Source organism: Kitasatospora sp. NPDC015120 (genome assembly GCF_043080305.1).
In the GTDB taxonomy this organism is placed as follows: Bacteria; Actinomycetota; Actinomycetes; order Streptomycetales; family Streptomycetaceae; genus Kitasatospora.
In genome coordinates this window covers 1-99,837 of sequence record NZ_JBIBVJ010000023.1, presented here as the reverse complement: position 1 = coordinate 99,837, position 99,837 = coordinate 1, and the positions used below count along the sequence as shown (strand labels likewise).

The 99,837-nt window shown below is 73.5% G+C and carries 89 protein-coding genes, 5 tRNA genes and 1 pseudogene; 18 read left to right on the top strand and 77 right to left on the bottom strand.

The window, feature by feature from the left end; genetic code table 11:
* Positions 1 to 460: 460 nt before the first annotated feature.
* The 9 genes from ACF1AK_RS31850 to ACF1AK_RS31810 all read right to left on the bottom strand — a co-directional run bounded on the left by ACF1AK_RS31850 (position 461) and on the right by ACF1AK_RS31810 (position 10,767).
* Positions 461 to 1,984, bottom strand: a complete 1,524-nt coding sequence (locus ACF1AK_RS31850) for a CoA-acylating methylmalonate-semialdehyde dehydrogenase (protein ID WP_391502305.1) — start codon at positions 1,982 to 1,984, stop codon at positions 461 to 463.
* Between the two features lie 169 nt (positions 1,985 to 2,153).
* Positions 2,154 to 2,930 carry a nucleotidyl transferase AbiEii/AbiGii toxin family protein gene (locus ACF1AK_RS31845; RefSeq protein ID WP_391502304.1) on the bottom strand — a complete coding sequence of 259 codons (777 nt, stop codon included), beginning with the start codon at positions 2,928 to 2,930 and terminating at the stop codon, positions 2,154 to 2,156.
* A gap of 61 nt (positions 2,931 to 2,991) precedes the next feature.
* The gene (locus ACF1AK_RS31840) at positions 2,992 to 3,423 is read right to left on the bottom strand and encodes a hypothetical protein (protein WP_380289870.1); all 432 of its coding nucleotides are present in this window, start codon (positions 3,421 to 3,423) and stop codon (positions 2,992 to 2,994) included.
* 136 nt (positions 3,424 to 3,559) lie between these two features.
* Positions 3,560 to 4,954, bottom strand: a complete 1,395-nt coding sequence (locus tag ACF1AK_RS31835) for an NAD(P)/FAD-dependent oxidoreductase (protein ID WP_391502303.1) — start codon at positions 4,952 to 4,954, stop codon at positions 3,560 to 3,562.
* A gap of 80 nt (positions 4,955 to 5,034) precedes the next feature.
* Complete coding sequence (locus tag ACF1AK_RS31830) at positions 5,035 to 5,838, bottom strand: ABC transporter permease (RefSeq protein WP_391502302.1); 804 nt, start codon at positions 5,836 to 5,838, stop codon at positions 5,035 to 5,037.
* Positions 5,838 to 6,767: an ABC transporter permease gene (locus ACF1AK_RS31825; protein WP_391502301.1), complete on the bottom strand. Its 930-nt coding sequence runs from the start codon at positions 6,765 to 6,767 to the stop codon at positions 5,838 to 5,840. Before ACF1AK_RS31825 ends, ACF1AK_RS31830 begins: the two co-directional genes overlap by 1 nt.
* Positions 6,764 to 7,906 carry an ABC transporter ATP-binding protein gene (locus tag ACF1AK_RS31820; protein ID WP_391502300.1) on the bottom strand — a complete coding sequence of 381 codons (1,143 nt, stop codon included), beginning with the start codon at positions 7,904 to 7,906 and terminating at the stop codon, positions 6,764 to 6,766. The genes ACF1AK_RS31825 and ACF1AK_RS31820 overlap by 4 nt, the downstream gene beginning before the upstream one ends.
* Before the next feature lie 40 nt (positions 7,907 to 7,946).
* The gene (locus ACF1AK_RS31815) at positions 7,947 to 9,203 is read right to left on the bottom strand and encodes a PotD/PotF family extracellular solute-binding protein (RefSeq protein WP_391502299.1); all 1,257 of its coding nucleotides are present in this window, start codon (positions 9,201 to 9,203) and stop codon (positions 7,947 to 7,949) included.
* Positions 9,204 to 9,255: 52 nt separating this feature from the next.
* On the bottom strand, positions 9,256 to 10,767 hold the full coding sequence (locus tag ACF1AK_RS31810) for a gamma-aminobutyraldehyde dehydrogenase (protein ID WP_391502298.1): 1,512 nt from the start codon (positions 10,765 to 10,767) through the stop codon (positions 9,256 to 9,258).
* Positions 10,768 to 11,121: 354 nt separating this feature from the next.
* Between ACF1AK_RS31810 and ACF1AK_RS31805 the strand changes: the two genes are divergently transcribed.
* Positions 11,122 to 12,771, top strand: a complete 1,650-nt coding sequence (locus tag ACF1AK_RS31805; protein ID WP_391502297.1) for a PucR family transcriptional regulator — start codon at positions 11,122 to 11,124, stop codon at positions 12,769 to 12,771.
* Between the two features lie 6 nt (positions 12,772 to 12,777).
* Here the strand turns inward: ACF1AK_RS31805 and ACF1AK_RS31800 are convergent, their stop codons facing one another.
* From ACF1AK_RS31800 to ACF1AK_RS31790, 3 genes are all read right to left on the bottom strand, one after another.
* On the bottom strand, positions 12,778 to 13,980 hold the full coding sequence (locus ACF1AK_RS31800) for a spermidine/putrescine ABC transporter substrate-binding protein (protein ID WP_391502296.1): 1,203 nt from the start codon (positions 13,978 to 13,980) through the stop codon (positions 12,778 to 12,780).
* A 72-nt stretch (positions 13,981 to 14,052) separates the two neighbouring features.
* On the bottom strand, positions 14,053 to 15,411 hold the full coding sequence (locus ACF1AK_RS31795; RefSeq protein ID WP_391502295.1) for an aspartate aminotransferase family protein: 1,359 nt from the start codon (positions 15,409 to 15,411) through the stop codon (positions 14,053 to 14,055).
* Positions 15,412 to 15,551: 140 nt separating this feature from the next.
* Positions 15,552 to 17,045, bottom strand: a complete 1,494-nt coding sequence (locus tag ACF1AK_RS31790; RefSeq protein WP_391502294.1) for a gamma-aminobutyraldehyde dehydrogenase — start codon at positions 17,043 to 17,045, stop codon at positions 15,552 to 15,554.
* A 253-nt stretch (positions 17,046 to 17,298) separates the two neighbouring features.
* On the opposite strand from ACF1AK_RS31790, the gene ACF1AK_RS31785 reads away from it, so the two are divergent.
* From ACF1AK_RS31785 to ACF1AK_RS31770, 4 genes are all read left to right on the top strand, one after another.
* Positions 17,299 to 17,772, top strand: coding sequence for an Lrp/AsnC family transcriptional regulator (locus ACF1AK_RS31785; RefSeq protein ID WP_030243538.1), 474 nt, complete (start codon positions 17,299 to 17,301; stop codon positions 17,770 to 17,772).
* A complete protein-coding gene (locus tag ACF1AK_RS31780; protein ID WP_391502293.1) occupies positions 17,769 to 19,163 on the top strand; it encodes an aspartate aminotransferase family protein in 1,395 nt (464 codons plus the stop codon). The genes ACF1AK_RS31785 and ACF1AK_RS31780 overlap by 4 nt, the downstream gene beginning before the upstream one ends.
* 220 nt (positions 19,164 to 19,383) lie before the next feature.
* Entirely contained in the window at positions 19,384 to 20,139 is a 756-nt protein-coding gene (locus ACF1AK_RS31775) for an ABC transporter ATP-binding protein (protein WP_391502292.1), read from the top strand.
* A 10-nt stretch (positions 20,140 to 20,149) separates the two neighbouring features.
* Entirely contained in the window at positions 20,150 to 21,301 is a 1,152-nt protein-coding gene (locus tag ACF1AK_RS31770) for a hypothetical protein (RefSeq protein ID WP_391502291.1), read from the top strand.
* A 71-nt stretch (positions 21,302 to 21,372) separates the two neighbouring features.
* On the opposite strand, the gene rlmN is transcribed toward ACF1AK_RS31770, so the two are convergent.
* The 6 genes from rlmN to rpsB all read right to left on the bottom strand — a co-directional run bounded on the left by rlmN (position 21,373) and on the right by rpsB (position 27,443).
* Positions 21,373 to 22,473 (bottom strand): 23S rRNA (adenine(2503)-C(2))-methyltransferase RlmN, encoded by a 1,101-nt coding sequence (gene rlmN / locus ACF1AK_RS31765; RefSeq protein WP_391502290.1) that lies wholly within the window; start codon positions 22,471 to 22,473, stop codon positions 21,373 to 21,375.
* 78 nt (positions 22,474 to 22,551) lie between these two features.
* Positions 22,552 to 23,694, bottom strand: coding sequence for a phosphatidate cytidylyltransferase (locus tag ACF1AK_RS31760; RefSeq protein WP_391502289.1), 1,143 nt, complete (start codon positions 23,692 to 23,694; stop codon positions 22,552 to 22,554).
* 251 nt (positions 23,695 to 23,945) lie between these two features.
* Positions 23,946 to 24,503 (bottom strand): ribosome recycling factor, encoded by a 558-nt coding sequence (gene frr / locus ACF1AK_RS31755; RefSeq protein WP_350568693.1) that lies wholly within the window; start codon positions 24,501 to 24,503, stop codon positions 23,946 to 23,948.
* Positions 24,504 to 24,599: 96 nt separating this feature from the next.
* The gene (gene pyrH / locus ACF1AK_RS31750) at positions 24,600 to 25,364 is read right to left on the bottom strand and encodes a UMP kinase (protein WP_380289900.1); all 765 of its coding nucleotides are present in this window, start codon (positions 25,362 to 25,364) and stop codon (positions 24,600 to 24,602) included.
* Positions 25,365 to 25,625: 261 nt separating this feature from the next.
* Positions 25,626 to 26,465 (bottom strand): translation elongation factor Ts, encoded by an 840-nt coding sequence (gene tsf / locus ACF1AK_RS31745; RefSeq protein ID WP_391502288.1) that lies wholly within the window; start codon positions 26,463 to 26,465, stop codon positions 25,626 to 25,628.
* A gap of 129 nt (positions 26,466 to 26,594) precedes the next feature.
* The gene (rpsB, locus tag ACF1AK_RS31740; RefSeq protein ID WP_391502287.1) at positions 26,595 to 27,443 is read right to left on the bottom strand and encodes a 30S ribosomal protein S2; all 849 of its coding nucleotides are present in this window, start codon (positions 27,441 to 27,443) and stop codon (positions 26,595 to 26,597) included.
* Between the two features lie 513 nt (positions 27,444 to 27,956).
* On the opposite strand from rpsB, the pseudogene ACF1AK_RS31735 reads away from it, so the two are divergent.
* Positions 27,957 to 28,658, top strand: a pseudogene (locus ACF1AK_RS31735) (hypothetical protein); the annotation flags it as partial.
* Positions 28,659 to 28,794: 136 nt separating this feature from the next.
* On the opposite strand, the gene ACF1AK_RS31730 reads toward ACF1AK_RS31735, so the two are convergent.
* The 18 genes from ACF1AK_RS31730 to proS all read right to left on the bottom strand — a co-directional run bounded on the left by ACF1AK_RS31730 (position 28,795) and on the right by proS (position 45,434).
* Positions 28,795 to 29,367, bottom strand: a complete 573-nt coding sequence (locus ACF1AK_RS31730) for a TetR/AcrR family transcriptional regulator (RefSeq protein WP_391502309.1) — start codon at positions 29,365 to 29,367, stop codon at positions 28,795 to 28,797.
* 161 nt (positions 29,368 to 29,528) lie between these two features.
* Positions 29,529 to 30,434, bottom strand: a complete 906-nt coding sequence (gene whiG / locus ACF1AK_RS31725; RefSeq protein WP_391502308.1) for an RNA polymerase sigma factor WhiG — start codon at positions 30,432 to 30,434, stop codon at positions 29,529 to 29,531.
* A 394-nt stretch (positions 30,435 to 30,828) separates the two neighbouring features.
* On the bottom strand, positions 30,829 to 32,019 hold the full coding sequence (gene dprA / locus ACF1AK_RS31720; RefSeq protein WP_391502286.1) for a DNA-processing protein DprA: 1,191 nt from the start codon (positions 32,017 to 32,019) through the stop codon (positions 30,829 to 30,831).
* Positions 32,016 to 33,815, bottom strand: a complete 1,800-nt coding sequence (locus ACF1AK_RS31715) for a YifB family Mg chelatase-like AAA ATPase (protein ID WP_391502285.1) — start codon at positions 33,813 to 33,815, stop codon at positions 32,016 to 32,018. Before ACF1AK_RS31715 ends, dprA begins: the two co-directional genes overlap by 4 nt.
* Before the next feature lies 1 nt (position 33,816).
* Positions 33,817 to 34,368 (bottom strand): YraN family protein, encoded by a 552-nt coding sequence (locus ACF1AK_RS31710; protein WP_391502284.1) that lies wholly within the window; start codon positions 34,366 to 34,368, stop codon positions 33,817 to 33,819.
* Between the two features lie 168 nt (positions 34,369 to 34,536).
* Entirely contained in the window at positions 34,537 to 34,863 is a 327-nt protein-coding gene (locus tag ACF1AK_RS31705) for a DUF2469 domain-containing protein (protein WP_030056781.1), read from the bottom strand.
* 55 nt (positions 34,864 to 34,918) lie between these two features.
* Complete coding sequence (locus ACF1AK_RS31700) at positions 34,919 to 35,392, bottom strand: NUDIX hydrolase (RefSeq protein ID WP_391502283.1); 474 nt, start codon at positions 35,390 to 35,392, stop codon at positions 34,919 to 34,921.
* A gap of 118 nt (positions 35,393 to 35,510) precedes the next feature.
* Entirely contained in the window at positions 35,511 to 36,260 is a 750-nt protein-coding gene (lepB, locus tag ACF1AK_RS31695; protein WP_391502282.1) for a signal peptidase I, read from the bottom strand.
* A gap of 148 nt (positions 36,261 to 36,408) precedes the next feature.
* The gene (gene lepB / locus ACF1AK_RS31690; RefSeq protein WP_391502281.1) at positions 36,409 to 37,413 is read right to left on the bottom strand and encodes a signal peptidase I; all 1,005 of its coding nucleotides are present in this window, start codon (positions 37,411 to 37,413) and stop codon (positions 36,409 to 36,411) included.
* Between the two features lie 247 nt (positions 37,414 to 37,660).
* Positions 37,661 to 38,416 carry a signal peptidase I gene (gene lepB, locus ACF1AK_RS31685; protein WP_391502280.1) on the bottom strand — a complete coding sequence of 252 codons (756 nt, stop codon included), beginning with the start codon at positions 38,414 to 38,416 and terminating at the stop codon, positions 37,661 to 37,663.
* Between the two features lie 301 nt (positions 38,417 to 38,717).
* The gene (gene lepB / locus ACF1AK_RS31680) at positions 38,718 to 39,593 is read right to left on the bottom strand and encodes a signal peptidase I (protein ID WP_391502279.1); all 876 of its coding nucleotides are present in this window, start codon (positions 39,591 to 39,593) and stop codon (positions 38,718 to 38,720) included.
* 77 nt (positions 39,594 to 39,670) lie between these two features.
* Positions 39,671 to 40,021, bottom strand: coding sequence for a 50S ribosomal protein L19 (gene rplS, locus ACF1AK_RS31675; RefSeq protein ID WP_063347674.1), 351 nt, complete (start codon positions 40,019 to 40,021; stop codon positions 39,671 to 39,673).
* Positions 40,022 to 40,174: 153 nt separating this feature from the next.
* A complete protein-coding gene (gene trmD, locus ACF1AK_RS31670) occupies positions 40,175 to 40,993 on the bottom strand; it encodes a tRNA (guanosine(37)-N1)-methyltransferase TrmD (protein ID WP_391502307.1) in 819 nt (272 codons plus the stop codon).
* 125 nt (positions 40,994 to 41,118) lie between these two features.
* Entirely contained in the window at positions 41,119 to 41,733 is a 615-nt protein-coding gene (gene rimM, locus ACF1AK_RS31665) for a ribosome maturation factor RimM (RefSeq protein WP_391502278.1), read from the bottom strand.
* Between the two features lie 165 nt (positions 41,734 to 41,898).
* Positions 41,899 to 42,138: an RNA-binding protein gene (locus tag ACF1AK_RS31660; RefSeq protein WP_030056773.1), complete on the bottom strand. Its 240-nt coding sequence runs from the start codon at positions 42,136 to 42,138 to the stop codon at positions 41,899 to 41,901.
* Positions 42,139 to 42,140: 2 nt separating this feature from the next.
* Positions 42,141 to 42,569: a 30S ribosomal protein S16 gene (rpsP, locus tag ACF1AK_RS31655; protein ID WP_344337896.1), complete on the bottom strand. Its 429-nt coding sequence runs from the start codon at positions 42,567 to 42,569 to the stop codon at positions 42,141 to 42,143.
* A 424-nt stretch (positions 42,570 to 42,993) separates the two neighbouring features.
* Positions 42,994 to 43,572, bottom strand: a complete 579-nt coding sequence (locus tag ACF1AK_RS31650; RefSeq protein WP_391502277.1) for a hypothetical protein — start codon at positions 43,570 to 43,572, stop codon at positions 42,994 to 42,996.
* A 449-nt stretch (positions 43,573 to 44,021) separates the two neighbouring features.
* On the bottom strand, positions 44,022 to 45,434 hold the full coding sequence (gene proS, locus ACF1AK_RS31645; protein WP_391502276.1) for a proline--tRNA ligase: 1,413 nt from the start codon (positions 45,432 to 45,434) through the stop codon (positions 44,022 to 44,024).
* Between the two features lie 198 nt (positions 45,435 to 45,632).
* Between proS and ACF1AK_RS31640 the strand changes: the two genes are divergently transcribed.
* Positions 45,633 to 46,433 (top strand): methyltransferase domain-containing protein, encoded by an 801-nt coding sequence (locus tag ACF1AK_RS31640; RefSeq protein WP_391502275.1) that lies wholly within the window; start codon positions 45,633 to 45,635, stop codon positions 46,431 to 46,433.
* 190 nt (positions 46,434 to 46,623) lie between these two features.
* Here ACF1AK_RS31640 and ftsH read toward each other — a convergent pair whose 3' ends face one another.
* The 7 genes from ftsH to ACF1AK_RS31605 all read right to left on the bottom strand — a co-directional run bounded on the left by ftsH (position 46,624) and on the right by ACF1AK_RS31605 (position 57,034).
* The gene (ftsH, locus tag ACF1AK_RS31635) at positions 46,624 to 48,543 is read right to left on the bottom strand and encodes an ATP-dependent zinc metalloprotease FtsH (RefSeq protein WP_391502274.1); all 1,920 of its coding nucleotides are present in this window, start codon (positions 48,541 to 48,543) and stop codon (positions 46,624 to 46,626) included.
* Positions 48,544 to 48,697: 154 nt separating this feature from the next.
* On the bottom strand, positions 48,698 to 49,237 hold the full coding sequence (locus ACF1AK_RS31630) for a GNAT family N-acetyltransferase (RefSeq protein ID WP_391502273.1): 540 nt from the start codon (positions 49,235 to 49,237) through the stop codon (positions 48,698 to 48,700).
* 115 nt (positions 49,238 to 49,352) lie between these two features.
* Entirely contained in the window at positions 49,353 to 50,912 is a 1,560-nt protein-coding gene (gene ffh, locus ACF1AK_RS31625) for a signal recognition particle protein (RefSeq protein ID WP_391502306.1), read from the bottom strand.
* Between the two features lie 203 nt (positions 50,913 to 51,115).
* On the bottom strand, positions 51,116 to 53,599 hold the full coding sequence (locus ACF1AK_RS31620) for a [protein-PII] uridylyltransferase (RefSeq protein ID WP_391502272.1): 2,484 nt from the start codon (positions 53,597 to 53,599) through the stop codon (positions 51,116 to 51,118).
* A 12-nt stretch (positions 53,600 to 53,611) separates the two neighbouring features.
* Positions 53,612 to 53,950, bottom strand: a complete 339-nt coding sequence (locus ACF1AK_RS31615; RefSeq protein WP_391502271.1) for a P-II family nitrogen regulator — start codon at positions 53,948 to 53,950, stop codon at positions 53,612 to 53,614.
* Positions 53,947 to 55,359, bottom strand: coding sequence for an ammonium transporter (locus ACF1AK_RS31610; protein WP_391502270.1), 1,413 nt, complete (start codon positions 55,357 to 55,359; stop codon positions 53,947 to 53,949). The genes ACF1AK_RS31615 and ACF1AK_RS31610 overlap by 4 nt, the downstream gene beginning before the upstream one ends.
* A 220-nt stretch (positions 55,360 to 55,579) precedes the next feature.
* Positions 55,580 to 57,034, bottom strand: a complete 1,455-nt coding sequence (locus ACF1AK_RS31605) for a hypothetical protein (RefSeq protein WP_391502269.1) — start codon at positions 57,032 to 57,034, stop codon at positions 55,580 to 55,582.
* Between the two features lie 577 nt (positions 57,035 to 57,611).
* Here ACF1AK_RS31605 and ACF1AK_RS31600 point away from each other — a divergent pair.
* A complete protein-coding gene (locus tag ACF1AK_RS31600; protein WP_391502268.1) occupies positions 57,612 to 58,283 on the top strand; it encodes a bifunctional DNA primase/polymerase in 672 nt (223 codons plus the stop codon).
* Between the two features lie 100 nt (positions 58,284 to 58,383).
* On the opposite strand, the gene ftsY is transcribed toward ACF1AK_RS31600, so the two are convergent.
* The 6 genes from ftsY to ACF1AK_RS31570 all read right to left on the bottom strand — a co-directional run bounded on the left by ftsY (position 58,384) and on the right by ACF1AK_RS31570 (position 66,342).
* Positions 58,384 to 59,601: a signal recognition particle-docking protein FtsY gene (gene ftsY / locus ACF1AK_RS31595; protein WP_391502267.1), complete on the bottom strand. Its 1,218-nt coding sequence runs from the start codon at positions 59,599 to 59,601 to the stop codon at positions 58,384 to 58,386.
* A gap of 55 nt (positions 59,602 to 59,656) precedes the next feature.
* On the bottom strand, positions 59,657 to 63,220 hold the full coding sequence (smc, locus tag ACF1AK_RS31590; protein ID WP_391502266.1) for a chromosome segregation protein SMC: 3,564 nt from the start codon (positions 63,218 to 63,220) through the stop codon (positions 59,657 to 59,659).
* A gap of 177 nt (positions 63,221 to 63,397) precedes the next feature.
* A complete protein-coding gene (locus ACF1AK_RS31585) occupies positions 63,398 to 63,601 on the bottom strand; it encodes a hypothetical protein (protein ID WP_270143783.1) in 204 nt (67 codons plus the stop codon).
* 413 nt (positions 63,602 to 64,014) lie between these two features.
* Positions 64,015 to 64,314: an acylphosphatase gene (locus ACF1AK_RS31580; protein ID WP_391502265.1), complete on the bottom strand. Its 300-nt coding sequence runs from the start codon at positions 64,312 to 64,314 to the stop codon at positions 64,015 to 64,017.
* Between the two features lie 35 nt (positions 64,315 to 64,349).
* Entirely contained in the window at positions 64,350 to 64,847 is a 498-nt protein-coding gene (locus ACF1AK_RS31575) for a winged helix-turn-helix transcriptional regulator (protein ID WP_391502264.1), read from the bottom strand.
* 133 nt (positions 64,848 to 64,980) lie between these two features.
* Positions 64,981 to 66,342: a hypothetical protein gene (locus ACF1AK_RS31570; protein WP_391502263.1), complete on the bottom strand. Its 1,362-nt coding sequence runs from the start codon at positions 66,340 to 66,342 to the stop codon at positions 64,981 to 64,983.
* 312 nt (positions 66,343 to 66,654) lie between these two features.
* On the opposite strand from ACF1AK_RS31570, the gene ACF1AK_RS31565 reads away from it, so the two are divergent.
* A complete protein-coding gene (locus tag ACF1AK_RS31565; RefSeq protein ID WP_391502262.1) occupies positions 66,655 to 67,578 on the top strand; it encodes a hypothetical protein in 924 nt (307 codons plus the stop codon).
* 8 nt (positions 67,579 to 67,586) lie between these two features.
* Here ACF1AK_RS31565 and mutM read toward each other — a convergent pair whose 3' ends face one another.
* From mutM to ACF1AK_RS31515, 10 genes are all read right to left on the bottom strand, one after another.
* Complete coding sequence (gene mutM / locus ACF1AK_RS31560; protein ID WP_391502261.1) at positions 67,587 to 68,456, bottom strand: bifunctional DNA-formamidopyrimidine glycosylase/DNA-(apurinic or apyrimidinic site) lyase; 870 nt, start codon at positions 68,454 to 68,456, stop codon at positions 67,587 to 67,589.
* 58 nt (positions 68,457 to 68,514) lie between these two features.
* Positions 68,515 to 69,303 carry a ribonuclease III gene (gene rnc, locus ACF1AK_RS31555; RefSeq protein ID WP_391502260.1) on the bottom strand — a complete coding sequence of 263 codons (789 nt, stop codon included), beginning with the start codon at positions 69,301 to 69,303 and terminating at the stop codon, positions 68,515 to 68,517.
* 20 nt (positions 69,304 to 69,323) lie between these two features.
* Positions 69,324 to 69,497, bottom strand: coding sequence for a 50S ribosomal protein L32 (gene rpmF / locus ACF1AK_RS31550; RefSeq protein ID WP_097236113.1), 174 nt, complete (start codon positions 69,495 to 69,497; stop codon positions 69,324 to 69,326).
* A gap of 2 nt (positions 69,498 to 69,499) precedes the next feature.
* Positions 69,500 to 70,144, bottom strand: coding sequence for a DUF177 domain-containing protein (locus ACF1AK_RS31545; RefSeq protein ID WP_350552486.1), 645 nt, complete (start codon positions 70,142 to 70,144; stop codon positions 69,500 to 69,502).
* A gap of 142 nt (positions 70,145 to 70,286) precedes the next feature.
* Positions 70,287 to 71,453 (bottom strand): cell division initiation protein, encoded by a 1,167-nt coding sequence (locus tag ACF1AK_RS31540; RefSeq protein WP_391502259.1) that lies wholly within the window; start codon positions 71,451 to 71,453, stop codon positions 70,287 to 70,289.
* Between the two features lie 191 nt (positions 71,454 to 71,644).
* On the bottom strand, positions 71,645 to 72,136 hold the full coding sequence (gene coaD, locus ACF1AK_RS31535; protein ID WP_380293482.1) for a pantetheine-phosphate adenylyltransferase: 492 nt from the start codon (positions 72,134 to 72,136) through the stop codon (positions 71,645 to 71,647).
* 50 nt (positions 72,137 to 72,186) lie between these two features.
* Positions 72,187 to 72,774 (bottom strand): 16S rRNA (guanine(966)-N(2))-methyltransferase RsmD, encoded by a 588-nt coding sequence (rsmD, locus tag ACF1AK_RS31530; RefSeq protein ID WP_391502258.1) that lies wholly within the window; start codon positions 72,772 to 72,774, stop codon positions 72,187 to 72,189.
* Between the two features lie 97 nt (positions 72,775 to 72,871).
* Entirely contained in the window at positions 72,872 to 73,405 is a 534-nt protein-coding gene (locus ACF1AK_RS31525; protein ID WP_380293486.1) for a hypothetical protein, read from the bottom strand.
* Between the two features lie 105 nt (positions 73,406 to 73,510).
* On the bottom strand, positions 73,511 to 75,751 hold the full coding sequence (recG, locus tag ACF1AK_RS31520; RefSeq protein WP_391502257.1) for an ATP-dependent DNA helicase RecG: 2,241 nt from the start codon (positions 75,749 to 75,751) through the stop codon (positions 73,511 to 73,513).
* A gap of 41 nt (positions 75,752 to 75,792) precedes the next feature.
* The gene (locus tag ACF1AK_RS31515; protein ID WP_391502256.1) at positions 75,793 to 77,424 is read right to left on the bottom strand and encodes a DAK2 domain-containing protein; all 1,632 of its coding nucleotides are present in this window, start codon (positions 77,422 to 77,424) and stop codon (positions 75,793 to 75,795) included.
* Positions 77,425 to 77,708: 284 nt separating this feature from the next.
* On the opposite strand from ACF1AK_RS31515, the gene rpmB reads away from it, so the two are divergent.
* Positions 77,709 to 77,894 (top strand): 50S ribosomal protein L28, encoded by a 186-nt coding sequence (gene rpmB / locus ACF1AK_RS31510; protein WP_073813963.1) that lies wholly within the window; start codon positions 77,709 to 77,711, stop codon positions 77,892 to 77,894.
* A gap of 135 nt (positions 77,895 to 78,029) precedes the next feature.
* Here rpmB and thiD read toward each other — a convergent pair whose 3' ends face one another.
* The 3 genes from thiD to ACF1AK_RS31495 all read right to left on the bottom strand — a co-directional run bounded on the left by thiD (position 78,030) and on the right by ACF1AK_RS31495 (position 80,980).
* On the bottom strand, positions 78,030 to 78,827 hold the full coding sequence (gene thiD / locus ACF1AK_RS31505; protein ID WP_391502255.1) for a bifunctional hydroxymethylpyrimidine kinase/phosphomethylpyrimidine kinase: 798 nt from the start codon (positions 78,825 to 78,827) through the stop codon (positions 78,030 to 78,032).
* Positions 78,828 to 78,844: 17 nt separating this feature from the next.
* Positions 78,845 to 79,870 (bottom strand): ATP-dependent 6-phosphofructokinase, encoded by a 1,026-nt coding sequence (locus ACF1AK_RS31500; protein WP_391502254.1) that lies wholly within the window; start codon positions 79,868 to 79,870, stop codon positions 78,845 to 78,847.
* Positions 79,871 to 80,014: 144 nt separating this feature from the next.
* Entirely contained in the window at positions 80,015 to 80,980 is a 966-nt protein-coding gene (locus ACF1AK_RS31495) for a thiamine-phosphate kinase (protein ID WP_391502253.1), read from the bottom strand.
* A 219-nt stretch (positions 80,981 to 81,199) separates the two neighbouring features.
* Between ACF1AK_RS31495 and ACF1AK_RS31490 the strand changes: the two genes are divergently transcribed.
* Positions 81,200 to 81,433: an Lrp/AsnC family transcriptional regulator gene (locus tag ACF1AK_RS31490; protein ID WP_376142682.1), complete on the top strand. Its 234-nt coding sequence runs from the start codon at positions 81,200 to 81,202 to the stop codon at positions 81,431 to 81,433.
* Between the two features lie 20 nt (positions 81,434 to 81,453).
* Complete coding sequence (locus tag ACF1AK_RS31485) at positions 81,454 to 81,972, top strand: DUF3515 domain-containing protein (protein WP_391502252.1); 519 nt, start codon at positions 81,454 to 81,456, stop codon at positions 81,970 to 81,972.
* Positions 81,973 to 82,038: 66 nt separating this feature from the next.
* On the opposite strand, the gene ACF1AK_RS31480 is transcribed toward ACF1AK_RS31485, so the two are convergent.
* Genes ACF1AK_RS31480 through ACF1AK_RS31470 form a run of 3 tightly spaced genes read right to left on the bottom strand, consistent with a single transcriptional unit; the run spans position 82,039 to position 85,065 of the window.
* Positions 82,039 to 83,181 carry a D-alanine--D-alanine ligase family protein gene (locus tag ACF1AK_RS31480; protein WP_391502251.1) on the bottom strand — a complete coding sequence of 381 codons (1,143 nt, stop codon included), beginning with the start codon at positions 83,179 to 83,181 and terminating at the stop codon, positions 82,039 to 82,041.
* 58 nt (positions 83,182 to 83,239) lie between these two features.
* Positions 83,240 to 84,241: an NAD(P)H-dependent glycerol-3-phosphate dehydrogenase gene (locus ACF1AK_RS31475; RefSeq protein WP_391502250.1), complete on the bottom strand. Its 1,002-nt coding sequence runs from the start codon at positions 84,239 to 84,241 to the stop codon at positions 83,240 to 83,242.
* The gene (locus tag ACF1AK_RS31470) at positions 84,238 to 85,065 is read right to left on the bottom strand and encodes a lysophospholipid acyltransferase family protein (protein ID WP_391502249.1); all 828 of its coding nucleotides are present in this window, start codon (positions 85,063 to 85,065) and stop codon (positions 84,238 to 84,240) included. The genes ACF1AK_RS31475 and ACF1AK_RS31470 overlap by 4 nt, the downstream gene beginning before the upstream one ends.
* Before the next feature lie 214 nt (positions 85,066 to 85,279).
* Between ACF1AK_RS31470 and cofC the strand changes: the two genes are divergently transcribed.
* The gene (cofC, locus tag ACF1AK_RS31465; protein WP_391502248.1) at positions 85,280 to 85,981 is read left to right on the top strand and encodes a 2-phospho-L-lactate guanylyltransferase; all 702 of its coding nucleotides are present in this window, start codon (positions 85,280 to 85,282) and stop codon (positions 85,979 to 85,981) included.
* Positions 85,982 to 86,023: 42 nt separating this feature from the next.
* Entirely contained in the window at positions 86,024 to 86,245 is a 222-nt protein-coding gene (locus ACF1AK_RS31460; protein ID WP_391502247.1) for a hypothetical protein, read from the top strand.
* A gap of 157 nt (positions 86,246 to 86,402) precedes the next feature.
* On the opposite strand, the gene ACF1AK_RS31455 is transcribed toward ACF1AK_RS31460, so the two are convergent.
* The 4 genes from ACF1AK_RS31455 to leuC form a co-directional block, all read right to left on the bottom strand.
* Positions 86,403 to 87,140: an HU family DNA-binding protein gene (locus ACF1AK_RS31455; RefSeq protein ID WP_391502246.1), complete on the bottom strand. Its 738-nt coding sequence runs from the start codon at positions 87,138 to 87,140 to the stop codon at positions 86,403 to 86,405.
* Positions 87,141 to 87,273: 133 nt separating this feature from the next.
* Entirely contained in the window at positions 87,274 to 87,621 is a 348-nt protein-coding gene (locus tag ACF1AK_RS31450; RefSeq protein WP_380293512.1) for a hypothetical protein, read from the bottom strand.
* A gap of 183 nt (positions 87,622 to 87,804) precedes the next feature.
* Positions 87,805 to 88,401, bottom strand: a complete 597-nt coding sequence (gene leuD / locus ACF1AK_RS31445) for a 3-isopropylmalate dehydratase small subunit (protein WP_391502245.1) — start codon at positions 88,399 to 88,401, stop codon at positions 87,805 to 87,807.
* Positions 88,402 to 88,406: 5 nt separating this feature from the next.
* Positions 88,407 to 89,828, bottom strand: coding sequence for a 3-isopropylmalate dehydratase large subunit (gene leuC, locus ACF1AK_RS31440; protein WP_391502244.1), 1,422 nt, complete (start codon positions 89,826 to 89,828; stop codon positions 88,407 to 88,409).
* A 233-nt stretch (positions 89,829 to 90,061) separates the two neighbouring features.
* On the opposite strand from leuC, the gene ACF1AK_RS31435 reads away from it, so the two are divergent.
* Positions 90,062 to 90,775, top strand: coding sequence for an IclR family transcriptional regulator (locus tag ACF1AK_RS31435; RefSeq protein WP_030306825.1), 714 nt, complete (start codon positions 90,062 to 90,064; stop codon positions 90,773 to 90,775).
* Positions 90,776 to 90,924: 149 nt separating this feature from the next.
* On the opposite strand, the gene ACF1AK_RS31430 is transcribed toward ACF1AK_RS31435, so the two are convergent.
* The 8 genes from ACF1AK_RS31430 to ACF1AK_RS31395 form a co-directional block, all read right to left on the bottom strand.
* Positions 90,925 to 90,999 (bottom strand) — tRNA-Gln (locus ACF1AK_RS31430).
* 48 nt (positions 91,000 to 91,047) lie between these two features.
* Positions 91,048 to 91,120: transfer RNA gene (locus tag ACF1AK_RS31425), tRNA-Glu, on the bottom strand.
* A 26-nt stretch (positions 91,121 to 91,146) separates the two neighbouring features.
* Positions 91,147 to 91,219 (bottom strand) — tRNA-Glu (locus tag ACF1AK_RS31420).
* Between the two features lie 27 nt (positions 91,220 to 91,246).
* Positions 91,247 to 91,319 (bottom strand) — tRNA-Glu (locus ACF1AK_RS31415).
* A 42-nt stretch (positions 91,320 to 91,361) separates the two neighbouring features.
* A tRNA-Gln gene (locus ACF1AK_RS31410) sits at positions 91,362 to 91,433 on the bottom strand.
* 226 nt (positions 91,434 to 91,659) lie between these two features.
* Positions 91,660 to 93,156, bottom strand: a complete 1,497-nt coding sequence (gene gltX / locus ACF1AK_RS31405) for a glutamate--tRNA ligase (RefSeq protein ID WP_391502243.1) — start codon at positions 93,154 to 93,156, stop codon at positions 91,660 to 91,662.
* Positions 93,149 to 93,949, bottom strand: a complete 801-nt coding sequence (locus ACF1AK_RS31400; RefSeq protein WP_391502242.1) for a fumarylacetoacetate hydrolase family protein — start codon at positions 93,947 to 93,949, stop codon at positions 93,149 to 93,151. Before ACF1AK_RS31400 ends, gltX begins: the two co-directional genes overlap by 8 nt.
* Positions 93,950 to 94,154: 205 nt before the next feature.
* Positions 94,155 to 94,376, bottom strand: coding sequence for a hypothetical protein (locus ACF1AK_RS31395; protein WP_391502241.1), 222 nt, complete (start codon positions 94,374 to 94,376; stop codon positions 94,155 to 94,157).
* A gap of 630 nt (positions 94,377 to 95,006) precedes the next feature.
* Between ACF1AK_RS31395 and ACF1AK_RS31390 the strand changes: the two genes are divergently transcribed.
* From ACF1AK_RS31390 to ACF1AK_RS31380, 3 genes are all read left to right on the top strand, one after another.
* The gene (locus ACF1AK_RS31390) at positions 95,007 to 98,783 is read left to right on the top strand and encodes a nitrate- and nitrite sensing domain-containing protein (protein WP_391502240.1); all 3,777 of its coding nucleotides are present in this window, start codon (positions 95,007 to 95,009) and stop codon (positions 98,781 to 98,783) included.
* Positions 98,784 to 98,793: 10 nt separating this feature from the next.
* Positions 98,794 to 99,207: a roadblock/LC7 domain-containing protein gene (locus ACF1AK_RS31385; protein WP_030312881.1), complete on the top strand. Its 414-nt coding sequence runs from the start codon at positions 98,794 to 98,796 to the stop codon at positions 99,205 to 99,207.
* Positions 99,208 to 99,371: 164 nt separating this feature from the next.
* On the top strand, positions 99,372 to 99,794 hold the full coding sequence (locus tag ACF1AK_RS31380) for a DUF742 domain-containing protein (protein ID WP_387680484.1): 423 nt from the start codon (positions 99,372 to 99,374) through the stop codon (positions 99,792 to 99,794).
* Positions 99,795 to 99,837 lie beyond the last annotated feature (43 nt).

The following is a 99,837-nucleotide window of genomic DNA, read 5'->3' as shown; positions in this document are numbered from 1 at the left end:
CGTTGACTTTTGGCACGCTGTTGAGTTCTCAAGGAACGGACACTTCCATCGGGCGGCTTTCACACCGGCCCTCCGGGCGCTTCGTTCTTTCGTGTCTCCAGCTTATCAGATGTTTTCCGTGCCGTTCCCGGCGCTTCCTTCATCCAACTCGCTGGTGTCTTCTGCGGCTTGACGCCCCGTCCGACGTTTCAAACTCTAGCCGATCCCCGCTCCGAAAAGCGAATCCGACCGCAATCCCCAAAAATGCACACGCCAAATAAACCCCAGGCCGGGGAGGCATTGGCATTTCCAGAGGATTGGCCGCTCCGGGACCGTCCGCGCCGATGCGTGTCCGGTGCTCCCTGTCGAGCGACTAGGGAACACTACGCCGGTTCCCGCCCGAAGGCAAACACCGGGCGAACTCCCGGGCACGCCGCAGGCCGGCCCACGTACCCGCGGACCGGCCTGCGTTGCTGCGGACTCAGCTGTTGGTCGGGAAGCCGAGGTTGATGCCGCCGTGGGACGGGTCCAGCCAGCGCTGGGTGACCGCCTTGCCGCGGGTGAAGAACTGCACGCCGTCCTGGCCGTACGCGTGGGCGTCGCCGAACAGCGAGGCCTTCCAGCCGCCGAAGGAGTAGTAGGCGACCGGCACCGGGATCGGCACGTTGATGCCGACCATGCCGACCTCCACCTCGAACTGGAAGCGCCGGGCGGCGCCGCCGTCGTTGGTGAAGATGGCGGTGCCGTTGCCGTACGGGTTGGCGTTGATGAGGGCGAGGCCCTCCTCGTAGGAGGAGACCCGCACCACGGAGAGGACCGGGCCGAAGATCTCGTCCGTGTAGACGGACATGCCGGGCTTCACGTGGTCGAACAGCGTGGGGCCGAGCCAGAAGCCGTCCGCGGTCGGCGTGCCGTTGCGGTCCTCGGCGGTGACCGGGTGCTTGCGGCCGTCGACGGCCAGCTCGGCGCCGTCGGCGAGGCCGGACTCCACGTAGGAGGTGACCTTGTCCCGGTGCTGGCCGGTGACCAGCGGGCCCATCTCGGACTCGCCGTTGCAGCCGGGCCCGACGGTGAGGGTGGCCATCCGCTGCTTGATCTTCTCGACCAGCTCGTCGCCGATCGGGTCGACGGCGACCAGCACGGAGACGGCCATGCAGCGCTCGCCGGCCGCGCCGAAGCCCGCGTTGACGGCGGCGTCGGCGCTCAGGTCGAGGTCGGCGTCGGGCAGGACCAGCATGTGGTTCTTGGCGCCGCCGAGGGCCTGGACGCGCTTGCCGTAGCGGGTGCCCGTCTCGTAGACGTAGCGGGCGATCGGAGTGGAGCCGACGAAGCTGACCGACTTGACGTCGGGGTGCTCCAGCAGGCGGTCCACCGCGACCTTGTCGCCGTGCACGACGTTGAAGACGCCGTCGGGCAGCCCGGCCTCCTTCCACAGCTCGGCGAGGAAGTTGGCGGCGGACGGGTCCTTCTCCGACGGCTTGACGACGACGGTGTTGCCGGCCGCGATGGCGATCGGGAAGAACCACATCGGCACCATGGCCGGGAAGTTGAACGGCGAGATGATCGCGACCGGGCCGAGCGGCTGGCGGATCGAGTAGACGTCCACGCCGGTCGAGGCCTGCTCCGTGAAGCCGCCCTTGAGCAGCTGCGGGATGCCGCAGGCGTACTCGACGACCTCCAGGCCGCGGGCGATCTCGCCGAGCGCGTCCGCGTGCACCTTGCCGTGCTCGGAGACGATGATCGACGCCAGCTCGTCCTTGCGGGCGTTGAGCAGCTCGCGGAAGGAGAAGAGCACCGTCGCGCGCTTGGCGACCGAGGCGGTGCGCCACTCGGCGAAGGCCGAGGCGGCGGCGGCGACCGCCTGGTCGACCTCCGCGACCTCGGCGAAGTCGACCTGGCCCGTGACCTGGCCGGTGGCCGGGTCGAAGATGTCACCGCGACGGGGCGCGGCGCCGGCGGTGGCGACCGGCCGGCCGCCGATCCAGTGGGTGATGTGCTTGCTCAAGGTCCGTCTGCCTCCGAAGTCCGGGCGGCGTGACGCCACCGGTCCCTGGTGTGGCGCCACCCGTGCGGGACGGGCGGCGGGGTCACGGGGCTACCGCGCTACCCGTCCAGTCTGCTGGGCGGTCCGGGCGGTCTCAACGAACAGGCTGACGGGGATCGGGGATTCAGCCTTACAGGTCGTCGGCCGCGTCCTCCTGGTCCTCCAGATAGGGGTCGTGCAGCCCGTCGGCCGCCTCCTGGGTCTCCAGCAGGTCCAGCCGGAGGTCCTGGGCCCAGGCGAGGGCCCACCGCTTCAGCCCGTCGACCTCCTCCGCCGGCAGGCCGCGGGCCCGGAACCGGCCGTCGGCCGCCTCGGCCAGCGTCTCCAGCCGCTCGGCGAGCGCGGCGGGCTGGAAGTCGGCGTCCAGCCCGGCGGCGAGGGCCAGCAGTTCGCCCTCCCGGTAGCAGGACGTCAGGGCGTGCACGTCGATCAGGTCCCGGGGCAGGGCGCGGTCGACGAGCAGGGCGGTGGTGAGGGCGGCGGCGTCCTCCAGGGCGACCACGGTCACCGTCAGCGGGGTGCCGTCCGGCCCGTCGAGGCCGACCCGGACCGGGTGGTGGCCCAGCGGTTCCTTGCGCAGCTCCACGGTGTGCGCGCGACCGCCGAGGAGGAGCCGGACGGAGAGCTGCTCCAGCCGGGGTGTCCCGGGGCGTTCGGCGACACCGGCGCCCGCCGCGCGGTAGGCGGCCGCGAGGTCGGCGGCGGCCTGCGGCAGGTCGGTGGCGCCGGCGGCCACCAGGGTGAGTCCGTCCTGGTCGCAGGCGGGGACGCCGTGGGCGCGCAGGCCGTGCCCGCCGGCGAGGGCGAGGCCGTGCCGGTCCCCCACGGGCCGGGCCAGTTCGACGAGGCGCAGCTGGGCCGGGCCCGGGTGGAGGGAGGGGCCGACGGCGTCCGGGGCGGTGGTCACCCCTCCAGTCTGGCGCGCCGCGGACGGCCGCGCGCCCGGCGGAGCGGTGCGGGCCGGGCGCTCACCAGTCGCCGAGTCCGGCGGCCGCCTCGTGCAGGGCGAGTTCCAGGAGGACCGGGTCGTTGAGCCGTCCGGTGCCGTCGGGCGGGACGAGCCAGCGCACGCCCCGGCCGCGGCGGTCGGGGTGGGGGACGACGATCCAGGTGCCCTCCCCCGCGCAGCGCACGCCGGTGCCGATCCAGCGGGCGGCGGTGCCGGCGGGCACCAGGAAGCCGATGTGCTCGTCGCCGAAGTCGGCGAGCACCGGCCCCCGGGAGGCGGTGCCGATGAGGTCGGCGGCCGGGCGGCCGAGCCGGCCGGGGACGGAGAGGACGTCCCAGTGCCGCCCGGCGGGGAGCAGCACCAGGCCGAGGCCGCTGCGCTCCCACTGCTCCCGGAAGGCCGCCGGGTCGGGTGCGGCCTGGGCGAGCCAGTCGAGTCCGGTGATCTCCATGTGGTGTCCCCGCTCTGCGCGTCGGTGCGTTCGGTGTCGGCGGGACATGCCGGGACCCGCCGTCACCAACGAGAGGGGGACGGCGGGTCTCTCTTACACGGTTCGCACGATCGGCGTACTCGGGGCGGCGCCGGAGTCAGCTGTCGAAGCCGAGTCCCATCCGGTCGAGGGTGCGCAGCCAGAGGTTGCGCCGGCCGCCGGTGCGGTCGGCGAGCTCCAGTGAGCGGGTGGTGATCCCGATGCCGGCCCAGCGGACCGGCTCTGGCGGGAACGGCAGCGGCTTGCGGCGGACCATCTCCAGTTCGGTGCGCTCGGTGCGCTCGCCCGCGAGCAGGTCGAGCATGACCTCGGCGCCGAACCGGGTGGCGCCGACGCCGAGGCCGGTGAAGCCGGCGGCGTAGGCGACCCGGCCGCGGTGGGCGGTGTCGAAGAAGGCGGAGAACCGGCTGCAGGTGTCGATCGCGCCGCCCCAGGCGTGGGTGAAGCGCAGGCCCTCCAGCTGGGGGAAGCAGTGGAAGAAGTTCCGCGCGAGGGTGCGGAAGGTCTCCGGGCGCTGGTCGTACTCGTGCCGCAGGTGTCCGCCGAAGCGGTAGACGGCGTCGTAGCCGCCCCAGAGGATCCGGTTGTCGGCGGAGAGCCGGAAGTAGTGGAACTTGTTGGCGCTGTCGCTGAGCCCCTGGCGGCCGTGCCAGCCGATGGCCGCGAGCTGCTCGGCGGTGAGCGGCTCGGTCATCAGCGCGTAGTCGTAGACCGGGACGATGTACGGGCGGACCCGCTTGAGCAGGGACGGGAAGGCGTTGGTGCCGAGCGCGACCTTGCCGGCCAGGACCCGGCCGTAGGGGGTGCGCACGGCCATGCCGGCGCCGTGTTCGCGCAGCCCGGTCGCCGGGGTGTGCTCGAAGATCCGCACGCCCTGGGCCAGGCAGGCCTCCTTGAGGCCCCAGGCCAGCTTGGCGGGGTGGACCATGGCCACGCCGTCCTTGTCCCAGATCCCGCCGAGGAAGGTGGGCGAGTCGACCTGGGCGCGCAGTTCGTCGCGGTCGAGCACGGTGACGTCGAGGCCGTACCGGCCGACGGCCTCGGCGACCTCGTGCAGTTCGTCGAGCTGGTGCGGCTGGGTGGCGATGTCGATCTCGCCGGTGCGCTCCCACTCGGCGTCGATGCCGTAGCGCTCCAGGGTGGCCCCGATGGCGTCCAGGTTGGCGGCGCCGAGGCGTTCCAGCTGTCCGAGTTCGGAGGGCCAGCGCTGCAGGCCGTTGCCGAAGCCGTGGGTCAGGCTCGCCGCGCAGAATCCGCCGTTGCGCCCGGACGCGGCCCATCCCGTCTCCTTGCCCTCGACCAGGACGACGTCCAGGGAGGGGTCGCGCTCCTTGGCGACGAGGGCGGTCCAGAGGCCGGAGTAGCCGCCGCCGACGACCAGCAGGTCACAGACGGCGTCGCCGGCCAGGGCGGGCAGGGGCGCCGGCCGGCCGGGGTCCTCCAGCCAGAAGGGGGTGGGCCTGGCGTCACTGAGCGCGCGGGCGGAGTCCATGCATTATCAGCCACTTTCTGCACATCGGTGATGGTGGTCGGCCGCCCCCCGACGGTACGCCGGGCGGGCGGCCGGGTGGGTCAGGCGGTGGCCTTGCGGCGGTTCCCGAGCCACTGGCCGGCGACGGTGAGCACCACGGCGGCGAGGAACATCGCGGTGCCGATGACGTTGACCTGGACCGGGATTCCGCGCTGCGAGGCGCCCCAGACGAACATCGGGAAGGTGACCGTGGTCGGGCCCGAGTTGAACTGGGTGATGATGAAGTCGTCGAAGGAGAGCGCGAAGCTGAGCAGCGCGCCGGCCGCGATGCCGGGGGCGGCGAGCGGCAGGGTGACCCTCAGGAAGGTCTGGGCGGGGGTGGCGTAGAGGTCCTGGGCGGCCTGTTCGAGCCTCGGGTCCATGCTCATCACGCGGGCCTTGACCGCCGTCACCACGAAGCTGAGGCAGAACATGATGTGCGCGATGAGGATGGTGGTGAAGCCGAACGGGATGCGCATGTTGAGGAAGAGGGTGCCCAGCGAGGCGGCCATCACGACCTCGGGCATCGCCATCGGAAGGAAGATCATCGCACTGGTGGCGGCCTTGCCGCGGAAGCGGTAGCGGGCCAGCGCGAAGGCGACCATGGTGCCGAGGACGGTGGCGCCGATGGTGGCGGCGACCGCGATCTGCAGGCTGAGCGAGAGCGACTGGCACATGTCGGCCACGCCGCAGGGGTCGGTCCAGGCGTCGGTGGAGAACTCGTTCCACTCGTAGTTGAACTTGCCGACCGGCTTGTTGAACGAGAAGGCGAGCACGACGAGGTTGGGGAGCACCAGGTAGGCGAGGGCCAGCAGGCCGGCCAGCACCACCAGGTTGCGGCGGATCCAGGCGGTCACTCGGGACATCAGACCAGTTCCTCCGTCCCGGCCTTGCGCATGTAGACCGTCACGATGCCCAGGATCAGGGCCATCAGGATGAAGCTCAGCGCGGCCGCGGTGGGGTAGTCGAGCACGTTCAGGAACTGCTTCTGGATGCCGTTGCCGACCATCTGCTCGCTCGGCGATCCCAGCAGCTGGGCGTTGATGTAGTCGCCGGAGGCGGGGATGAAGGTGAGCAGGGTGCCGGCGACCACGCCGGGCAGCGAGATCGGGAAGGTCACCTTGCGGAAGGTGGTGAACGGGCGGGCGTAGAGGTCGCCGGAGGCCTCGTGCAGGCGCGGGTCGATCCGCTCCAGCGAGGTGTACAGCGGCAGGATCATGAACGGCAGGAAGTTGTAGGTGAGGCCGCAGACCACCGCGAGCGGGGTGGCGAGCACCCGGTCCCCCTCGGTGAGGCCGAGGGCGGCGGTGACGTCGAGGACGTGCAGGGCGTCGAGCGCGCCGACCACCGGGCCGCCGTCCGAGAGGATGGTCTTCCAGGCGAGGGTGCGGATCAGGAAGCTGGTGAAGAACGGCGCGATGACCAGGATCAGCATGACGTTGCGCCAGCGCCGGTTCACCTTGAACGCGATGGTGTAGGCGAGCGGGTAGCCGATGGCGAGGCAGAGCACGGTGGCGGTGGCGGCGTAGCCGAACGAGCGGACGAAGTGCCACTTGTACTCGACCAGGGCGTCCCAGTAGGTGGCGAGGTGCCAGGTGACGCGGAAGCCGTCCTCCAGCGAGCCGGTCTGCAGCGAGGTGGAGGCCTGGTAGACCATCGGCACCGCGAAGAAGACGACCAGCCAGGCGATGCCGGGCAGCAGCAGCCAGTACGGGGTGAGCCGGCGCCGGGCCCTGGGGGCCGGTCCGGGGAGGGGGACGACCTGGGGTGGCGCCGCCGGGGTGGTGGTGGTCATGCCGCGGCCTCCCCGGTGCCCGCGTCGATCGCCTGGGCGGCGTCCAGGGCGAAGGAGTGGGCCGGGTTCCAGTGCAGGACGACGGGGGCGCCGGGGACGATCCGGGCGTCGCGCTCCATGTTCTGCTCGAAGACGGTGACCTCCTGGCCGCCGTCGGTGCGCACCAGGTACTGGGTGGAGACGCCGATGAAGCTGGAGTCGACGACGGTGCCGGCGAGCCGGTTGCGGCCGTCGGCGACCTCGGCGGAGCCGTGCTCGATGGTGATCTTCTCGGGCCGCACGCCGAGGTGGACCCGGGTGGCGCCGGTGGCGCAGCGGGCCCTGGGGACGGTGAGCCGGGTGCCGGCGGCGGTGAGCAGCAGGTCCTCGCCGGCGCCGCCGGTGACCTCGGCGGCCAGCAGGTTGGACTGGCCGAGGAAGTTCGCCACGAAGGTGGTGGCGGGGTTCTCGTAGAGCTCGGCGGGGGCGCCGAGCTGTTCGACCCGGCCGCCGTTCATCACCGCGATGGTGTCGGCCATGGTCATGGCCTCCTCCTGGTCGTGGGTGACGTGCACGAAGGTGATGCCGACCTCGGTCTGGATCCGCTTGAGCTCCAGCTGCATCTGCCGGCGGAGCTTGAGGTCGAGGGCGCCGAGCGGCTCGTCGAGGAGCAGTACCTGGGGGTGGTTGATGAGCGCGCGGGCGACGGCGACGCGCTGCTGCTGGCCGCCGGAGAGCTGGTGCGGCTTGCGGCGGGCGTACTGGCCGAGCTCGACCAGTTCGAGCATGTCGTCGACCTGCCGCTTGACGTCCTTCCGGCCGCGGCGGCGCAGTCCGAAGGCGACGTTCTCGAAGATGTCGAGGTGGGGGAAGAGCGCGTAGCTCTGGAAGACGGTGTTCACCGGCCGCTTGTAGGGCGGGAGCTTGGTGACGTCCTGGTCGCCGATCAGGACGGTTCCGGTGCTGGGCTCCTCCAGGCCGGCGATCATCCGCAGGGTGGTGGTCTTGCCGCAGCCGGAGGCGCCGAGCAGGGCGAAGAAGGAGCCCTGGGGAACGGTCAGGTCCAGTGGGTGCACGGCGGTGAAGGAGCCGTAGGTCTTGCCGATGCCGGTGAGGCGGACGTCGCCGCCGGCGGCCGCGGAGCTCTGCTGCTCTGTCATGGGTGGTGTCTCTCTGGGTTTCTCGGCCGTCGGTGGGGGGTCAGGCGCCGATGAGCTTGGAGAACTTCTCCTCGAAGTCGCTCTCCTCGGTCTCGGTGAGGGTCCGGAAGACGTGCGCCTTGGCCGCCATCCCGGGGGTGGGGACGACCAGCGGGTTGGCCGCGCTGTCGGGGGCGATGGCGGCCAGTTCCTCCGGCATGCCGGCGACGGCGGACACGAAGCCGATGCCTGCGGTCAGCTGCGCTGCGATCTTCGGCTGGTAGTAGAAGTCGATCAGCTTCTCGGCGTTCGTCTTGTGCTGGGCCCTGGCCGGAACGAGCAGGTTGTCGGTGCTGCTCACGAAGCCCTTCTCGGGAATGGCGAACTCGATGTCGGGGTTGTCGGCGCGCAGCTGGATCAGGTCGCCGCCCCAGGCGACGCAGGCGGCGATGTCGCCGGAGGAGAGTTCCTGGCCGTAGTCGTTGCCGGTGAAGCGGCGGATCTGCTTGTTGTCGACGGCCTTCTGCAGCCGGGCGACGGCGGCCGCGTAGTCGTCGGCGGTGAACTTCGCCGGGTCCTTGCCCATGTCCAGCAGGGTGATGCCGATGCTGTCGCGCATCTCGGAGAGGAAGGTCACCCGTCCCTTGAGGTCGGGGTCCTCCAGCAGCTGGGCGACGCTGGTGACCTCCTTCCCCTTGGTGGCCTTCTTGTTGTAGGCGACGACCACCTGGATGCCGGCCCACGGGTAGCTGTAGAGCCGGCCCGGGTCCCAGTCCGGGGCGCGGAAGCGGGAGTCGACGTTGGTGATGGCGGTGGTGACGTTGGCCGGATTGAGCTTCTGCGCCCAGCCGAGGCGGATCATCCGGGCGGCCATCCAGTCGGTGAGCACCATCAGGTCGCGGCCGGTGTCCTGGCCGGCCGCGAGCTGCGGCTTGACCTTGCCGAAGAACTCGACGTTGTCGTTGACGTCCTCGGTGTACCTGACCTTGATCCCGGTGGCGGCCGTGAAGGCCTCCAGGGTGCCGTGCTTCTCCTTGTCGTTCTCGTCGGTGTCGATGTAGAGCGGCCAGTTGGAGAAGTTCACCTCCCGCTCGCCCTCCGAGAGGTCCGGGGCGGCGTTCGCGGTGGAGTCACCGGTCCCGTTGACGGTCCTGGCCGCCGGGATGCCGCAGGCGGCCAGCGGGCCCGCACCGGCGGTGAGGGCGGCGGCGCGCAGCACGGTGCGCCGGCTGAGGGCGGCCCGGCCACTGGTCAGACTGCGTTCCCAGGCCTTGCGGACCGGTTCCGACAGTCCGTCGGTGAGCTCGTTGAACGCCATGGGACGGGCCTCCTGGGGGGCGAAGGGGGGTGTGGGGGACCACCCGGGTCCGTTATCTGTCTCCGAAGACGGTGCGGTGCCAGTCCTTGCGGGCGACCGCGGTGGTGTCGAACATGACGTGCTTGACCTGGGTGTACTCGTCCAGCGAGTACTGCGACATGTCCTTGCCGTAGCCGGAGGACTTGTAGCCGCCGTGCGGCATCTCGCTGATGATCGGGATGTGGTCGTTGACCCAGACGCAGCCCGCCGCGATCTCGCGGGTGGCGCGCAGCGAGCGGTGCACGTTGCCGGTCCAGGCCGAGGCGGCGAGGCCGTAGGGGGTGTCGTTGGCCAGCCGCAGGCCCTCGTCGTCGCCGTCGAAGGGGAGCACGACCAGGACGGGGCCGAAGATCTCGCCCTGGACGACCTCGCTGTCCTGGGCGGCGCCGGTGATCAGGGTGGGGCGGTAGTAGGCGCCGCGGGTGAGGTCGGTGCCGTCGTGGCCCCGGCCGGGGGCGCCGCCGCCGGTGACCACGGTCGCGTAGCCGCGGGCGCGCTCGACGAAGCCGGCCACCCGGTCGCGGTGGGCGAAGGAGACCAGCGGGCCGAGGTCGGTGCGCGGGTCGAGCGGGTCGCCCAGCCGGATCGCGCCGTACAGCTCGGCGACGCCGGCCACGAAGGCGTCGTAGAGCGGCCGCTGGACGTAGGCGCGGGTGGCCGCGGTGCAGTCCTGGCCGCCGTTGATCAGCGAGGCGGCGACCGCGCCGTGCACGGCGGCGTCCAGGTCGGCGTCGTCGAAGACCACGAACGGGGCCTTGCCGCCGAGTTCCAGGTGGGTGCGCTTGACGGTCGCGGTGGCGAGTTCGGCGACCCGCTTGCCGACCGCGGTGGAGCCGGTGAAGGAGACCATCGCGACGTCCGGGTGGGCGACCAGGTGCTCCCCCGCGTCCCGGCCCGCGCCGGTGACGACGTTGACCACGCCGTCCGGGATGCCGGCCAGGGTGCAGGCCCGGGCGAACATCAGCGAGGTCAGCGGGGTCAGCTCGGCCGGCTTGAGGACGACGGTGTTGCCGGCCGCGATCGCCGGCAGGACCTTCCAGGCGGCCATCTGCAGCGGGTAGTTCCACGGCGAGACCGAGCCGATCACGCCGATCGCCTCGCGCCGCACGTAGGAGGTGTGGTCGCCGGAGTACTCGCCGGCCGCCTTGCCCTCCAGGTGGCGGGCGGCCCCGGCGAAGAAGGCGGTGTTGTCGATGGTGCCGGGGACGTCGAACTCGGTGGAGAGCTTGATCGGCTTGCCGGTCTGCGCGGTCTCGACCCGGGCGAGGTCGGCGGCCGCGTCGGTGAGGACCGCGGCCAGCCGGGTCAGCGCCTCGGAGCGGGCGCCGGGGGTGGCGCCGGACCACTCCGGCAGTGCGGCCCGGGCGGCGGCCACGGCTTCGTCGACCTGCCCGGTGGAGGCCAGGGTGATCTCTTCGACGACGCTGCCGTCGGCCGGGTTGACGACCTGGAAGGGATCGCCGCTCCCCCGGCTGCACCGGCCCGCGATGTACTGCGCGCCGGCGCCGAAGTCGGTCAGGTCCATTGCTTCCTCCAAGTCCCGGTGGTTCGTGTGCGGCACGGACGGCCGCGCCGGTCCCGCCGTGCCGCACCGGCCGGCGGGCCGGGAACCGCACCGGCACCGTCCGACCGCTCGGGGTCGTCCGCGGGGGCCGCGGGGTGCGGGGTCCGGTGCGGGCATCGAACCGGCTGACCACCGGTGATGTCCAGGTCCCGGCAGTGCCGACCCGCTGACCATGCCCGCTGCCGCGGGGGCGTGACAAGGGTCACTGCGACAACCTCGGCGCGAAGCGCCTTACAGGGTGCAAGGCTTCGGGGAGGGCGACAGTTCGTCGCCGCGAGGGATGATTGCCTGACACTCTGAACCCTGGAGGCCGCGATGCTCCCCACCGTCGCCCGTGTGCTCGACCTTGAGGTGATGCGCCGCGGCCTGCCCCAGGTGGTGGCCGGCGCCGATCACCTGGAACGTCCGGTCCGCTGGGTGCACGTCAGCGAGCTGCCCGACGTGGCGGGCGTGCTGCAGGGCGGTGAGCTGGTGCTGAGCACCGGCATCGCCCTGCCCGAGGACCGCGAGGGACTGGCCCGGTACGTGCGCGAGCTCGCCGACATCGGGGTGGCCGGGCTGGTCATCGAGTTCGGCCGGCGCTACTTCGACACCCTGCCGCGCGCCCTGGTGCACGCCGCCGAGCAGCGCGGGCTGCCGCTGGTCGTGCTCCGCCGCGAGCTGCGCTTCGTCGCCGTCACCGAGGCCGTGCACGCCCTGGTCGTCAACGCCCAGCTGGAACAGCTGCGCACCTCCGAGGCGATCCACCAGGTCTTCAACGAACTGGTCGTGGAGGGCGCCGAGCCGGCCGAGGTGGTCCGCCAGGTGGCCCGGATCGCGGGCGCCCCGGTGGTCCTGGAGAACCTCGCCCACCAGGTGCTCACCCACGACCCCGCCGGACGGCCCGAGGCCGAGCTGCTGGAGGACTGGGAGCGCCGCTCGCGCGGGGTCCGCCCGGCCGGGCGCACCGGCCACGACCCGCGCAGCGGCTGGCTGGTCACCACGGTCGGCGCCCGCGGCCAGGACTGGGGACGGCTGGTGCTGGTGCAGGAGCCGGGGCCGCTGCCGGAGGGCGGCCCGCACCCGTTCACCATGCTGCTGGAGCGCGGTGCCTCCGCGCTGGCGCTCAACCGGCTGGTGGTCCGCGACCGGGAGAGCCTGGAGCGCCAGAGCCACCGCACCCTGCTCTCCGGCATCCTCACCCATGCGCTGACCGTCTCCGAGGTGGCGCTGCGCGCCCAGGCGCTCGGCGTCCCGCTGGAGGGCCGGCGGCTGGTCGGCGCGGTGCTGCGTCAGCGGCGCGGCCCGATCCACGCCGCGCTGGAGGCGCAGGCCCGGCTGCGCGACTTCACCGAGCTGGCGGCCGGCGCCGTCCGCGCCTGCCGGCTCTCGGCACTGGTCGGCGCGCTGGACGACGAGGGCGTCGGGGTGCTGATCGCGCTCGGCCCCCAGCAGGACGAGCACGCCGCGCTGGACGCCTTCGCCGCGGCGCTGCGCCGGCTGGCCGCCGAGGCGGCCCGGGACCAGCCGGTGCCGGCCCCGGTGGTCGCGGCCGGCTCCTCGGTCGGCTCGGTGCGCGACGCCCGGCGCACCCTGCTGGAGGCCACCCAGGTCGCCGACGCCGCGCTGCACGACGGGCCCGGCGGGCGGACGGCGTCCTACTACCGGCTGCCCGACGTGCGGCTGCGCGGCCTGCTGCACCTGCTGCGCGACGACGCCCGGCTGCAGACCTACGTCGAGCGGGAGCTGGGCCCGCTGCTCGCCTTCGACGCCGAGCACAACGGCCAGCTGGTGCGGATGCTGCGGATCTACCTGGAGCAGGGCCGCAACAAGTCCGCCGCCGCGGACGCCGCGCACCTGTCCCGGCCGTCCTTCTACGACCGGCTGCACAAGGTCGAGCGGATCCTCGGGGTCGACCTCGACCAGGTCGAGTCCTGCCTCTCCCTGCACGTGGCCCTGCTGGCGCTGGACGCGGTGCGCCGCTAGCGGACCTCAGGCGCCGGTGATGCGGGTCCACACCTTGTGCAGGCCGGGCCGCTCGGCGGAGGTGACGTCGCGCATGGTGTGCAGCCGGGCCCGCATGTCCTCGGTCGGGAAGACCAGCGGGTGCTCCGCCAGCTCCGCCTTCTCCCGGTCCCCGCTGGCCGCCAGCACCTCGCGGGCGGCCGGCACCGGGCAGATGTACTGCACGGCGGCGGCCAGTTCGGCGGCCACCTCGGGCCGGTAGTAGTGGTCGATCAGCAGTTCGGCGTTGCGCTTGTGCCCGGCCCGGTTGGGGATCAGCAGGCTCTCGGCCCAGAGTTCGCCGCCCTCCTCGGGCACCACGAAGGCGAGGTCCGGGTTCTCGGCCGTGAGCTGCACGGCGTCGCCGGAGTACGCCTGGCAGGCCAGCGCGGCGCCGGAGGCCAGGTCGCTGGTGTAGTCGTTGCCGGTGAAGCGGCGCACGTGCCGGCCGTCGACCATCCGCTGCACCAGGTCCATCGCCCGGTACGCGTCGTCCTCGGTGAAGGCCGTGACGTCGGCGCCCTGGGAGAGCATCAGCAGGCCGAGCGCCTCGTCCAGGCCGGCGAACAGGGTGACCCGGCCCTTGAGGTCGGGCGCCCAGAGGTCGGCGACGGACCTCAGCTCGCGGCCGAGCTCCTTGCGGTTGTAGGCGATGCCGGTGATGCCGGACTGCCAGGGCACGCTGTGCCGGCGCCCGGGGTCGACCGCCGGGTCGGCCAGCTGCGGGTCCAGCTGCGCGGTGACGTGGGGCAGGTTGGCCCGGTCCAGGGCCTGCACCCAGCCGAGCCCGATGTAGCGGCCGACCATCCAGTCGCTGACCACCATCAGGTCCCGCCCGGGGTCCGCGCCCTGGGTCAGCACCGGCCCCATCTTGCCGAAGAACTCGTCGTTGTCGTTGATGTCCTCGGTGTAGGTGACCCTGATCCCGGTCCGCTCGGTGAAGCCGTCCAGGGTGGGGCGCCCGCCGTCGTCGTCGACGTCGATGTACTGGGTCCAGTTGGAGAAGCCCAGCCGCTGGTCGCCCTCCGAGCGGTCGGGGGCGGAGCGGCGGTCCTCGTCCACGTACGCGGAGGGGATGCCGCAGCCGGTCAGGGCGGCGGTCCCGAACAGTCCGGCGGTGGCGCCGAGCACCCGGCGGCGGGTCGGACGGCGGAACCCGCTCGGGCGGCGGGGCGTGGTGGTGCTGGGCATGGTGGGGGCCTCCGGGGCGTGGCACGGCCCCGGGCGCACGGGGGAGGCGCCCGGGGCCGTCCTGTCGGGGTGTCAGACGGTGTGCGCGTCGGTCAGCGACAGCACCTCGTCGAGGACGGCGAGGCCGGTCTTCGCCTCCTCCTCGGTGACGGTGCACGGCGGGACGACGTGGAAGCGGTTCATGTTGACGAACGGCCACAGTCCGCGCTGCTTGCAGGCGGCGGCCAGCTCGGCCATCGGCGCGTTGGCGGCGCCGGCCGCGTTGTACGGCACCAGCGGCTCCCGGGTAGCGCGGTCGCGGACCAGGTCGAGCGCCCAGAAGACGCCGAGCCCGCGCACCTCGCCGACGGACGGGTGGCGCTCGGCCAGTTCGCGCAGACCGGGGCCGAGCACGGTCTCGCCGATGTGCCTGGCGTTCTCGACGATGCCCTCCTCGGCCATCGTGGTGATGGTCGCCACCGCGGAGGCACAGGCCAGCGGGTGGCCCGAGTAGGTGAGGCCGCCGGGGAACGCCCGCTCCGCGAAGGTGGCGGCGATCTCCGCGCTGATCGCCACGCCGCCGAGGGGGACGTAGCCCGAGTTGACGCCCTTGGCGAAGGTGAGCAGGTCGGGGGTGACGCCCCAGTGGTCGGCGGCGAACCACTCGCCGGTGCGGCCGAAGCCGGCCATCACCTCGTCCAGGATGAGGACGATGCCGTGGCGGTCGCAGATCTCCCGGACGCCGGCCAGGTAGCCGGGCGGCGGGACGAGGACGCCGGCGGTGCCGACCACGGTCTCCAGGATGACCGCGGCGACGGTGCCGGGGCCCTCGAAGGCGATGACCTGCTCCAGGTGGGCCAGCGCGCGCTCGCACTCCTGCGCCTCGTTCTCGGCGTGGAAGTTGGAGCGGTAGGCGTACGGGCCCCAGAAGTGCACGACGCCGGAGACGCCGGTCTCGTTGGCCCAGCGGCGCGGGTCACCGGTCAGGGCGATCGCGTTGGCGGTGGCGCCGTGGTACGAGCGGTAGGTGGAGAGCACCTTCTGCCGGCCGGTGTGCAGCCGGGCCAGCCGGATGGCGTTCTCGTTGGCCTCGGCGCCGCCGTTGGTGAAGAAGATCTTGTCGAGGTCGCCCGGGGTGCGCTCGGCGATCAGCCGGGCGGCCTCGCTGCGGGACTCGACCGCGAAGCCGGGGGCGATGGTGCAGAGCTTCGCCGCCTGCTCCTGGATCGCCGCGACCACCTTCGGGTGCTGGTGACCGATGTTGGTGTTGACCAGCTGGGAGGAGAAGTCGAGGTAGCGGTTGCCGTCGTAGTCCCAGAAGTACGAGCCCTCGGCGCCGGCCACCGCGAGGGGGTCGATCAGCGCCTGGGCGGACCACGAGTGGAAGACGTGCGCGCGGTCGGCGGCCTTGACGGCCTGGCCGGCGGCTGAGTCAGCGGTGGGGATGCTCATGCGGCAAGGCTAGGGACTCCCCGGGCCGAAGTGGAGGTCCATCCTGTCAGCCGGTCGCGGCGGCCGCCGACAGGGTGCAAAGCGGAGGGCCCGGGTCGACCTGACCCGGGCCCAATGCCGATCACATGATCAACAGCTCATCAGATCGCGGTCATGACGTGCTTGACGCGCGTGTAGTCCTCGAAGCCGTAGGAGGAGAGGTCCTTGCCGTAGCCGGACTTCTTGAAGCCACCGTGCGGCATCTCGGCGACCAGCGGGATGTGGGTGTTGATCCAGACGCAGCCGAAGTCCAGGCGGCGCGACATCCGCATGGCACGGGCGTGGTCCTTGGTCCACACCGAGGAGGCGAGCGCGAACTCGACGCCGTTGGCGTAGCCGACGGCCTGCTCCTCGTCGGAGAACTTCTGCACGGTGATAACCGGGCCGAAGACCTCGTTCTGGATGATCTCGTCGTCCTGCTGCAGGCCCGAGACGACGGTCGGGGCGTAGAAGAAGCCCTTGTCGCCGACCCGGTGGCCACCGGCCTCGACCTTGGCGTGCTCCGGCAGGCGCTCGATGAAGCCGGAGACCTGCTTCAGCTGGTTGGCGTTGTTCAGCGGGCCGTACAGCACGTCCTCGTCGTCCACGCCACCGGTCCTGGTCTCGGCCGCGGCCTTGGCCAGCGCCTCGACGAAGGCGTCGTGGATCGACTCGTGGACCAGCACGCGGGTGGCGGCGGTGCAGTCCTGGCCGGCGTTGAAGAAGCCCGCCACCGAGATGCCCTCGACGGCCTCGGCGATGTCGGCGTCCTCGAAGACCACGACCGGGGCCTTGCCGCCCAGCTCCAGGTGGACGCGCTTGACGTCCTTGGAGGCGGACTCGGCGACCTGGATGCCGGCGCGCACCGAGCCGGTGATGGAGGCCATCGCCGGGATCCTGTGCTCGACCATCAGGCGGCCGGTCTCGCGGTCGCCGCAGATGACGTTGAAGACGCCGGCCGGCAGCTCCAGCTCGGCGAGCACGCCGCCGATGATCTCGGCCAGCAGGACGGTGGAGGCGGGGGTGGTGTCGGACGGCTTGAGCACCACGGTGTTGCCGGCGGCGATGGCCGGGGCGAACTTCCAGACCGCCATCATCATCGGGTAGTTCCACGGCGCGACCTGGGCGCAGACGCCGACCGGCTCGCGGCGGACGATCGAGGTCATGCCGTCCATGTACTCACCGGCGGCCTTGCCCTCCAGCAGGCGGGCGGCACCGGCGAAGAACCGGATCTGGTCGACCATCGGGCCGATCTCCTCGGAGAGGGTCAGCGCCCGCGGCTTGCCGGTGTTGCGACACTCGGCGTCCACCAGCTCGTCGGCGCGGGCCTCGACCGCGTCGGCGATCTTGAGCAGCACCTTCTGCCGGGTGCTCGGGGTGGCGTCCCGCCAGGCCGGGAAGGCGGCCGAGGCGGCGTCCATGGCGGCGTCCACGTCGGAGGCGCCGGACAGCGGGGACGTCGCGTAGACCTCGCCGGTGGTGGGGTCGACGATGTCGAGGGTGCGGCCGTCGGCCGCATCGACGAACTCACCGTTGATGTAGTTGCGCAGCGTGCGAAGGTCGCTCACGGGTCTCTCCTCGGTCTCGGCCTGCGGCGTTGCAGAATCCGGCGCCATGGTACGTCGACCGGAGCGGCCGACGAAGGGCGCCGAGTGGCCGCGCCGCAAGTGCCGCGGTCCACTGGTTCGGGGGAATGCGCGCGGCGCTGCGGGGCCGCGCGCGTACCGTGGCCAGGTTAGCCCGACGACTGCCGGTATCGACAGGGCGACGACGTAGAGACGATGAAATCCGCATGCGTTTTCCAAGATCGCGACGAAATCAGCAGCTCTTGCGCTTGCGAACGGGGGAACGATCGGGCACAGTGGCGGCGTGGCCAACCGCGACCGGAACGCCAGCGTTCCCCTCGACGCCGCCTCCAAGGCGATCATCGAGCAGCTCCAGGAGGACGGGCGCCGCCCGTACGCCGCCATCGGCAAGGCCGTCGGCCTGTCCGAGGCGGCCGTGCGGCAGCGCGTCCAGAAGCTGCTCGACCAGGGCGTGATGCAGATCGTTGCCGTCACGGACCCGCTCACCGTCGGCTTCACCCGCCAGGCGATGGTCGGAATCCGGGTCGAGGGCGACATCGAACCCGTCGCCGACGCGCTGGCCGCCCTCGACGAGGTCGACTACGTCGTCTGCACCGCGGGCTCGTTCGACCTCCTGGCCGAACTGGTCTGCGAGGACGACGAGCACCTGCTCGAACTGATCAACAAGCGCATCCGCGCGCTTCCCGGCGTGCGGAGCACCGAGAGCTTCGTTTACCTGAAGCTCCGGAAACAGACCTACACCTGGGGCACCCGATGACAGCCGACCCGGCGCAGAAGGACCTTTCCAAGACCGCCTACGACCACCTGTGGATGCACTTCACCCGCATGTCGTCGTACGAGAACTCTCCCGTGCCGACGATCGTCAAGGGCGAGGGCACCTACGTCTGGGACGACAAGGGACGCAAGTACCTCGACGGCCTCGCCGGCCTGTTCGTCGTCCAGGCCGGCCACGGCCGTGAGGAGCTCGCCGAGGCCGCCGCCAAGCAGGCCAAGGAGCTCGCCTTCTTCCCGGTGTGGAGCTACGCCCACCCGAAGGCCGTCGAGCTGGCCGAGCGCCTGGCCAACTACGCCCCGGGCGACCTGAACAAGGTCTTCTTCTCCACCGGTGGCGGCGAGGCCGTCGAGACCGCCTGGAAGCTCGCCAAGCAGTACTTCAAGCTGACCGGCAAGCCGACCAAGTACAAGGTCATCTCGCGCGCCGTCGCCTACCACGGCACCCCGCAGGGCGCCCTGTCCATCACCGGCCTGCCGGGCCTGAAGGCCCCCTTCGAGCCGCTGGTGCCGGGCACCCACAAGGCGCCGAACACCAACATCTACCGCGCCCCGGCCTTCCTGGAGGGCCCCGACGGCACGGTCGACCCCGAGGCCTACGGCCGCTGGTGCGCCGACGAGATCGAGGTGGCCATCCTCAACGAGGGCGCCGAGACCGTCGCCGCCGTCTTCGTCGAGCCGGTGCAGAACGCCGGTGGCTGCTTCCCGCCGCCGCCCGGGTACTTCCAGCGCCTGCGCGAGATCTGCGACCGCCACGACGTGCTGCTGGTCTCGGACGAGGTCATCTGCGCCTTCGGCCGCCTGGGCACCATGTTCGGCGCCGACAAGTTCGGCTACCAGCCCGACATGATCACCTGCGCCAAGGGCATGACCTCGGGCTACTCCCCGATCGGCGCCACGATCATCTCGGACCGCCTCGCCGAGCCGTTCTACAAGGGCGACAACACCTTCCTGCACGGCTACACCTTCGGCGGCCACCCGGTCTCCTCCGCGGTGGCGCTGGCCAACCTCGACATCTTCGAGCGCGAGGGCCTGAACCAGCACGTGCTCGACAACGAGTCGGCCTTCCTGAGCACCCTGGGCAAGCTGCGCGACCTGCCGATCGTCGGCGACGTCCGCGGCAACGGGTACTTCTACGGCATCGAGCTCGTCAAGGACAAGGTCACCAAGGAGTCCTTCAACGACGAGGAGGTCGAGCGCGTCCTCTACGGCTTCCTGTCGAAGGCCCTCTTCGACAACGGCCTGTACTGCCGCGCCGACGACCGTGGCGACCCGGTCATCCAGCTGGCCCCGCCGCTGATCTCCGACCAGTCGACCTTCGACGAGATCGAGCAGATCCTGCGGACCAGCCTGACCGACGCGTGGGCGAAGCTCTGATCCACCGGCTTTCCTCCCCACCCTCAGTCACAGGGCGGTCCCGCTTCGGCGGGGCCGCCCTGCGGCGTTCCCGGTCCGTTCATCGGACCGCACTTGGGATCAAACACGCCTGATTGCGGGTGATTTGCCCCGGATGGAGCAGTGTGCCGCGCCCGCGCCTGGGTCCGATCGTTCTAATCTGACGACTGTCATATCCCTGCGGCCCCCAGGACGGAACCTCATGGCAGCGGCCCCTCCTGACAACGACGTGCTGTGGGCCCGGGGGATCGTCAAGTCCCATCACGGCACCCCCGCGCTGCGCGGCGTCTCGCTCGGGGTCCGGGAGGGCGAGGTCCTCGCCGTCACCGGCCCGCGCGGCTCCGGCAAGAGCACCCTGCTCGGCTGCCTCTCCGCGCTGCTCCCCGTCGACGAGGGCGAGGTCTGGTTCAACAGCGCCCCGGTGCACACCCTCGGACGGGCCGGACGGGAACGGCTGCGCCGCGACCGCTTCGGCTTCGTCGGCTCCGAACCGCACCTGGTGCCCGAACTGACCGCCCGGGAGAACGTCGCCCTGCCGCTGCTGCTGGCCGGTGCCGGCGGCAAGGCCGCCCACACCGCCGCCGACGAGTGGCTGGAGCGCCTGGACATCGGCGACCTCGCCAAGGTCCGGCCCGACCGGCTGGTGCAGGGCCAGCGCCAGCGGATCGCCGTCGCCCGCGCCCTCGCCCCGCTCCCGCCGGTCGTCTTCGCCGACGACCCCACCGCACCGCTGCACCGCGAGACCGCCGAGCAGGTCATGCGGATACTGACCAGCGCGGCCCGCTCCCACCAGCTCACCCTGGTACTGGCCACCCACGACCGCGAGCTCGTCCGGTACGCGGACCGCGCCGTCGACCTCGTCGACGGACGCCTCACCGGCCCCGTCACGCCCGTGCCGCGGGTCGCCCCGGCTCCCGGCACGACCGGGGTCACCGCCGTCCCGGCCGCCGGCCGCTGAGAGGGCCGCCGTGTTCTACCTCCGCCTGGCCCGCGGCTACCGGGCCCTCGACCTCGGCCGCTGGCTGCTGACCGCCCTCGCCGGCGCCGTCGTCGCCGGCTTCCTGCTGCGCGCCCTCGGCCGCGCGATGAGCGACCCGGCCGCCGGCCCCGACGCGCTCGTCCGGCTGCTCTGGTGCCTGCCGCCGCTGGCCGCGGTCGCCTGGTTCGCCGCCGTCGCCGCCCGCGCCCTGCCCGCCCGGCGGGCCGAACGGATCACCGGTCTCACCACCGCCGGGGCCGGGGCCGGCCGGATCCGCGCCCTGATCGCCGGCGAGGTCGCGCTCGCCTGCGGCGCCGGCGCCGGCCTCACCCTGCTGCTCTTCCTGGTCCTGCGCAACGACATCGCCGGACCCTCGCTCGCCGACGAACTCGGCATGGGCGTGGCCCTGCCGGCCGCCGCACCGGTCGCCCTGCTGGCGCTCGTGCCGCTCACCGCGGGCCTCGCCGCGGCCGGCGCCGTCCCGCACGCCGAGACGCTGCCCGGCCGCTCCCGGCCCGAGCCGACCGGCTTCGGCCCGTGGCGGCTCGCCCTGCCGATCGGACTCGCCGTCCTCGGCCTCGCCCTGGAACTCATCGCCCTGCGCCCCGGCGCCGCCGCCGACGGCCGCCCGATCCACCTGCCGGCCGGGCTCGGCACCACCAGCACCGCCGCGCTCGGCGGCTGGGCCGCCTCCGCGCTCGGCCTCGCCCTGCTCACCGGCCCGCTGCTCGCCCTGGCCGGCCGGCTGCTGGCGCTCGGCCGGCCGACCCCGCTGCGGCTGCTCGCCGGACGCGGCCTGACCGCCCAGGCCCGCCGGCTCGGGGCCCCGCTGGCCGTGCTCGCCCTGGCGCTCGCCCTGGTGCTCACCACCGTCCGCTACTGGCTCGGCGAGCCCGGCAGCGCCGATGTGCTGCCCGCGATCGAGGCCGGCCTGATCCTGGGCTGCACGGCCGGCGCGGTGGCCGTCCGGCTGGCCGAGCTGCGCACCGCCCGCCGGGGCGTCGCCGCGGCGCTGCTGAGGCTCGGCGCGGCGCCCCGGCTGCTGTTCGGCGCCGTGGTGCTGCGGACCCTGATGGCCGGGACCGTCCTGCTGGTCACCGGCGGGGCGACCGCGGCGCTGGCCGCCGCCGGACTGCGCTGACCGGCGCGCGGCCGGAGCCGCGCGCCGGTCGGTAACGGCCGTTCGTCCGGCCGTCCGTCGGGCAGGCCTGATCAGCCGGCCGCCGCGAGCTGGCCGCAGGCGCCGTCGATCTCCTGGCCGCGGGTGTCGCGGACCGTGGTCGGCACACCGTGCGACTGGAGCCGCCGGACGAACTCGCGCTCGTCCTCGGGGCGGGAGGCCGTCCACTTGGAGCCCGGGGTCGGGTTCAGCGGGATCAGGTTGACGTGCACCCGGTGGTTCTTGATCAGCCGGCCGAGCAGGTCCGCCCGCCAGGCCTGGTCGTTGATGTCCTTGATCAGCGCGTACTCGATGGAGATCCGGCGGCCGGACTTCTCGGCGTAGTTCCACGCCGCGTCCAGCACCTCGGCGACCTTCCAGCGGGTGTTGACCGGCACCAGCTCGTCGCGCAGCTCGTCGTCCGGCGCGTGCAGCGACAGCGCCAGCCGGCAGCTGAGGCCCTCGTCCGCGAACCGGTTCATCGCCGGGACCAGGCCGACGGTGGAGACGGTGATGCCGCGCTGGGAGAGGCCGAAGCCGTCCGGCGCCGGGTCGGTCAGCCGGCGGATCGCGGCCAGCACCCGGTTGTAGTTCGCCAGCGGCTCGCCCATGCCCATGAAGACCACGTTGGACAGCCGCGCCTCGCCGCCCGGGATCTCGCCGGCCTTGAGCGCACGCATCCCGGCGGCGATCTGCTCGACGATCTCGCCGGTGGAGAGGTTGCGGGTCAGCCCCGCCTGGCCGGTGGCGCAGAACGGGCAGTTCATGCCGCAGCCGGCCTGCGAGCTGATGCACATGGTGACCCGGTCCGGGTAGCGCATCAGCACCGACTCGACGAGCGTGCCGTCGAACAGCTTCCAGAGGGTCTTGCGGGTGATGTCGTCGTCGCAGGACACGTGCCGCACCACCGACATCAGCTCGGGCAGCAGACCACCGGTGAGCTTCTCCCGGCTGGCGGCGGGGATGTCCGTCCAGCCGGCCGGATCGTCCGACATCCGGCCGAAGTAGTGGTGGGAGAGCTGCTTGGCGCGGAACGGCTGCTCGCCCAGCTCGGCGACGGCCTCCTTGCGCTCGGCGGGGCTCAGGTCGGCGAGGTGTCGCGGGGGCTTGGCGCCGCGCGGCGCGACAAAGGTGAGTTCTCCGGGCTTAGGCATGGTCCGTCCAGTGTCGCAGACGCGCAGGGGCCCCGGACGCCGTGCGTCCGGGGCCCCTGGGTGGGCGAGGGCTGCGGGTCAGCTGCCGACGAAGGCCGCCAGCAGCAGCCAGACCACCGGGGCGGTCGGCAGCAGCGAGTCCAGCCGGTCCATGATGCCGCCGTGGCCGGGCAGCAGCGTGCCCATGTCCTTGATGCCGAGGTCGCGCTTGATCATCGACTCGCCCAGGTCGCCCAGGGTCGCGGTGACCGCCGCGCAGCCGCCCAGGATCAGGCCCTGCCACCAGCTGCCGCCGTCGATGATCAGCTCCATCAGCAGCGCGCCCGCCAGCATCGACAGGCCGATGCCGCCGGCCAGGCCCTCGCGGGTCTTGCCCGGGCTGATCGTCGGCGCCAGCTTGGTGCGGCCGAACTTGTAGCCCACCGCGTAGGCCCCGGTGTCGCTGCACACCGTGACGATGAGGAAGAGCACGATCCGCTGCGGGCCGTCGTCGGCCGCCAGCATCATCGCCACGAAGGTGGCGAGGAACGGGACGTAGAAGGCGGTGAAGATGCCCGCCGTTATGTCCCGCAGGTAGTTCTCCGGCGGCTCGGTCATCCGCCAGACCATCACCGCGAGCCCGGTGAGCGCGAGCGAGGCCGCCGCCCACTGGATCCCCGACCAGTAGCCGGTGGCGACCATCGCGATGCCGCCCGCGACCAGCGGGACCAGCGGCGCCTTGATCTCCTTGCGCTCGGCCAGCCGGCTGGTCAGCTCCCGGACGCCGACCGACACCGCCGCGATCACGACGACCAGGAACAGGGCCTTGACGACGAACAGCGAGGCGACGATCACCGCGCCGAGGCCGACGCCCACGCCTATCGCGGCCTGGAGGTTGCGGCCGCCGCGCTGTTTGCGCTGCGGCGGCTGAGGCTGCGGATCGGCCTGGGCCACGGGTGTCTCCTGCCCTGGGTGGGACGACGGCACGAGGAGGGGCTGCCCCGCCGCCGGTCCGCCCGGCGTGCCGGGGTACGGCCCGCCCGCCGGGGCGGGAGGCGGGGTGTCGTCGGTGATCGCGCGCAGCACGACCGTCTCCGACGCACCCGGCTCCGGCGTCCCGGGCTGCTCGTCGCGGAACAGCGGTCCGCTCAGCCGGCCCGGCTCCCGGGCCGGCCCCTCGGCGGGGTCGGCCCCGGGCGGGGGCACGGGCTGCGGGCCCGGGTCGGCCGGTACGGGAGGCATGACCTGAGTCTCCTCCGCGTCCGGGTCCCAGTACACCGGAGGCTGCTGGGAGTGACCCGTTCGGTGGCCGGGGTCGTTCGTGCCGTACGGCCCGTACGGCCCGGGCGGGCCGGCCTGCTGCGCCGGGTGCCCGGGTATGCCGCGGGCCTGCGCAGGTGCGGCTGGTGCCTGCGCAGGCCGGTGCGGCCGGTACGGCTGGTACTGCTGGTCGGACGGGCCCCAGTAGCCAGGGGCGTCAGGGGCGTCGTTCATCAGACCTCGAGCAGCTCGGCTTCCTTGTGCTTCAGCAGCTCGTCGACGGAGGCCACGTACTTGGCCGTGGTGTCGTCGAGCTCCTTCTCGGCGCGGCGGCCGTCGTCCTCGCCGACCTCGCCGTCCTTCACCAGCTTGTCGATCGCGTCCTTGGCCTTGCGGCGCACGGCGCGGATCGAGACCTTGGCGTCCTCGCCCTTGCCGCGGGCGATCTTGATGAACTCGCGGCGGCGCTCCTCGGTCAGCTCGGGGAGCACGACCCGGATGATGGAACCGTCGTTCGACGGGTTGACGCCCAGGTCGGAGTCACGGATCGCCTGCTCGATGGCCTTCAGCGCGGTCTTGTCGAACGGCGAGACGACCGCCATCCGGGGCTCCGGCACGGAGAAGGACGCCAGCTGGTTGATCGGCGTCACGGCGCCGTAGTACTCCGCGACGATCTTGGCGAACATCGCCGGGTGCGCGCGGCCGGTGCGGATGGCGGCGAAGTCGTCCTTGGCGTGGGCGACGGCCTTCTCCATCTTCTCCTCGGCGTCGAGGAGGGTCTCTTCGATCACTGTGATCTCCCTGTCCGGTTCATCTGCTGTTGTCCCGACCGGAGTCGGCGGCGGGGCCTCGCGGTGGCGGCGCCGTCCGGTGCGGCTGGTTGCTGCTCAGGCCCGGACAGAATCCTGGCTGATGAGTGTGCCGATCTTCTCACTCTTCACCGCCCGCGCGATATTGCCCTCCGCGAGCAGCTCGAAGACCAGCATCGGCAGGTTGTTGTCCTTGCAGAGCGTGATCGCGGTGAGGTCGGCGACCTTGAGGTCGCGTGCGATGACCTCGGAGTACTCCAGCGCGTCGAACTTGACGGCGTCCGGGTTGGTCCGGGGGTCCGCGTCGTAGACGCCGTCCACCCCGTTCTTGCCCATCAGCAGGATGTCGGCGTGGATCTCCAGGGCGCGCTGCACGGCCGTGGTGTCGGTGGAGAAGTACGGCATGCCCATACCGGCGCCGAAGATCACCACACGGCCCTTCTCCAGGTGCCGCACCGCGCGCAGCGGCAGGTACGGCTCGGCGACCTGGCCCATCGTGATGGCGGTCTGGACCCGGGTCTCGATGCCCTCCTTCACCAGGAAGTCCTGGAGCGCGAGGCAGTTCATCACCGTGCCGAGCATGCCCATGTAGTCCGAGCGGGCCCGGTCCATGCCGCGGACCTGGAGCTCGGCGCCCCGGAAGAAGTTCCCGCCACCGATCACCACGGCGACCTCGGTGCCCGCGCGGACGACCGTGGCGATCTCGCGGGCGATCGCGTGCACGACGTCCGGATCGACGCCGAGCCCGCCGCCGCCGGCGAAGGCCTCACCGGACAGCTTCAGCAGAACCCGGCGACGCGTGCCGCCGTGGGTGTCCTGCGCGGTCTCCTGCGTCTCCTGCATGGACTTCTCCTTCTACACCTACTGGTTCACAGGCGCGGACGTGCGGATGACCGGCCTGCGCGTACACGCGAGGAGGCCACTGCCGCGGGAACCGGTTCGGTGTCCTGCACGGCAATGGCCTCCTCGTCGTTCATGCTGCCGACGCGGCTCGCCCATGGACGGATGGCGCTGGGTGAGCCCGTACGGCGCGTTCCCCACCGCCCTGGTCAGCGGGCGGGGGCGGTTTCCAGCCTACGGCCGGAAGCCCGGGTGGAACGTGGCTCAGGCGCCGACGCGGAAGCGGGCGAAGCGCTTGAGGGCGACGCCGTTCTCCTCGAGGACCTTGGCGACGGTCTTCTTGTTGTCCTTCGCGAAGGCCTGCTCCAGGACGGAGTTCTCCTTCACGAAGCCGGTGACGCGGCCCTCGACGATCTTCGGCAGGGCGGCCTCCGGCTTGCCCTCCTCGCGAGCGGTGGCCTCGGCGACGCGGCGCTCGTTCTCAAGGTCCTCGGCCGGGATGTCCTCGCGGGACAGGAACTTCGGCGCGAAGGCGGCGATGTGCTGCGCGACGTCCTTGGCGACCTCGGCGTTCTCCTTGTCCAGCTCGACCAGGACGCCGACGGCCGGCGGCAGGTCGGGGCTGGTCTTGTGCAGGTAGACCGCGACGAAGCCGTCGCCGGCGAACTGCGCGAAGCGGCGGAAGACGATCTTCTCACCCAGGGTCGCGTTGGCCTCGTCGACGAACTGCTGGACGGTCTTGCCGGCCTCGATCTCGGAGGCGAGGGCGGCGTCCAGGTCGGCCGGGGCGGTGGCGGCGACGTGGGCGGCGATCGCGTCGGCGACCTTGACGAAGTTGTCACCCTTGGCGACGAAGTCGGTCTCGCAGTTCAGCTCGACCAGGACGCCGGACTTCTTGTCCTCGGCGATGAGCGCGGCGACGGCACCGTTGGAGGCGTCGCGGCCCTCGCGCTTGGCAACGCCCTTCTGGCCCTTGATGCGAAGGATCTCGACGGCCTTCTCGACGTTGCCCTCGGCCTCGTCCAGGGCCTTCTTGCAGTCCATCATGCCGGCGCCGGTGAGCTCACGGAGCTTCTTGACGTCCGCGGCGGTGAAGTTCGCCATGGTGTGAATCTCTTCTCGCGTCTCGCGTGTCTGCGTGGGGTAGCACCGGGGCCGGTGGTTCGGCCCAGGCACGGGAGAGAGGGGCACCGACCGGTGTCGTACCGGCGGGTGCCCCTCACCCTTGGTACGTCAGGCCTGCTCGGCCGGAGCCTCGGCCTCGGCGGCGGGCGCCTCGGCGGCGGCGGGGGCCTCGTCGGCCTTCTTCTCGCCCTCCAGGAGGTCCTTCTCCCAGTCGGCGAGCGGCTGGTCGGCGCCCGGCTCGGCCTTGACGTCGCCCTTGGCGACACCCGCGCGGGCCTTGAGGCCCTCGGCGACGGCGTCGGCGATCACACGGGTCAGCAGGGTGACGGAGCGGATCGCGTCGTCGTTGCCCGGGATCTTGTAGTCGACCTCGTCGGGGTCGCAGTTGGTGTCGAGGATGGCGACGACCGGGATGTTGAGCTTCCGGGCCTCGCCGACCGCGATGTGCTCCTTCTTGGTGTCCACGATCCAGACGGCGCTGGGAACGCGCTGCATGTCGCGGATACCGCCGAGGGTCTTCTCCAGCTTGTCGTGCTCGCGCTGGAGGACCAGGAGCTCCTTCTTGGTGAGGCCGGAGCCGGCCACGTCCGAGAAGTCCAGCTCGCCCAGCTCCTTGAGGCGCTGCAGGCGCTTGTAGACGGTCGAGAAGTTGGTCAGCATGCCGCCGAGCCAGCGCTGGTTCACGTAGGGCATGCCCACGCGGGTGGCCTGCTCGGCGATGGCCTCCTGGGCCTGCTTCTTCGTGCCGACGAAGAGGACGCTGCCGCCGTGGGCAACGGTCTCCTTGATGAACTCGAAGGCGCGGTCGATGTAGTTCAGCGACTGCAGGAGGTCGATGATGTAGATGCCGTTGCGCTCGGTGATGATGAAGCGCTTCATCTTCGGGTTCCAGCGGCGGGTCTGGTGACCGAAGTGGACGCCGCTCTCCAGCAGCTCCCGCATCGTGACGACGGCCATGGCCGTGCTCCTCAGGTGTTACGCCCGGCTCCGGCGCACGCGTCGCGGTCGGCGCACGGTGGCGCTTCCCGCTCGGCTCGTGCGAACGGCCGGGTCAGGCTCGGTTTGTCCGTGGCGGCCAGGTGACAGCCACGCCTGACGCCCCGAACGTGCCGAGCCGCTTCCACCCGGCGGTCCGTGGACCGGCCGGGCTCGGCGGACCGAGCGGCACTCGCACCTGGCGGGGCGGCGGCGGAGCCGCTTGCGTCCACCGGTGGCGGGGCGTGCGAAGTCGACCCGGCGGACCGGGTCGCGTGTGAAGTGTACGGGAAGCGCCGAGCGCCGGGCGACTCCGCGCGGGGCGGACGGCCGGGGACACGCCTGGTCCGGAGCGCCCGGACAGCGCTGCCGGGCCCCCGTGAACCCGGCGCAGTACACCCGTTGGAGGGACCTCCGTGATCCACAGCGGCCGGTTGTCCACAGGTTCCGGGGCGGGGGTGGCAGGGCCCGCGCGGGCCGGGGAACCTCGGCGGCATGACTGCTGCTGCTCGGGTTCCGGCCGGTCCTGCGGGGCCGGGCGCTTCGGACGGTACGACGGCCGGGCCGGGGGACGGCGCGGCGGCCCGGGTGCGGGACGGCGCAGCGGTCGGGGTGCGGGACCGCGCAGCGGCCCGGGTGCGGGACGGCGCAGTGGCCTGGGTGCCGTGGTCCGGTCGGCGGGCGCTGCTGGTCGCGCGGGTGCTGTCGGTCCTGCTGGTGGTTCTGGGGGTGCTGGGGGCACTGGGGGTGGCGGTGCCCGCGGGGTGGGCCCGGGCGGCTGGGCGCGCGGCGGCGGGCGAGGGTGGCAGCGGCGGGGGCGGAGGCGGTGGCAGCGGCGGGCGGGCGTGGCCGGTGGACGGGCCGGGCGGCGGGGCGGGCGCGGTGGTCCGCCGCTTCGAGGCGCCGGCGCGGCCGTGGGGCGCGGGGCACCGGGGCGTCGACCTGGCCGCAGCTCCCGGCGCGGAGGTCCGGGCGGCGGCTGCCGGGGTGGTGACGTTCGCCGGGCCGGTGGCGGGGCGGCCGGTGGTCACGGTCACCCATGCGACGGCGGGGACTCCCCCGGCTTCCGCTGCTTCTCCGGTCTCCGCTGCCCCGCCGCTGCGGACCACCTACCTCCCGGTGGCCGGCAGCGTCCCGGTGGGCACCGGCGTGGCCGCGGGCCAGGTGATCGGGCGGCTCGCCGACGGGGCCGGCCACTGCTCCGACGGCGCCTGCCTGCACTGGGGGCTGCTGCGCGGAGGGCACTACCTCGATCCGCTGGCCCTGTTCGGCACCGGCCGGGCCCGGCTGCTGCCGCTCGCGGACCCGCTCCCCCGGGACGGCGCGCGGCCGGTCAGCTCGGGCCGAGACCGTGCAGGGCGAGGGCGACCGCGGCGTCCGCGATCACCTCGGGACTCTCCGCCCGGCCCCCGGCCGCCCGCTGCTCCGACTGGCGGACGGCCGCCTCGACGATGCCCTGCAGCAGCGCGGCGGCCAGCCGGGGCTGTTCGTGGCCGAGGTCCTCCAGGGCCTGGACCACCAGCCCCACCAGCGTCCCGTGCGCCGCCCGGATGCGCTCACGGGCCGCGTCGTCCAGCTCCAGCGCGGAGATCGCGGCGACCGCCCGGTGGCGCGGGTCGGCGGCCAGCGCGAGCTGGCCCCGGACGTAGGCCTCGATCCGCTCGGCGGCGGTGTCCCGGCCCGACATCCCGGCCTCGATCTCGGCGGCCCAGAGCGGGAAGTCGCTCTCGCAGAGCGCCTCGACCACGGCCGCCCGCGAACGGAAGTACTCGTACACCGAGGACCGCGCGAGCCCCGTGCGCGCCGCGAGTGCGGGGAAGGTCAGGGCTTCCATGCCTCCCTCGGTGAGGAGACTGCGGGCAGCGTCGAGGAGGGCTGCCCGCTGCATCTGACGGTGCTCGGCCACACTGGCTGCTCGGATCTTCGGCACGCACTCCACTGTACGGAGCCCTACATCCCGCCGGTACGGTGCCGCGCGTCCGTGCGATGCGGAGGGATGCGTACCGGGGCGCAGAGCGTGGAACGGGCGTGCGCGGCGCACCCGGCGCAGGGCGACCGCGCCGTCCGCTAGCGGATGTCCGACAGCTTGGCGCGCAGCTGGAGCACCGACTTGGTGTGGATCTGGCTGACCCGGCTCTCCGTCACCCCGAGCACCTGGCCGATCTCGGCGAGGGTCAGGCCCTCGTAGTAGTAGAGCGTCACCACGGTCTTCTCCCGTTCGGGGAGCGTGTTCACGGCCTGCGCCAGCAGCCGGCGCAGCTCGCGGTCCTCGGCCACCTCCACGGGGTTGTCGGCACCGTGGTCCTCCAGGGTGTCCATCAGACTGAGCCGGTCGCCGCCCTCGCCGACGGGGTGCAGCAGTTCGTCGAGCGCCACCACGTTGGCGAGCGAGAGCTGACTGAAGATGGCGTGCAGGTCCTCGATGGCGATGCCCATCTCGGCCGCCACCTCGGGCTCGCTCGGCGTCCGCCGCAGCCGGGCCTCCAGCGTCGCGTACGTCCGCTCGACCGCCTTCGCCTTCTGCCGCACCGAGCGCGGGATCCAGTCCAGCGCCCGCAGCTCGTCGATGATCGCGCCGCGGATCCGGCTGATGGCGTAGGTCTCGAACTTGATGGCGCGCTCGATGTCGAACTTCTCGATCGCGTCGATCAGCCCGAAGACGCCCGAGGAGACGAAGTCGGCCTGCTCGACGTTGGAGGGCAGGCCGACCCCGACCCGCCCCGCCACGTACTTGACGAGCGGTGAGTAGTGCAGGATCAGCTGCTCCCGCAGCCGCTGGTCGGCCGTCTCCTTGTAGGCGCGCCAGAGTTCTTCGAGCGCCGTGCGCTCGCGCCCGCCCGCCTCCCGGCGGGCCGCCGGCGCCTCGGTCGACGCGGGGGCGCCCGGGTCGGCGGAAGCGCCGGGCGCGTCCGGACGGTCGTCGTGCGCCCCGGGGTGCGCCGGGCGACCGCCCTGCCGTGCGAGGGCCCCCATCCCGCCCGTGGCCTTGGGCGGGAACTCGGTCACGGTGCGCCGCTCGGTACGCGGCCCTCCCGAGGACCGGGCGCCACCGGTCACTCGGTGTCCGGGAATGTGTGTGGGCATACGTTGGTCTGCGCCGTTCTGCCGAGTCATGTGCTGATAGGGAAGGCATGGCGAGCGTAGCGTGACCGACTCGCTGCGCAGTGCTACCGCCACTCGGTCGTCCCCCGATCCGGTGGCGTTCGTGTCACCGCCCCGGGGTACCGGGGATCGACGAACCGGAGGCCGGGCCCCACCGCGCCCGCCCGGTCCGTCAATCCCCCTCCCTTCTCCCACTCGTCCGTGTGGTCGCCCCCGCCGTGGTCCGTCCGGCCGTGCGCGCGCCGCCGGCCGCCCGGAGCCGCCGTCACCTCCTCCGCACCAGGCGCCAGTGCGCTCCGTGCCGCTCGACGTGGCCGAGGGAGCCCAGCTCGTAGAGCCGCTGGAGCACCTCCTCCGGCGGGAGCCCGGACTGCCGGGCCAGCCGCTCCACCGGTGCGCCGCCAGGGTCGGCGGGCACCGCCTCCAGGACCCGGGCCGCCGCCGGCTCCAGGAGGTCCCTCGGCAGGACCGGTCCGCCGCGCTCCGGCGCGAGGTCGTCGCCGATCGCACCGATCAGCTCGACCACCTCGGCGGCGTCGGTGACCACGGTGGCGGCGCCGCTGCGAATCAGGGCGTGCACCCCGGCGGACAGCTCCGAGGTCACCGGGCCCGGCACGCCCATGGTGTGCCGGTTGAGGTCGCGGGCGCGCCGGGCGGTGCTGAGCGCCCCGCTGCGCAGCGCCGCCTCGACCACCACGGTGCCGCGGGTCAGCGCCGCGATCACCCGGTTGCGCAGCACGAACCGGAACCTGGTCGGGTGCTCCCCCGGCGGGAGTTCGCTCAGCAGCAGCCCCTGTTCGGCCATGCGGCGGATCAGTCCGGTGTTGCCCCTCGGGTAGGCCACGTCCACCCCGCAGGCGAGGACGCCGACGGTCGGCCCGCCGACCGCCAGGGCGCCCCGGTGGGCAGCCGCGTCGATGCCGTAGGCCCCGCCGGAGACGACCACCCAGCCGCGTTCGGCGAGCTGGGCGGCGAGGTCCCCGGCGACGTGCGCGCCGTACGCCGTGCAGGCCCGGGCGCCCACCATCGCCACCGACCGCAGCGCGAGCAGGCGGAGCGAGCCGGTGCCGACCACCCAGAGGCCGGTGGGTCTGCTCTCGCCGAGGTCGTCCAGCTGGCTCGGCCACTCGCTGTCGCCCGGAATGATGAAGCGTCCGCCGGCCGCCCGCACCCGTTCCAGGTCGGCGACCGGGTCGAGGCCGGGCAGCCTGGCCCGGTAGGCCGCCAGCCGCGAGCCGTCCGGGCCCGGACGGCCGGGAGCCGTGCCGTCCCGGATGGCCCGGACGACGTCGAGGGCGTCGGTGCGGGCGAGCCAGCGGCCGAGCGCGGCGTCCCCGGGTTCGCCGAGCCGGCTGAGCGCCGCGCGGGCGAGGCGCTCGGGCTCGGCTTCGGGCTGCGGCCGGGGCGCCGGTTCGGCGGACGGGCCGCGGCCGGGGTCGTTCGTGGTGGGGTTCACGGGCCGGCCTCCTCGGGCTCGGGTCGCGGATCGGCGGTGCGGCGGGCGGAGCGGGGGCGGGGCGGGCGGCGCTCGGCCTTGTCGCCGGTGCCGTCGCGGGTGCCGTCCCCGGTGCCGTCGCGGGTGTCCCCACCGGGACCGTCTCCGGCCCGGCCGCCCGTCCGGTTCGGGAACGGATCCGGCCGGCCGAGGATGCGCTCGGTCAGCGGGAGCCCCTGCTCGACGCCGGTGCGCAGGACCAGGGCGGTCCGGAGGTCGCGCTGCTCGGGGCGGTCCCGGCCGGCCAGGTCGGCGACCGTCCACGCGACCCGCAGCACCCGGTCCAGGCCGCGGGCGGTCAGCAGGCCCCGCTCCAGCTGGCGCGCGGCGTCGTTCAGCGCTCCCGGGGCCAGCTGCCAGCGGGTGCGCAGCTCGTGGCCGGGGACCTCGGCATTGGTCCGCCACGGCGTGCCGGCCAGCCGGGCCGCCGCGCGCTCGCGGGCCTCCAGGACCCGGGCCGCGACGACCGCGGTGGTCTCCGCCGAGGTGTCGCGGTGCATCAGCTCGGCCCTGGTCACCGCGGCCACCTGGACCTGGAGGTCGACCCGGTCGAGCAGCGGCCCGGACAGCCGCCCCTGGTAGCGGCTGACCATCGCGGGCGTGCACTCGCAGCCCTCCCCCCGCCGTGAGTGGCGCCCGCACGGGCAGGGGTTGGCGGCCAGGCAGAGCAGGAACCTGGCCGGCAGCCGCATCGATCCGGCCGACCGGGCGATCACCACCTCGCCCGATTCGAGCGGTTGGCGCAGCGCGTCCAGCACCCGGACGGGGAACTCCGGCGCCTCGTCGAGGAACAGGACGCCCCGGTGGGCCAGCGAGACCGCACCCGGTCTCGGCAGCCCGCTGCCGCCGCCGACGATCGCCGGCATGGTGGTCGAGTGGTGCGGGGCGCAGTAGGGCGCACGGTCGACCAGCGGCCGCCCGGCCGGGAGCAGCCCCGCCACCGAGTGGACCGCGGTGACCTCCAGGGCCTCCTTCTGGGTGAGCGGCGGGAGCAGCGCCGGCAGCCGCTCCGCCAGCATGGTCTTGCCCGCGCCGGGCGGCCCCTTGAGGTAGAGGTGGTGACCGCCGGCGGCGGCGATCTCCAGCGCCCGGCGGGCCTCGTACTGACCGGCCACGTCGGCGAGGTCCATCCGGGCGGCCGCCTCGTCGGGCAGGCCTCGCACCCCCGCGCTGGGGAGCATCAGGCCCGCCATCAGCGGGTCGGGGTGCCCGCCGGCGCGGTCGGCGGGCTCCTCCGGTTCGGGGGCGCCGGTCAGGACGGCCACCAGTTGGCGCAGGCTGCGCACCCCGACCACGCTCACCCCGGGGACCAGCTCGGCCTCGGCGGCGGTCTGGTCGGCGACCACGACGCGCCGGTAGCCGGCGTCGGCGGCAGCCAGCACCGACGGCAGCACCCCGCGCACCGGGCGCACCCGCCCGTCCAGCCCGAGCTCGCCGATGAGCAGCAGGTCGGCGATCGAGCAGGGGTCGAGCCGTTCGGCGGCGGCCAGCACGGCGCAGGCCACCGCGAGGTCGAAGCCGCTGCCGCTCTTGGGCACCGAGGCCGGGCTCAGCCCGACGGTCAGCTTCCGCTGCGGCCAGGCCTCGCCGCTGTTGACGACCGCCGCGCGCACCCGGTCGCGGGCCTCGGAGAGCGCCTTGTCGGGCAGGCCGACCAGGGTGAACGCCGCCACCCCGGGCTCCAGGTCGGCCTGGACCTCGACGATCACTCCGTCCACGCCGACCAGGGCCACGGAGCACGTCCGGGCGAAGGCCATCTCAGACCACCCCCCGCAGGTGGTCGACCGAGGCGGCGCCGCGGGTCCGGTTGATGACGGCGACCAGGTCGATCCGGACGCCGCCGGGCGGTACCGGGGCCCACGGCGGGTCGGTGCCGGCGGGCCGGTACTCGGGACCGGCCAACCGGGCGAAGTGGCCGGGCCAGCGCTCGGCCATCCAGCGTTCGGCCAGTCGGCGCAGCCGGTCCGCCTTGGTCGGGCCGATGGCCTCGCTGGGCTGCTGGAAGCTCCGCTCGGAGCGGGTCTTGACCTCGCAGACCGCGAGCGTGTCGCCGTCGAGCGCGACGATGTCCAGCTCGCCCTCGACGCAGCGCCAGTTGCGGTCGAGGATGCGCAGCCCGTCCTCGGCGAGGCGGCGGGCCGCGACCTGCTCGCCGTAGCGGCCGAGGCCGGTGTTGGTCGCCCGCTCCGTTCCCGCCGCGGACGGCGGGGGCGGGCCGCCCTCCGGGGCCCGCGTCGTCCTCCGGCGCGGCTGCCCGTCCTGCCGGGCCTTCGCGGTCTGCTTGCGCGTGGCGCGCTCGATCTCCTGCACGGTGACCACCTCCGCCGGGGAGGTTGCCGTGCGGTCCGGGTACGGACCAGAGAGTTCTTTTTACCTGTGGACAACTGGGGCCTGTGGATAACTCCTGTCACCCTCGGGAGTGATTATCCCGGAATACCCGGAATTCCCCTGGACATCCGGGGACCGGGCGGTCCACCGTCAGTTCCCGAAGCCGGACTCGTCCGAGGGCAGCTCCAGGTCGCTCTTCGCGAGTTCCTCGATGTTCACGTCCTTGAAGGTCAGCACCCGGACCTTGCGGACGAACCGGGCCGGCCGGTACATGTCCCAGACCCACGCATCCGCCATCGACACCTCGAAGAACACCTCGCCCTGCACCGAGTGCACCTGCAGCTCGTAGTCATTGGTGAGGTAGAACCGTCGCTCGGTCTCGATCACGTACTTGAACAGGCCGACGACGTCCCGGTACTCCCGGTAGAGCTTGAGCTCCATCTCGGTCTCGTACTTTTCGAGATCTTCGGCACTCATCCAGGCGTCCCCTCAACTTGTCACGTCCACCCATTGTGGACCACCGCACTCACCCTCAGAGCCTCACCGGAGCGGCCGGCGGCCCCTCGGCCAACAGCCGCTCCAGAAAGTCCACCAGCCCGGCCGGATAGACCGTCTCGGCGGTGGCCCGCAATTCCCCGACCGTCCACCAGCGCGCCGCGAGCAGCTGGGCGTGTTCGTCCTCGCCCATGCCCGAGTGGTCCAGCACGGTCTCGGCCGTGCGGGCCAGGTGGAACCACTGTTCCTGCTGGTAGCGCCGCCCCCGATAGGAGAACGAAGCCGTGCCGTACGCCACCACCGGTCCCAGCTCCACGCCGCGCAACCCGGTCTCCTCCCGCAGCTCGCGCTCGGCGGCGTCCCGGGTGTCCTCGCCCGCCTCCAAGCCCCCGCCGGGGGTGAACCACCAGGTCACGCCGGGAACCGCCGGGTCCGAGCCGTGGAAGAGCAGCAGCCGGTCCTGGCCGTCGAGCAGCAGGATCCGTGAGGCCCTGCGTCGCTGTGCCGCCATGACGAGACTCCACGCTCCCTTCGTCCGCCCCGGTCGTTCCCCCGATCCTGCCACCCGGCGCGGTCGTCCGGGGCGAGGTTCGGCAGAGCGGTCCCGGGGCGGGCAGCGCCGGGCGGGATCAGGCCGCGCGGCGGCGACGGCGTACCAGGCCCGCCACCGCGCCCACCGCCGAGGTCACGAGGATCGTCGCCGCGCCTACAACGCTCGCCCAGAACGCGGGCTCCAGCGGTCCCGGGCCCGCCGGCCGCTGTCCGTCGACCGCCTCGAACGCCGAGGTGCCGGCCAGCAGGCCCGTCCGGCCGGGCGGGACCACGGTGGCCTCGACCCGGGCCTCCACCTCGGTGGCCGGGACGGTCCCGCCGTCGGCCTCCAGGTGGACCCGGGAGTCGAGCGAGCCGAGCCGGTTGTCGCCGAGCAGGAACAGCCGGCCCCGCGGCACCTCGACGCTGAAGGCGGCGCCCTGCGCGCCCTGATCCGCGAGGTAGGGCTCGTCCACCGGCTTGCCGTTGACGGTCAGCCGCGCGTCACCGGGGCCGACCGCGACGGTGTCGCCGCCGATCGCGACCACGCGCTTGACCATGAGCCGGCCGCCCCAGACCTGGTCGCGGAAGACCACCACATCGCCCCGCCGGACGTCCGCCCCGTCGGTCTTCCGGGCCAGGACGGTGTCACCGGCCATGAGGGTGGGCGCCATCGAGGCGGTCGGGATGCTGTACGGCCGGTACATCGCGGCGATCACCGCAAAGCCGCCGATCAGCAGGACCAGCCCGAGACCGAGCAGCACCCCCTGGGCCACGGCCCCGGGGCCGCGCCGGCGGCGGGCGACGGCCGCAGGACCGCCGGCCGGTCGTTCCACGACACTGCTCATCGACACCGTCCAACCCCTGACCGACCCGGAAACGCGCACGGCGGCGCACCGGCGCCACGGGCGGAGAACCCGGCGGGCCGTGGCACGTCCGAGCAGATTACTCGCCGGTACCACGGCCCGCGCAAGACCCGGGAGCCCCCGGCCGGTGTCAGGACCGCCGGTCGCGGTCCGGCCGGTTCCGCAGTCGGCGGACCAGCGGGAGCAGGGCGACGGCGCCCACGGCACCGGCCGCGGCCGGCACCGCCGGCACGGTCGCCGCCAGGCCCTTCTGGTCGAAGGTGTCCGGCACCGGCAGCGTCGACCAGTGGTTGACCGGCCAGGCCACCACGAAGGCACGCCCGATCACGTCGTCCACCGGAACGGTGCCGCCGCCCGGCTGGTCCATGTGGAAGCGCGAGTCGAGCGAGTCGGCGCGGTGGTCGCCCATCACCCAGATCCGGCCGTCGGGGACCTTCACCGGGCCGAACGGCTTCGTCCCGCACGGGGTGTTGCCCGCGTAGACGTACGGCTCGTCGAGCGCGATCCCGTTGACCTTCACCGGGCCCTCGCCCTCGCACTCGACGGTGTCCCCGCCGACCGCGATGACCCGCTTGATGAGGTCCTTCTCGTTGTCGGAGGGCATCAGGCCGACGAAGCTCAGCACCTCCTGGACGCCCCGGACGAAGGAGTTGCTGCTCTGCTTGGTCGGCTCGTCGGCCAGCCAGCCGCCCGGATCGTGGAACACCACGACCTCGCCGCGCTCGGGCTCGGAGCCGAACCACGGGGTGAGCTTGTCCACCAGGACCCGGTCACCGACCTGCAGCGTGTTCTGCATCGATTCCGACGGAATGGAGAACGCCTGGACGAAGAACGTCTTGATCACCAACGCCAGGACGAGGGCGATGCCGATGAGGATCGGCAGCTCCTTCCAGAACGAACGCGGCTTGCGCTCGTTGCGCGGCGGCTGCTCCTCGGTACGGTCCGTCGGCCCGGAGTCTCCCGGGAGGGGCTGCGGGGTGTCACCCGTGCCGTCGCCGTGCCCGTCCGCGGACTGGGCAGCCGCCTCCTCGGCCGGGGCCGAGGACGCCGCCGCCTCCGTGGACCGGGCCGCCCGGCCGCCGGAGCCCTCGGGCTCGCCGGCGCCTGAGCGGGCGCCGATCACCAAATCCCCCACAACGTCTCCTCCCTGCTGTGCGGACGCCCGTGCGTCCGCGCTCACAGTGCCGCACAGCGGGCACCACGTTCCACCACCGGCCGGGCCTCCCAGGTCCGGCCCCGGACGGGTCCGCCTGACACCGGCACAGCCTTCGGACGCGACCTCTCGACACGAGCCGGCCGCACCCAGCACTTCTCTATCACTCCCGGGCATCCGGCTTCCGGTCCCACACGCGCGGTCCGCCCGGCGACCGGGCCGCCCGGGCCTACGACCGGACCTGCCCCGCCCTGCGCCCGATGAGCGGAAGGATGCCCAACACACCCATAACGAGCGGAGGTTCCGCAGGAACCGGCCCCCTGCCCGCCGAATCCGGCGCGGCTCCCTCACCCACCGGGGCGCGCGCCACCGAGGAGAGTGAAACCGGCACCTCAAGTTGATGAACCCGCCCCGGCGGCCAGGCGATCATGAACGCCCGCCCGAGCACACCGCTCACCGGGATGGTGCCCTGCCCCGGATTTCCCATGTGGAAACGGGAGTCTGCGGACACGTCCCGGTGGTCGCCCATCACCCAGAGCCGTCCCTGCGGCACCTTCACCTTGAACGGCTGCCGGGACGGCGGATTGCCCGACGCCAGGTAGGGCTCGTCCAAGGGCGTGCCGTTGAGACTGACCCTGCCCTGCTCGTCGCAGCACTCGACGGTGTCGCCGCCGACCCCGATCACCCGCTTGATGAGGTCCTGCTCGCTGTCGGAGGGCAGCAGCCCGACGAAGGTCAGCACCTGCTTGGCCGCGCGCAGGACCGGCCCGTCCGTCGAGGGCCCGTGCGTGCTCTCCAGCCAGCCGCCCGGATCCTTGAACACCACCACCTCGCCGCGCTCCGGCTCGGCACCGAACCAGGGGGTGAGCTTGTCCACCAGCACCCGGTCGCCGACCTGGATCGTCTGCTCCATCGAACCGGAGGGGATCACGAAGACCTGCACCAGGAAGGTCTTCATCACCAGCGCCACGACCAGCGCCACCACGACGACCAGCGGTATCTCGCGCAGCCGGGAGCGCCTGCGGCGGCGGGCGGCCCGACGGGCGCTGCGCCGACGCTCGGCACGCCCGCGCCCGCGCACCACGGGGGCGGGCGGAGAGGCCGGGCCGGTGTCTGCGGGGCCGGAGGCGGGATCCGGCTCCCCCTCCGCCCCGGCCGGGGGGCCGGGAACGGGGTCGGCACCGGGACCAGGGCCCGCACCGGGGCCAGTGACCGCACCGTGCGGGGAGCCGGGTGCCGGGCCGGACGCCGGGCCGTCCGCGAGCGGCCCGTCGGCGAGCCGTCCCCTACCTCTGGTCCCCATGGCCACCGGTCCCCCCTGTCCCGGCGAAGGCCGCCGGCCGCTCCACGGTGGCCCAGTGCCCGACCGGGTAGACCACCCAGGCGGCCCGGCCGATCACCTTGGACTCGGGGACGAAGCCGCCACCGGGGTCGCCGAGGTGGTCGCGGGAGTCGCGGGAGGCACTGCGGTGGTCGCCCATCACGAAGAGCTTGCCGGGCGGCACCACCACGTCGAAGGCCACGGCGGAGGGCTCGTCGCCGGGGAAGAGGTAGCCGGACTCGTCGACCGGCACGCCGTTGACGGTGAGCGGGTGGCCCGGCCCGGCGCTGGTGACCCGGTCGCCGCCGACGCCGATCACCCGCTTCACATAGACCGAGTCACCGGCCGGGACCAGCCCGATGTCACGGCCGAAGGAGCGCAGCGAGGTCCCCAGGCCGTCGCGTTCCAGCGGCTTGCGCAGGAAGGAGCCCGTACCGTCGAACACCACCACGTCACCGCGTTGCGGGTGACCGCCGAAGGCGTAGGACAGCTGGTTGACGACCAGGCGGTCGCCCGGGCGCAGGGTGTTCTCCATCGACCCCGAGGGCACCGAGAACGGGCGTGCCACGAAGGCGTTCACCAGCAGCAGCGCGAGCAGGCAGATCCCGGCGAGCAGCAGCAGGTCCCGCGAGCGCGAGCGCCCGCCCGCGAGGTCCTCCGCAGGATCGTCCCCGGGATCACCCGCGGAGTCCTCGGCGCCATCGCCGGCGGCCTCGTCGACGCCTTCCGGGGGCGGGCACGCGGAATCCTCCGCGGAAACGACCGCGGACCGCGTCGGCGAGTCCGCACCGGTGGGTGCGGGACGGCCGTCGCGGTCCGCGGGTGGTTCGTGCGTGCTCATCGGAGGCTGAGCTTACCGTGCGGCAGCCCGGCCCCCCAGAGCGATCCGATCCCCCGGCATCGCCGGGGGCCGGTGGATCAGCGGTCGCGCTTCTCCTTGATCTTCGCGGCCTTGCCGCGGAGGTCACGCAGGTAGTACAGCTTGGCGCGGCGGACCGCACCGCGGGTCACGACCTCGATCTTCTCGACGACCGGGGTGTGCACCGGGAAGGTGCGCTCGACACCGACGTTGAAGCTGACCTTGCGAACGGTGAAGGTCTCACCGACGCCGGCGCCGTGGCGGCGGATGACGACGCCCTGGAAGACCTGGACACGGGAGCGGTTGCCCTCGATGACCCGGACGTGCACCTTCAGGGTGTCACCGGCGCGGAACGCCGGGATGTCGCTACGCAGCGAGGCCGCGTCGACAGCAGCGAGCTTGTTGCTCATGTTGCTCTCCATCGCAGGCGCCACGGGCCGCCCACGGAAGTCGTCAGAAATGGGTCCGCTGCGGGCCGCACCGGCTACCGGCGATCCCCCCGTGGCGGGGGCGCCGAACCACGTGACTCCTACGGGAGGAGCCCAGCGACAGACAGCAGCCGCCTATTCTTCCACATCACCGGCCGCGGACCGAAATCGGCCGAGCTCCTCGTCCCAGGCGAGGCCGAGCACACCGAGCGCCGCGCGGTCCTTCTTGTCGAAGTCCGCGTGCCGCCAGCGGGCCACCAGGTCCGGCCGGTTGGCCAGGGTGCGGGCGAAGGCCTGCTCTCGGCGCCAGCGGGCGATCCTGCCGTGGTTCCCGCTCAGCAGGACGTCCGGCACCGCACGGCCGCGCCACTCGGCGGGCTTGGTGTAGACCGGGCCCTCCAGCAGGTCGGCCATCGCACCGGGCGCGAAGGAGTCGTCCCGGTGGGACTCGGCGTTGCCGAGCACCCCGGGCAGCAGCCGGGCGATCGCCTCGACCATGACCAGGACCGCGACCTCGCCGCCGGCCAGCACGTAGTCACCGATCGACACCTCGACCACCGGCATCCGGGTGGCCGCCTCCTCGATCACCCGCCGGTCGATGCCCTCGTACCGGGCCGGGGTGAACGCCAGCCACGACCGGCCGGCCAGCTCCTGCGCGAGTTCCTGGGTGAACGGCCGGCCGCTGGGGGTGGGCACCACCAGGGTCGGCAGCTCCCCCTGCGGACCGCGGGCGAGCACCGCGTCGAGCGCCTCGCCCCAGGGCTCGGGCTTCATCACCATGCCCGGGCCGCCGCCGTACGGGCTGTCGTCGACGGTCCGGTGCACGTCGTACGTCCAGTCGCGCAGGTCGTGGACGTGCACGTCGAGCTGGCCGCGGGCACGGGCCTTGCCGACCAGCGAGATGTTCAGCGGCTCCAGGTACTCGGGGAAGATCGACACGACGTCGATCCGCATCCCGTGCCGCTCGGCCTCCGGGGCCTCCGGAACGTCCGGCACAGCGGGCGTCTCCGGCGCTTCCGGGGCTTCCGGCGCTTCCGGCGCTTCCGGCGCAGCCGACCTCTCCACGCTCTCCTCGGAGCTCACTGCGACTCCTCCGGGCCCTCGGCCTCGTCCGCCGCGCCCGGCGCCTCCGCCGCCTCCGCCGCCTCCGCCGCGGCCTCCGTGGCGCCCGCGACCTCGGCGTGCTCCGGGTCGATCAGCCCGGCCGGCGGGTCGATGACGGCGCGCTGGTTCTCCAGGTCGATGGTCGGCACGATCCTGGTGACGAAGGGCACCAGCACCTCCGTGCCGTCCGCCTTCTTCACGGTCAGCAGGTCCTGGTACGGCAGGTGGATCACCTCGGTGAGCTCGCCCACCGGGGTGCCGTCGAGCAGCACCACGTCCAGCCCGATCAGCTGGTGGTCGTAGTACTCCTCCGGGTCCTCCGGGCGCTCCTCCGGGTCGACCTCGGCGATCAGGAGCGTGCCGCGCAGCGCCTCGGCGCCGTTGCGGTCCTTGACGCCGGCGAACCGCAGCAGCAGCCGCCCGCTGTGCACCTTGCCGGACTCGACGGTCAGCGGACCGGCCGAGGCCGGGTCGGTCAGCAGGACGGCGCCGGGTCCGAGCCGGAGCTCCGGCTCGTCGGTGCGGACCTCGACGCTGACGTCCCCCCTGATGCCGTGGGCGCGGCCGATCTTGCCGACGACGAGCTGCACGGTGATCGTTCTCCTGGATGAGTGCTGCGGGTGCTCGGGATTGCTGCGGAAACGCTGCGGAACTGCTGCGGGATGCGAGGGCGCCGGTGAGAACGGCGAAGGCCGGCCGGGACGCATGCGTCCCGGCCGGCCCCGAAAACCCTGACGGCTGAACGAGCAGCCTGGTCAGCGAATGTTGTCCACGTCGACGAGGTCGACCCGGACGTTGCGACCGCCGAGGGCGCCGACCACGGTGCGCAGGGCGCGTGCCGTGCGGCCACCCCGGCCGATCACCTTGCCGAGGTCATCGGGGTGCACCCGCACCTCGATGGTGTTGCCCCGGCGCAGGTTGCGCGAGCGCACCTGCACCTCGTCGGGGTGCTCGACGATGCCCTTCACCAGGTGGTCGAGGGCGTCCTCGATCACGCTCAGGCCTCGGCAGCGGCGTCGGCCTCAGCCTCGGCCTTGTCCGACTTCTTGGCCTTCGGGGTGATGGCGACACCGGTGGTGGCGTCCTCGAAGCCGGCGACGGCCTTGGCGAACAGGTGCGAGAAGTCCTCGACCTTCGGCTCGGCGACCTTCAGCGGCTCCGGAGCCGGCAGGCCCTTGAACTTCTGCCAGTCACCGGTCAGCTTGAGGATGGCGAGCACCGGCTCGGTCGGCTGGGCGCCGACGGACAGCCAGTACTGGGCGCGGTCGCCGTCGACCTCGATCTTCGAGGGGTTGTAGGTCGGCTGGTAGATGCCGATCTCCTCGATCGCGCGGCCGTCACGCTTGGTGCGGGCGTCGGCGACGATGATGCGGTAATGCGGGGAGCGAATCTTACCGAGACGCTTCAGCTTGATCTTGACTGCCACGGGAGTGGAATCTCCTGGTGTTGACGTGGGTGAGCGGCCGCGCCCTCGCGTGGGGTTGCGCGGTGGACCGTTCAAGGGACACGCCAGCCGAAGGAGAGAGGGGTCCTGCCCGGCTGCCGAGTACTCAGCGGTCCATTCTGCCACACGGGGCGCCCGCCCCCGAAAACAGGTCGACCGGGAGCCCCCGCTCCCGGTCAGCCCAACACGCACACCTGCGCGGTGCACCTCACTGGCGAATCATCGGTGGATCAGGTGGATCAGGTGGATCAGCGTGGATCGATGCCGCCCGGACCGCCGGCGCATCGACCGTCGACCGTTGACCGATCGCTCCGGCCGGGCCACTGCCCGCACAGCCGCCCGCCGGTTCTCCTCGGTTCCCCGAGCCGTGAGGCTCCCCGAGTCGTGCGACGGATCGCGAGCCGAGCTACGCGATCTTGAACGGCTGCTGGCACGCACCGCAGACGATGGACGCCTGCGCGAGCACCGACGGAACGACCCGGACGTTGCGCCCGCAACCGCAGACCGCCTTGACCCGGACGCCGCCCCCGGAGGAGCCGTGCCGGGCGGCCGGACCGCGGAAGGCGCGCGAGGCCCCTTCACCGGCCACCGCCTCCTGGTGCGCGCCGAGGGCGCGTTCCAGGCGCTCGATGGTCTCGGCGTACCGCTCGCGGGTCTCCTTGAGCATGGTCACCTGGGAGAAGCCGCTACTGGCGTGCGGCTCGACCGGGTGCGCCAGGCCCAGCTCGGAGGCCAGGAGCAGGAAGCGCCGGTTGTGGTAGCGGCCGGCCCGCGAGGTGTCCCGGATGTCCCGGGCCGCGGCCAGACCATGGGCAGCCTCGTGGAGGAGCCGCTCGAAACCGAGCCGGGTGCCACAGGCCGAGGAGGACTCGCCGATCAGCGCCTCGGGCGAGGCGAGGTCGGGGAGGTCCTGGTGGTAGGCCTGGATGTCACTCCAGGCGGCGGCCAGTTCGGCCGCGAGAACGAGGGGCTGTGTCGTGCTCACGCTAGACCAACGATGGAGTAGCAGCCGATGTTCCGCGCGTTCGAGTTCCCCGGGAATTCCCAGGAAACTCTCAGGAATGTGTGACCACGCGCGAAATGCGCGTTCCGGATCTGACGCAAGACCAACCCCCTGCAGGTTTGGGCCCGCCACCTCGGCGGGCGCCTCGTCATTTCCGTCCGGGGGCGGGCTGTCGCCCCCAGGACGTACGGCCCGTGGTCCTGTCGAGTTGACAGGGCCACGGGCCGTACACCGTACCGCTATTCCGTTAATACCGGCAGTTGACCGGCCAGTAGGTATGTCGGCATGTGAGACATGTTCGGAACAACGCCGGTCACCGGACGTCCGAATTTCCCGCCGGGCTGGACAACAACCGTCAGAACGCGGCCCCGGACATCGTTTTCCGGAGACATCCTTCGTGATCGTCCACTATCCGGAGAGCGACCGAACGGTCAGTAGGCACGCGCGACGAGCGCGACATTGCCCTCCTGGTCGTCCGCCTGGGGCACCGAGCCGTCGGCGGCCACGATGCAGCGCACCGAGACGCCCTGCTCGGCCAGCTTGGCCTCGCCCTCCGGGCCCAGCTCGGCCCAGGAGATCCGGCCCCAGCCGGTGGCGGCGGCCTCGACGGCCTCGTCGATGGTCTTCACGTCGACCGTGCGGGCCTCGCGGCGCTCGCGCGACTGACGGAGCAGCAGGGCCTGGTCCTCCTCCAGGATGCCCGGGAGGGTGGCCGCCAGGGAGTCGATCGAGACCGGCTCCTTGCCGCCCGGGATCCGGCGCGCCAGCATCGCGGTGCCGTTCTCCAGGTCGCGCGGGCCGACCTCGATCCGCACCGGCACGCCCTTGAGCTCCCAGTCGACGGCCCGGCGGCCGAACGGGGTGTCCGTGCGGTCGTCGACGACCACGCGGACGCCGGCGGCCTCCAGCGCGGCACCGATCTCACGGACCTTGGCGATCACCGCGTCGTCGCCCTTGATGGCGAGCACCACGGCCTGGACGGCGGCCAGCCGCGGCGGCACGCGCAGGCCGCTGTCGTCGCCGTGGGACATGATCAGGCCGCCGACCATGCGGGTCGAGACGCCCCAGGAGGTCTGCCAGACGTACTCGCGCTCGGCACCCTGCAGCTGGTACGTGGTGTTGAACGCCTTGGCGAAGTTCTGGCCCAGCTCGTGGCTGGTGCCCATCTGCAGCGCCTTGCCGTCCCCCATCATGCCTTCGAGGGTGAGGGTGTTGATGGCGCCGGCGAAGCGCTCCTTGGCGGTCTTGCGGCCGAGCACGACGTCGATGCCGAGCACGTTGGTCATGAAGTCGCCGTAGACCTGGGTGTGGATCATCGAGGCGTAGTCACGGGCGTCCTCGTACGTGGCGTGGGCGGTGTGGCCCTCCTGCCAGAGGAACTCGGTGGTGCGCAGGAAGACGCGCGGGCGCAGCTCCCAGCGGACCACGTTGGCCCACTGGTTGATCAGCAGGGGCAGGTCGCGGTGGCTCTGCACCCACTTCGAGAAGTACTCGTTGATGATCGTCTCGGAGGTCGGCCGGACCACGACCGGCTCGTCCAGCTGCTTGCCGCCGCCGTGGGTGACCACCGCGAGCTCGGGGGCGAAGCCCTCGACGTGCTCCGCCTCCTTGGTCAGGTAGGACTGCGGGATGAACATCGGGAAGTAGGCGTTCTGGGCGCCGGCCTTCTTGATCCGGGCGTCCATCTCCTGCTGCATCCGCTCCCACAGACCGTAGCCGTACGGTCGGATGACCATGGTGCCGCGCACCGGACCGTTGTCGGCCAGCTCGGCCTTGTTGATGAGGTCCTGGTACCAGCGGGGGAAGTCTTCCGCCTGGGGGGTGAGAACGGGTGCCTTAGCCATGGGCGAATCGTACGGGGAGCAAGCCCCCGACTTCGAATCCGTTCTCCGCGACGACCCGCCCGGGGGCGCACGACCCCGACACGCGCGCACCACCCCGCACCCCTCTGGACGCCGCGCCCGAGCCGCTGTTCGCTGGAGTGGGGCGGGACGCCGAGGGGGGCCGGAGCAGCACACCGACGGACCGGATGGGAGGCCGCGATGGCTTCAGCGCGGGTGACCGGCACGACCCCAGAACCCCCCGGCACGGAGCGGCCCGCCGCCCGGGCCCGGGACTGGGCGGAGATCCAGGAGCGGATGCTGGTGCCGCTCTACGAGGCCGTCCACGACCGCCTGGAGGTCGGTCCGGCGACGAGCGTGCTGGGCCTGGGCTGCGGCTCCGGCCTCGCCCTGCTGCTGGCCGCCGGCCGGGGCGCGCAGGTGGCCGGGCTGGAGCCCGACGACGGGCTGCGCGCGCTGGCCCGGGAGCGCCGGCTGCGGGTCGGCCCGGACCACCGGGCGGGGGCGGACGTCGCCCGCTCGGCCTATTCGCTGGTCACCGTTTTCGAGCAGCCCCCGCCGGGCGGCGAACCACGCCGGACGGTGGCCGCCGCGGCCCGGCTGGTCCTGCCCGGCGGGCACGTGGTGCTGGCCGCCTGGGGGCCCCGGGAGCGCTGCGAGAGCGCGGCCGTGCTGGACGTCGCCCGGCGGATGGCCCGGCGCAGCCGGGCGCGCGACCCGTTCGAGCTGAGCCCGCCCGGCGCGCTGGAGGACCTGCTCTCCGGGACGGCCCTGCGCCCGGCCGGCGGGGGCCGGGTGGGCTGCCCGTTCGCCTACCCCGACCTGGGCAGCGCGGTGCGCGGGCTGCTCTCCACCGGCCTGTACGACGCGGCGGCGGAGTTCTCCGGGCCGGCGCTGGTGGCGAAGGAGCTGGAGGAGGCGCTGCAGCCGTACCTGCGGCCGGACGGCACGGTGCGGATGACGAACGTCTTCCGCTACCTGATCGCGGAACGGCCCCGCTGAGCCCTGCGGGGCGGACGGACGGCGGCCCCGGGCGCGCGGACCGTCCGCTCCTCCGCGGGACGGAGGCGCGCCGTACCGCGGAGGAGCGCCGTACCGCGGAGGAGCGCCGTACCGCGAAGGAGCGGGGCATGACGAAGGGGCGCGCACCAGCATGGCGCACGCCCCTCGCCCCGGGCCCGCCCGCCGGTCCTCAGGCCTGGTCGAGCGCCTTCCGGGGCACCCCCGCCGCCCGGTAGGCCTGCTCCTCGTCCAGCGTCTCCGCCTCCAGCAGCGCCGCCGCCAGCGCGTCCAGCCGGGCCCGCTGCTCGGTCAGCAGCCGCACCGCCTCCTCGTAGCACTCCGCGACGATCCGCCGGGCCTCCTCGTCCACCGCATCCAGGGTGGTCGGCGCCGCGGAGAGCCCGTAGGCGCCCTGCGGGTCGGACGGGACGGCGGTGAGCCGGCCGACCCGCTCGCTCATGCCCCACCGCCCGGCCATGCCGCGGGCGATGTTGGTGACCTGCTCCAGGTCGCTCTCCGCGCCGGTGGTGATGACCCCGTAGACCACCTGCTCGGCGGCCATCCCGCCGAGCGCGCCGATGATCCGGCCGCGCAGGTAGGGCTCGGTGTAGGAGTACCGGTCGGTCTCCGGGGTGGAGAGGGTGACGCCGAGGGCGCGGCCGCGCGGCACGATGGTGACCTTGCGGACCGGGTCGGCGCCCGGCTGCAGCATGCCGAGCAGGGCGTGGCCGCTCTCGTGGTACGCCGTCCGCTCCCGTTCGGCCTGCGGCATCACCAGCGGTCGGACGGCGCCGAGCTGCACCTTCTCCAGCGCGTCCGAGAGGTCCCGGTCGTTCACCGCGTCCTGGCGGCGCTTGACCGCGAGCAGCGCGGCCTCGTTGACCAGGTTGGCCAGCTCGGCACCGGTCATCCCGGGGGTGACCTTGGCGAGCCGGTTCAGGTCGGCGTCGCCGGCCAGCGGGACGTCCCGGGAGTGGATGCGCAGGATGGCCGCGCGGCCGTCGCGGTCCGGCGGGCTGACGGTGATCCGCCGGTCGAAGCGGCCGGGGCGCAGCAGCGCCGGGTCGAGCACGTCGGCCCGGTTGGTGGCGGCGATGACGATGACGCCCTCGGAGCCGGTGAAGCCGTCCATCTCGGTGAGGATCTGGTTGAGCGTCTGCTCGCGCTCGTCGTGACCGCCCATGCCGCCGCCGCTGCCGCGCTGGCGGCCGATGGTGTCGATCTCGTCGATGAAGATGATCGCCGGGGCGACCTTGCGGGCCTCGGCGAACAGCTCGCGCACCCGGCTGGCGCCGACGCCGACGATCATCTCGATGAACTCGGAGGCGGAGGCGGAGAAGAACGGCACGTCCGCCTCGCCGGCGACGGCCCGGGCCAGCAGCGTCTTCCCGGTGCCGGGCGGGCCGCTGAGCAGCACGCCGCGCGGCATCTTGGCGCCGAGCCGGCGGTACTGCTGCGGGTTCTTCAGGAAGTCGACCACCTCGGTGAGTTCGGCCTCGACCTCGTCGATGCCGGCCACGTCGGCGAAGGTGGTGCGCCGGCCGGCCTCCGCGGTGACCGGCTTGGGCGGGGCCTTGCGGCCGAGCGCCCCGCCACCGAGCCCGCCGGCCATCCGCCGGGCGAGCAGCACCCAGATCACGATCAGCAGCAGCATCGGGGCCAGCGAGATGAGCAGGTTGGCGAGGAAGCTGCGCTGCTGGACCACCGGTTCGGCGGTGACCTCGACGCCCTGCCGCTGGAGGGTGGTCCAGAGGTCGTCCCCGGCGAAGACCGGGCGCTGGGTCTCGAACTCGGTGTAGGTCCCCTTGCCGCCGTCCGGCTTGGGCTCGGTGTTCTTGAGGGTGCCCTCGATGGAGTCGCCCTTGGAGTAGATCTTGGTGATGTTGCCCTTGTTCAGCTGGTTGTTGAACTCGGTGTAGGAGATCGTGGTCGCGCCACCGGGGCCGAAGAAGGACAGCAGCACATCGCTGATCAGGAACACCACGAGGGCGGTGAGGACGAGGCCCGTCCAGCCGCCGGGCATCTTGCGCCGCGGGGGCGGCGGGGGCGGGGCGCCCTCGGACCGCCACGGCTGGTCGGGGGTCTGGCGCGGTGGCACGGGATCAGTCACCCATCGGACAATACGGACATCGGCTCGGCTCCTCCAACCGCAACGCCGCACCGCCCGCCGCACCCGGGCGCGGGGCGGGGTCCCCGCACGGGGCGGGATCCCGGACGGACGCCCGCACCGCCCCGTCGGCCCCGTCGGCCCGCGCACCGCCCCGTCAGCCCCACTCCTCCCCGACGGCCGACCCCGGCCACTCCTCGACGGTCAGCGCGAACCGCTCGTGGTCCCGCCAGGCCCCCTGGAGGAACAGCATCCGCGGGGTGAACCCCTCGTGCCGGAAGCCGAGCCGCTCGGCCAGGGCGATCGACCGGTCGTTGTCCGGCTGGACGTTGATCTCCAGCCGGTGCAGGCCGAGCCCGCCCTCCGAGCGCGGGGCGAAGCAGCGGTCCAGCACCAGCCGCATGCCCTCGGTCATCCGCCCGGTGCCGGCGAACGGCAGGAAGGAGTCGTAGCCGAGCGCGCCGTTGCAGAACCGGCCCATCACGATGTTGGCCACGTTGACCTTGCCGACCAGCCCGCCGGTCTCCCGGTCGTGGATCAGGAAGGTCCGCAGCGAGGGGCCCTGGCGCGCGATGAGGTCCGCCAGCGCGTCCGGCTCCACCGGGTTCCACCGGCCGATGTGCTCGGCGGACCTCCGGACCGCCTCGGCGTAGACCGCCTCGTCCCCGGACCTCGGGGCCCTGATCGTCACTCGCATCGGACCATCATCCCGGACGGCCCCCGGGCAGGCGAACGGCCCTCCGCCCGGGGAGACCGGGCGGAGGGCCGTTCACCAGCACCTCCCGGGGCGCACCGGACCGGTGCGCACCCGGCTACAGCAGGTCCTTGAACTCCTTGGGCAGCTCGAAGTCGGCCGGGCCCTTGCCCGCGCCGAGGCCGAACGCGCCGCCCTCGGCGGGCGCCTGGCCGGCGCCGAGCGCGCGGCGCTCGGCGGCCGCGGCCTCCTCCTGCGCGCGCTTCAGCGGATTGCCGCTCTTGCGCTTGCCCTTGGCGACCGGGGCCTTCTTGGCGGACTTCTTGCCGCCGCCGCCCATGCCGGGGATGCCCGGCATCCCGGGCACGCCCTTGCCGGAGGCCATCGCCGACATCATCTTGCGGGCCTCGAAGAACCGCTCGACCAGGTTCTTCACCTCGCCGACCTGGACGCCCGAACCCTTGGCGATGCGGGCCCGGCGCGAGCCGTTGATCAGCTCCGGCTCGGCGCGCTCGGCCGGGGTCATCGACTTGATGATCGCACCGACGCGGTTGACGTCCTTGTCGTCGATGTTGTTGATCTGCTCGCGGATCTGGCCCATCCCGGGCAGCATGCCCAGCAGCTTGGAGATCGAGCCCATCTTCTGGACCTGCTCCAGCTGGGACAGGAAGTCGTCCAGGGTGAACTGCTTCGGGCCGCCGCGCAGCTTGGCGGCGATCTTCTCGGCCTCGGCCTGCGAGAAGGTCTGCTCGGCCTTCTCGATCAGCGAGAGGACGTCACCCATGCCCAGGATGCGCGAGGCCATCCGGTCCGGGTGGAAGGCGTCGAAGTCGTCGACCTTCTCGCCGTTGGAGGCGAACATGATCTGCCGGCCGGTGACGTGCGCGACCGACAGGGCGGCACCGCCGCGGGCGTCGCCGTCGAGCTTGGAGAGCACCACACCGGTGAAGTCGACGCCTTCGAGGAAGGCCTGCGCGGTGGTGACCGCGTCCTGGCCGATCATCGCGTCGACGACGAACAGGACCTCGTCCGGGTCGACGGCGGCCCGGATGTCGGCGGCCTGCTGCATCAGCTCGGCGTCGATGCCGAGGCGGCCGGCGGTGTCGACGATGACGACGTCGTGCTGCTTCTGCTTGGCGTACTCGATCGAGTCCCGGGCCACCTGGACCGGGTCGCCGACGCCGTTGCCCGGCTGGGGCCCGTAGAAGGCGACGCCGGCGCGGTCGGCGACGACCTGCAGCTGGTTGACGGCGTTGGGGCGCTGGAGGTCGCAGGCGACCAGCAGCGGGGTGTGCTTCTGCTGCTTCAGCCAGTGGCCGAGCTTGCCGGCGAGGGTGGTCTTACCGGCACCCTGCAGACCGGCGAGCATGATCACCGTCGGGCCGTTCTTGGCGAACCGCACCCGTCGGGTCTCGCCGCCGAGGATGGCGATGAGCTCCTCGTTGACGATCTTGATGATCTGCTGGGCCGGGTTCAGCGCGCCGGAGACCTCGGCACCGAGCGCGCGCTCCTTCACCTGCTTGATGAAGGCCCGGACGACCGGCAGCGCGACGTCCGCCTCCAGCAGCGCGATGCGGATCTCGCGGGCGGTGGCGTCGATGTCCGCCTCGCTCAGGCGGCCCTTGCCCCGGAGGTTCTTGAACGTCGCTGCGAGGCGATCGGAAAGGGTGTCGAACACGTCGTCGCGGGTCCTCTGCGGCATCGGTGTGAGTACGGTCGTCGCCCCCAAGGGTATCCGGCCGCCCCGGGGACGGTCTCCACCCGGGTTCGACCGGACCTCGGCGGGCTCCGGGAACGGCCCCGCGGCGGCCCGGCGGACGGCCCCGGGGCGCCGGGAAGCCGCCTCGGCGGACGGCCCGGCGCACGCCCCGGCGGACGGCCTCAGCCCAGCGCCGCCCGGACCGCCGCCGCCACCTCCCCGGCCCGCCGCGCGGTGAGCGGACGGCCCGCCCCGTCCGTCAGGTAGAAGGCGTCGACGGCGTCCGCGCCGAGCGTCGAGACGTGCGCGGTCCGCACCCGCACCCCCGCGTCGTCCAGCGCCCGGCCGATCCGGTGCAGCAGCCCGGGGGCGTCGTGGGCGCGCACCTCCAGCACCGTCGCGCTCGCCGAGGCCACCGGCGGCGCCACCGCGACCACCGGCGGCGGGGCGGGGACCCCGCGCCGGCGCGGGGCCGCGGCGTCCCGCTCGGCCAGCCGGCGGGCGACGTCCAGCGAGCCGTCCAGCGCCCGGCGCAGGTCCGCCCGGAGCCGGGCCGCCTGCGGCAGCTCCCCGAACTCCGCGGCCACCCGCCAGGAGAGCACCAGCACCGGCCCGGCGCCGGCCGGGTCCAGCTCGCGCAGGTGCGCCGAGCGGACCGCCAGCCGGTGCAGGGCCAGCACCCCGGCGACGGTGCCCAGCAGGCCCGGCCGGTCCGGGACGGCCAGCAGCAGCCGCACGCCCATCGGCCCTGCGCCGGGGCCGGCGCCGGGGCCGGCGTCGTCGCCCTCGCCGTCGGCCCGGGACGCGGCGGCCGACAGCGACAGCGCCGGTTCGCCGGTCCTGGCCGCCTCCACCGCCAGCCGCTCCTGCTCGGCCGTCGGCCCGGCCTCGACCGGACCGGGCCGCCCTCCGCCCGCCCCGCTCAGCCGGGCCGCGGCCCGGGCGGTCAGGCCGTCCACCAGCGAGGCCCGCCAGGCGCTCCACGCGGCCGGGCCGGTGGCCAGCGCGTCCGCCTCGGTCAGCGCCCGCAGCAGCTCCAGGCGCGCCGGCGTGCCGACCGCCTTGGTGACGGCCTCCACGGTGGCCGGGTCGTCCGGGTCCCGCCGGGTCGCGGTCTCCACCAGGGTCAGGTGGTGGCGGACCAGCACCGCCAGGGTCTCCACCGACTCCGGATCGAAGCCCATCCGCACGGCCAGGTCCCGGACGAGCGCCTCGCCCGCCTCGCTGTGGTCGCCCGGCCGCCCCTTGCCGAGGTCGTGCAGCAGCGCGGCGACCAGCAGCAGGTCCGGCCGCGCCACCCGGCGGGTCATCGCGGCGGCCCGCACCGCGGTCTCCACCAGGTGCCGGTCCACCGTCCAGCGGTGCACCGCGTTGCGCTGCGGCCGGCAGCGCACCCACGCCCAGTCCGGCAGCAGCCGGGTGACCAGCCCCTGCGCCTCCAGCGCCTCCCAGACCGGCAGGCAGGCCCCGCCCGCGCCGAGCAGGGTGACCAGCTGCTCGCGCGCCTCGTCCGGCCAGGGCACCGGCAGCGGCCGGCACTCCGCCGCCAGCCGGCGCACCGTCGCGTACGCGAGGGGCAGGCCGTTCTGCGCGGCGGCGGCCGCGGCGCGCAGCGGCAGCACCGGATCCGCGGCCGGGCGGGCGCCCAGGGCGAGCACCGCCTCGCCGTCCTGCTCGACCACGCCCTCGGCGAGCGGCCGGCGCTCCACCGCGCCCCGGGCCACCGCGCCGCGCCCGGCGGCGGTGAACGGGGCGAACGGGAGGCGCCGGGGCGGGCGCCGGCCCCGGCCCGAGCGGGCGGCCAGCACCCGCTCCACCGACCGCCAGGCGACGTCGGAGGCGTAGGCCACGGTCCGCGCCGCCTCGTAGACCCGGCGCAGCAGGGCGTCGGCGTCCGGCACGCCCAGCCGCGCGGCGACCTCGTCCTGGTCCTGCAGCGCGAGCCGCTCGGTGGCCCGGCCGGTCACCAGGTGCACGGCGTCGCGGACGTCCGCCAGCCGGAGCGCGGCGGCGTCCAGCCCCTCCCGGGGCGCGTCGGCCAGCCAGCTCGCGGCGACCGCGCGCAGCGCGACGACGTCCCGCAGGCCGCCGCGGGCCTCCTTGAGGTCGGGCTCCAGCAGGAAGGACAGCTCGCCGTGCCGCTCGGCCCGCTCCCGGCCCAGCTCGCGCAGTCCGGGCAGCCGCCGCGGGGCGCCCGCCCGCCAGTCGGCGAGGACGGCGGAGCGCAGCGCGGCGGTGAGCGCCGGGTCGCCGGCCACGTGCCGGGCGTCCAGCAGGCCGAGCTGCGCCTTCAGGTCGGCGGCGGCCACCGACCGGGCCTCGGCCGGGGTGCGGACGGCGTGGTCGAGCGGGACCCCGGAGTCCCACACCGGGTACCAGAGGCGCTCGGGAAGGGCGGGGTCCAGCCGGCCCTCGTGCAGCAGCAGGACGTCGAGGTCGCTGCGCGGGGAGAGCTCGCCGCGCCCGTAGCCGCCGACCGCGACCACGGCGGCCCCGGCGGGGGCGCCGGCCGCCGCGAACAGGCCCGCCAGCCAGTCGTCGGTGAGCGCGGACAGGGCCGTGCGCCGCTCCCGGCCGCCGGGGCCGGGAGCGGCGAGCAGCCGGGCCCGGGCGGCGGCGTGGCCGTCGGGACCGGGGCCCGGGGCGGCGGCGGGGACGGTGGCCATCCGGTCGGGCCCTCAGAGGGCGTCGGGGCCGCGTTCGCCGGTGCGGACCCGGACGGCCGTCTCGACCGGGACCGCCCACACCTTGCCGTCGCCGATCTTGCCGGTCCGGGCCGCGTTGACCAGGACGTCGATCAGCGGCTCGGCGTCCTCGTCCTCGACCAGGACCTCGACTCTGACCTTGGGCACCAGGTCCACGGTGTACTCCGCGCCCCGGTACACCTCGGTGTGACCGCGCTGGCGGCCGTAGCCGCTGGCCTCGGAGACGGTCAGGCCGTGCACGCCGAAGGACTGCAGGGCGGCCTTCACCTCGTCCAGGCGGTAGGGCTTGATGACGGCGGTGATGAGCTTCATCGGGCGTCCACCTCGGTCTTCTCGATGCTGTCGGCTGCGGGTGCGGCTGCGGCCGCAGGGGCGGCCGCGGTCTTGGCCGCGGGGGCGGGGGCGGGGGCGGTCGCGGACGCCGCGGCGACCAGCACCGCGGCCGGGGCGGCCGTGCGGCCGAGGCCCGACCCCAGCGCGCCGAAGTCGTACGCGGACTCGGCGTGCTCGGCCTGGTCGATACCGGCCAGCTCGACCTCCTCGGCGACCCGGAAGCCGATCACCCGGTCGACCGCCTTGGCCAGCAGCCAGGAGAGCACGAACGAGTAGACGCCGACCACCGCCACGCCCATCGCCTGCTTGCCCAGCTGCGCCGCCCCGCCGCCGTAGAACAGCCCCTTGGCGCTCTGGCCGACCGTCCCGGTGGCGAACAGGCCGACCAGCAGCGAGCCGATCGCCCCGCCGAGGGCGTGCACGCCGACCACGTCGAGCGAGTCGTCGAAGCCCCAGCGGTACTTGAGGCCGATCGCGGCCGAGCAGGCGGCACCGGCCACCAGGCCGATCGCCACCGCGCCGAGCGGGGAGACCGAGCCGCAGGCCGGGGTGATCGCCACCAGGCCCGCCACCGCGCCGGAGGCGGCGCCCAGCGTGGTGAACGCGCCGTGCCGCAGCTTCTCGTAGACCAGCCAGCCCACCAGCGCGGCACCGGTGGCGACCTGGGTGTTGAGCAGGGCCGTCGCCGCCACGCCGTTGGCGGCCAGCGCCGAGCCCGCGTTGAAGCCGAACCAGCCGAACCAGAGCAGCCCGGAGCCGAGCATCACCAGCGGCAGCGAGTGCGGGCGCATCGGGTCCTTGCGGAAGCCGATCCGCTTGCCGAGCACCAGGCAGAGCGCCAGGCCCGCGACCCCGGCGTTGATGTGGACGGCCGTCCCCCCGGCGAAGTCGATCACGCCGCTGCGGTCACCGAGCCAGCCGCCGTGCCCGCCGTCGAAGAAGAACACCCAGTGGGCGACCGGGAAGTACACCACGGTCACCCAGAGCGCCACGAACAGGCCCCAGGCCGCGAACTTGGCGCGGTCCGCGATCGCGCCGCTGATCAGCGCCGGGGTGATGACCGCGAACATCAGCTGGAAGGCGGAGAACGCCGTCACCGGGATCGTCCCGGTGAGGTCGGCCACGCCGACGCCGCGCATCCCGAGGAAGTCCAGGTTGCCGATCAGCCCGGCGCCCGCGTCGGGACCGAAGCTGAGCGAGTAGCCGTAGAGGACCCACAGCACGCTGACGATGCCCAGCGACAGGAAGCTCATCGCCAGCATGTTCAGGATGCTCTTGGCCCGGACCATCCCCCCGTAGAAGAAGGCCAGCCCCGGGGTCATCACCATGACCAGGGCCGCACAGATGAGTACGAAGGCGGTGTCACCCGCGCTGAAGCCGTCCGGCATCGGCGTCTCCTCCTGACTGGAAGCCGATCCGACCCGGGTCCCTGTCCCGTGGCCCGGGGCGTCGGCGTTGAGCAGGAGCGTGCCGAAGGCTGGTTTCGGCCGATGCGGCCGGGTGTTTCACCACCGTGACGAGGGCGACCGCGGGGTTACGCCCGCGTGAACGGGCACCGGCCGTGCCGTCGGCGGACGGCACGGCCGGTGAGGGGGTCGCGGTGGCGGCTCAGACCACCGAGACGTATTCGGGGATGTCCTGGACCACCCGCTCCTTGAGCCGGCCGACCGCGTCCACGCCCTTGAACCGGGAGACGGCGGCCTCGGTGGTCTTGCGGACCCGTGAGTTGAGCCGCTCGGAGCGGACCTTGGTCGCGATGTCCACGGCCTGCTCGGCGAAGACCGCCGCCTCCTCCGGCTCCCGCTGCAGCAGGTGCACGCTGGCCATGCCGACCAGGTTGAAGGCGTAGGAGCGGACGTGGTCGCCGTCCTGCCGGAACAGGTCGACCGCGCGCTCCATCACCGGCGCCGACATCGAGGCGTACAGCTCGGCGTTGTCCGAGTGGTAGGCGAGGTCGCGGAAGGAGTGCGCGTTCTCCGCGTTCAGCTCGGCCGGGGAGAAGAACTTCAGCCAGTCCGGATCCCCGTCGCCCTCGCGGATGTCGGTGAAGGTGTCCTCGGCCAGCCGGATCGCCCGGGCGCACCGGTTCACCTCGCCGATCGTGGCGTACGCCCGCGCCTCCATCGCGTACAGCAGGGACTGCTGGCGCGGAGTGGCGGTGTCGCGGCTGCCGTACTGGGCGAGGTGGATCAGCTCCAGCGCGTCCTCGCCCCGGTTGAGGTGGATCATCTGCCGGCTCATGTCGGTCAGGATCAGGGCGCCGAACGGGCGGTCCCCGGCCTCCTTGGCGGCGTGCAGCGCCAGCACGTAGTACTTCTGCGCGCTGGGGTGCATGCCGACGTCGTAGGACATCCAGCCGGCCAGGTGGGCCAGCTCGGCGGTGAGCCGGAACAGCCGCTTGGTGGTCTGCTCGGGGTAGGTCTCCTGGAGCAGGTCGGTGACCTCGTGGAGCTGGCCCACCACGGCCTTGCGGCGCAGCCCGCCGCCGTTCTGCGCGTCCCACTGCCGGAACATCACGGTGGTCTGCTCCAGCAGTTCCAGCTCGGGCTCGGAGAGCCGGCCGGTGAACGGCTCCCCGCCGTTGGCGGCGGTCAGGATCGGGGTGGGGGCGCCGTTCGGGCCGGGCGCCAGCCAGCGCTGCATCGGCTCGATCAGCGCGGCACCGGCGGTCAGGGCGAGCGAGGTGCCCAGGAAGCCGCGCCGGTTGAGCATGAGGTCGCTGCGCGAGTAGTCACTGATCAGCTGGACGGTCTGCGGTGCGCTCCAGGGCAGGTCGACGCCGCCGCCGACGGTGGAGACCGGCACGGCGGCGCGCAGCCCGAGGTCCTCGATGGAGACCACCGACCCGAAGCGCTCGGAGAACAGTTCGGACATGATCTTCGGAATCGGCTCCCGCGGCTGCTCGCCGTCGAGCCATCGCCGCACCCGCGAGGTGTCCGTGGAGACGTGATGGGCCCCGATCTGCCGGGCCCGGCGGTTGACCTGACGGGCCAACTCCCCCTTGGACCAGCCGCTGCGGGCGAACCACGTGGTCAGCTTCTCGTTGGGTTGCTTCTCTGCCATGGGTCCGTCCCCATCCCGCCCGGGCCCCGGGGCCCCGATCGTGATCGCCCGACGGTCGCGGGCTCTTGCCAGACGTGTCGTACCGGACTGCGGCGCCACAGCCGCAGACGAACCGTCAGTTCCCCAACTCCCGGCCCGCCATGGCCCGGAGCGGACTCCCCGACGAGGTCCGTGTGCTGAACGTAACGCCCCGCGCACCGCCCCGGGGAGCGGCCCTGGCGAAACGCCACCTTTCGCCACCCCCAGGAGTGAACCGAACCGTGTCGGCAGGCGGTTCACTAGGAAGTCCCGGCGGTCCGGCATATGCGGGCCGCCAAGTCCCCGACGGCACCCGGCTCTTCAGGCGAACCGCCGCCGCCGCAGGCGGACTTCACACCCGCACCGACCGACAGCCCTCCCGCGCACCGACGATCCGGCATCGGCACCGCCGGCCACAAGGCGGCGCACGAGGCGCACCAGGGCGACTGGCGCACACCGCGCGCCGCGCGCCGCCACCGCACCACGCACCACGCACAGGAAAAACAACACACAGTCACCGTCCCGTAACCATCGGCAACGAGATCCTGTTGGGGGAGGCATGGACAACCTGTTCGGCGTACTTCGACTGGGGCACCTGCGGCTGGCACCGCTGGGCGCGCGCCACCGCACCCGCGCCACCGCGAGCCAGGCGGCCGCGGAGTACACCGGCCGGTGGGGCTGGTCCGTCGTCGTCGGCGAGCCGGCCCGCACCACCGCCGCCCCGCGCCGCTGCCACTGCGGTGCGCCGCGCTGCGCCGCGCCCGGGCTGCACCCCGTCCCCGGGGCCGGGCCGGCCGCCCGCCCCGGCCCCGACGTCTCGGTGCTGTTCCCCACCGGCCGCGCCTTCGACGTGCTCGACGTGCCCGAGCAGGCCGGCCTCCAGGCACTGGTCCGGCTGGAGCGGATGGGCACCCAGGTGGGCCCGGTGCTCGCCGCGCCCACCGGGCGGCTGCAGTTCCTGGTCGCGCCCGGCACCGCCCGCCGGCTGCCGGACCTGCTCTACCGGATGGGCTGGGACGACGCCGCGCTCGACCTCACCTGCCACGGCGAGGGCAGCTTCGTCGCCGCACCGCCCACCGTGCTCGCCGGTCTCGGCCCGGTCCGCTGGCTGCGCCGCCCGACCCGCGACAACGCCGGCTGCCCGCCCGAGGCCCGGCTGCTGCTCGGCACCCTCGCCTACGCCTGCCACCGCGGCCGCGAGCGCACCCGCGAACCCGCCTGGATCGCCTGAGGGCGCTGCGTCACCCGCCTGCGGCGGGGCGGTCCCCGCCCACGCCGAAGGGCCCGCCCCTCACGGGAGCGGACCCTTCACCGGTGGGACGGGACGGTGCTCAGTCCCCGATCAGCGCGTCCACGAACGCGCCCGGCTCGAACGGCGCCAGGTCGTCGGCGCCCTCGCCGAGCCCGATCAGCTTGACCGGCACGCCCAGCTCCCGCTGGACCGCCACCACGATGCCGCCCTTCGCGGTGCCGTCCAGCTTGGTCAGCACGATGCCGGTGATGTCGACCACCTCGGCGAAGACCCGGGCCTGGATCAGCCCGTTCTGGCCGGTGGTGGCGTCCAGCACCAGCAGCACCTCGTCGACCGGGCCGTGCTTCTCCACGACCCGCTTGACCTTGCCCAGCTCGTCCATCAGGCCGGTCTTGGTGTGCAGGCGGCCGGCGGTGTCCACCAGCACGGTGTCCGCACCCTCGGCGATGCCCTCCTTGACCGCGTCGAAGGCGATCGACGCCGGATCGCCGCCCTCCGGCCCGCGCACGGTGCGCGCACCGACCCGCTCACCCCAGGTCTGCAGCTGGTCGGCGGCGGCGGCGCGGAAGGTGTCGGCCGCGCCGAGCACCACCTTGCGGCCGTCGGCCACCAGCACCCGGGCCAGCTTGCCGGTGGTGGTGGTCTTGCCGACGCCGTTGACGCCGACGACCAGGACGACCGCGGGGCCCTCCTCGTGCTTGGTGGAGCGCACGGTGCGGTCGGAGTCCTTGCCGATCAGCTCGACGAGCTCCTCGCGCAGCAGACCGCGCAGCTCGTCCGCGGTTCGGGTGCCGAGCACCTTGACCCGGGTGCGCAGCCGCTCGACCAGCTCCTGGGTGGGGGCCACGCCGACGTCCGCGGTCAGCAGGGTCTCCTCGATCTCCTCCCAGGTGTCCTCGTCGAGGTGCTCGCGGGAGAGCAGCGAGAGCAGGCCCTTCCCGAGCGAGTTCTGCGAGCGGGAGAGCCGCGAGCGCAGCCGGACCAGGCGGCCGGCGGTGGGCTCGGGGACCTCGATGGCCGGGGCTTCGCCGACCGCCTCGGGGACGACCTCGGTCTCGGCCTCCGCCTCGGTCCCGGCCTCGGGGAGCGGGACCTCCTCGACGGTGCGGCGCGGTTCCTCGGTCGGCGGCGCGGCCTCCTCGCCGACGGCGGGCTCGCGCGGGGTCGGGGGCGCCGTGATGACCGGCGCCTGCGACTTCGGGGGCAGCTGCTGGCGTCGTCTGCCGGAAACGACGAGTCCGGCGATCGCGCCTACGGCGACCACCGCGATGACTACGGCAAGAATCACGTATTCCATAACCCCCCCAGTATCCGCGACAGCGGTCCCCGTGGACCGCAGCCGGTGGAGTGGATCACCGGCGTTCCCGGTGTTCCTCGCGCAGCCGCTGGCTGATCACCTGCGAGATGCCGTCGCCCTTCATGGTCACCCCGTACAGGGCGTCGGCGGACTCCATGGTCAGCTTCTGGTGGGTGATCACGATCAGCTGGGAGCTCTCCCGCAGCTCCTCCATGATCGCGATCAGCCGGCGCAGGTTGGTCTCGTCCAGCGCCGCCTCGACCTCGTCCATGACGTAGAACGGGCTGGGCCTGGCCTTGAAGATCGAGACCAGCAGCGCCACCGCGGTCAGCGAGCGCTCCCCGCCGGAGAGCAGCGACAGCCGCTTGACCTTCTTGCCGGGCGGGCGGGCCTCCACCTCGACGCCGGTGGTGAGCATGGAGTCCGGCTCGGTGAGCACCAGCCGGCCCTCGCCCCCCGGGAACAGCCGGGCGAACACGCCCTCGAACTGCGCGGCGGTGTCGTGGTAGGCGGCGGTGAACAGCTGCTCGACCCGCTGGTCGACGTCCTTGACGATGTCGAGCAGGTCGCGCCGGCTGCGCTTGAGGTCGTCCAGCTGCTCGCCGAGGAAGGTGTGGCGCTCCTCCAGGGCCGCGAACTCCTCCAGGGCCAGCGGGTTGACCTTGCCCAGCTGCTGGTACGCCCGCTCGGCCGCGCGCAGCCGCTTCTCCTGCTCGGCGCGGACGTACGGGCGCGGCTCGCCCGGCTCCCGGCCCTCCTCCGGCGTGGACGGCGGGACGGGCCGGTCCGGCCCGTAGGAGGCCAGCAGCTCGGCGCCCTCGATGCCGAACTCCTCCAGCGCCCGGCCCTCCAGCTGCTCGATCCGCAGCCGCTTCTCCGCCCGCAGCACCTCGTCGCGGTGGCCGGCGTCGACCAGCTTGTCGAGCTCGTCCTTGAGGCCGCGCCCGTGCTCGCGGTGCTCCTTCAGCTCCGCCTCGCGCGCCGCCCGGGCCTGTTCGACGGCGGCCCGTTCGGCGTCCGCCCGGGCCAGCGACACCTCCAGGCAGGCGAGCAGCTGGCGGGCGCCGGCGGCGACGGCACCCGCGACGGCGGCGTCGTGCTCCGCGCGCCGCCGGCGCTCGGCGGCCCGGGCGCGGGCCTCGCGCTCGGCGCGGGCGGCCCGGTCCAGCTGGTCGGCCCGGCCGGCCAGGGCGCGGACCCGCTCCTCGTGGGTGCGCACCGCCAGGCGCGCCTCCAGTTCGGTCTGCCGGGCGGCGGTGGCGGCCGCGGCCAGCCGCTGCTGTTCGGCGGCGTCCGGCTCGTCCTGCCCGTCGGCGGCGCCCTCCTCGGCGGCGGCCAGCCGCTCGGCCAGTTCCTCCGCGGTGTCCAGCAGCCGGGCCAGCCCGTCCTCGGCGCGCCGGGCGGCGGCGGTCAGCCGTTCGGCCTCGCCGGCGGCGGCCCTGGACTGTCCGCCGAGCCGGCCCAGGGTGCCCGCCACCTCGGCCTGCTCGCGTTCCAGCTGCCTGCGCCGGAGCGCGAGTTGGTCCAGTTCGGCGGCGGACTCCCGGCGCTCCTCGGTGAGTTCGGCCAGCAGCCGGGCCGACTCGGCGCAGCGGACGTCGAGTTCGGCGATCGCCCGGGCGGTCTCGTCCACCGCGGCCTGGGTCTCCAGCAGGCTGGGGGCGGCGCCGGAGCCGCCGTGCGCGAAACCGGCGCCGAGCCGGTCGCCGTCGGCGGTGACGGCGCTCAGCGCGGGGTGCGCGGCGACCAGGGCGAGGGCCCGGTCGAGGGTGTCCACCACCACGACGCCGTGCAGCAGCCGGGCGACGGCGGCCCGCAGGGCGTCCGGCCCGTCGACGAGTTCGGCGGCCCAGCGGGCACCGGGCGGCAACTCCCCCGCCGCACCCGCCGGTTCGGGGGCGCCGGCGATCAGCAGGGCGGCCCGGCCGGCGTCCTCCTTGCGCAGCAGCCGCAGCGCCTCGGCGGCGGCCCGGGGCGAGTCGACGGCCACCGCGTCGGCGGCGGCGCCGAGGGCGGCGGCGACGGCGCTCTCGTGGCCGGGGGCGATCCGCAGCAGCGCGGCGGCCGGGCCGAGCAGTCCGGTCAGCCGCTCCCCGGCGGCGAGCAGCGCGCCGCTGCCGTCCTTGCGGCGCAGCCCGAGCGCCAGCGCCTCGTGCCGGGCGGTCAGCGCGGCCCGCTCGCGCTCGGCGGCGCCGGCGGCCTCGCGCGCGGCGGTGAGCCGCTGTTCGACGGCGGCGAGCCGTTCCCGGGCGCCCTCGTGCGCGGTGTCGGCCCGCTCGCCGTCCCCGGTGCCGGCGTCGACCCGGGCCCGCAGCTCCTCGTACTCCTGCCGGGCGGCCCCGGCGCGTTGCAGTGCCTCGTCGCGGGCCTCGGCGAGCCGGCCGATCTCGGCCTCGGCGGCGGCGGCCCTGGAGCGGGCGGCGGCGGCCTGCCCCTGGAGCCTGGCCAGCCCCTCGCGGCGGTCGGCGATGGCGCGGGCGGCGTCCTTGAGCCGGCGCTCCTCGGCGGCGAGGGCACGCTCCAGCCCGCTCCTGGCCTCGACGGCCTCGTCGAGCGCCTCCTCGGCCTGCTCCAGGGCCGCGCAGAGCGCGGCCTCCTCCTCGCGGACCCGCCCGGCCTCGCGCTCCAGCTCCTCCGGGTCCCGGCCGCGCCGCTCCTCGGCCTGCCCGCCGGCGGCGGCGTGCCGGGCGGCGGCCTCGGCCAGCCCGACGGTGCCGCGGGTGCGCTCGGCCAGCGCGGAGAGCCGGTACCAGGTCTGCCGGGCCGCCTCCAGGCCGGGACCGAGCTGCTGGACCTGCGCCTCCAGCACGGCCTCGCGCCCGATCGCCCGGCCGAGCTCCTGCTCGACGGTGGAGCGGCGCAGCCGCAGCGCCAGTTCGTCGGCGATCTCCGCTTCGACGGCGGTGCGCAGCGCGAGCAGGTCGTCGGCGAGCAGCCGCAGCCGGGCGTCGCGCAGGTCGGCCTGGATGCCGGCGGCGCGCCGCGCGATCCGGGCCTGCCGGCCGAGCGGGCCGAGCTGGCGGCGCAGCTCGGCCACCAGGTCCTGGACGCGGTTGAGGTTGACCTGCATCGCGTCCAGCTTGCGCAGCGCCTTCTCCTTGCGCTTGCGGTGCTTGAGGACGCCGGCCGCCTCCTCGATGAAGGCCCGGCGGCCCATCGGGTCGGCGTGCAGGACGGAGTCGAGCTGCCCCTGGCCGACGATGACGTGCATCTCGCGGCCGATGCCGGAGTCGGAGAGCAGTTCCTGGATGTCGAGCAGGCGGCAGGTGTCGCCGTTGAGCGCGTACTCGCTGCCGCCGTTGCGGAACATCGTCCGGGTGATGGTCACCTCGGCGTACTCGATCGGCAGGGCGCCGTCGGTGTTGTCGATGGTGAGGCTGACCTCGGCACGGCCGAGCGGGGCGCGCCCGCTCGTCCCGGCGAAGATGACGTCCTCCATCTTGCCGCCGCGCAGCGACTTGGCGCCCTGCTCCCCCATCACCCAGGAGAGCGCGTCGACGACGTTGGACTTGCCGGAGCCGTTGGGTCCGACGACGCAGGTGATCCCGGGCTCGAAGCGGAGGGTGGTGGCGGAGGCGAAGGACTTGAACCCGCGCAGCGTCAGACTCTTCAGATGCACGCGCCGGTCTCCTCACCTCGCTCACCAGGGGCTCCAGCGGCGACTGTATCCCCCGGCGGCCCGGCCGCCCGCCCCCGGACACGACGAAGGGACGCCACACGGGGCGTCCCTTGCAAGCTGCGTCCCTTTCGGGGCGGCTCAGTGCACAGCGGCGTCGATCAGGGGATCGGGCGGGACTCAGGTGAGAGCCGGCTCCCGCTGATCCAGATCGATGCTGTTGAGCAGCGAGTGCTCGCCAGCGACAGCGGTGAGTGCGTCGTTCTCAGCCTGCATCCTGAGGAGCTCGGCTTCGAGGTCCTGGACGCGCTGCTGCAGCCGTCGCATCTCGGAGAGCATTCGCGGGTCGGGGCCGCCGACGTACCCGAGAAGCGCCTTTGCCATGATGAATGGTCCTCCACGCTGAGTGACCGAACCGGAACGGTCCAGGTCTAGGGGGAAGGGGGACGCACGCGCGGCGCGCACCGGCAGTGCTGGCTGGGCACTACGGCACAACCACCATGAGCTGGGCTCACGGGGGCGTGCGCCTACCGGAATGACGCGGTCGTGTGCGCGGGCATCCAGCGTCTCACCAAAGACGGTACGGGTCAACACGATCACCGCACGCTACCGCGCCCCTGTCACCTGCCTGGCGGTGTCGTCACGCCGGGCGGCCGCGAAGGGGGGTCCACCACCTGCTCGTGGATCATCGTTCGATGCGGAGTCAACCACGAGTCTGCCCGGATGGCAACCGTACGACACCGCCGGTTGCCGATCGTTTTCCGGCGGCCCTCCCAGGGCCCGCCGCGCGGGGGCGGTCAGCGGATCGCGAAGCTCTCGTAGCCGGGCCCGACGGCGGTCCAGATCTCGGTCACCCCGGTGACCCGGCCCGGTGTGTCCGGGCCCCTGAGCAGGGCGAGCAGCTGCTCGCAGTCCGGGGCGAGGCCCTCGGCCACCACCTGCACCCGGCCGTCGCCGAGGTTGCTCGCGTAGCCGGTCAGGCCGATCTCCAGCGCGCGCGCCCTGGTCCACCAGCGGAAGCCGACCTGCTGGACCGTGCCGCGCACCCAGGCGGTGACCCGGACCGGTTCGTCACTGTGGGCGTCGCGACCGTGCATGCCCACGACCCTATCCGCCCCGGCGGCGGCGCGCGTCACGGGCCGGCCGGGCCCTCGACCGTCCAGCCCGGGCTGCGGATCGTGATCCGCAGCTCCGCGCCGCGCCCCGGCTCGCCGCAGGTCCGGCAGACCCAGGCCGGGTCGTAGGGGTGCGGCGGGTGCCCCTCGGGCGCGTGCTCGAAGACCACCGGCGCCTCGGGCAGCACCCAGCGGTCGCCCCAGGCCAGCAGCGCCTGGGTGAGCGGGGCGAGATCGCGGCCGGCCTCGGTCAGGTGGTACTCGTAGCGCGGCGGCCGCTCGCTGTAGGCCCGCCGCTCGACCACGCCCGCCTCCTCCAGCGCCCGCAGCCGGGCGGTGAGCCGGTCCCGGGGCGCCCCGGTGTTGCGGGCGATCCGGTCGAAGCGGTGGTTGCCGTAGAACAGCTCCCGGACCGCGAGCAGCGCCCACTTCTCCCCCACCACGTGCAGCGCGGCGGCGATCGAGCACGGCCGCCCGGGCAGGACGGGCGGGACGGGACGCGGGTCGGAGGTCACGGGCACCAGCCTGCCACACAGGGTTGGGTTCTCGAACCCTTCCGCCCGGACACGGCCCGCCCGGACACGCCGCGGCCCCCGCCGGTCGCCCGGCGGGGGCCGCGGTCCGGTCGTCCCCCCGGCCCGGGGAGGGTCAGAACCCTCCGCCGAAGTCTCCGCCGCCACCGAAGTCCCCGCCACCGCCGAAGTCTCCGCCGTCGAAGCCGCCGCCGAAGTCGGAGGAGTTGAAGTCGGCACCGGAGTAGTCGCCGCCGTCGTAGCCGGCCCCCGCGTCGAGCGGGCCGGCCGCGTACGCCGGGGTGGCCATCATGGAGCCGAGCATGGTGCCGACCAGCAGGCCCGGCAGCAGACCGCCGCCGCCGAAGCCGCCGAAGTAGCCGCCCGCCCAGGGGCCGTACGCCGGGCCCGCGTTCCAGTACGGCTGCGGGCCGTGCGCGGTCGGGACGGTCCGGATGTCCGGGTCCTGGCCGGCCGCCAGCCGGTCTGCGTCCGCCCGGCAGACCGGGACGGCGCGGGCGGCGCCGCCCGCCGGGGACCACTCGGCGTCCAGCACGGACGGACCGTGCCGCGGGTCGAAGAAGCACGGCGGCCGGCGCTCCGGCAGCGCCCGCCCCTCCCGCCGGGCCGCCAGGGTGGCCAGCGCGAACCGGCCGTCCTCCAGCGCCTCGGTGACCGGCTTGACGTCCTCCGGCCCCGCGGCCGCGTCCATCAGCCGCTTGGCCTTCTCGTACGAGTCCAGGGCGTGGGTGTAGTCGCCGCGCTGCACGTCGTCGGCGTCCGGCGCGGACGGGACGAAGTCCAGCCGGTCCAGCTCCTCGCCGTAGGCGGTGATGTCCTCGTCGACGACCTGGCGCAGCTGCGCCAGCTCGGCCCGGCGCTGCTCCTCCTTCTTCCTCCTGGCCCGGCGGAACAGCAGGAAGACACCGGTGCCGGCGAGCGCCAGCAGGGCCAGCGGGACGACCACCGCGGCGGTCGAGACGCCGCCCTTGTCACTGTTCACCGCGTGCCCCTTGATCTGCGGGGCGGCGGTGTCGACGAAGTCGTTCAGGGTGGCGTCGATGTCACCCGGGTGGGAGCGGAAGGACGCGCCGGCGATCCGCTCGGCGCTCGCGCTGGGCAGCGCGGCCTTGTCCGAGCGGGCCTGGAACTGGTCGCCGCGCCAGATCGCGTAGGTGCCGGTGACGCCGACCTTGGTGCGCAGGTCCTCGAAGACGGTCCGGGCGCCGTACGGATCGGCGGCCGGGACGACCGCCACGAAGATCGGCTTGTCCGCCTTGCGGATCTTCTCCGTGAGGGCGTCGGCCTGGCTCTGGCCGAACCGGCCCGCCATCGCCGGGTCGACGTACACCCGGCCCTGCTTCAGCGCGGCGGCCGCGTCGTCGAGACCGCCCGCCGCCGAGGCCGCGGGAGCCAGCAGGAGCAGCAGCCCGAGCAGCGCCGCCACCAGGGCCAGCGGCCCGGCGCCCCGGGAACGTCGTCGTGCAAGGGTTCTCATGTCTCGACGCTACCCCGAGCGGCCCCCGGACAGGGCATACCGGTCGGCTACGGCCCGGCCCGGCACCCCCACCGTCCGCCGGGGTGGGCCCCCTTCTGCGGGATGATCTTCCGCCCCGCCGCCCCTGAGGCGCCCCCGGGGCGGGAACCCGTCCGGCGCCCCGCACGTACCTCCCGGCGGACACCGGGGCGGTCCGGCCGCCGGGGCGGGCGTGCCGACCGTACCCCGTGACCGGGCACACTGGTGCCGGTACCGCCGCCCCATGACCATCTCTTGACCATCCAGCCCCACCCCTCCTGATCGGAGCTCCGCGTGTTGATCGGCCTCGTCACCGCTGTGGCGGCCTCCGCCTGCTACGGCACCGGTTCGGTGCTCCAGGCCGTCGGTTCCCGGCGCTCCGCCCGTGAGGAGGCCGCCAAGGGCGGCGGCTCCGCCGGCACCACCGCGCACGGCGGGCCCAGCCTCGCCTCCACCGCCAAGGCCGCCGTGACCTGGGAGTTCATCCTCGGCACCGTGCTGGACTTCATCGGCTTCGGGCTCGGCGCGCTGGCCGCCCGGCTGCTGCCGCTGTTCCTCTCGCAGACGATCATCAGTGCCAACCTGGTGATCACCGCGGTGCTCTCGATCAAGCTGCTCGGCATCCGGCTCAAGCACCTGGAGTGGGCCTCGATCGGCGTGCTCTGCTCCGCGCTGGTGCTGCTCGCGGTCTCCGCCGGGCCGGAGGGCGGCCACCACGCCGCGACGGCCTTCCACTGGTGGCTGCTGGCGATCACCACCGTGCTGCTGGCCGGCGGCGGCCTGCTGGTGCGCCGGATGGGCGCCAACGGCGCGATCGTGGCCGGTCTGCTCTCCGGCCTCGGCTTCGGCGCGCTCGGCGTCGGGGTGCGCATCCTCGACGGCATCGAGCCGTTCGACCTCGCCCGGCTGCTCTCCGACCCGGCCCTGTACGCGATCCTGGTCGGCGGCATCGGCGGCATGTACGTGCACACCGTGGCCCTGCAGATCGGCTCGGTGAACGGCGCCACCGCCGCCCTGGTGGTCGGCGAGACGGTACTGCCCGGCGCGGCCGGGGTGCTGTGGCTCGGCGACTCCTCCAAGGCCGGCCTGGGCTGGCTCGGCGTGGCCGGCTTCCTGATCGCGGTGGTCGCGGCGGTCGGCGTCGCCTACTTCGGCCAGGACACCCACGGCGGGCTGCCGGAGGCCGCCCCGGCCGAACCGGCACCCGTCAAGGGCTGAGGAGCGGGTCAGCGCACCCGCGGGGGGCGCTGGCAGCGCGGGCAGAAGTAGCTGGACCGGTTCATCCAGGCGGCCCGCCGCAGCGCGGTGCCGCAGCGCCGGCACGGCTCGTGCTCCCGGCCGTAGGCGTCCAGGTCGCGGGAGAAGTAGCCGCTCTCGCCGTTCACGTTGACGTACAGGCTGTCGAAACTGGTGCCGCCGACGGCCAGCGCCGCCGTCATGACGTCCCGGGCGTTGGCCAGCAGCAGCAGCGCCTGGGGGCGGGTCAGCGTCGCGGTCGGCCGGTCGTAGTGCAGCCGGGAGCGCCACAGCGCCTCGTCCGCGTAGATGTTGCCGACCCCGCTGATCAGCGTCTGGTCCAGCAGCGCCCGCTTGACCGTGGTGCGCCGGGCCCGCAGCGCCGCCGCGAAGGCGGCGTCGTCGAAGCGGGGGTCGAGCGGGTCCCGGGCGATGTGCGCGATGGAGAGCGGGGTGCCCTCCGGATCGCCGTCCTCGGCCTCCTCGACCGCAAGCCCGCCGAAGGTCCGCTGGTCGACGAAGCGCAGCTCGCGCCCGCCGTCGGTGAACCGCAGCCGCACCCGCAGGTGCGTCTCGTCCGGCACCGCGGGGTCCTGGACGAGCAGCTGGCCGCTCATCCCGAGATGGCCGATCAGCGAGAAGCCCTCGCCCGCCCCCGAGAGCGGCACCCAGAGGTACTTGCCGCGGCGCTGCGCCGCGCCGAGGGTGGTGCCGGTGAGCCGGGCCGTGAAGTCCGCGGCGCCGGCCGGCTGGCGGCGCACCGCGCGCGGGTGCAGCACCTCGACGCCGGCGACGGTGCGCCCGGCGACCCAGTTCGCCAGACCGCGGCGGACGACCTCGACCTCGGGAAGTTCGGGCACGGGAAGAACGCCTCCAGCGGAACGGACTCGGCTCTGCAGGAGGAAGGCTACTGCGTGGTCAGGCGCCGCTCGGCAGGCGGTCGGCGTACTTCTCCTTGATCGCCCGCCAGGCGCTCTCGGCGGCCTTCTGCTCGGCTTCCTTCTTCGAGCGGCCGACGCCGCTGCCGAAGTCCTCGCCGGCCACCCGGGCCGCGGCGGTGAAGGTCTTCTCGTGGTCCGGACCGGACTCCTCGACCACGTACTCCGGCACTCCGATGCCCACCGAGGCGGTGAGCTCCTGGAGGCTGGTCTTCCAGTCCAGGCCGGCGCCCAGCTGAGAGGATTCCTCGATCAGCGGGTCGAACAACCGGTGGACGAACTCGGTGGCGGCGTCCAGGCCGCGGTCGAGGTAGACGGCCCCGATGACCGCCTCGACCGTGTCGGCGAGGATCGACGACTTGTCGCGGCCGCCGGTGCCCTCCTCGCCCTTGCCGAGCCGGATGAACGCGCCCAGCTCCAGGCCGCGGCCGACGTCGGCGAGCGCGCGCGAGTTGACCACCGCGGCGCGCAGCTTGGCGAGCGTGCCCTCCGGGACGTCCGGGTGGACGCGGTAGAGGGTGTCGGTCACCACCAGGCCCAGCACCGAGTCGCCGAGGAACTCCAGGCGCTCGTTGGTGGGCAGACCACCGTTCTCGTACGCGTACGAGCGGTGGGTCAGGGCACGTACCAGAAGGGCGCGCTCAAGTGTGTACCCGAGGCGCCCTTCCAGGACGTCGTATTCGGTCGAAGCCGGCCCGCCGGCCTTGCCACCGCCCGAAGGAGTCTTCGGAGCCGCGGCCGCCTTGCGGGAGGAGTTACCGTCCGACATCGATCCGTGCACCCCGCCGATCAGACCGAGAGGACCTGGCGACGGTTGTACGTGCCGCAGCTCGGGCACGCGATGTGCGAGAGCTTCGGCTCGTGGCAGCGGTCGCACGCCACGAGGGCCGGGGCAACGGCCTTCCAGTTGGACCGGCGGTGGCGCGTGTTGCTGCGCGACATCTTCCGCTTCGGAACAGCCACGGCTACTTCTCCTGGTTCTCGGCGAGACCCTCACGGGTGTCGCTGTTCTTGATTCCGTCACCCTCGTCGCCGTGGGCGGCGGAGAGTCCCTGCAGAGCCGCCCACCGGGGGTCGGCGGCGTCGTGGTGGTGCGCCGGGTCGTCGCTCAGGCGCGCTCCGCACTCGGAGCACAGGCCCAGGCAGTCTTCCTGGCACACCGGCTGCAGCGGCAGTGCGAGCACCACCGCGTCACGCAGCACCGGCTGGAGGTCGAAGAAATCGCCCTCCAGGCGGTAAGTCTCTTCCTCCGAGTCCTCGTCGAGGTCCTCGGCCCCGGCGGTCCGGGCGCGGTGGCGCTCGTCGGACTCCGGGTAGTAGTACAGCTCCTGGAAGTCCACGTCGAGGTCGAACTCGACGGGCTCCAGGCACCGGACGCACTCGCCCTCGACCCGGGTCTCGGCGGTGCCGGTGACCAGCACGCCCTCGACCACGGACTCCAGGCGGAGCTCCAGCGCGATCTCGCTCTTCTCCGGGACGCCGATCACGTCGATGATCCCGAGGCCCTCGGGGGCCTCCAGGGTCCGGGTCACCCTGCGCAGCGCACCCGGACGACGGCCCAGCTCGTGCGTGTCGAACACGAGGGGGTCGCGGTGGTCGAGGCGGTTCAAGGTGTCCTGACTTCCTGGGGGGTACCGGTGCGCGGCGCTGCTCGTCGGGGGAATGCGCGGGCAGACCGACGGCCCGACACGGAGAGGCCGGAGTGGTCAGACTACCCGAGTCTCCCGCCAGGCCCAACTTCGTGCCCCGGGCCTACCGGCCGCCGAGCTCCCGCAGCCGGGTCATGTCGATCATGCTGGTGTCGAAGAAGCTGGTCTCGTCCAGCCCCGCCTGGGCCTGCTGCGGCACGGGCGCCGGCGGGTCGGCGGGCGGCTGCGGGTAGCCGTAGCCGCCGCCGTACTGCTGCTGCTCCTGATAGCCCTGCTGCTGGGGCGGGTAGCCGTAGCCGGGCTGCGGCTCCGGCTGCTGCCCGTGCTGCTGGTAGCCGTACTGCGCGGCCCCGTACGGGTCCGCGGCCTGGCCGCCGGCCGGGTCGAAGCCGCCGCCGTACACCTCGGCGTACTGGGCTCCGCCCTGCTGCGCGGCCGCGTACTGGTCCGCCCCGGGCGCCTGCCAGCCGGCCGCGGCCGGGGTCTGCTCCGGCCAGGTCTGCTGCTGCGGCACCTCCTCGCGGTACCAGGCCAGCTCGCTGCCGTCGGCGTCCGCGGCGAAGCCGGCGGCGACCGCCTCGGCCCGCTCCTTGGCCTGCTGCGCCTCGTCGGCGGCGGCCAGGTAGGCGCCGAGCTCGTCGATCGGCCGCTTGCCGGTCAGCTTGTCCCGGCCCTTGCCGACCGCCTCCAGGGTGGCGCTGAGCACGTTCTCCAGCGTGGCGAGCTTCACATCGACGTACTCGTCGACCTCGGGGCTGGGGCTGATCCGCTGCGGCCGGAACTCCTCGCCGTCGGTCTCGCCCTCGTACTCGGTCTCGAAGACGCTGGCGTCGCCGCGCAGTTTGGTCCGCCCGCGGCCGACGGCGCCGAGCGTCTTGGTGAGCACGACCTCGAAGTTGGCGAGCTTGCTGTCGACGTAGTCGTCGGCCTCGGCGCGCTTGGCGTCGATCTCGGCGCGGGCCTCGGCGAGGATCCGGTCCGCCTCGGCCTGCGCGCGGCGGACCACCTCGGTGTCGGAGATCAGCGAACCGCGCTCGGCGTGCGCGCCCTGGATGATCCGGTCGGCCTCGGCCTGGGCGTCCGCGACCACCGACTCGTGGTCGGCCATCACCGACTGGGCCTGGGCCAGCTCGGCGGGCAGGGCCGCCCGCAGCTCCTGCAGCAGTCCGATCAGCTCGGCACGGTTCACCACGCAGGAGGCCGACATGGGCATCGAGCGGGCGTTCTCGACGGCCGCCACGATCTCGTCGACCTTGTTCTGCACGTCCACGGGGCTTCGTCTTTCCGTGTGCCGCCGAGGTCCGGCGGAGGCAGCGCCCGGCGCGGTGGACGTCACCGCAGGGCAGGAATACAGACTGTACGGCCACTGCCGGGCGAGGTCACAACGCCCGGACACGGCCGACTTCCCACCCCTCGGGCAAACCGTGACGAACCGGCAGAAACGGACGTCCGGTCACGCCCCTACTGCTGGGCGCGCCGTTCGGCGATCCGCTCGACCAGCCGCCGGTGCACCGTCTCCGGCAGCAGGTGCGAGACGTCGCCGCCGTACGAGGCGACCTCCTTGACCAGCGTCGAGGAGAGGAAGCTGTACGTCGGCGAGGTCGGCACGAACAGCGTCTCCACGCCGGTCAGGCCGTGGTTCATCTGCGCCATCTGCAGCTCGTAGTCGAAGTCGCTGACCGCGCGCAGGCCCTTGATGATCGCCGGGATGTTCCGCTCGCGGCAGAAGTCCACCAGCAGGCCCTGGTACGACTCGACCACCAGGTTCCCGTACTGGGAGGTGGTCTCCTCGATCAGCGCGATCCGCTCCTCGGTGGTGAACATGCCCTGCTTGTTGCGGTTGATCGCCACCACGACGTGCACCACGTCGTACAGCTTCGAGGCCCGCTCGATGATGTCGAGGTGACCGTTGGTGATCGGGTCGAAGGACCCGGGGCAGACGGCGCGGCGCATGGCGTGTGTGCTCCCTCGTGGGATGACGGAATCCTGCGGGCCCGGGCCCGCTAGGGGTGGTGGCGGGTCCCGGCGGCGGCGCGACCGTACCAGAGCGTGCCCTCGCCGTAGCGGCGCGAGCGCAGCACCTCGAAGCCTTCCGGCCAGCCGAACTCGCCGCCGCGGGTGCTGCGCTCCACGGTGACGAGTGCGTCCTCCGCGAGCCAGCCCCCGGCGGACAGTGTGATCAGCATCTCGCGCACCTCGTCGTCGGTGACCACGTACGGCGGGTCGAGGAAGACCAGGTCGTACGGGGCCTCCGGGGCGGGTCCGGCGATCACCTTCTCCGCCCTGGCGGCCTTCACCAGCGCCCCCGGCAGGCCGATCGACCGGACGTTCTCCCGGATCACCCGGGCCGCCTGGGCGTCCGCCTCGACCAGCAGCACGTGCTCGGCGCCGCGCGAGAGCGCCTCCAGGCCGACCGCGCCCGATCCGCCGAACAGGTCCAGCATCCGGGCGCCGTGCAGGGTGGTGCCGCGCAGCGCCTCCAGGGTGGAGAACATCGCCTCACGGGCCTTGTCGGAGGTCGGGCGGGTGCCCCGGCCTGGCGGTACGGCCAGCCGGCGGCCGCCGGCCGCCCCGGCGATCACGCGGGTCATGGTGGTGGGAGGTCCTTTCGTCGCTGCCCGACCACGCTATACGGCCGTGGCCCCCGCCGGTCCGTCCGGCGGGGGCCACGCGCGCGCACTCAGGTGATCAGACGGCCTCGGAGTCCGCCGGCCGGGCCGGGACGGCCGCGCCGAGCAGCGACGGCGAGGCGTAGCGGGACCAGGAGAGGCAGCCGTCCGGCGGGCAGTACTCGGGGCGGCGCGGGTCGTGGCCGAGCTCGCGCAGCTTGGTGCGGACGGAGTCGGGCGTGCGGCCGAAGCGGGCGGCGATCCGGGCGACGGTCTCGCCCTCGTGGAAGCGCCGGACCAGCTCCTCCTCGTGCTGCGGCACCCAGGGGGCGCCGTGGCCGGGGTAGAGCTCGCGCAGCACGTCGCGGTCGGGGATGGGTTCGGAGACGTCGGCGACGATCGCCAGGGCCCGGAGCGCGCGGTTGAGCGCGATCCGCAGCGAGGCGACGTCCTCGACCGGCAGCCGCAGCTTGCCGGAGGCGAGCGGGTCCGCCGCCGCCCCCTCGCGCCAGCCGGTGAGGGTGAGGGTGACCTCGCGGTCGTCGTCGCTGGCGAGTTCGATCCGGAAGACCTTGTCGCCCAGCGGGAGCTCGTTGAGATGACGGAATGCCATGGCTAAACCCCCAAGTGTCGCGCCAGGGACGCACCTTGGGGGTGCGCCCTGAACACCTTCATTCTCTCGCGGGGGTCTGACAATCCGGCCCTGCCGAGGGCGCCCTCAGCCCTTCTCCATGTAGGCCGCGCGGTCCTCGTCGAGCAGGCTCTCCAGGACGGTGCGCAGGTCCGGGTGGGCGGCGAGGTCCGGGTCCTCGGCGACCAGCCGAGTGGCCTCGGCGCGGGCGGTGACGATGACCTCCTCGTCCTCCAGCACCGAGAGCACCTTCAGCGAGGACTTCACGCCGGACTGCGCCTGGCCGAGGACATCGCCCTCGCGGCGCTGTTCGAGGTCGATCCGGGAGAGCTGGAAGCCGTCCAGGGTGCCCGCCACCGCGTCCAGCCGGGCGCGCGCGGCACTGGCCGCCGGCATGTCGGTGACCAGCAGGCAGAGCCCGGGGGCGGAGCCCCGGCCGACCCGGCCGCGCAGCTGGTGCAGCTGGGAGACGCCGAACCGGTCCGCGTCCATGATCACCATCGCGGTGGAGTTCGGGACGTTGACGCCGACCTCGATCACCGTGGTGGCGACCAGCACGTCCACCTCGCCGGCCGCGAAGCGGCGCATCACCTCGTCCTTGGCCTCCGGGGCGAGCCGCCCGTGCAGGATCTCCACCCGGAGCCCGGCCAGCGGCCCGGCGGTGAGCTTGCCGGCGGTCTCCACCACGGACAGCGGGGGGCGCCGGTCGCCCTCGGCGGCGGCGCCCTCGTCCGGGGCGTCGTCGAGCAGCTCCTCCAGGTCCCCCTCGCGGCGCTTGCGCCTCGCGCCCTTGGCGCCCTTCTGCTCCTCGGGATCCTCGTCGCCGATCCGCGGGCAGACCACGTACGCCTGGTGGCCCTTGGCCACCTCCTCGCGGACCCGCTCCCAGGCGCGGGTCAGGAAGTTGGGCTTCTCGACGGCCGGCACCACATGGGTGGAGATCGGCGAGCGGCCGGCCGGCAGCTGGTCCAGGACGGAGGTCTCCAGGTCCCCGAAGACGGTCATCGCGACCGTGCGCGGGATCGGGGTGGCCGTCATCACCAGCAGGTGCGGCGGCTGTTCTCCCTTGGCGCGCAGCGCGTCCCGCTGCTCGACGCCGAAGCGGTGCTGCTCGTCGACCACCACCAGGCCGAGGTCCTGGAACTGCACCTTGTCCTCGATCAGCGCATGGGTGCCGATCGCGAGGCCGGCGTCCCCGCAGGCCATGTCGAGCAGCGCCTGCCGCCGGGCCGGCACGCCCATCGAGCCGGTGAGCAGCACCACCCGGGTGCCCAGGTCGGCCCCGCCGAGCATGCCGCCCTCGGCGAGGTCGCCCATCATCTCCACGATCGACCGGTGGTGCTGCTGGGCGAGCACCTCGGTGGGCGCCAGCAGCACCGCCTGCCCGCCGGCGTCGACCACGGCCAGCATGGCGCGCAGCGCGACGAGGGTCTTCCCCGAGCCGACCTCGCCCTGGAGCAGCCGGTGCATGGGGTGTTCGCCCGCCAGGTCGGCGGCGATCTCGGCGGAAACCTTCCGCTGGCCCTCGGTGAGGGTGAACGGGAGCCGGGCGTCGAAGGCGTCCAGCAGGCCGCCCGGACGGGCCACGCGCGGCTTGGCGGGCAGCGCGGAGTCGGCCGCCCGGCGCTGGGCGAGGGCGACCTGCAGCACGAACGCCTCGTCCCAGCGCAGCCGCTCCTGGGCACGTTCGCGGTCGGCCTGGCTGCGCGGGCGGTGGATCAGTTCGAGCGCCTCGGGCAGCGCGATCAGCCCGTGGCGCTCGCGCAGCCCGGCCGGCAGCGGTTCGCCGACGTCGGCCAGGTGCTTGGTGAGCGCCGTCTCCACGCAGAGCGAGAGCTTCCAGCTGGGCATCTGGGCGCTGGCCGGGTAGACCGGGATCAGCCGTCCGGCGAACCGGGCGGCGGCGCCGTCGCCGTCGGTCTCGTCCAGCAGCTGGTAGTCGGGGGAGGCCAGTTGGCGGGCCCGGTTGAAGACCCCGACCTTGCCCGCGAACAGGCCCTGCGTCCCCGGCCGCAGCTCCTTCTGCCGCCAGCCCTGGTTGAAGAAGACCAGCGAGAGCCGGCTGCGGCCGTCGGTGACCACCACCTCCAGGCGGTCGCCCTTGCGGCCGCGGAAGGGGATCAGGGTGACCTTCTCGATCCGGGCCAGCACGGTGACGTGCTCGTCGATCTCCAGCTCGTCCAGGCTGGTGAGCTGCCCGCGTTCGACGTAGCGGCGCGGATAGTGGTGCAGCAGGTCCCCGACCGTGCGCAGCTTGAGGCTGTCGGCGAGCACCTTGGCGGTCCGGTCGCCGACGAGCTTGGTCAGTGGTTCATCGAGAGCGCCCATCAAGGCCCCTGTTTACACCACCGGACCGACGATCCGGGTGCTCACTCCACGCCGATCAGCAGCGGCGCCGACTCCTGGCCGCCGTGGAAGACCACCGCGTCCACCTCGGGCCGGCTCTGCCGGGCGTGCGCGACGAGGCCCTCGGCGAGGCCCTCGGGGGCGCCCTCGCCGAGGATCAGGGTGACCAGTTCGCCGCCGCCGCCGAGCATCCGGTCCAGCACGCTCTCGCCGACCTCGGCCAGCCCGGTCCCGATCACCGCGACGTCCCCGTCGATCAGGCCGAGCACGTCGCCGGCCTGGCAGACCCCGGCCATGGTCCAGGACTCGCCCTCGGCGACGGCCAGTTCGGCGTACCGGGTGGCGCCGGCCGCCGAGGTCATGGCGACCACGTCCTCGTCGAAGCGGCGCCCGGCCTCGTGCACGGCGAGCGCGGCCAGGCCCTGGACCGGCGAGCGGGTGGGCAGCACGGCGATCCGCACGCCCTCCTCGCGCAGCTGGTCGGCGGCGGCGCCGGCGGCGGCCCGCAGTTCGGGGTCGTTGAGCAGCAGCACCACCTCGCGGGCGGCGGCCCGGCGCACCGCGGCGGTGAGCTCGGCGCTGGCCGGCGGGCGGCCGGCGCCGGCGTGCAGGACGACCGCGCCGGCCTGTTCGCAGAGTTCGGCGAGGCCCTCGCCGGAGACCACCGAGAGCACCGCGCGGGCCGGCCGCTCGGGCTCGCCGCGGTCGTCGGCGGCGCCGGAGCGGGCGGCGGCCTCGGCGAAGTGGGTGATCCGGATCTGGTGCGGGCGCCCGGCCTCGACCCCGGCCTCGACGGCGGCGCCCGCGTCGTCGACGTGGACGTGCACGTTCCACAGGCCGTCCCCGCCGCCGACCACCAGCGAGTCGCCGAGCGCGCCGAGCCGGGTCCGCAGCGCGGGCAGCGCCTCGTCGGGCGCGTCCAGCAGGTAGATCACCTCGAACGCGGGGTGCCCGGGGCCGGGCGGCCGCACGTGCAGCTCGCAGCCCTCCGCCGGCCGCACGTCGCCCCGCAGCGCGACCGGTCCCATCGGCTGGTGGCCGGCCACCGCGTCGGCGAGCGCCCCGAGGACGGCGACCAGGCCGCGGCCGCCGGCGTCCACCACGCCGTTCTCGGCGAGCACGGCGAGCTGCTCGGGGGTGTGCCGCAGTGCGTCGCGGGCGGCCCGGTGGGCGGCCTCGGCGACCTGCCCGAGACCGTCGCCGGCCCGGGCGGCCTCGCGGGCGGCGATCCGGGCGACGGTCAGCAGGGTGCCCTCGACCGGTTCGGCGACGGCCTGGTAGGCGGCGTCGGAGGCCCGCTGGAGGGCGGCCCGCAGCTGGTCGGCGCCGCCGCCCCCGGCGAGCTTCTCCGCGGCGCCGCGCAGCCACTGGGCGAGGATCACCCCGGAGTTTCCGCGGGCGCCGACCAGGGCGCCGCGGGCCATCGCCCGGGCGGCCTCGGCCAGGCCGGGCGCCGGGCCGGTGCCCTGGCCGGCGAACCGGCTCTCCACCTCGGCGGCGGCCGACTCCACGGTCAGGTACAGGTTGGTGCCGGTGTCGCCGTCCGGGACGGGGTAGACGTTGAGTGCGTCGATCTCCTCGCGGGCCTGGCCGAGCGCGCGCAGCGCCAACTGGCACCAGCTGCGCACGGCCGGGGCGTCGAGCGTGTGCAGCACCAGGTCTCCTCCGGAGTGGGACGCCGTGATGGCCTGAGGGTGAACGGCGAGGGGTGGTACCGGCAGGTTAGCGGGGGCCGGGAGGGGGCGGCGGAACCGGCGGCCGGAGCGATCACTCTGCTGGTCATGGTAGTTTCGTTGAACGGAAGCAAGCGTTGTATGCTCTTCCGGTTGCCTGGAACAGGTCCAGGCTCACCCCTTGGTCCGGTTCGGTTCACGTGAGTGCTCCGCTGGTCCGGCGGGTTGTCTCACGTAAATGATTCTGAAGTCTTGGAGTGACTCCTGTGGCTGCCAACTGCGACGTCTGCGGCAAGGGGCCGGGCTTCGGCAACAGCATCTCCCACTCGCACCGCCGTACCCCCCGTCGCTGGAACCCCAACATCCAGACGGTGCGCGCTGTGGTTGGGCGGACGCCGAAGCGGCTCAACGTCTGCACCTCGTGCATCAAGGCCGGTAAGGTCTCGCGCTGACGCGCAGACCGGCATGCCGGTCCTCCAGTGAGCCGGTTCATCCTCGGGTGAACCGGCTTTCTGTTGTTCCGGCATGCGATCGTCCTGCTGTGGGCGGGCCCTCGGGCCCGCCCACAGGCGTGTCCGGCGCCGGGCTCAGCGCCAGCGCCAGGCGTGGTCGACCGGCCCGATCCCGGCGCCGAGGGCGAAGCCGCCGGCGATCGCTCCGGTGATGTACTCCTTCGCCGAGGCCACCGCTTCGGGCAGCGCCTCGCCCTTGGCCAGGCCGGCGGCGATCGCGCTGGCGAGGGTGCAGCCGGTGCCGTGGGTGTGCCGGTTGTCGTAGCGCGGCGCCCGGTACCAGTGCTCCTCCCCCGCGCCGCCGTACAGCAGGTCGGCCGCCTCGCCCGGCAGGTGGCCGCCCTTGACCAGCACCCAGCGCGGCCCGAGGTCGAGCAGCGCCTTCGCGGCGTCCACCATCTGCGCCTCGTCCTCGACCACCCGCCCGGTGAGCTGCGTCACCTCGTGCAGGTTGGGCGTGGCGAGGGTGGCGACCGGCAGCAGCCGCTCCCGGACGGTGGCGACGGCCTCGGCGGCGAGCAGCGCGTCGCCGTGCTTGGAGACGCCGACCGGGTCGACCACGACCGGCGCGCCGATCCCGGCCAGCAGGCCGGAGACGGTCTCGACCAGCTCGGCCGAGGCGAGCATGCCGGTCTTCACGGCCTGGACGCCGATGTCGTCGGCCACGCTGCGGAACTGGGCGCGGACGGCCTCGGCGGGCAGCTCCCAGTAGCCCTGGACGCCGAGCGAGTTCTGCGCGGTGACGGCGGTGATCACGCTCATGCCGTGCACGCCGAGGGCGAGCATCGCCTTGAGGTCGGCCTGGATGCCGGCGCCGCCGCCGGAGTCCGAGCCGGCGACCGTGAGAACGCGGGGAGGTGCGGTGGAAGACATGCGTCCAACCTACGCGGTCACAGCACGGCCTCGGACTCCGCCCAGTGGCCCTCGGGGACGGTCTTGAGCCGGGTGACCGCGTCGGCGATCGGCACCAGCCGGATGCCGCCCCGGCGCAGCGCGGTGAAGTGGCCGAACTCGCCCCGGTGGACGGCCTCCACCGCGTGCCAGCCGAACCGGGTGGCGAGCACCCGGTCCCGGGCGGTGGGGGTGCCGCCGCGCTGGACGTGGCCGAGGATGACCGGGCGGGCCTCCTTGCCGAGCAGGTTCTCCAGCTCGTGGGCGAGGCGGTTGCCGATCCCGCCGAAGGTCCGGTGCCCGAACCGGTCGACCTCGCCGTGGTCGAAGCGCATGGTGCCGGGCGTCGGGGAGGCGCCCTCGGCGACGGCGATGATGGCGAACTTCTTGCCGCGGGCGAACCGGTCCTCGACCATCCGGGCCACCGCCTCGATGTCGAACGGCTTCTCCGGGATCAGGATGCCGTGCGCGCCGCCCGCCATGCCGGCGGTGAGGGTGATCCAGCCGGTGTGACGGCCCATCAGCTCGACCACCATGACGCGCTGGTGGGACTCGGCGGTGGTCTTGAGCCGGTCGATCGCCTCGGTGGCGACGTGCACCGCGGTGTCGAAGCCGAAGGTGACGTCGGTCGCGTCGATGTCGTTGTCGATGGTCTTGGGGACGCCGACCACCGGCAGTCCGGCCTCGCTGAACATCCGGGCGGCGGTGAGGGTGCCCTCGCCGCCGATGGCGATCAGCGCGTCGATGCCGATGTCCCGGGCGAGGGTCTTGGCGTTCTCCACCGCCCACTGGATCCGCTCGCGCTGCACCCGGGCGGAGCCGAGGATGGTGCCGCCCAGGGTGAGCAGGCCGGTGACGTCGTCGTGCGAGACCGGGCGGGCGCGGCCCTCGATGAGGCCGAGGAAGCCGTCCTCGATGCCGACGATCTCGTCGCCGTGCACATCGGTGCCCCGGTGCACCACGGAACGGATCACCGCGTTCAGTCCGGGGCAGTCACCGCCGCTGGTCAGTACTCCGATTCGCATGGTGGTGGACTCTCCCGGCTCGAAGTGGTTCAGACCATTATGGTCCAGACCACTCCTGGGAAGGACGGACGGCCGGGCCACGGGTCAAGCCTACGCACTCCCCGGCCCGGCGGCCGTCAACCACCGCCCGGCGCGGGCCGGTTGTCACTCCGCGAAGTGGTCCCAGCCGCCGACCCGGTCCCAGGCCTCGCCGTCCACCGTCACCCGGCCGCCGCGGGCCGCCCGCGCCCGGCCGGTCACCTCGCCCACCACCCGCCAGCGGGCGGGCAGTTGGACCCCGCGCGGGAAGGTCGCGACGATCGCGTGGTCCTCGCCGCCGGACAGCACCCAGACCAGCGGGTCGACCCCGACCGCCTGGCCGATGTCCGCCATCTGCGCCGGCACGTCGAAGTCGGCCGCCCGCAGGTCGATGTCCACCGCGCTCGCCCCGGCCACGTGCCCGAGGTCGGCGACCAGCCCGTCGCTCACGTCGATCATCGAGGTGGCGCCCAGCTCCGCCCCGGCCGGCCCCGCGTGGTACGGCGGCTCCGGGCGGCGGTGCGCCTCCACGAAGGCGCGCGGCGAGCGGAAGCCGCGCTGCAGCACCGTCAGCCCGGCCGCCGACCAGCCGAGCCAGCCGGTGACCGCGACCACGTCACCCACCTGGGCACCGGCGCGCGTCACCGGCGCGCGCCCCTGGAGGTCCCCGAGCGCCGTGATGGCCAGCGTGATGGTGTCCCCGCGCACCACGTCGCCGCCGACCACCGTCGCGCCGGCCACCTGGCACTCGTCGCGCAGCCCGTCCATCAGCTCGGTGGCCCAGGTCGTCGGCAGGTCCGCCGGTGCCACCAGGCCGAGCAGCAGCGCGGTCGGCACCGCGCCCATCGCGGCCACGTCGGCGAGGTTCTGCGCGGCCGCCTTGCGGCCCACGTCGTAGGCGGTGGACCAGTCCCGGCGGAAGTGCCGGTTCTCGATCAGCACGTCCGTGGTGGCCACCACCCGGCCGTCCGGGGCCTTCACCACGGCGGCGTCGTCACCCGGGCCGAGGTCGACCGCGTCGGTGAGCGGTACCCGGGCGGTCAGCTCCCTGATGAGTCCGAACTCGCCGAGCTCGCCCACGGTCCCCTGCATCTGCCGTCCTCCCGGTTGCGCCCGGCCGGGCGCGTCGCGTCCTGCGGTCACGCCGCCTCCGCGCGCAGCGTACGCCCTTCGGGGGCGCACGGGTCTCCCCTCCCCGGCCCGCCGGGAGGTAGCGTGGTGATCAGTCTGCCGTGAGCCCGTTCCCCCCACCCCACGCGCCACCGGGCGTGCACGGCGCCGATCCCCGTACCCAGCCGCCGGGAGGTCCCCATGGTCCAGGCCTACATCCTGATTCAGACCGAAGTCGGCAAGGCCAGTGCCGTCGCCGAGTCCATCGCCAAGATCCCCGGAGTCATCCAGGCCGAGGACGTCACCGGTCCGTACGACGTCATCGTCCGGGCCGAGGCGGACACCGTGGACGACCTCGGTCGTCTGGTGGTCGCGAAGGTCCAGCAGGTCGAGGGCATCACCCGCACCCTGACCTGTCCCGTCGTCCACTTGTAGGACGCGCTTACCATCGGCGGGTGACCCGAGAACTCCGAGCCCCCCGCTTCCTCGCGGCACTGCCGGCCCCGGTCCGGTGGCTGGCGGTGCCGACCGCGCTCGCCTGCACCGTCCTCGTGCTGCTCGGCAGCTGGGGCGCGCCCGCCGAGCCGAAGGTCGAGACGCCCGAGCCGCGCGGCAAGGCCGCCGAGTACTGCCGCGCGCTCCAGGCCGCGCTGCCGCAGGAACTGCTCGGCCACGCCCGCAAGGACCCGTCCCCGGCCTCCCCGTACGTCGCCGCCTGGGCGTCCTCGCCGCGCATCGTGCTGCGCTGCGGCGTGCCGCACCCCGAGGGGCTGGTCGACGAGAAGCAGAAGGAGATCTCGCCGACGGTCAACGACGTCACCTGGTGGCCCGAGCCGCTGGCCGACGGCGGCTACCGCTTCACCGCCACCCAGCGCGCCGTCTTCGTCGAGGTGACCGTGCCCGGCGGGGCCACCGGCAATCCGCTGGACGCCGCCGCCGCGCTCTCCGACGTGGTCAGGGCGACCGTCCCCTGACCGCGCCCCGGCGCGAACGGAGGGCGGCCCCGGGGTTCCGGGGCCGCCCTCCGCCGTTGCGTACGGTCAGCGCAGACCGGTCGGGCGGCGCAGCGCCGCCTTCAGCAGCCGGTCGATCAGCTCCGGGTACGACAGCCCGCTGGCCTCCCACATCTTCGGGTAGGCCGAGATCGGGGTGAAGCCGGGCATGGTGTTGACCTCGTTGACCATCCAGCTGCCGTCCTCCAGCAGGAAGAAGTCGACCCGGGCCAGGCCCTCGCAGCCGAGCGCCTCGAACGCGGCGATCGCCTGCCGGCGGATCTCGGCGGTCTCCTCCGCGGAGAGCTCGGCCGGGATCCGGACCTCGGAGGAGTCGATGTACTTCGCCTCGAAGTCGTAGAACTCGTAGCCGCCGCCGACCAGGATCTCGGCCGGGACGCTGGCCCGCGGGCCGTCCTCGAACTCCAGCACCGCGCACTCGATCTCGCGGCCGGCGACGCCCGCCTCGATGATCAGCTTGGGGTCGTGCCGGCGGGCCTCCTCGATCGCGGCGTCGAGGTCGGAGAGGTCCTTGACCTTGGTGATGCCCATGCTGGAGCCGGCCCGGCAGGGCTTCACGAACAGCGGCAGCCCGAGGCCCGAGGCGCGCTCGCGGACGGCGGCCCGGCCCTCCTCGGTCTCCCACTCGCGCGGCCGGACCACGGTGTAGCGCCCGACGCCCAGGCCGTGCGAGGCAAGCAGGCGCTTGGTGAACTCCTTGTCCATGCCCGCCGCGCTGGCGAGCACGCCGTTGCCGACGTAGGGCACGCCGGAGAGCTCCAGCAGACCCTGCAGGGTGCCGTCCTCGCCCCACGGCCCGTGCAGCAGCGGGAAGACCACGTCCACCTCGCCGAGCGCCTTGGGGGCGCTGCCGGGCTCGCTCCAGACCACCTCGCGGCTGCCGGGGCCGAGCGGCAGCGCGACCTGGCCCTCGGTCGACTCCGCGACGTGGGAGACGTCCGGCAGCCGGCCGTCGGTGATCGCCATCCGGGCCGGCTCGTCGCTGACCAGCGCCCAGCGGCCCTCGTGGGTGATGCCGATCGGCAGCACCTCGTACGTGTCGCGGTCGATCGCCTTCAGCACGCTGCCCGCGGTCGAGACCGAGATGGCGTGCTCGGAGCTGCGGCCGCCGAACACGACGGCGACCCGCGGCTTCCCGGACGGGTTCTGGGAGGTCTGTTCGATGCTCATATCGCGACGAAGGGTACCCCGAGGCCGGGGCCGCGGGGCCGACCGACCCGGGCGGGGCTCAGTGGCGCTCGGGCTTGGCCGAGCGGGACATCAGCGCCTGCAGCGCCTCCTGGGTGGGCCGGCCGTGGTGGACGACGTCCACCACCGCTTCGACGATCGGCATGTCGACGCCGTTGCGCCGGGCCAGGTCGAGCACCGACTCGCAGGACTTGACGCCCTCGGCGGTCTGCCGGGTGGCCGCGATGGTCTCGGCGAGCGACATGCCCCGGCCCAGGTTGGTGCCGAAGGTGTGGTTGCGCGACAGCGGCGAGGAGCAGGTCGCCACCAGGTCGCCCATGCCCGCCAGCCCGGCGAAGGTGTACGGGTCGGCGCCGAGCGCCAGCCCCAGCCGGGTGGTCTCGGCGAGCCCGCGGGTGATCAGCGTCGCCTTGGTGTTGTCGCCGAGCCCCATGCCGTCGGCCATGCCGACCGCCAGGCCGATCACGTTCTTGACCGCCCCGCCGAGCTCGCAGCCGATCACGTCGGTGTTGGTGTACGGGCGGAAGTACGGCGTGTGGCAGGCCGCCTGGAGCCGCTTGGCGACCGCCTCGTCGGTGCAGGCGACCACACTGGCGGCCGGCTGCCGGTTGGCGATCTCCCGGGCCAGGTTCGGCCCGCTGACCACGGCGATCCGCTCCGGGCCGACCCCGGCGACCTCGCCGACGACCTCGCTCATCCGCTTGGCGGTACCGAGTTCGATGCCCTTCATCAGGCTGACCAGGACGGTCTGCGGCTCCAGCAGCGGCGCCCAGGCGGCCAGGTTCTCGCGCAGCGTCTGCGAGGGCACCACCAGCACCGCGAAGTCCGCGCCGGCCAGCGCCTCGGCGGGGTCGGTGGTGGCCCGCACGGAGTCGGGCAGCCGGATGCCGGGCAGGTAGTCCGGGTTGGTGTGGGTGGCGTTGACGGCGTCCGCCAGCTCCTGGCGACGGCCCCAGAGGGTCACCTCGCAGCCGGCGTCGGCGAGCACCATCGCGAACGCGGTGCCCCAGGAACCGGTGCCGAACACGGCGCAGCGGGTCACTTGGCGTCCTCCCCGCGCTCGTCGGTGCCCCGGGCCCGGTCCGGCCTGCGGGCCGCCGCGGCGGCGGCCCGCCTGCGGGCGGCCTCGCGCATGTCGTACCGCTCGGCGGGCGGCTCCTCGCCGCGGATGCCGGCCAGCACGTCGGTGATCGCCGCCATGATGTCCTCGGTGGCGTCGCGCAGCACCTGGGCGGTCAGCTCCTGGCCCTGGTACTTGCTCAGGTCGACGGCCGGTCCGGCCGCCACGGTCACCCGGTGGCGCGGGAAGAGGTTGAACTTGCCCTTGCCCGAGGCGCCCTTGCCGTACGGCGGGATGATCTCGTGGGCGCCCCAGTGGGCCACCGGGATGACCGGCGCGCCGGTCATCAGCGCCACCCGGGCGACACCGCTCTTGCCGGTCATCGGCCACAGGTCCGGATCCCGGGTGAGCGTGCCCTCCGGGTAGAACTGCACGCACTGGCCCCGGTTGACGGCGTCGATGGCCGCCCGGAACGCCTGCGCCGCGTCGGTCGACTCGCGGAACACCGGGATCTGGCCGGTCTTGCGGAGCATGAAGCCGATGAACGGCACCGAGAAGAGCGAGGACTTCCCGAGGATCCGCGGCGGCCGCCCGCTGTTGTACTGCCAGTGCGCGTACACCACCGGGTCGATGATCGAGTTGTGGTTGACCGCGGCGATGAAGCCGCCCTCCTTGGGGAGGTGCTCCCAGCCGCGCCAGTCCGGCTTGACCAGGGCGGTCGTCACCGGTTTCACCAGCACGGCCGCAAAGCGGTACCAGAAGCCGTAGTCGGCGTTGCCGAAGCTGGCGTACGAGCGGCGGGCCACCCCAGGTCCTCCTCTGTCCGTGCGGCACGCTGGGGTGCCGCGGTCGATCTGGCGTCCGAGGCCTTTCGGGGCACGGGCGCGGAACAGTCTCGCCCGACCGCTCACCGGCTGTCGAGCAACCCCGCCCGCCCTCCGCGCGGCCGTGATCAAACGCACGTCCGCACAGCTCGGACGGCCTGGCGAGGGCTCCGGGACCGGCGTCACAATGACGCCGATGACCCAGGACACCGTACGCCCCAGCGGGCCCGTCGCGCCCGCCGCACCCGCCGCCGGCTGGTCGCTGGTGCTGCCGCTCAAGCGGCTCGCCCGGGCCAAGTCCCGGCTGGCCCCGTTCGCCGGCCCGCACCGCCCCGACCTCGCGCTCTCCTTCGCCCTGGACACCGTCACCGCCGCCCTGGCCGCGCCCGGGGTCGGCCGCGTCCTGGTGGTCACCCGGGACACCGGGGCCGGCGCCCGGCTGGCCGCGCTCGGCGCCCTGGTGGTCGACGACGAGCCCGGGGGCGGCCTCAACGAGGCCCTGGCGCACGGCGCGGCGACCGCGCGGGTCCTCGCTCCCGGCGCGCCGCTGGCCGCGCTCTCGGCCGACCTGCCGGCGCTGCGCCCCGCCGAGCTGGGCCGGGTGCTGGACGCCGTGCCCGCGGCCGGCCGGGCCTTCCTGCCGGACGCCCCCGGGCTCGGCACCACCCTGCTGGCCTGCGCCCCGGGCAGCCCGCTCGCTCCCGCGTTCGGGGAGGGCTCGCGCGCCCGGCACGCGGCCGGTGGCGCCCGCGAACTGCGGCTGACCGGCGTGGAGTCGGTCCGCCGGGACGTCGACACCGGGGGGGACCTGGCCGAGGCGCTGGCGCTCGGCGTCGGCCCGCACACCACCGCCCTGGCCGCCCGGCTCGGCCACCTGCCGGCGCTGCGGGCCCGCTGAGACGGACCGGGGCCTGTCGGCGGCCCTCGCTATGCTGCTGCCATGCAGGCCACCGCGTTCACCTTCGACCCCGCCACCCGGGCCGGCTCCGTGCTGCTCGACGACGGGACCCCGGTGCCGTTCGACGCGGCCGCCTTCGACGCCGGGGGCCTGCGGCTGCTGCGCCCGGGCCAGCGGGTGCGGATCCGCACCGAGGGCAGCGGCGCCGCCCGCCGGGTGGTCTTCGTGACGCTGCAGACCTTCCCGGACCCGGCCGCGGGCTGAACCCCGGGCCGCCCCGGCACCGCTTCCCCCGCCCCGGCACCGGCCCGCTCCCGGGAAATCCCGGAAAAGCGGAGAGCCGTGGCACCGCCCTTCCCGGAATTCCGGGGGAGGGCGGCACCACGGCTCCCGAAGGCCGTCCGGCGAGGACGCGCGGTGACTACTTGGCGGAGGTCTTGCGCGCGGTGGTCTTGCGGGTGGCGGTCTTCTTCGCCGGCGCCGTCTTCTTGGCCGTGGCGGTCGCCTTCTTGGCGGTCGCGGTGGTCTTCTTGGCGGCGGCCGTGGTCGCCGTCTTCTTGGCGGCGGCCGCGGTCTTCTTGGTCGCGGTCGCGGTGGTCTTCTTCGCGGCGGCGGTGGTGGTCTTCTTGGTGGCGGTCGCCTTCTTGGCGGCGGCCGTGGTCTTCTTCGCCGGGGCGGCGGCCTTGGTGGCGGTCGCCTTGGTGGCGGTCGCCTTCTTGGCGGCGGCCTTCTTGGCCGGGGTCGCGGCGGCAGCGGCGGCGGCCGTGGCGGCACGCTTGGTGGCGGCCCGCTTGGCGGCCGGGGTGGCGGCGACGCCGCTCTTGCCCGGGGTGAGGGAGCCCTTGGGGGCCTTCTTCACCGAGGGGCCTTCCTTCGGCAGCTTCTTGGCGCCGCTGACCAGGTCCTTGAAGCCCTGACCGGGGCGGAAGCGCGGCACGGAGGTCTTCTTGACCTTGACCTTCTCGCCGGTCTGCGGGTTGCGGGCGAAGCGCGCGGAGCGCTCCACCTTCTCAAAGGTGCCGAAACCGGTGACCGAAACGCGGTCGCCGGCCACGACGGCGCGCACCATGGTGTCGAGCACTGCGTCGACGGCCTCTGCGGCAGCCTTGCGACCGCCCAGCTGCTCGGCCACCGCTTCGACAAGCTGAGCCTTGTTCACGTCTTCCCCTTCGGAAACGGGCGCCGGATGATTCCATCCGTTCATTTCGCACGTTAGGTATGTATCTGCGGACTTTCAATTACCAAACGCGCGAATCACCCTAGTGTCGCAATGGATTTGCGCGTCGGCGACCTCAGTCGACGGGCGGGCGCCCCTCGTCGAGGTCCTGCACAAAGCGACTCAACCGCCGCGCCGCCTCCGGAAGATCGCGCTTGGCGGTCTCCGTGACGATGAGCAGTTGACGGGTGAGAGCGGTCTTTGCATCGGCAGACACGTTCAGCGCATGCACGCGGTCGTGAGCTTGCTTCAACCGCTCGGCCACAAGCGCGAAGAGCGCTGCGACTTCCGGGTCGTCCGGCCCCTCAGCAGGTGAGGTTGCGGCGTCCGGCCGATCGTCAATTCGGCGTTCGGATCCCCGGCCCGTGGACTCCGGTGACGCGGGTTGGCCGCCCGCGTACGGAGGTTCATGGTGCCGGTGCATGCACTGATTGTGCCATCTACGCGCAGTTGTGCATGCTGCGGGGCCCTCCGTCGCAAAACCGAATCCCCAATCCGGGGGCGCCGGACGGGCACAACTCCTCGCCCGGAACGCCGGATGGCCCGCCCCCCCGAGGGGGAGCGGGCCATCCGGCGGTTCGTCAGAATGCTTGTTCAGAACGGGATCTCAGGCCACCGGCAGGGTCCGCGGCTTGAACGCGGGGCGACGGGCCTCGAACGCGGCGATGTCCGGCTCGTTCTGCAGGGTGATGCTGATGTCGTCCAGGCCGTTGAGCAGCCGCCACCGCACGTTGTCGTCCAGTTCGAACGGCGTGGTCACGCCGCCGGCGCGGACCTCGCGGGCCTCCAGGTCGACGGTGATCTCGGCGGCCGGGTCGGCCTCGGTCAGCTCCCAGAGCCGCTCCACGGCCTCCTGCGGGAGGACCACGGTCAGCAGGCCGTTCTTCAGCGAGTTGCCCCGGAAGATGTCGGCGAACCGCGAGGAGATCACCGCGTGGAAGCCGTAGTTCTGCAGGGCCCAGACCGCGTGCTCGCGGGAGGAGCCGGTGCCGAACTCCGGGCCGGCCACCAGGACGGTCGCGCCCCGGCGCTCGGGGCGGTTGAGGACGAAGGACTCGTCCTTGCGCCAGGCCTCGAACAGCCCGTCCTCGAAACCGGAACGGGTGACCTTCTTGAGCCAGTGGGCGGGGATGATCTGGTCGGTGTCGACGTTGCTGCGGCGCAGCGGCACGGCCCGGCCGGTGTGGGTGGTGAACTTCTCCATGGTGCTCAGACCTCCACGGCGGCGTCGGCCACCAGATCGGCGGGGGCCGCCAGGCGGCCCAGGACGGCGGTCGCGGCGGCGACCTGCGGCGAGACCAGGTGGGTGCGGCCGCCCTTGCCCTGGCGCCCCTCGAAGTTGCGGTTCGAGGTCGAGGCGCAGCGCTCGCCGGGGGCGAGCTGGTCGGGGTTCATGCCCAGGCACATCGAGCAGCCCGCGTGCCGCCACTCGGCGCCGGCCGCGGTGAACACCTTGTCCAGGCCCTCCTCGACGGCCTGCAGGGCGACCCGCACGGAGCCGGGGACGACCAGCATCCGCACGCCGTCGGCGATCCGGCGCCCGCGCAGCAGGTCGGCCGCGGCGCGCAGGTCCTCGATCCGGCCGTTGGTGCAGGAGCCGACGAAGACCGCGTCGACCTTCACCTCGCGCAGCGGGGTGCCGGCCTCCAGGCCCATGTAGGCCAGGGCGTTCTCCGCGGCGATCCGCTCCTGCGGGTCGGCGAAGGAGGCCGGGTCCGGGACGGCGGAGCCGAGCGGGGCGCCCTGGCCGGGGTTGGTGCCCCAGGTGACGAACGGGGTCAGCTCGCTCGCGTCGATGAAGATCTCGTGGTCGAAGACCGCGTCCTCGTCGGTGACCAGGGTCTTCCAGTACGCGACCGCGGCGTCCCAGTCCTCGCCCTGCGGGGCGTGCGGGCGGCCCTCCAGGTAGGCGAAGGTGGTCTCGTCGGGGGCGATCATGCCGGCCCGGGCGCCCGCCTCGATGGACATGTTGCAGACGGTCATCCGGGCCTCCATGGAGAGGCTGCGGATCGCCGAGCCGCGGTACTCCAGGACGTAGCCCTGGCCGCCGCCGGTGCCGATCCTGGCGATGATCGCCAGGATGAGGTCCTTGGCGGTGACACCCTCGGGCAGCTCGCCCTCGACGGTGATCGCCATGGTCCGGAACGGGGCCAGCGGCAGGGTCTGGGTGGCCAGCACGTGCTCGACCTGGCTGGTGCCGATGCCGAACGCCAGCGCACCGAAGGCGCCGTGGGTGGAGGTGTGGGAATCGCCACAGACGACCGTGGTGCCGGGCTGGGTCAGGCCCAGCTGCGGGCCGACCACGTGCACGACGCCCTGCTCGACGTCGCCCAGCGAGTGGATCCGGACGCCGAACTCGGCCGCGTTCTTGCGCAGGGTCTCCAGCTGGACCCTGGAGACCGGGTCGGCGATCGGCTTGTCGATGTCCAGGGTCGGGGTGTTGTGGTCCTCGGTGGCGATCGTGAGATCGGTGCGGCGGACCGTGCGCCCGGCCAGCCGGAGGCCGTCGAAGGCCTGCGGGCTGGTCACCTCGTGGAGCAGGTGCAGGTCGATGAAGAGCAGGTCGGGCTCGCCCTCCGCGCGCCGGACGACGTGGTCGTCCCAGACCTTCTCTGCGAGTGTCCGTCCCATCGGGTTCCCTCCAGCCGGCCGCGTTGCCGGCCTTCTCTGTGTCGTCGGGGTCAAAGCTGTCGCCGCCCCTGTGCGGCACGCGTCGCGCGGCCTGCACGCCGGATCGGTGTCCACGATGCGGACGCCTCGACGGAGCCGCATCCTGGAGTTCTCCCGGGCTGCTGCATCCAGAGTGGCGCTTTTCGCCGAAGATTGAACTTGCGTCTCGCGGAATGAGACTGCAGTCTTAGCGCATGGACAACTCTAGCGGCGTCGGCGTTCTCGACAAGGCCGCTCTGGTGCTGAGCGCACTGGAGTCGGGCCCCGCCACGTTGGCGGGGCTGGTCGCCGCCACCGGTCTGGCGCGCCCCACGGCCCACCGACTCGCCGTCGCACTCGAACACCACCGCCTGGTCACCAGGGACATGCAGGGACGTTTCATCCTCGGTCCCCGCCTGTCCGAACTCTCCGCCGCGGCGGGCGAGGACCGGCTGCTCGCCACCGCGGGCCCGGTCCTCACCCATCTGCGCGACGTCACCGGCGAGAGCGCACAGCTCTACCGCCGGCAGGGCGAGATGCGGATCTGCGTCGCGGCCGCCGAGCGACTCTCCGGCCTGCGGGACACCGTCCCGGTCGGCAGCACCCTGCCGATGAAGGCCGGCTCGGCCGCCCAGGTCCTGCTGGCCTGGGAGGAGCCCGAGCGGCTCCACCGCGGCCTCCAGGGCGCCCGCTTCACCGCCACCGCGCTCAGCGGCGTCCGGCGGCGCGGCTGGGCCCAGTCGATCGGCGAGCGGGAGCCGGGCGTGGCGTCCGTCTCCGCGCCGGTCCGCGGCCCCTCCAACCGCGTCGTGGCCGCCGTCTCGGTCTCCGGCCCGATCGAGCGCCTGACCCGTCACCCGGGGCGTCTGCACGCCCAGGCCATCATCGAGGCCGCGAACCGCCTCACCGAGGCCCTGCGCCGCAGCTGACCCCGGGCCGTTCCCCCGCCCCCGCTCCCCCACTCCCCCACTGGAATGCGAAAAAGGCCCCGCTCGATGCCGGGCGGGGCCTTCCGGGCCGGCCGGATTCCCGGGCCGGAAAAACGAAAAGGGCCCCGGGAAACGGGGCTCTGCTTTTCTGGCTGGGGTACCAGGACTCGAACCTAGACTAAGTGAACCAGAATCACTCGTGCTGCCAATTACACCATACCCCAAAACAAAGCAAGCAGCCGATGAGAAGACCCATCGGCTTCGTGCTTCGGTACCCCCGACCGGATTCGAACCGGCGCTACTGCCGTGAGAGGGCAGCGTGCTAGGCCGCTACACAACGGGGGCTTCCTGGCGGTTCCTCGCGGAACCAGTACCCCCGACCGGATTCGAACCGGCGCTACCGCCTTGAGAGGGCGGCGTGCTAGGCCGCTACACAACGGGGGCTTTCCAGGCGATCCCTTGCGGGATCCGTACCCCCGACCGGATTCGAACCGGCGCTACTGCCGTGAGAGGGCAGCGTGCTAGGCCGCTACACAACGGGGGCTTGATCTTGAGTTGTACGGTCCCGGAGGACCGGGGTACTGCGCTGGGGTACCAGGACTCGAACCTAGACTAAATGAACCAGAATCACTCGTGCTGCCAATTACACCATACCCCACCGGAGTTGAAACCCTGTCGGGTCACCCTCCAGCTCGCGCCTTCCGCTCCGGCTCCGGCGGGGGCTTTCGCTCCCGCGCCGTTGCCCTCCCGGGCGGCGCAGAAAGAACATTACCCGACGTCCGCCCCGGCTCCAAAATCGATAACCCCAGGCAGCGGGCGGGGGGCCGTCCGGTGACGTCCGGGGAGGCCGCGGGCCCGGTGCGCGGCCGGGCCCGCGGGCGAGGTCAGGCCGCCGGCAGGGCCGCCAGCGCGGCGTTCAGCCGGCGCAGCGTCTCGGGGCGCCCGAGCAGCTCCATCGACTCGAAGAGCGGCGGGGAGACCCGCCGGCCGGTCACCGCCACCCGCAGCGGGGTGAAGGCGGACTTCGGCTTGATGCCCAGGCCCTCCACCAGGGCCTCGTGCAGCGCGGCCCGGATCGGCTCCGGGGCGAAGTCGCCGAGCGCCTCCAGCGCCCCGATGCCCGCCTCCAGCACCGGCCGGGCGTCCGCGGTGAGCACCTTGGCGGCGTCCTGCGGGTCGACGGCGAAGTCCTCGGGCGCGACGAACAGGAAACCGGCCATGCCGACGATCTCGCCGAGCACCACCATCCGCTGCTGGGTGAGCGGCGCCACCTTCGCCAGCAGCTCCAGCTGCCCGTCCGACGGCTCGGCCGGCAGCAGGCCCGCGGCCCGGAGGTACGGCACCAGGCGGCGGACGAAGTCCTCCGGGGCCAGCCGGCGCAGGTGGTCGGCGTTGACCGCCTCGCACTTCTTCAGGTCGAAGCGGGCCGGGTTGGCGTTGACCCTGCCGATGTCGAAGGCCGCGACCAGCTCGTCCACCGTGAAGACGTCGCGGTCCTCGGCGAGCGACCAGCCCAGCAGCGAGAGGTAGTTGAGCAGCCCCTCGGGGATGAAGCCGCGCTCCCGGTACAGGTTGAGCGAGGCCTGCGGGTCGCGCTTGGAGAGCTTCTTGTTGCCCTCGCCCATCACGTACGGCAGGTGGCCGAAGCGCGGGGTGCTCCCGTCCCCGACCCCGATGTCGGCGAGTGCGGCGTAGAGCGCGATCTGGCGCGGGGTCGAGGAGAGCAGGTCCTCGCCGCGCAGCACGTGGGTGATGCCCATCAGGGCGTCGTCCACCGGGTTGACCAGGGTGTAGAGCGGTGCGCCGTTGGCCCGGACGATGCCGTAGTCCGGGACGTTCTCCGGTTCGAAGGAGAGCCGGCCGCGCACCAGGTCGTCGAAGGCGATCGTGGTGTCCGGCATCCGGAAGCGCAGGACCGGCTCGCGCCGCTCCAGGCGGAACACGGCGATCTGGTCGTCCGTCAGGTCCCGGCAGTGGCCGTCGTAGCCGGACGGCCGGCCCGCCGCGCGGGCGGCCTCGCGGCGGGCGTCCAGCTCCTCGGTGGAGCAGTAGCAGTGGTAGGCGTGGCCCGCCTCGTGCAGCCGGCGGGCGACGTCCGCGTAGACGTCCATCCGCTGCGACTGGCGGTACGGCGCGTGCGGGCCGCCCACCTCGGGGCCCTCGTCCCAGTCGAGACCGAGCCACCTCATCGCGTCGAGCAGCTGCTCGTAGGACTCCTCGGAGTCGCGGGCCGCGTCGGTGTCCTCGATCCGGAAGACCAGCGTGCCGCCGTGGTGGCGGGCGAAGGCCCAGTTGAACAGGGCGGTGCGGACCAGGCCCACGTGCGGGTTGCCGGTCGGGGACGGGCAGAAGCGCACCCGCACGCCCGGCGCGTCAGCCACGCTTGACCACCGTGTTGGCGAGGGTGCCGATGCCCTCGACCGTCACGGCGACCTCGTCGCCGACGCTGATCGGGCCCACCCCGGCGGGGGTGCCGGTGAGCACGACGTCGCCCGGCAGCAGCGTCATGGCCTCGGAGATGTGCACGATCAGCTCGGCCACCGAGCGGACCATCAGCGAGGTGCGGCCGGTCTGCCGCAGCTCGCCGTTGACCGTGCAGGTGATGGCGAGGTCGGACGGGTCGAGGTCGGTCTCGATCCACGGGCCGAGCGGGCAGGCGGTGTCGAAGCCCTTGGCGCGGGCCCACTGGCCCTCGCGCTGCTGGACGTCGCGCGCGGTGACGTCGTTGGCGCAGGTGTAGCCGAGGATCACCTCGGGGACCCGCTCCAGCGGCACCTCGCGGCACATCCGGCCGATCACCACGGCGAGTTCGGCCTCGTGCTGGACGTCCGAGGAGAACGGCGGGTAGGCGATGCTCTCGGTCGGGCCGATCACCGAGGTGGACGGCTTGAAGAAGGTGAGCGGGACGTCCGGGACGGTGTTGCCCAGCTCGGCGGCGTGCGCGGCGTAGTTGCGGCCGACCGCGACGATCTTGTTGGGCAGCATCGGGCTGAGCAGCCGGACGTCCTGGAAGCGGTAGCTCTCGCCGGTCGGCTGGGGCTGGCCGAACGGGTGGCCGGCCAGGGCGTGGACCACCAGCGACTCGGGCCGGGCCGGGTCGCCCTCGACCACACCGAAGGAGACGCTGCCGGCGGCAGGGCTCCCTTCCCGGACGGAAAACCTGGCAATGCGCACGGCTGGGCTACCCCTCGTTCGGACGGCCGCCCGGGGCGCGCCCCGGGCGCTGGCGGGCGCCGCGTCCACGTCGGACCGGGCCCGCTCGATCGCTGCCCAGGCTATCGCGCGAGCCCCGGACCGGCCCGCCGCGGCCGCCCGCGCCGAAACGAACGGGCGCCGTCACCTGCGGTGACGGCGCCCGTCGGGACGCGTGCGGAACGCCTCAGGCCTGCGGGACGTTCACCGCCGGGGCGGTCATCAGCCGGGTGCGACGCGGGTTGGCGGTCGAGGCCGGCAGCTCGGCCGCGTAGGTCGCGACGTTCTCGGGCCCGCGGGCGCCGGGGATCCGGCCGAAGTCCTCGACCGAGGCCAGCGTGGTCCGGCGCGGGTTCGCCGTGGAGCGGCTGGTCAGCGGGGACGTGGAGGCCGTGTTCGGCTGGGACATCTCGTCAGCACCTCAAGGTCGCGGCCGGACCACCGACCGCGGTCGGCACCCGGCCTGGAGTGATTCGGGGGGATTCCGGGCAGGCTGTACGGGGCCGTGGTCCGGATACAGCCAGGTTACGGATCTCTTTCCACAGTCACCGTGACCAAAGCTACACATTCATCTGTGATTTTCGCCACAAATCATGGAACATATCTCAGATATCCGACATATCGCTTCATCACCCTTTACCGGCATATCGGATATATCGGGCATACCCGAAGCTCCGCCCCACGTGTTGATCTCGGGTCGGCTTGGCATGCATCCGACGAGTGTCCGAAAAAGGCGGTATTCCGGTCCGTTTACCGCACAGTCGGTGAGAACCCGCGCGCGGTGCGTAGTGCCGTCCGATGTGTCCCGTCCGCCCTTGTTGGGATTCCCCGGCTGTGCTGGAATGCCACGGACCGTGGGTAGGGAGCTGTCCACCCCGGTGACCCGCTCTCCCGGACCGGCCGGGGTGCGGATGGAAACTCGACACCGTCCAGGCCGTGGCGACGCGGCGGGACGCCCGGTCCAGAGGTTGCGACGCCAGTGCAGGGACGTTTCAAAAGGGGTAGCGGCGCCGCGGGTGACCCGGAGTCGCGTGAGCCCGTGGCAGCCCCCCAACCGGCGGCGGCCCCCGGCAGCCCGCCCGAACCGGCACCCGACGTGATCGGCCGGCCCGAGGAGGAGGGTCCGGAGCGGACGTCGAAGCGCGGCAAGCTCCGCAGCTCCCTGACCCGCCGGCGCGCCAAGGGCATGAGCCGCCTCGCCATGCGCAACTGGCGGATCCGCAGCAAGCTGATCGCCCTGCTCGCGCTCCCGGTCCTGGTCGCGCTGGTCCTCGGCGGCCTGCGCATCCAGACCTCGCTGGAGACCTCGCAGCAGCTGGCCCAGATGGCCAACCTCTCGGACCTCGCGAAGAAGGCGACCGACCTCGCCAACGCCCTGCAGAACGAGCGGGACGTCAGCGCCGGCCCCATCACCGCCAAGCCCAACGCGCCGCTGGACGACGACATCGTCGCGGCCCGCAAGGTCACCGACGACCTCAGCCGCACCTTCACCGCGTCCTCGGACAAGTTCGAGAACCTGGAGCTCTCCGGCGGCAAGGCGCTGCTCGTCCAGATCCGCAAGGACCTGAACGCCGTCTCCGACGCGCGCAGCAACCCGTACCAGAACAACCAGAACATCCAGACCACGATCACCGCGTACGACGTGATCATCCGCGACCTGCTGGCGATCACCCAGGACATCGCGCTCGCGTCCAACAACCGCGAGCTGGTCCGCGCGACCCGCGCCCTGCAGCAGTTCTCGCTCGCCAAGAACACCACCTCGCAGCAGCGCGCGCTGATCAGCGCCGCGCTCGCCAACCCCGGCGGCCCGGACCTCAGCCTGAGCGACGAGTCCTTCGGCATCCGGCTGAAGGCGTCCTACGACAACGCGCTCACCGGCTTCAACAACATCTACACCTCGCACGACCTGGACAACCTGCGCGGCCAGCTGAGCTACAACTCGGTCGTCGCGGCCGCCGACCGCTACGCGCGCTCGATCCTCCAGCAGAGCGGTATCCACCAGAGCGAGGCCGTCAGCTACAAGGACTGGTACGAGCAGTCCACCGCCAAGATCGCCGCCGAGCGCCGGATCGAGTCCAAGCTCATCGAGGACCTCGACGGCAAGGCCCAGGAGCTCCAGTCCCAGGCCGACACCGAGGCGCTGATCATCGGTGCCGCCGTCGCGCTGGTGCTCCTCGTCGCCCTCGGTGGCGCCGGTCTGATCGCCCGCTCCATGGTGCGCTCGCTGACCCGTCTGCAGTCCGCGGCCGAGGACGTCGCCGAGCGGCGGCTGCCCGAGCTGGTCAAGACCCTCTCCGAGACCGACCCGCACGACGTGGACGTCACCGTCGAGCCGGTCGGCGTCGACTCCGCCGACGAGATCGGCCACGTGGCGCACGCCTTCGACATGGTGCACAGCGAGGCCGTCCGCCTCGCCGCCGAGCAGGCCCTCCTGCGCGGCAACATCAACGCGATGTTCACCAACCTCTCGCGCCGCAGCCAGGGCCTCATCCAGCGCCAGCTGTCGCTCATCTCCGAGCTGGAGAGCCGCGAGGCGGACCCGGACCAGCTGGCCAACCTCTTCAAGCTCGACCACCTCGCGACCCGCATGCGCCGCAACGGCGAGAACCTCCTCGTCCTCGCCGGTGAGGACCCGGGCCGCCGCTGGACCCGCCCCGTGCCGCTGGTCGACGTGCTCCGCGCCGCCGCCTCCGAGGTGGAGCAGTACGAGCGCATCGAACTCGCCGCCGTGCCGTCGGCCGAGGTCGCCGGCCGCGTCGTCAACGACCTCGTCCACCTGCTCGCCGAGCTGCTGGAGAACGCCACCTCGTTCTCCAGCCCGCAGACCCGCGTCCGGGTCACCGGCCACGCGCTGCCGGACGGCCGGGTGCTCGTCGAGATCCACGACACCGGCATCGGCCTGAGCCCGGACGACCTCGCCGAGATCAACGAGCGCCTCGCCAACCCGCCGACGGTGGACGTCTCCGTCTCCCGCCGCATGGGCCTGTTCGTGGTCGGCCGGCTGTCCCTGCGCCACGGCATCCGCATCCAGCTGCGCCCCAGCGACTCCGGTGGCACCACCGCGCTGGTCATGCTCCCGGTGGACGTCACCAACTCCGCCGACCGCCGCGGCCCCGGCCGCCCCGGCGGCCAGGGCGGCGGCCAGCCCAAGCAGCAGCGCGGGGTCGCCCCGACGCCGCGCCAGCAGCGCCAGGTCCCGGCCGGTCCGGGCGGGCGCGCCGGCGGCCCGGCGGCGCTCGGCCAGGGTCCGGCGGGCGGCGCCCCGCAGCAGGGCCGCCCGCAGCTCGGCCAGGGCGGCCCCGGCCCGTCCGGCGGTCAGGGCGGTCAGAACGGCCCGGGCGGCCAGGGCGGTCCCGGCGCGGGCGGCGGCCTGCCGACCCGTCAGGTCGGCCAGTCGCTGCGCGAGACCCCGCCGCAGGGCGGCCTGCCGCAGCGCACCCCCGGCCAGCAGGCCCCCAACCAGCCCGGCCCGAACCAGCCCGGCCCCGGCCAGCAGGCTCCGAAGCAGCAGGGCGGCCTGCCGCAGCGCACCCCGGGCCGACCGGGCCCGCAGCAGGGCGGCCCCGGCGGCCTGCCCCGCCGCGGCCAGCAGCCCGGCGCCCCGCAGCAGGGTGCCCCGCAGCAGGGCGGCCCGGGCGGCGGACTCCCCGGCCGTCAGCGGCCGCAGGGCGACGGCGTCCCCGCCGCCCGCGGCGGCGAGCAGCCGCAGCACGGCTGGGCCGACCAGTCGGGCCGTCCGGGCGCGCCGCAGGGCGCCCGCCCGGGTGAGCGTCCGCAGGACGGGCTGCCGCAGCGTCAGCGGCCCGGCCAGGGCCGTCCGCCGCAGGGCGCGGGTCCGCAGGGTCCGCGCGGCCCCCAGGGCCCCCAGGGCCCGCAGGGCCAGGGCGGCCGTCCGCAGCGGCCCGCGCCGGGCGACCGGCAGCAGCAGACCCAGCCGCTGCCGCAGGTCCAGCCGGCCCAGCCGCTGCCCGCGGCCGAGCCCGGTCCGGTGGAGAGCACCCAGCAGTTCGCCCGCCCCCGGTTCGAGGCCAGCGACATCGACCCGCGCGACCCGCTGGGCCTCGGCCTGGTGGAGCCGGTGCTGCCGACCATGCCGAACCCGGCCCGTCCGGAGCAGACCGCCCGGCCGCAGCAGCCGCAGGCCCCGCAGCAGCCGGTCCAGCAGCAGCCCGTCCGGCAGGAGCCGATGGCGCTGCCCACCGGGCCGTCCGACGGCGGTGCGCCGGCCGGTCAGGGCCGGCCGCGCGAGGAGGGCCGCCCGGCCCCGCAGCAGAGCCGGCCGCGGCCGTACCAGCCGCGCCGCCCCGGCACCACGGCCCCGGGCCACTCGGAGCAGGCGCCCGCCCCGCAGGCCCAGCCCCAGCAGCAGGCCCCTCAGCAGGCCCAGCAGCCGCAGCCCGGTGACGCCCCGTGGCGCCCGTCGGCCAACGACGAGCGCTGGCGCCGTGCCGAGCAGGTCCGCGAGCCGTCGACCAGCGGTGTCACCATGTCGGGCCTCCCCCGGCGCACCCCGCAGGCCAACCTGGTCTCCGGGACCGCCGAGGCGTCCCCGCTGACCGGCCCCCAGGTGTCCCGGGCCCCCGAGGAGGTCCGCGGCCGTCTCACCAACCTGCGCCGCGGCATCCAGCAGGGCCGCCGGGCCGGCGCCGAGCAGGCGGCGGGTCAGGGCCAGGGCGGCCGGCCGCAGGCCGACCAGGGGCAGGGCACCCGCGGCCAGGGGGACCGGTCCGGTTTCCACCATGGTGCCCAGCAGCCCGGGTTCGATAGTTTCGGGGCCCGAACCGACGGCAACGCCGCAGATCATCAGGAGCGTTGAGTTGAATCAGATGAGCCAGGCCGCACAGAACCTGAACTGGCTGATCACCAATTTCGTGGACAACACCCCCGGGGTGTCGCACACGGTGGTGGTCTCCGCGGACGGCCTCCTGCTGTGCATGTCCGAAGGGTTCCCCCGCGACCGCGCCGACCAGCTCGCCGCCGTCGCCTCCGGCCTCACCTCCCTCACCACCGGCGCCAGCCGGATCTTCGAGGGCGGCGAGGTCAACCAGACCGTCGTCGAGATGGAGCGCGGCTTCCTCTTCCTGATGGCCATCAGCGACGGCTCCGCGCTCGCCGTCCTCGCCGCCCCCGACTCCGACATCGGCCTGGTCGGCTACGAGATGGCCCTGCTCGTCGACCGCGCCGGCGCCGTTCTCACCCCCGCACTCCGCGCAGAACTCCAGGGCAGTCTCCTGCACTGAGTGCACCCTGAGCGGTACCCCCCACCCGTCCCACCTCCCCGCCGGGTCCGACCCGACCGGACCCGGCGTTCCACCCTCAGCTACCCTCAGGCAGCTGATCTCGCCTCAGCTGGCATCGCCCCAGCTGGAACCGGCTGCCCCAGGCTGCAGCACAAGGAGGACCCATGACCCCGCCTTCGACACCCGCCGGCTACGGCAACGGGTACGGCAGCGGCTACGGCGGGCAGCAGTCCGACGGCTACGAGCAGCAGCCGCTGGTCCGCCCCTACGCGATGACCGGAGGCCGCACCCGGCCCCGGTACCAGCTCGCGATCGAGGCGCTGATCTCGACCACCGGCTCCGCCGAGCGGACCGGCGGGCTGCTGCCGGAGCATGCCCGGATCGTCAGCCTCTGCCGGGAGGTCAAGTCCATCGCGGAGATCTCCGCCCTGGCCGGTGTCCCGCTCGGTGTCGCCCGCATCCTCGTGGCCGACCTGGCCGAGGCCGGCCTCGTCGCCATCCACCAGCCCGCCGCCGCGGGCGAGTCGGGCGGAACGCCCGACGTCACGCTGCTCGAAAGGGTCCTCAGTGGACTTCGCAAGCTCTAACGCGGCCGCCCCCACCCGCGCCACCACCTCCGCGAAGATCGTC

Coding starts and splice junctions, on each gene's coding strand:
- ACF1AK_RS31840 (WP_380289870.1), bottom strand. CDS start 3,423: ATGGAGATCACCGGACTCGACTGGCTCGCCCAGGCCGCACCCGACCCG.
- ACF1AK_RS31835 (WP_391502303.1), bottom strand. CDS start 4,954: ATGGACTCCGCCCGCGCGCTCAGTGACGCCAGGCCCACCCCCTTCTGG.
- ACF1AK_RS31830 (WP_391502302.1), bottom strand. CDS start 5,838: ATGTCCCGAGTGACCGCCTGGATCCGCCGCAACCTGGTGGTGCTGGCC.
- ACF1AK_RS31825 (WP_391502301.1), bottom strand. CDS start 6,767: ATGACCACCACCACCCCGGCGGCGCCACCCCAGGTCGTCCCCCTCCCC.
- ACF1AK_RS31820 (WP_391502300.1), bottom strand. CDS start 7,906: ATGACAGAGCAGCAGAGCTCCGCGGCCGCCGGCGGCGACGTCCGCCTC.
- ACF1AK_RS31815 (WP_391502299.1), bottom strand. CDS start 9,203: ATGGCGTTCAACGAGCTCACCGACGGACTGTCGGAACCGGTCCGCAAG.
- ACF1AK_RS31810 (WP_391502298.1), bottom strand. CDS start 10,767: ATGGACCTGACCGACTTCGGCGCCGGCGCGCAGTACATCGCGGGCCGG.
- ACF1AK_RS31805 (WP_391502297.1), top strand. CDS start 11,122: ATGCTCCCCACCGTCGCCCGTGTGCTCGACCTTGAGGTGATGCGCCGC.
- ACF1AK_RS31800 (WP_391502296.1), bottom strand. CDS start 13,980: ATGCCCAGCACCACCACGCCCCGCCGCCCGAGCGGGTTCCGCCGTCCG.
- ACF1AK_RS31795 (WP_391502295.1), bottom strand. CDS start 15,411: ATGAGCATCCCCACCGCTGACTCAGCCGCCGGCCAGGCCGTCAAGGCC.
- ACF1AK_RS31790 (WP_391502294.1), bottom strand. CDS start 17,045: ATGGCGCCGGATTCTGCAACGCCGCAGGCCGAGACCGAGGAGAGACCC.
- ACF1AK_RS31780 (WP_391502293.1), top strand. CDS start 17,769: ATGACAGCCGACCCGGCGCAGAAGGACCTTTCCAAGACCGCCTACGAC.
- ACF1AK_RS31775 (WP_391502292.1), top strand. CDS start 19,384: ATGGCAGCGGCCCCTCCTGACAACGACGTGCTGTGGGCCCGGGGGATC.
- rlmN (WP_391502290.1), bottom strand. CDS start 22,473: ATGCCTAAGCCCGGAGAACTCACCTTTGTCGCGCCGCGCGGCGCCAAG.
- ACF1AK_RS31760 (WP_391502289.1), bottom strand. CDS start 23,694: ATGCCTCCCGTACCGGCCGACCCGGGCCCGCAGCCCGTGCCCCCGCCC.
- pyrH (WP_380289900.1), bottom strand. CDS start 25,364: ATGCAGGAGACGCAGGAGACCGCGCAGGACACCCACGGCGGCACGCGT.
- tsf (WP_391502288.1), bottom strand. CDS start 26,465: ATGGCGAACTTCACCGCCGCGGACGTCAAGAAGCTCCGTGAGCTCACC.
- rpsB (WP_391502287.1), bottom strand. CDS start 27,443: ATGGCCGTCGTCACGATGCGGGAGCTGCTGGAGAGCGGCGTCCACTTC.
- whiG (WP_391502308.1), bottom strand. CDS start 30,434: ATGGGGGCCCTCGCACGGCAGGGCGGTCGCCCGGCGCACCCCGGGGCG.
- ACF1AK_RS31715 (WP_391502285.1), bottom strand. CDS start 33,815: ATGGCCTTCGCCCGGACGTGCTCCGTGGCCCTGGTCGGCGTGGACGGA.
- ACF1AK_RS31705 (WP_030056781.1), bottom strand. CDS start 34,863: ATGAGTGCCGAAGATCTCGAAAAGTACGAGACCGAGATGGAGCTCAAG.
- ACF1AK_RS31700 (WP_391502283.1), bottom strand. CDS start 35,392: ATGGCGGCACAGCGACGCAGGGCCTCACGGATCCTGCTGCTCGACGGC.
- lepB (WP_391502282.1), bottom strand. CDS start 36,260: ATGAGCAGTGTCGTGGAACGACCGGCCGGCGGTCCTGCGGCCGTCGCC.
- lepB (WP_391502279.1), bottom strand. CDS start 39,593: ATGAGCACGCACGAACCACCCGCGGACCGCGACGGCCGTCCCGCACCC.
- rplS (WP_063347674.1), bottom strand. CDS start 40,021: ATGAGCAACAAGCTCGCTGCTGTCGACGCGGCCTCGCTGCGTAGCGAC.
- trmD (WP_391502307.1), bottom strand. CDS start 40,993: ATGCGGATCGACGTCGTGTCGATCTTCCCCGAGTACCTGGAGCCGCTG.
- proS (WP_391502276.1), bottom strand. CDS start 45,434: ATGGCTAAGGCACCCGTTCTCACCCCCCAGGCGGAAGACTTCCCCCGC.
- ACF1AK_RS31640 (WP_391502275.1), top strand. CDS start 45,633: ATGGCTTCAGCGCGGGTGACCGGCACGACCCCAGAACCCCCCGGCACG.
- ACF1AK_RS31630 (WP_391502273.1), bottom strand. CDS start 49,237: ATGCGAGTGACGATCAGGGCCCCGAGGTCCGGGGACGAGGCGGTCTAC.
- ACF1AK_RS31620 (WP_391502272.1), bottom strand. CDS start 53,599: ATGGCCACCGTCCCCGCCGCCGCCCCGGGCCCCGGTCCCGACGGCCAC.
- ACF1AK_RS31615 (WP_391502271.1), bottom strand. CDS start 53,950: ATGAAGCTCATCACCGCCGTCATCAAGCCCTACCGCCTGGACGAGGTG.
- ACF1AK_RS31610 (WP_391502270.1), bottom strand. CDS start 55,359: ATGCCGGACGGCTTCAGCGCGGGTGACACCGCCTTCGTACTCATCTGT.
- ACF1AK_RS31605 (WP_391502269.1), bottom strand. CDS start 57,034: ATGGCAGAGAAGCAACCCAACGAGAAGCTGACCACGTGGTTCGCCCGC.
- ACF1AK_RS31600 (WP_391502268.1), top strand. CDS start 57,612: ATGGACAACCTGTTCGGCGTACTTCGACTGGGGCACCTGCGGCTGGCA.
- ftsY (WP_391502267.1), bottom strand. CDS start 59,601: ATGGAATACGTGATTCTTGCCGTAGTCATCGCGGTGGTCGCCGTAGGC.
- ACF1AK_RS31585 (WP_270143783.1), bottom strand. CDS start 63,601: ATGGCAAAGGCGCTTCTCGGGTACGTCGGCGGCCCCGACCCGCGAATG.
- ACF1AK_RS31580 (WP_391502265.1), bottom strand. CDS start 64,314: ATGCACGGTCGCGACGCCCACAGTGACGAACCGGTCCGGGTCACCGCC.
- ACF1AK_RS31570 (WP_391502263.1), bottom strand. CDS start 66,342: ATGAGAACCCTTGCACGACGACGTTCCCGGGGCGCCGGGCCGCTGGCC.
- rnc (WP_391502260.1), bottom strand. CDS start 69,303: ATGTCGGACGGTAACTCCTCCCGCAAGGCGGCCGCGGCTCCGAAGACT.
- coaD (WP_380293482.1), bottom strand. CDS start 72,136: ATGCGCCGCGCCGTCTGCCCCGGGTCCTTCGACCCGATCACCAACGGT.
- rsmD (WP_391502258.1), bottom strand. CDS start 72,774: ATGACCCGCGTGATCGCCGGGGCGGCCGGCGGCCGCCGGCTGGCCGTA.
- ACF1AK_RS31525 (WP_380293486.1), bottom strand. CDS start 73,405: ATGGCATTCCGTCATCTCAACGAGCTCCCGCTGGGCGACAAGGTCTTC.
- recG (WP_391502257.1), bottom strand. CDS start 75,751: ATGGGCGCTCTCGATGAACCACTGACCAAGCTCGTCGGCGACCGGACC.
- thiD (WP_391502255.1), bottom strand. CDS start 78,827: ATGTCTTCCACCGCACCTCCCCGCGTTCTCACGGTCGCCGGCTCGGAC.
- ACF1AK_RS31500 (WP_391502254.1), bottom strand. CDS start 79,870: ATGCGAATCGGAGTACTGACCAGCGGCGGTGACTGCCCCGGACTGAAC.
- ACF1AK_RS31495 (WP_391502253.1), bottom strand. CDS start 80,980: ATGCAGGGGACCGTGGGCGAGCTCGGCGAGTTCGGACTCATCAGGGAG.
- ACF1AK_RS31490 (WP_376142682.1), top strand. CDS start 81,200: ATGGTCCAGGCCTACATCCTGATTCAGACCGAAGTCGGCAAGGCCAGT.
- ACF1AK_RS31480 (WP_391502251.1), bottom strand. CDS start 83,181: ATGAGCATCGAACAGACCTCCCAGAACCCGTCCGGGAAGCCGCGGGTC.
- cofC (WP_391502248.1), top strand. CDS start 85,280: ATGACCCAGGACACCGTACGCCCCAGCGGGCCCGTCGCGCCCGCCGCA.
- ACF1AK_RS31460 (WP_391502247.1), top strand. CDS start 86,024: ATGCAGGCCACCGCGTTCACCTTCGACCCCGCCACCCGGGCCGGCTCC.
- ACF1AK_RS31450 (WP_380293512.1), bottom strand. CDS start 87,621: ATGCACCGGCACCATGAACCTCCGTACGCGGGCGGCCAACCCGCGTCA.
- leuD (WP_391502245.1), bottom strand. CDS start 88,401: ATGGAGAAGTTCACCACCCACACCGGCCGGGCCGTGCCGCTGCGCCGC.
- leuC (WP_391502244.1), bottom strand. CDS start 89,828: ATGGGACGGACACTCGCAGAGAAGGTCTGGGACGACCACGTCGTCCGG.
- ACF1AK_RS31435 (WP_030306825.1), top strand. CDS start 90,062: ATGGACAACTCTAGCGGCGTCGGCGTTCTCGACAAGGCCGCTCTGGTG.
- ACF1AK_RS31395 (WP_391502241.1), bottom strand. CDS start 94,376: ATGTCCCAGCCGAACACGGCCTCCACGTCCCCGCTGACCAGCCGCTCC.
- ACF1AK_RS31385 (WP_030312881.1), top strand. CDS start 98,794: ATGAGCCAGGCCGCACAGAACCTGAACTGGCTGATCACCAATTTCGTG.
- ACF1AK_RS31380 (WP_387680484.1), top strand. CDS start 99,372: ATGACCCCGCCTTCGACACCCGCCGGCTACGGCAACGGGTACGGCAGC.